The organism is Neobacillus drentensis (genome assembly GCF_021560175.1).
GTDB lineage: Bacteria > Bacillota > Bacilli > Bacillales > Cytobacillaceae > Neobacillus > Neobacillus drentensis_A.
Window position 1 is genome coordinate 1,244,385 of record NZ_CP091110.1, and the last position, 115,343, is coordinate 1,359,727.

Consider the following 115,343-nt stretch of genomic DNA (forward strand, 5'->3'; position numbering starts at 1 on the left):
GGAAAGATTAGTTGAAAAAGGTGAATTTACAGGAGTTATACAACTGCATGTAAACGAGCAGAAGCTGCCTGAAGCTACCTATAAAGCCAAAAGTATCGCCGATTCAACCTTATATACGGATCTTCAAACAGGATTGCAGCAGCTTAAAACGATGCTTGCAGCCTCACAGATTAATTTAGCGCCGGATCAGCTGCAAAAACTTTATGAACCCGTCTCGTTTAAAAAAATGGCCCTTGAAAAAAATGCAAAAACGGAAGAGGAGTTAAACCAGGCAAGAGGATTAGTCTATGTCTTGCTATTTGTTATCTATTTTGCCGTGATTATGTATGCCAACATGATTGCGATGGAAGTTGCAACCGAAAAATCTTCACGTGTTATGGAGATTTTAATATCAAGTGTTTCTCCAATTAAACAAATGTTTGCCAAAATAGTGGGAATTGGATTATTAAGCCTGACCCAATTAGCGGTTTTTTTAGTGGTTGGTTATTATTCATTTATGAGAAATATGGAGTCATTAAAGGATGGTTTTTTCGGAGTATACGGTTTTGAAGAAATCCCAACCGCGACCATTGTGTATGCAGTTATTTTCTTTATTCTTGGTTATTTTCTATATGCCACACTCGCAGCCTTTTTGGGGTCGCTTGTCAGCAGGATTGAAGATGTACAGCAGATGATTACACCAATGACCTTAATGGTGGTTGCTGGCTTTATGATTGCCATGTTTGGACTTGGTAAGCCTGACGCCCCATTTATTACTGTAACATCCTATATTCCTTTCTTCACACCGATGATTATGTTTTTACGGGTAGGTATGCTGACAATCCCGGCCTGGGAGGCAATCATAGGAATCATCATCCTTATTGCAACCATCGCAATACTTGCTATTTTTGGTGCCCGTGTATACCGCGGCGGTGTGTTAATGTATGGAAAATCGAACTCCTATAAAGATATTAAAAAGGCATTACAACTAACAAAAAACGAATAAGAATAAAGGGTCTTACCACTTTTGGTAAGGCCCTTTTTTTTAAGAACGTGCATTCGCGTTTTGGGATTAAAGGTGCTACAATGGAGAAAAGATGGTGAAAGGAATATTTTATGAAAAAGATATCGTTTATCCATGCAGCCGACCTGCATTTAGACAGTCCCATGGTTGGTTTAAAGCATTTGCCGGAAAATATCTTTAATCGAGTAAAAGAGAGTACATTTACTGCATTGAAAAAACTAACCATAACTGCGATTGAGCGGAATGTTGATTTTGTCATCATTGCAGGAGATATATTTGATGGTGAGGATCGCAGTTTACGTGCACAGGCTCGTTTTCGTAAGGAAATGCTTAAACTTAACGACGAAAAAATCCCGGTCTATATCGTTCATGGTAATCATGACCATTTAAATGGCTCTTGGGTTCACCTTGACATGCCAGAAAATGTTCATGTTTTTGGAAACAAGGTTGAAAAAAGGGAGTTAATAACAAAAAGCGGTACCAAAGTCCATCTATACGGATTTAGTTATGGAACACGACATATTTTTGAACGAAAAATCGATGAGTACGACAAAATAGAGGGCGCAGATTACCATATTGGAATTCTTCATGGAAATGAGAGTTCCGGAACAGACCACGATAATTACGCGCCATTTACAGTAAAGGATCTCGTTCAGAAAAATTTTGATTATTGGGCGCTGGGACACATCCATAAACGTTCAGAATTGTCTTTGAATCCTCCTATTATTTATCCCGGTAATATCCAAGGAAGAAATAAAAAGGAATTGGGAAGTAAAGGTTTCTATCATGTTACGTTTACAGATGGGGATGCAACAATGGACTATATTAAGGCTTCCGATATTATTTGGGAGGAATTAACCGTTAATGCCGAGACAGCCGTTAGCTTTGACGATCTCTTCCATTTATGCCGAATAGCCATTAATGAAATAAGAAGAGAACGTAACGGAACACTACTAACCCTTAAGTTGAAAAATACACAGCTAGCAGATATGCGCGAACAGAAAAGTATCGATAATGAATTGCTTGAACTTCTCTTAGAGGATGAAAGTGAAGAAGAGTCCTTTGTTTGGGTAGCGGATTTGAAATTCAATGAAAAATTGCCTTTCGATAAAGAAAAAATAAAAACGGAAGCCAATTTTTATGGAGAATTATTTGAGGTCATCGACCATTTTGATCAAACCGAGCAAGCCTTAGCACCACTTTATGAGCATCCATTAGCAAGAAAATACTTACCGCATTTAGAAACGGCAGAGAAAGATGAATTACTTAGAAAAACAGAAAAATTAATAATTGAATTACTTTATCAGGCCTAATTAAGGAGAAGCGGAATGAAAATTCTAGAAATATACATTTATGGATACGGCCAATTAGAAAATGTAATCATTAAGTCTCTTTCAGATTATCAAGTTTTTTATGGTGAGAATGAAGCAGGGAAATCCACCTTGATGGCTTTCATCCATGGCATTTTATTCGGTTTCCCAACCAAACAGTCATCCGAGCTGCGCTATGAACCAAAACATAGTACGAAGTACGGTGGAAAGCTTAGAATTTATCATGAAGAGCATGGATTTGCTGTGATTGAACGTGTAAAGGGGAAAGCCGCAGGGGATGTAAAGGTGATGATGGATAATGGGACTGCCGGCGGTGAGGAGCTCCTAAAACAATTGTTGGGTAACTTTGATAAAAGCTTGTTTCAGGCCGTTTTCTCCTTTAATTTACAGGGGCTTCAGAACATTCACCAAATGAAGGGCGAAGAAATTGGCAAGTTTTTATTTTCAGCAGGGACCCTTGGCACTGAGCAGTTGGCCAAAGCCGAAAACTTTTTGCAAAAAGAACTAGATGTACGTTTTAAGCCATCAGGTAAGAAACCAATTTTGAATGAAAAATTACAGGAACTTCATGAATTAAAAGGTCAATTAAAAAAGGCTGCAGCGAGGAATAATGAATACGAGGAACTTCAACGAAAAAAAGAGGCATTGCATCAAGAGATCGATCTAAGGAATGCTGCGATTCAAGAAACTGACGAAAAAATCAATAAACTTAAAGAATGGAAGAGAATCGAATCTGTTGTAAAAGAAGAAATTTGGACCGAAAAAGAGCTAAAGGAGTTAGGAACAATCGACTTCCCCGCTCGCGGGATTGAAAGACTGGAAAAAATAAATCAGCTGATTCATCCCGTTATAGCCGAAATTACCAGTATCACTGCTAGAGTAGAAGGATTACAAGAAGAATTAACCGGTATTGGCCCTGATCTTGAATTCCTAGAAAACGAGCCCTCCATTTTAACATTACTTGACCAAGTTCCTATTATTGAACAATTAACATTAGAGAAAAAGCAATCTGAACAGAAACTCTCAGATTATGAAGAAAAGCTTTCGGTAACAAGAGAAAAACTTCATTTGCCCCTAACAGAGGATGAAATCCTCATGATTAATACAAATATTTACATGAAAAACCAAGTAGAAATGGTTACTCAAAAAAAACAAAGGTTAGAAGAAGTAAAGGAAGAGTTAGATAGTCAATATCAAGAGGAAAAAGAAGCGCTTGATCAATTAGAAAAAGAGGTTCGTTTCGCTGAAAGTAAGATATTGCTCCAAAAAGAGAGAATTCAAATCGAGGAGCAGATAAGTCAGCGGAATGATAAACAGAGCTTAGAATGGGAATTAAAATCAATACAAGAAAAAATAGAATACTACCAGCATGAAAATGAGCGAAGTCAAGCGGCCAAAAAAAAGCTGCAAAGTGATCGGAAACTTCAGATGTTTCTTTTTGCGTCAATTTTATTTGGAGTATTTTTATATGGGCTAATTACAATGCAATGGTTCCTGCTGATTGTTGGCTTAGCAGGGTGTATTGGTTTTGTCCTTTTTTGGATGAAAGGGGCAAAACAGACGAAAGAAGACAGCATTTTGCAAAAGATTGCTGAACTAAAAGAAAAGGAAAAAGCTTTGCAACAAAAGCTTCAGACATCCGAATATCTCGATGTTAAATCACTTGAGAATCAATTACTTGTTGATAATCAAAGGCGTCAGGAGTTGCAATTGTTAAAACTCAAGTTAAAGCAGCAACAATCCCTATTTGAAAAGATCATCTCTAAATTTGAGGACTGGGAATTAGCAACAGAACAAAATAAAGAAAAACTCCTTTTTATTAGTAAAGAGTTAAATATCCCTGAATATATTGCCGTCAGTTTTTTAGCAGAGGCATTTGCGTATATTGAACAGTATAAATCGATTTGTCGAGATAAAAATCAGTTTGCACGAAGGATCAACGAAATTAATCATCAACAATCTTTAGTGGAGGAAGGATTAAGGTCAATAGAAGAGCGCTTTTTACAAGAAAAGGGCCATGATTTACACACTTCAGCCTATCTATTACGAAACAAACTCAAGGAAGAACATGAAAAGCAAATTATGAGCAAAGAAAGAGCAAAGAAGCTAGAAGAAATTAAAGCAGATTTAGCTCAAAAAGTACAAGAACTAGAACTTTTACAAATAGAACATCATAAACTCTTACAAGCTGCAAAGGTAGATTCAGAGCAAGAATTCTACATTTTAGGGGAAAAGGCAAAAAAACATGAGGAACTGCTTGAGAGACAACGCTCTCTGCACAACCAACTCCAATATTCTCTCCTCTCTGAAGTGGAGAAAGAAGGCTTTTTATCCATATATGACTGCGAGGGGCTAATTAAGCAATGGGAGTTTGACATCCAGCAATTACAAGAAAAGCTGAAAAAGGATCGAGATGAGATGGCTGCCATAAATTTTGAAATTCAGGTTCTCGAAGAGGGTGGGGTATACACTGACATTCTCCATCAGTTTAAACAAAAGAACTATGAATTGGAAGAGGCAGCCAAAGAATGGTCTGTCTATCGTATGGCGCAAGCGGTGCTGGCCGAAACCATTGATAAATATAAAAATGTGCATTTGCCAAGAATGCTTGTAAAGGCAGAGGAGTACATGTCTATTTTAACAGATGGAAGCTACAATAGAATTCATTTGCAAAAGTCAGGTACAGGTTTTCTAGTTGAACGGGATGACCACACTGTCTTTGAAGCAAATGAGTTAAGTCAAGCGACAACTGAACAATTATATGTTTCAATTCGATTGGCTTTGGCTACAACACTTTATGATAAATATCAGTTTCCTATTATCATCGATGATAGTTTCGTGAATTTTGATGCAAAAAGAACGCAAAAGGTGATTGAACTTCTTCGTGGATTGAAACAAAATCAGGTCCTATTTTTTACTTGTCATGAGCATTTATTAGCTCATTTCCAAAAGGAAAATGTTCTTCGTTTGGAAAAAGGTGCTGTTCAGACTACTTAATAGAGTACTAGCTGGATATGGTATACTCTAATTATCGGAAGGGAGAGTGAAGAGGTTGAGCAAGGGTATATTACAGTATGATGTTGGAGAACAAGTTGAATTATACCTTTTAATAAAGAGTTCGACAAAGGGAATTGCCAGTAATGGGAAACCATTTTTGACATTAATTCTGCAAGACCAAAGCGGGGAAATTGAGGCGAAGCTTTGGGATGCTGGGGCAGATGATGAAAAGAATTATGCAGCACAGACAATTGTAAAAATACTTGGGGAACTTCAAAACTACCGTGGGAAAAGTCAGTTAAAAATCCGTCAAATTCGAAAAACTGGCCCTTCTGATGGTGTAAGGCTAGATGATTTTCTTGTGACTGCCCCTGTTAGTCAGGAAGAAATGATGAGTAAGTTGACCCAATATATATTTGAAATGAAAAATCCAAATATCCAAAGGGTCACCCGGCATTTAATAAAAAAGCATCAAAAGGCTTTCTTGGAATATCCTGCCGCAACGAAAAATCATCATGAATTTGTTTCAGGGCTTGCCTATCACGTTGTCAGTATGTTGGACTTGGCCAAAGCAATAGCATCCTTATACCCCAGCCTTGATAAGGATTTACTCTATGCAGGAGTTATTTTGCATGATATGGGAAAGGTTATGGAATTATCAGGACCCATTTCAACGACCTATACGATTGAAGGGAATTTACTTGGACACATTACCATTATGATCACCGAAATTGGTAAGGCAGCTGAGGAACTAGGCATTACAGGGGAAGAAGTATTAATCCTCCAGCACCTGGTTTTAAGCCATCATGGTAAAGCAGAGTGGGGAAGTCCCAAACCCCCTTTGATAAAGGAAGCAGAAATCCTTCATTATATTGATAATCTTGATGCAAAAATGAACATGCTCGACCGGGCCCTTGAGAGAGTAAAGCCAGGGGAATATACGGAGCGCATATTTGCCTTAGATAACCGCGCTTTTTATAAGCCGGTATTCCATAAGTAATACTAGAAAATAACCCGATTTGGGTTATTTTTTTTGGAGAAAAATGAATACTTTAGGTTTAGATGAAATATGTTGTAATAAAAGAAAACCTAAAGTGGACAAACATAGTGAAGGGAGCAGGGGACATTGACAATACCTATTTGGATTTATGCAGTGGTAGCAGGAATAGTAATTAGCGCTCTAATGGCGATTAAAACAGGGCGGGAAGAGCGGCAAGTAGAAATGGAAAGTATCGAGCGTGAAGGAGAAATTTATATTAAACGACTTGAGCGGGAGAAGGAAAAACGTGAGGAATTGAGAGCACCCGGTGAATAAATGACGGGAAGAAAGCACTGATATAAACGAAAGACATTATAAAAAGCGGAAGCCCTGATATGGGCTTCCGCTTTCTTATGTTCTTAGCTCACTGTATCTTCGCTTCTTTATTGCGCAGGAGTAGTTGTTGGTTTCAGAGCATTCTTTAAGTCTTTGTCATTAACTTTTACATCAGCTGCTTTTAACTCGCTCTGCATTGCTTTGTTAATATCATCACTTGTTAGTTTAGATGATTTGACCTGATATTCGATATCTTTCTTCATTTCATCATAAGACTTCTTCTCTTTTTTCTCAGTAACTTGAATGATATGGTATCCAAATTGTGTTTTTACTGGTGCACTAATTTCATTTACCTTAAGAGCGTATGCACCTTTAATAAAATCAGCATCGTATTGGTCTTTATTTGTATTATTGATCGTACCTAGATCACCGCCGTTTTGAGCAGAAGCAGTATCAGTTGAATATTTTTTTGCAAGATCCTCAAATTTTGCACCGCCATCAAGCTGTTTCTTAACGTCAAGTGCAGTTTTCTCATCTTTAACAAGAATATGACGAACCTTAATGTCAGGCTGGTAGGAAGCATAATAATCCTTTAATTCTTTATCTGTTACCTTAACATTTTTCATTGCAGCTTTTTCTTGTAACATACCGAGTTTCATGGTTTTCTTTAGGTCAGCTTCGTTTTTATAACCGTACTGTGCAAGAGTCGCATCAAAATTGGTACCAAGCTGTTCTTTTAAGTCGCTCACTTTTGCATTTAACTCTGCATCCGTGACTTTGTACTTTTTAGATAGCACCTTTTCGTATACCAGTTGTTGAAGGGCCTGCTGACCGTATTTATCCTTCATTGTATTATATAATTCTTCTTGAGTAACATTCCCAGCTTTACTTTCTGCCACTTTTTCTGAACTAGTTTGATTACATGCGCCTAGTGCAAGTACACTGCCAGCCATTGTAAGGGCTAAAATCCATTTTTTCATGCTGAAATCTCTCCTAAATAGTTAAATTCTGTGAAAAGGTTTGTCCACAATGTTTACTATAACATAAATGGGTACGGCTGCAAAAATAAAAGTGTACGTATTTATCGAAATTTCAAACAAAATAAGCTTCTTGGACTTTTCCATAAAAAATGAGCTAAGTGCCTAAACGAAATCAAACCTTCATGAATAGTATATCTTAGTAAATGAAAAAGGAGGTTTTATGATGAGTGGAGGATATGGCGGAGGATTTGCTCTAATTGTAGTCCTTTTCATCCTATTGATTATTGTTGGGGCTTCTTGGGTTTATTAATTTAAGAAAATGACAATGAGGGGAGGCTAAATTATGTCTGGTGGAGCAGGTTACGGTGGAGGATTTGCATTAGTTGTAGTTCTTTTCATCCTATTGATTATCATTGGAGCATCTTGGATTTACTAATTAGAAGTAATTAAAAATAAAAAGCGATGAGAATTACCTCATCGCTTCGCTTTTTTTATTCTAACCTTTATGAGTACATATCCGAATTTCCTTGATGGATTATGTATAGAGGATTTCTAAGTAAGAAGAAATCAATAAAATGGTAATGAGCACATTAATGGTACGGAATACCTTATGCTGGTTCTCTTCCGGTATCTCTTTTTGGATACAAAGGGAATTAGTCATTTTATTTACATAAAATAAAATAAAAATTGCGAAGACAATAAAAATGGAGATCATCATTGATTCCCTCCCAGATGGTTTACTTATGTTTCTTCAGTGATAGTTGTTTCTCAAATATCCCTGGTGAAGCTTTTAATCGTTCGCTTCCACTTTTTTATACAATATCAAAAAAAATAAAAAAAAGATAGTAAAAAAGAATGGAAGTTTTCTAGAACTTGATGGAGTCGAAATATTTGCAATTATTTTTTCGATTATAGGACAAAAAGGTTTACCCATCCCTTTAAAAGGTGAATAATGAACATAGGTAAAGTAAGGTAATGAAAAGAGGCGTTAAAGTATGAATGAACACGATCTTCTTTTGCATAGGATCAATCTTCTTGAATTTCATCAAAGGCTGTTAATTAAATTGCTAAGCCATCCCAATAATGACTTTTATCGGTTAATCATTGAAAACGGGCTTTCGGAACGGGAAGTCAACAATTTCTACCGTTTGTGTGATGAATTAACCGTGAAACTGGCAGAACAAAAAGCGGAAGGCTTCGTTCATTTCCATCCGCTTCTTAATCAATTATCAGCTGGGCTGCCTGCTCATTTAAAATTGGAAGAGGTCGTGAAGGCCTGCTTACAGCAAAGATTGTTCGAGCCTCTTTTTATGGAGTTACGAAAATATCTATAAGACAGGACATATTAAACTAAGTTTTGTTCCGTCTTTTTTACTTTTTTCAATGTGCCATTTTCTTCAACAAACTCACTTTCAATATTATGGAAAGAACGTTCAAAGATTTCCATAAAATCTTCGCCATAAATGTTACGGACAATGGCCATCATTTCAATTATTTCTGGAAATTTTCCATACAAATCTCGAAGTGGTAACGCCCCTGAATAAACTGCATTTTCTTTTGGCTGATAGGTTTCCATTGATTGAAGCAGAATCTCTTCACCTTTGTCTGTCAGTTGAATATAGGTATTTCGCTTGTCATTTTCCTTTTTTGAAAAATTCAGCAAACCTCGTTCTTCTAACTTTTTTGAAAAATTAAAAGCTGTTGAGACATGCATGACCCCAAATTTTGCCACGTCAGAGATGGAAGCTCCATTCAAATGATAAGCGATCCAGAGAATATGATGTTCATTAATATTTAAATCATAGGGTTTAATCCATTGCTGCCAATCTTTTTCAATTGATTTCCATAGCGCTTTACTTAATTGAGTTATACGCTGGCTAAAAATCATTGCTTCCTTTAACGAATATTGTTTCTCAGTCATCCCCATTTTCACCTACTTTTAATTTCTCTTTTTATCATTATGCCAATAAAATAAAAATTAATAAAGTATAAATTCACAAAATTTTTAGAAATTGCACAATTTTTATCTTGATTTTATGTTTTTTAGTAAAATCTACTTGATATGATGTTCAAAAGGGTAGTTAGATTATTTATTATTATCTGAAATTTCATCTTCCAATTCTTGAATGGTATTTTTCATTTCATTAATTTCTTTTTGAATCCGCTCCTGTTGAGGGCTTACTTCTTCTTCCCATTGTGCAAGGGCCGATTTTACTTCTGTTAAAAATGTTGAGATCTGTGCACGTCCTTCTTTTGATGCATGAATAGCAGAGTTTTTTAGCTCCAATAAGTTCTTCTGTATGACTTGTAATTGATTTAGTACACTCTGCGTATTTTCCTTCATTTTCTCCCTGGTTACTTTACCTGAATTTGGAGCAGTCAGTAATACACTAACTCCGGCAGCAAGCCCTCCTGTCATTAATCCGTATAGAAATGATTTAACTTTCATTTTACTTACTACCTCCAAATTGGCTATTTTAAAAAAATTTTCCTGTATAGAGTAATTCCCTCTACCTTTTCCCCTTAAACAAGTCCTTCATAGGAATGGACGATAACTCATATAAATAGTTACAACTATTGTTCGATAAGGATTCAAGTAGGGAGGAACAAAGGGATGAAGACTGCAGCAGTAATTCTTTTTATTTTAAGTGCGATCCTGCTCTTTGGCACACTTAAATATTTAGTTGAATTAAAAAGACCTGGTGTATACCCACCTAAACAAGTCTTAAAGAAAAGAGCAGCCGGGCTAGCCGGATTTGCCTGTATTTGTTTGTTAATTGCGTTGTCTCTGTCATATTTTCTCTAAAAGTAATTTAAGAAAAGAACCCTAGAGGGTTCTTTTCTTAACAGATCCCGTGGATTACTTCTGAATCACGGAAGCTGATGTTAATTTAGTTCTCTTAACAATCGATTGAGCTACTGGATACAAAATAACCATAACGACCGTATTTAGAACAGTTGCAGGTAATACAGCGGCTACGAATAACGCTGTAAATGGGGCAGGTAAACTTGCGATAAAGAAGGCCGCACTTAAAAATACAGTTCCTGAAATCAATGTACCGATGGCAGTTAAAACTCCCACACTAACAATCGAAGTCCGGTATTTGTTTAAGGCTAAAAATAAACCGAAAAAGACTAATGCAGTAATCGGCTTTTCAATGATATTTGGAATTGTACCTCCAGGAAAACTTGTTGTGATGCCAGACAATACACCTGTTACAATTGCGAGCAGCATGACACTTTTTATTTCTGGAATAAGAATAATTCCTAAAAACATCATGGCAAGCATCATATCCGGCTTAATACTAAGGAATGCTGGCATTACTGTATGCAATACGACCCCTATCCCCGCTAAAAGTGCTAAAACGACAAGATTCTTTGTATTCATTTCTCATCTCTCCTCTGCTATCCTAAGCTATTTGTTTCTCCTGCAGTGCACTCATTGCCTGCAGCGAGAAACTTACACTCATTATACCATATTACGATAATATTTTTAAAGAAGTAATTTTCAGAAAATTTACGTTTAACCCTTGTTAAATGAACTATAGTTGTTTGTGAATTTTTGAAGCCATTTCCTGTAACATTTGTGGGGTATAATCACTTTGATTGTTTTTCCATACAGCGCCGAAGCCATCACCTTTTCCATAGCGCGGGATCAAATGCAAATGGAAGTGAAAGACAGATTGTCCTGCGTGTTCACCATTATTATTAATGGAGTTTAACCCGATAGGTTCAAATTCCCTTTTTAAAGCATTGGCAATAGAAGGTACTACTTCATATAGGTTTCGGGCAATTTCGGGTGTTAACTCATATATGTTTTCTTTATGTATTTTCGGAATAACAAGGGTATGGCCTTTTGTTACCTGACTGATATCTAAAAAGGCTAAAACATGTTCATTCTCAAAAACTTTGGCAGCCGGAATTTCTCCATTTACAATCTTACAAAAAATACAATCACTCATACATACAGCCCCTTTTAAAAATGTTTGTATTATTTTACCATGAAAAATAGGAAAAAGACAGGATCCGCGTGGAATCCTGCCTTCCCGAAGGGGAATGCTTCAAATCTGCGTTCATTTAGGAATGTTCTTTGATAAACACCTCATTTTTCATAGAGTGTTTTTTTATAAAGATACATCATTGTTCAAGCTGACCATCCCCTATATGTTTTTATTGGTTACCTACCTTTAAAAACGGGTCGTGATCTGCGGTAAACACCTCATTTGCCGTTTATTTTTTAAGATAAACAGTTGAGTGTTACTTGAACTCTAAATGGTTAGCATGCACATTGTACAAAACAACCATCCCCTTATCTGAATCGAATAGAAGCTCACTTGTTTGAAAGGAAATTGTCTTTAGCAGACACCTCATCTCAAATTTTGATGAATCACTTCATCGGAATAAGTTATTTCCCCTTCGAATATTATGATGTCCGTTTGTTAAAGTTTTATTCCAAAAAGATAAGAAAAATTGAATTTCTATTTTTTATGGTTGTTATTTGTTAAAATTAAATAAATGAATTCACGTCTTTTGAATTCATGAATACATAGATGAATTCTTTCTGATCACGATAAACTTGAAATGGAAGGACGTTTGGGAATGGCTTTATTAAAAATTGATCATTTAGTCGGCGGCTATACGAGAAATCCTGTCTTAAAGGATGTTTCCTTTGACGTAAAAGAAAAGGAGATTGTTGGTCTAATTGGGCTAAATGGGGCAGGGAAGAGTACAACCATTAAACATATTATCGGGCTTATGGAACCTCATAAAGGTACGATTCAAATTAATGGCCAGTCCTTTATGGAAAATAAAGAATCCTATCGCCGTTTATTTACATTTGTTCCAGAGACACCGGTTTTATATGAGGAACTTACCTTAGATGAGCACTTAAGGTTAACCGCCATGGCTTATGGTTTAGATGAACCAACCTTTAAAGAAAGGATTTCTCCGTTGCTCTCCGAATTTCGGATGGAAAAACGCTTAAAATGGTTTCCGGCTCATTTCTCAAAGGGAATGAAACAAAAGGTCATGATTATGTGTGCCTTCTTGGTTCAGCCCTCCCTTTACATTGTGGATGAACCTTTTGTTGGACTTGATCCACTTGGAATTCAATCACTTCTTGATTTAATGAAAAAGATGAAAGATAACGGTGCAGGAATATTAATGTCAACCCATATTCTTGCAACAGCTGAGAAGTACTGTGATCGCTTTGTTATTCTCCATGAAGGGAAAATTCGGGCCAAAGGCACACTGACTGAATTAAGGGAACAATTTTCGATGCCCACAGCATCGCTGGATGATTTGTATATTCAATTAACAAAGGAAGAAAATTATGTTTGATGAAAATAAGCTTTGGAGGGACCGTGCCGGCGGTCGAATGAAGGACATAGGAAGGTATTTACGTTATATTTTCAATGGTCACATTGTGATTGTCTTATTATTTTTAATTGGAACCGCCGCATATTATTATCAAGACTGGATTAAGACTCTTTCGCCGAATTTTCCCGCTGAGTTGGTTATAGCAGCCATTATTGGAATTTTCGTTACCTATAGTCCGGTTTATAATTTTTTGCTTGAAGCGGACAAGGTGTTTCTACTTCCTTTAGAGGAGAGATTAAAGGGGTATTTTCTCCGTTCAGGGATGGCAAGCTTCGTGTTTCAAGGATATATCCTATTATTAGTTTTTGCTGTCTTAATGCCTATCTATGCGCATGTCAGCGGGAATGGATTTGGATCGTTTATTCCATTTTTACTCCTTTTGCTTGTTCTCAAGGCTTGGAATTTAGCCGCTGCGTGGAAAATTCAATTTTACGTGGAAACAGCTGTCCACCGCTGGGATTACCTTATTCGTTATTTCATAAATGCAGTTTTTGCCTATCTTTTGTTAAAACAAGCAAATCTTCTTATTCTCTTAGTAATCGGAGTAATTATGGCTTTTTATTATTACTCCTTTCACGTAAAGACAACGAAAATGGGGTTAAAATGGGATCAATTAATTGAAGCAGAAGAAAAGAGGATGGCCTCTTTTTATCGGCTCGCTAATTTATTTACAGATGTCCCAAAATTAAAAGATACGGTTAAAAGAAGGAAATATCTTGATCTGTTCATTAGCAGGATTCCATTTTCACAAGAAAAAACCTACTTATACTTATTCACAAGGACGTTTTTACGTTCATCCGACTACCTGGGATTGTTTGTCAGGCTGACGGTCATTGGTATCATGGCAGTTTATTTTATTTCCTTTGGAATTGGACAGCTTTTACTGACCATTTTATTTATATACTTAACGGGATTTCAATTACTGCCATTATGGAATCATCATCAAAATAAGCTTTGGGTGGATTTATACCCGGTCTCGACAGGTGATAAGACAACATCCTTCCATTTTCTGCTAATGATCCTATTAGTGGTCCAATCCCTTATCTTTGCGTTATTAATTTTGCTTAAGGGAGAATGGTACTATTCACTGCTTGTTTTAGGAACAGGGGTCGTGTTTAGCTATTTCTTTGTTTATTTTTATAGTAAGAGCCGGTTAAAGAAAATAACCTGAGGCCCCCTTTTTTGGGGGATTTTTTTTTGGAACTATTGGTCTGTTTTGCTCGTATAGATTACTAAAATAATAATGAGAGGAGTTGGTCCTATTTGAATGAATATGAAGTTAAAGTTTATGAAGAAGTGGAAGAATGGAAACGTAGAATAATCAAACGTTCAGGGATGATGAATCGGATTTCCAAGAAAGCCCAAGTGAAAATAAATGAATGGATTCCAGAAAAAGTACATGAAATGATGACAGAGAGCATTAAAGCAATGGTAAAGGCAACGTTATTTGGCTCTCAGCTCACTACCAATAGAGATCAAGCAAACGGTTTAACTCTAGCTGAAAGAGATGAACTAGTTCGAAAAAAGATTTCCGTTTATCAAAAAACAGCCATTGTTGAAGGAGCAGGTACAGGGGCAGGAGGAATACTACTGGGGCTGGCCGACTTTCCATTGCTTCTGACCATAAAAATGAAATTTCTGTTTGAGGCAGCATCCATCTATGGGTTTGATACAAAAAAATATGAGGAAAGATTATTCATTCTTCATGTATTTCAATTAGCTTTTTCAAGTGATGAAATCCGGAAAAATACCTTATCAGAAATTGAACAATGGGAACAGAGAAAAATCGAACTAACAGAAATGGATTGGCGCAAGTTTCAGCAGGAATACAGGGATTATATTGATCTCGCCAAGCTTTTTCAGCTTGTGCCTGGAATTGGAGCTTTCGTTGGTGCTTATGCTAATCATAATCTTCTAAAAACGTTAGGTGACACTGCGATGAATTGTTATCGCTTAAGACTGCTGCAAAAAGCCCCTGAACTCTAAGTTAGGGGCTAGCCATTCTTATTCGCTATGGACGCTCAGTGCGGCCGAACCTAACGTTTTAGCAGCAATTAGCATCGCTTTCTCATTAATATCAAATCTGGGGTGATGATGTGGGTATCCATCTTCTTCTCGTACTGGTTTTGCACCGGTGAAAAAGAAGGTACCGGGAACCTTTTCTAAATAATAGGCAAAATCTTCCCCACCCATTTCCGGTTCTGTTTCCTCAATGTTCGTAACCTCGGGAACAAACCGGGCACAACGGATGAGAAGCTCCGTTTCCTTTTCATGGTTAACAACGGGCGGATAACCTCTGTAGTAGTCAAACTGATAGGAACTGCTTGATGTATAACATGTTCCATGTATGATTTTTTCCATTTCCTCTTCAATAAACTGTCTGACTTCTTCATTAAATGTCCGAACTGTCCCTGTCAGCTTGGCTTTATCAGCAATTACATTAAAAGCATTTTCTGCAATAAAGGAAGCCACTGTAACCACTGCCGCATGCACAGGGCTAACCTTACGGCTGACAATCTGCTGGAGATTAACAACAAGCTGTGAAGCAGTCACAATCGCATCTCGTGTTTTATGGGGCTGTGCTCCATGACCGCCTTTTCCTTGTATTTCTATCTCAAATCGGTCAGCAGCTGCCATCATTGGTCCCGTTCGATATTGGATTGTGCCTGTAGGTTCACTTGCCCAAAGATGAGTTCCAAAAATGACATCGACTCCTTCTAAACAGCCCGATTCAATCATAGTTGCAGCGCCGCCGGGTGCATATTCTTCGGCATGTTGATGAATAAAAACATAGTTTCCTTCTAATTCATCTCTAAGCTCATTTAATGTTTTTGCAAGAATAAGAAGTGTAGCGGTATGGCCGTCATGTCCACATGCATGCATAACGCCGGGGACTAATGATTTGTATGGTACATCCTTTTCATCTTGAATTGGTAATGCGTCAAAATCTGCCCGTAATGCCACCGTTTTACCTGGGTTTTTACCATAAACCTTTGCCACTACACCATTGTCTCCAACTTGTCCCGCTACTTCTATATTCAGTTTCTCATAATAGTCTTGAATAAACCTAGCAGTGTTATATTCCTGGAACGATAATTCTGGATGCTGATGAAGGTAGCGGCGGATGGAGATCATTTCATCGTAGTAACCTTCTAATTTAGTGAATAGGTTGTTTAACATAGATAATCCCCCTTATGGTTAAAATTAAAGAATGTATTTTCAAACAATTTTAACACTTTTACCGCTATTATATAGATTTTTATAATGATTTTTTTTATACTTTTAAAAGTATGTAAACAAAGAGAATCAAGGGATGGGATCGGATTTTGAAAAGTAAATCTTTTGTTTTTCTAATAATCGCTGTTTTAATTGCTTTATATACGTCTGTTAAAGTAGCTATACACAGCACTTTTTGGATGGATGATTATGCCGCAGGCTTGTTTGCACACGTGCCTCGTACGGCTATTCCATTTTTTACTCAAGTGTCGGAGTTGGGGGATAAACTAGGAATAGGCATTGTTGCCTTGTTCATGTTAGCGTGGTTACTGTTGAAAAGGCGGGACTTTGCTGGGGGAGCCATGCTCGCTTTATCAATAGCTTTAGCGAATGAACTTTATAAGATATTAAAAAATTGGTTTGTCCGTCCAAGACCTGATTTAGAACACCTGGTACAGGTTGAAAGCTATAGTTATCCAAGCGGGCATGCACTGGTAGGTATGGTGCTTTACTTTACAGCTGCTTATTTATTAATCGAGGGCATAAAGTCAAAAGCAGCCAAATGGCTCGTTGCCTTATTAGCAGTAGTCATACTACTTTTCATCGGTGCCAGCCGAATTTTCTTACAAGTCCATTATCTTTCTGATGTATTGGGCGGGTATGCGTTAGGATTTATATGGGCTGTTATTTGGATATTTTTCTATCATTCTTTTAAACAGCGATATACAAAGAAGAGGCCGAGCTAATCCCGGCCTTTTCTTTATATTTTGGCTGTGTTAAAGGGTATTGTTAATTTTAGCATGTTGATTGGAGCGGAAGGCGGCGAAGACTCCTGCGGGAGTACGGGGCCGGGGAGACCCCGCAGGCGCAGGTGCGCCGAGGAGGCTCCCCGGCACGCCCGCGGAAAGCGAAGCCGCCTGAGCGGAAATCAACATTCAAGATAAACACAGCCTATATTAAAAACATCGCGACGATTGTTGTGACGACTAGCCCAATAAAGACAGGGAGTAGGTTTCTTCTAGCCAATTCAAACGGGTCAACATTACAAATAGCAGCAGCAGGAATTAAAGCCCACGGTACAAGAGTTCCACCGCCCACCCATATCGCTGCAATTTGCCCTAGCGCAGTAAGGGTAGCTGCGCCTTTACCGATAGCAGCCGCGAATAAACTTGCAATGGACCCGGCTAGTGAGATTCCCGAGAAGCCTGAACCATCTAAGCCGGTAATCGCACCCACGGCTGTTAATGTGACTGCACTTACTTCTTTACTCAGTGGGACAATGCCGGCAAGAGCTACACCGAGGTCATTAACAATCCCATTCGAGGTTTTTGGTAAGTACTCTCCGATGATTTTTGTAAAACCGCTGTCGCCAAGATAGAAGAATGCGGCTATTGGAATAACTGGCCCAAAAACCTTAAATCCAAATTGGAAGCCCTCAATTAAATATTGAGTTGTTTTTTCAAGCCCTTTATTCTTATGACTTGTGACAGTAATAAGAAGAAGAATTAGAATAGAGGTTCCACCGATTAAGGCGGTTGCATCTCCGCCTGCTAAATCGAGAATGGACATAGCAATAACGTCCGCTATAAATAACAAGGGAACCAAAATTGCGAAAAAGCGTCTTTGGGCGAGTGTTAAGAGGACAGGTTTGTTGCTTTCTTCCACAGAGGATTCAGGCAATATGGACGAAGTGGTTTGAAGGGTCCCGCGCTTCATATCTCTCCTTAAAAAATAGAAGGCGGTAATCGTGGTGACTAGCCCCATAATAAAAACGAGTGGTATGCTGGCATTAATGACATCCTGAATGGGAAGTCCAGCTGCATCTGCCGTAAGTTTAGGGGCTGCTTGGATGACAAAGTCACCTGATAAGGCGATTCCGTGTCCAAACAAATTCATCGCCATGGCAACTCCAAGTGCAGGCAACCCTGCTCTAATTGCTACTGGAAGTAGAACGGCACCAAGCAGGGCAACGGCAGGGGATGGCCAAAAGAACCAAGAAGTGACCATCATTAAAATCCCAATCGTCCAATAGGCAAGCCCTGGATTTCGGATTAGTTTTCGAAAAGGTGAAATCATCACATCATTTATTCCCGTTGACGTTAGCGTACTGCTCATTGCTACAATTATCGAAATCACAAGTATAGTTGATAATAGTTCGGTGATAGCATAGCTAAAACTGTTAAAGATACTGCTGACAGAATGACTTAAACTGCCAGTGGCAGTCAGAGCAATTAAAAAAATTCCGACAATACACACAATGGTCGTATCCCTTCTCATGACCATAAATCCGATAATTAGAATAATAAAGGCTACATATATCCAATGAAGGGCGGTTAGTTGAATAAGCATATTAAACTCCTCCTTTCTTCCAAAAGGGCTATAGCCCTGTTTTGGATGTAATACAGAATATGTAATCTGTATTAAGTGGTGAAATGGAGGAATAAAAAAAAATGGAGGATAATCTCCATTAGAAAATTAAGATTTATTATCGCCTGCAATCGTATATTTACTAACATACGGTGTACTTGTAAAAATCTTTTGCTGGCCGTCAAAGCTAGCTTTTAGTTGATCCAGTGGGGAATTGGCTCCCTGCCATTTTAGATAGAAAGATTGGTGTTCCCAAACCGTCATAATAATATAAGGATTTGAAGATTCGGGGCGGAGTAATCGCAGTGCTGTTAATCCTTGGGTGTTTACAATCGTTTTTGCTTGTTGTTTAAACTGATGTTCAAATAAGGGACGTCCTTCATCCGTAACGGAGATGTTATGCATGACCACAAACCCTTTTTGTTGTAACTGTCCATTGGATTCTAAAACCTCATACTTTCGTGGTTCGTTAAAAACAGTTTGACCATTGGTTTCATGCAGCAACAAGGCACCGTTTTCATTCAGCATCGCCACCATAAGTTCATGATTATATTTATTTTCAATCTTCTTTAAAAAATCGAGTGTCCCGGCAGTTATATAAACATTCATACTTTTTCCCCCTAATTTAATCATCTTCATTATTCTATACTTATTCATCATCCGTATTCTTGCTGATAGATGAAACAAATTCAGAAACATAAAAACGACTATTTTTTGACAGATAGTATCGTAAGCTATACACAAATAGGATTAATAGGTATAGTGAAGACAGCTTTGTATACCAATGGTTTTTAATTTTATCGCCAATATATTAAAATGGAAAACAGACAGTCTTTGAAAGGTGGACATTCTTCATGACAAGAAAAATTAATGAAACATTTTTAAAAGCCGCAAAGGGAGAAAAGACCGATTACGTACCTGTGTGGTATATGCGCCAGGCGGGCCGCTCGCAGCCAGAGTATAGAGAAATAAAAGAAAAATATTCCTTATTTGAGATTACACATCAGCCAGAGCTATGTGCTTATGTTACACGCTTGCCTGTAGAACAATATAACGTCGATGCCGCCATTTTATATAAAGATATTATGACACCGCTCCCAGCTATAGGAGTGGAAGTAGAAATTAAGGGTGGAGTTGGCCCGGTCATTGATAAACCGATTCGTTCTCTAGCTGATGTAGAAAAATTAGGTGAAATACACCCTGAAGAAGATGTTCCCTATGTATTGGATACGATTAAATTATTAACACAAGAACAGTTAAATGTTCCATTAATCGGTTTTTCAGGTGCTCCGTTTACTCTTGCCAGTTATATGATTGAAGGCGGTCCATCCAAAAACTATAATAAGACCAAAGCTTTCATGTATGCAGAGCCAAAGGCATGGTTTGCATTAATGGACAAACTCGGCGATATGATTATTACATATGTAAAATCGCAAATTAAAGCTGGTGCAAAAGCCATCCAAATCTTCGATTCATGGGTGGGTGCCTTGAATGTAGAAGATTACCGTTACTTCATTAAGCCAGTCATGAATCGAATTTTTACCTCCTTAAAAGAGGAAAATGTTCCGCTCATTATGTTCGGCGTAGGTGCAAGTCATCTTGCCTTAGAATGGAATGAACTTCCGCTCGATGTGGTTGGTCTTGATTGGCGTCTGCCGATTCGTCAGGCTAGAGAAATGGGTATTCAAAAAACGGTACAAGGCAACCTTGATCCGGCGATTCTTTTAGCTCCTTGGGAAGTTATTGAAGAGAGGGCTAAAGCAATATTAGACCAAGGAATGGCTCAGGACGGTTATATCTTTAATTTGGGTCATGGTGTATTCCCATCCGTTAATCCAGACACATTAAAACGATTAACTTCTTTTATCCATGATTATTCAGCAACGAAAGTAAGCCGTTAATTCTTAAAAGTAAGACATTAAATTGGTAAGCAGTCCAATTTTTTGGCACAATATAGTAAGCTGTTTCAAAAAGGCATTAAAAGGTAGAAAGCCTATAATGCCTTTTTACATAAATCAGACAAAGTAGGACACATAAATGAGGTGCAATTAAATGACAAAAAAACGTATGGGCCTGCTAGTTATGGCATATGGTACCCCCTATTCATTAGATGATTTAATACCATACTATACCCATATTCGCCATGGCCGTAAACCAACACCTGAAATGATCGAGGATCTCAGGAATCGTTACGAGGCAATTGGAGGGATTTCTCCATTAGCGAGAATTACACTTGACCAGGCAGAAAAGCTTGAACAACATCTTAATCAAATACAAGATGAGATCGAATTTAAAATGTATTTAGGTTTAAAACATATCGAACCATTTATTGAAGATGCGGTAAAAAAGATGCATGAAGATGGGATTGAAGAGGCTGTTAGTCTTGTGCTGGCCCCGCACTTTTCTACCTTTAGTGTAAAATCTTACAATGGAAGAGCCGTAGAAGAAGCAGAAAAATTAGGCGGACTTACAATCAAAACGATTGAAAGCTGGTACAAGGAACCCCAATTTATTAGCTATTGGGTTGATAAAATAAAAGCAATTTTTGACCAAATGACGCTAGCGGAAAAGGAGAAGGCTGTATTAATCGTTTCTGCCCACAGCTTGCCGGAGAAAATTCTTCAGTTTGGCGATCCATATCCAAGCCAACTTCAAGAAACGGCTGATTTAATCGCCAACCAAGCAGGTATTGAAAATTATGAAATAGGCTGGCAAAGCGCTGGAAATACTCCAGAGCCGTGGATTGGTCCGGATGTGCAGGACTTAACAAGAGACCTGTATGAAAGGAAACAATATACTTCTTTTGTTTATGCACCGGTAGGTTTCGTGTGTGAACATCTTGAGGTTCTTTACGATAATGACATCGAATGTAAAACCGTAACAGATCAATTAGGGGCAAAGTACTACCGCCCGGAAATGCCTAATGCGAAAGATGAATTTATCGATTGTTTATCGACCGTCATCTTAAAGAGATTAGTTTAACTAGAATCGGTTTATAAAAGCCGGGTTTTAAATAATATTCCAATCAGAAGCTGTTCAGTCAAGTCAGCTTCTTTTTTCTATATCATGAATAGATGCTGTTTTTTGAGTATATTAAAGTTAGACTACGATTTGGAGGGGAACATATGAAATTGACAGTTATCGGATATTGGGGAGGTTACCCCAAAAAGAATGAAGCAAGTTCAGGCTATTTAGTAGAACATGAAGGATTTCAGTTATTAATCGATTGTGGGAGTGGTGTACTCTCAAAGCTTCAAAATGTTTTACAGCCTGAGGAATTGGATGCCGTCATTCTCTCCCATTATCACCCGGATCATAATGCTGATATTGGGGTATTGCAGCATGCTAGGTTAATACAAGGATTCCTGGGAAATGAACTGGCTAATCTGCCTGTTTACGGGCATTCTTTTGATGAGCAAGAGTTTAGCAAACTAACCTATAAAACCATAACAAAAGGTATAGCCTATAATCCTGATACAGTTCTATCTGCAGGCCCGTTTACTATCTCATTTTTGAAAACGAATCATCCTGTTCCCTGTTATGCCATGAGAATAGAGGCAGGCGGAAAGGTTCTCGTTTATACCGGTGATAGTTCATTTAAAGAAGAATTCATTGAATTTAGTCAGGATGCAGATGTTCTTCTATGTGAATGTAATTTTTATGGAAATCAAAGCGGTAAGTCGGCTGGGCATATGAATAGTATTGAGGCAGGTCAGCTTGCCGAGAGAGCTGGGGTAAAGCAGCTAATTCTTACACACCTGCCGCATTATGGAAACCTGGATGAGCTGATTACAGAGGCATCCCGAGAATTTAGCGGTATAATAAAACGTGCAAATGAATTACTATCTATATCACTTTAAGAAGGGGAAATGACGATGTTATTTATTGATAACAAAGGGATTACCGATCCTCATATAAATCTGGCGATTGAAGAATATGCCTTGAAAAACCTCGATATAAACGAAACCTATTTATTATTTTACATAAATGAACCATCGATTATTATAGGAAAAAATCAAAACACGATTGAAGAAATCAATACCGATTATGTTGAAACGAATGGAATACATGTCGTCCGCAGATTATCAGGAGGTGGTGCAGTATACCATGATCTTGGCAATCTAAACTTTAGTTTTATTACCAAGGATGATGGGGAGAGCTTCCATAATTTCCAAAAATTCACTGAGCCAGTCGTTGAAGCGTTGCAAAAATTAGGGGTAAACGCCATGTTAAGCGGTCGAAATGACTTAGAAGTTGAGGGAAGAAAAATTTCAGGAAATGCCCAATTTTCTACAAAGGGCAGAATGTTTAGTCATGGAACTCTGATGCTTAATTCAGAAATCGAGAACGTAGTGTCAGCTTTAAAAGTTAAAAAGGATAAGATTGAATCAAAAGGAATTAAATCTGTCCGCAGCCGGGTCGCTAACATTTCAGAATTTTTAACAAAAAAGGTAAGTATTGAAGAATTTCGTTCCTTATTGTTAAAGAATATTTTCGGTGCACAAGATGATATACCGGAATATAGTTTAACAGAAGAGGATTGGGAAAAAATTCACCAGCTTTCCAAAGAACGATACCAAAACTGGGATTGGAATTATGGCAAATCCCCGAAGTTTAATCTTCAACATTCGCACCGTTTCCCCGTCGGTTCAATCGATGTTCGCTTAGATGTGAATAAAGGATTAATCGAGAACTGTAAAATATATGGTGACTTTTTTGGTGTCGGTGAAGTAAATGAAATTGAGAGGAAACTCACAGGCATTCGCTATGATAAAAGGGAAATCGAACAAGTTCTTTCAGACATAGATACAAAGCATTACTTTGGAAATATATCAAAAGAGGAATTTATTAATTTAATCTATTAACAAGAAGGCGATGTCATGAAGACATCGCTGTTTTTTATCCTTTTTTACGTATTATACTTGAATACTTAAAATTCAGGAAATATAATATATTTAGAAAATTAATATGAATGATTATTCATTCAGAGGAGGGTAATGATGAATATTTCAGCGCAGCTTCAAGAAACCGCGAAGAAATTTGCCGATAAACCCGCTTATTTTTTTATGGGGCAACAGGGTACCTATGCCGAATTAGATGAAGCTATACAGAAGTTTGCTTCAGGATTAGAAAAATTGGGAATCAAGCAAGGAGACCACATTGCTCTATTATTGGGGAATTCACCACATTTTGTCATCAGTCTATATGGGGCATTACGGCTTGGAGTAACCGTAATACCCGTAAATCCCATCTACACCGCAGATGAAATTGGCTTTATCTTAAATAATGGAGATGTTAAAGCGGTCGTTGCACTTGATTTAGCCTTACCTCTGGCAGAAAAAATGCATACCTTACTGCCAAGGATAGAGCACTATATCTTTTGTGAAACAAAGCCCAATAGTCTCGTCTTATCAGAAATAGAAAGTCTTACTGTTTATTCTAAAATGAAATCGTTTACAGAAATAATCGCCTCTGGTGAACAATCATTTCAAGGTCCAATCGTTAGGGACGAAGATGTGGCGATTATCCTTTATACTTCTGGAACAACCGGAAAACCAAAGGGTGCTATGTTAACCCATAAAAATATATATAGCAACGCGAAGGATGTTGGCGACTACTTAAAAATGAATCAGGAGGACAGAGTTGTCACCGTTCTCCCAATGTTTCACGTTTTTTGTCTGACCGTGGTTCTAAATGCCCCATTACTAAGCGGAGCAACCCTATTAATTGCACCGAAATTTAGCCCAAAAGAAGTTTTTTCGTTAATAAAGGAACATACGGCGACTGTCTTTGCAGGTGTACCGACCATGTATAACTTCCTCCATCAATATCCAGATGGCGATCCTAATGACCTTAAATCCTTACGTTTATGTATTTCCGGTGGAGCATCCTTGCCTGTAGCATTATTAAAGAATTTTGAGAAAAAATTTAATGTGGTCATTTCAGAGGGCTACGGATTATCGGAAGCATCACCAGTAACCTCCTTTAATCCGCTTGATCGCCCGCGCAAACCTGGATCAATTGGCATGTCGATTCTCCGAGTGGAAAATAAAATTGTGGACGGACTTGGACAAGATGTTCCAATCGGAGCTGTTGGAGAATTAATTGTTCGCGGGCCGAATGTGATGAAAGGGTATTATAAAATGCCTGAAGAAACACAAGCCGCCATTCGAGATGGCTGGCTTCATACCGGAGATATGGCAAGAATGGATGAAGAAGGCTACTTTTACATTGTTGATCGGAAAAAGGATTTGATTATTGTAGGCGGTTACAATGTTTACCCGCGTGAAGTAGAGGAAGTAATTTATAATCACCATGATGTGGTGGAGGTCGCCGTAGTTGGTGTGCCTGATCCCAATCAAGGTGAGGCAGTTAATGCCTATGTCGTCAGTAAAAATCCTGCACTAACTTTCGGACAGCTTCAGGAATATTGCAGAGAGCATCTTGCCAAGTATAAAGTGCCGACAACGATTGAATTTATAGATGAACTTCCCAAGAACACGACTGGAAAAATACTTAGACGGGCTCTTAAAAATATAATCTCGCAAAAAGTAAACAATTAAAAAATTTTTTGTAAGGCAGGCATTTTGCCTGCCTTTTTAGAATTCTCTATTAAGGGAGGGGAGAAAAAATGGATCAAGTATTACTTGAGATTCAAAATCATATCGCCGTCATTACGATTAATCGTGCAGAAGCATTAAATGCTTTTAATTACGATACGCTGCTAGAATTAAAACAAAAAATAGAACTTATCTGTATAAATCAAGAGGTACGTGCGGTTATTTTCACTGGTGCCGGAGAGAAGGCTTTTAGCGTTGGCGCAGATTTAAAAGAACGAAAACATTTAACTGAGGAGCAAGTGAAGAGAAATTTATTTAAAATCAATGAGGTTTTTAACGATATTGACCTGCTTCCTCAGCCTACAATCGCGGCGATAAATGGGTTTGCATTCGGCGGGGGGATGGAGCTTGCTTTAGCCTGTGATTTTCGGATTGCAGCTCAGACTGCTGTGATGGGATTAACAGAAACAAGTTTGGCCATTATTCCGGGTGCGGGCGGCACTCAGCGTCTTCCTAGATTAGTCGGGCAGGCAAAAGCACTGGAACTCATCCTAACGGCAAAACGGCTTACAGCAAACGATGCAGATCATTATGGGCTGCTTACAAAAGTGGTTGACCCGAGTAATCTGTTAAGTGAATGTTTTTCTTTTTGCTCAAAGCTGTTAGCAAACGGACCAGTTGCCCTGCAGCAGGCTAAGTTTGCGATTAAAAATGGAATGAATACCGACTTACATACAGGCCTGCAAATCGAACGGAAGGCATATGAGGTCACCCTCAAAACGGAGGACCGCATCGAAGCATTACAAGCTTTTTCCGAAAAGAGGAAACCAAACTTTAAAGGAAAATAACATGGTGCCTGTCACCATGTTTTTTTTTATAAGACCGTCTTTTCGTTTTCTTAGTTCTAATTCCGCCTTTTTAAACTAAACTAGGTATAGAGAGGTTGTACAAAAAGGGGGACAGAATCATGGTACGAAAAATGGGGGTCTATGCGGTTTTGGCCTTTTGTTTATATGGTTTGTTTATTTATTGGTATTTATTTCATTTTGCTAATACCTCATTACCATTTGAATATCAAGGCTCCAAGGCAGACCCATCAACTTTCCTAAATGGAAGGGAGTTAGACTTAAGCGAAGAGTATTCAAAGATTAGAAATTTATTGTTTTTTTTGTCTACTCCATTTGAATGGCTTTTTTATTTTCTTATCCTTTTATTTGGGTTTTCAAAGGCCTTTAAGCGCTGGGCGGATCAATCAGCAAAGGTAAAAGCACTGCGAATGCCAATTTATTTAATCTGGCTATCCCTTTTTGCCTTTGCAGCTACTTTCCCGCTGAACTATATCAGCTATTCATTATCTCGAACCTATCATATTTCAACCCAGACATTTGCCTCCTGGATGAAAGATGAATTAATTGATTTCTGGATTAACTATGGCACATGGTTGATTATTGTCCCAGTTCTTTACTGGTTAATGAAAAAAAGTCAAAAGCGCTGGTGGCTTTATGGCTGGCTGTTATCCGTTCCTTTTACATTATTTATGATGTTCCTGCAGCCGGTTGTGATTGACCCGTTATACAATGATTTCTACCCACTTAAAAATAAGGAACTGGAAACTAAGATTTTAGCATTGGCAGAGAAAGCACATATTCCAGCACAGCATGTTTTTGAGGTCAACATGGCGGATAAAACAAACGCCTTAAACGCTTATGTTAGCGGGATTGGCTCGAATGCCAGGATTGTTCTTTGGGATACAACCTTAAACAGGTTAAATGATAATCAAATCTTATTTATAATGGCTCATGAAATTTGTCATTACGTTGAAAAACATATTTATTTTGGAATAGCGGGTTATTTGCTGTTATCCTTGCTGGGACTTTATTTAACCTACAAAATAATGAACTGGACCGTAAGAAAATGGGGCAAGGAACTGAAAATAGATGATGTAAGAGATATTCGCTCCTTGCCGTTATTTTTTATGATTTTATCCCTGCTTTTATTTTTAGCGAGCCCGCTCACTAATCTTGCATCTCGTTATGAGGAAAAGCGTGCTGATCAGTATGCAATCGAAATGACCAAAAATCCGGAGGCTGCTATTAGCTCCTTCCAGGAATTAACCCGGTCTGGATTAAGTGAGGTAAACCCGCCATTACTGGTGAAAATATTCCGGTATACCCATCCATCCATGCTAGATCGAATTTCTATGTTAGAAGAATATGAAATTACCCATCGAAACCAACAATAACTATTTCTTTGTGGCCCAAGATTCATATCTTGGGCTTTTCTTTTCCATAAATGGCTGTGTTAAACTTGAATGTTGATTTCCGTTCCAGGCGCGAGCGGTTCGCGGGCGGTCCGGGGAGCCTCCTCGGCGCTTAAGCGCCTGTGGGGTCTCCCCAGCCCCGTACTCCCGCAGGAGTCTTCGCTCCCTCCACTCCAATCAACATGGCTCAAATATCAACAGTATTCTTAACATAGCCAAATAAAAAAACCGCCAATTTCTCAGCGGTCGAGCATCTTAGGTTCCGAATCGCTTGTTAATCTTAATTAGCTCATTAGAAAGAAGTTGAAAGGTCTTTTTGTCCCGGGTATCAATGGCCTTGTCAATTTTACGCAGCAACTTTTCCTTTTCTACATTCAACTGGATTTCCGATAGCAGCATCTCGATGTATAAATCCTGGACGAAGTTCTCTTTCATACGGGCTCGTTTCATGGCACCAATTTTCATTAATTCTTGGTATGACTTATCATTCATGAAAATCACCTCTGAGCTTTTTTAAAGTATATGGTTTTTTTGCCATAATATCAATAATATTTAAAATTTTCTGTTAGTATTATTCTTGACAAATAATTGTGAATACTTTCGGAACAATTCAAAGAAATTAAGGGAGTAAAAATTAAAAAGTGGTAAGATATGGTGGATAATATGTAACAAAGGGGTTGGGATTTTGCCGCAAAAACAAACGGGAGATTATATAGTGAATTCTTGTACCATGTATATAAAGCCGGAAGAGTATGGAAATAAGTTATTTTCGCTAATTGGTGAAGTCGAAGATGAAATCCTTTCTCCACTTAAACCATTTAGTATCATTCAAAAAAGTTGCGCTTATTATGGTGTAGATTATGAAGGCAGAAGGAAAGGGACACGGTTATTAATTGACTATTCACGTAAGCTTCCAATTGTCATTGAGCCCATTAACAACATCTATACATTCTGCACCGCTTCCCCAGAGAGTCCAAAATGTATCTGGTTCTTCGCTGAACATATCAAAGATTATCGGCGTGTTTCCGCACGGGAAACATTGGTCATTTTCCGCTATAATCAAACTCACATTTTCCCTGTTTCCTATAACACATTTAATACCCAAATGCTGCGGACATCTTATTTACAAATGAAGCTAATACAAAGAGTGGAGTTTAGTAAGAAACAATTAGCTTTTATGCTCCATGGGACAAAGCCTTCAAAGGCATCAGAGAGCAATGAGCTTTATTTGAATGAAAGAAAATAAGTGACTATCTGGACATGTCTCTTTTGGATAAGTATGTTTCTAATAACTCCTGGACTTTGTTTCGAATTCTTGGATTAAAATAATTATGGTTTTCTTCGTAGCCTTTGTAGATAAACATATACATTGTAAAAGCTTCATCCCGGTTCGTCTCAATTACCTTTAGGTTGTTCTTCTTCATATACTGTTTAACCTCAGCTAACTCGCGTTGAATTTTCTTCATGGTTTCTTCTATTAAATTTAAATAGGGTTTTTTTAATTTAAAAGGGCTGGTTGTTACAACGTTTAAATCACGATTAAGGATAATAAGGACCATTGGTAAATAAATGGCCTTTTCCATGATGTCACGCTCATCCTCCGGAATTCTGGTCATTTTTCATCTTCTCCCTTCATAAAAATAGAACGAGTGTTCTGGATTAATTTTATCAAAAACAGACTGAAATATGCAATAGGTGATTAGTGAAAGAAAGCTTGTCAAATGACAAGCTTTCTTTGTTGCAAAAATAAAGAAAGATATGAGAAAGTTTTTATTAATAGAAGGAGATTGGATGGGGGAAAATGAATTAAAATGAGGATACAAAAAAAGAATAACACCGTCATATAAACTGAAGGGATAACGTGGACAAATGGATGATAAACAAATGAGAGCTGATAGACATCAAAAAAAGAAAAAGAAAAGGTGGACGTCCATTTTACTTGTGTGTCTGCTGTTGATAGGTGGAGTAACTGGATATGCTTATTATCAATATAAACAAGGGGTTAATCAATCATTAAAAAAACTCAACAATGATAAAAAAGATACAAACGTGGTTTATGATTTTTCAGGGCAAAAAGATCAGTATGGAGATACAAATGTCTTGCTGCTTGGCAGTGATGCACGGGGAAATGAAAAGTCCCGCTCCGACACCATAATGATCCTTCATTATAACGAAAATAAAGGGACCTTCAAACTAACATCGATTATGCGGGACAGCTATGTCGCCATTCCGGGTCATGCTAAACATAAAATTAACTCTGCTTTTGCACGCGGCGGCCCTGAATTAATGAGGCAAACGATTAAGCAAAATTTTGATATTGATTTGCAATACTATGCTATTGTTGATTTTCAAGGGTTTGCCCAGCTTATTGATGAATTATTTCCAAATGGTGTAGAAATGAATGTAGAAAAGAAAATGTCAGCGAATGTTGACCCTCCGTTAGAACCTGGTCAGCAAAAACTAAATGGTGCCCAGATGCTGAGTTACGTTCGCTTTCGTCATGATGCGATAGGTGACTTTGGACGTGTTGAACGACAGCAGAAAGCAATAAAGGCCATAAAGGATCAATTAAGTGGACTTAAAACGGTTGCCAAACTTCCTAAACTTATTGGGGTGGTTACACCGTATATAAATACAAATATGCCCACCACTGATGGAGTTTTTATGGCGAAAGAATTCCTAACAGGTGACCAAAATATTGAAACCCTCCGAATTCCCATTGATAATAGCTTTACAGAGCCGCGGATAAGTGGAGAAGGAGCGGTACTTAAAATTGATGTTGAGAAAAATAAACAGGCACTCCATCAATTTATAACACAGTAGGATTTATTTAATAAAGGAGAAAGCGGGATGGACTTCGAAACATTTAAAGCTTGGTTTACACTTGAACATATCATGAGCCTTATACAGGAGTATCGGGCTCTTGGTCCGATACCAGGCATCTTGTTGATTATTGTGGAAGCATTTTTGCCGTTTCTCCCTTTATTTGTATTTGTAATGGCAAATGCCAATGCCTTTGGTCTATGGCTGGGTTTTTTGTATTCTTGGCTTGGGGCTTGTTTAGGTGCTATTCTTGTTTTTCTTTTAATTAGAAAGTTTGGACAAAAACGGCTATTATCTTTTCTGCCCAAACACCCAAAAGTCCGCAAACTTATGGATTGGGTGGAACGTCATGGGTTTAGCCCTCTTTTTCTACTAGTATGTTTTCCGTTTACCCCATCAGCACTAGTAAACATTGTTGCTGGTCTTTCGAAAATCAGCTTGGCTCAGTACATGCTGGCCGTGTGTATTGGGAAAATGGTAATGATTTTTACCATAAGTTTTATCGGTTACGATCTCCATTCATTGATCACCAAACCTCTTCGCACGGTCACAGTTTTCATTGTTATCTTTATACTTTGGTTTGTAGGGAAAAGAATTGAAGTTAAAATGAATAAGCGTTTAGAATTTGACCATAATGGAGAAATAGATAGAAAGAAAGAAAAGGAGAAACGGAGGAGTGTCAATGAAGATTGAATGGAAAAAAGAAGGATTAGAATGGATTAAGGCTTTTGCGATTGGAATTATTATTTTTGCGTTTATTCGAACTTTCTTCTTTTCTAATTATATAGTAGAAGGCGAATCGATGATGCCGACTCTCCAGAACGGAAATAAACTTGTTGTCAATAAACTAGGGTATCAGGTTGGTGAGTTAAACCGATTTGATGTCATTGTCTTTCATGCTAATGAAAAAGAGGACTTCGTTAAGCGGATTATCGGTCTGCCAGGTGATCGGATTGAGTATCGGGATGATACGTTATATATAAACGGCCATAAATATGAAGAACCCTTCTTAAATATGTATAAAAAGAAGTCCCCTGGATTGAAGTTAACAGGAGATTTTAGTTTAAAGGAAATTACCGGTGAAAATATTGTGCCTGCAGGGAAATTATTCGTTCTTGGTGATAATCGCTTAGGGAGTTGGGACAGTCGTCAATTTGGCTTTATCAATGCCAGTCAAGTCGTCGGTAAAGTTGATTTGCGTTATTGGCCGTTAAATGAAATAAATGTTCACTTCTAATAAAAATAGGACGGAGACACGATTAGATGGAATCGTGTTTTTTTTTCGTATTTTTTACCATTATTGGTTTAAACCCGTCCAGCTGAAAATCCAAACATTTGTACTCTTTTGTGATAGAATGGGAGATACAGAGTATAGGGAAGGGGAGGTTTTCTAGTGTCATTAAGAATGATTACCGGCCGGTCCGGAAGCGGAAAAACGGCATTGTTCCTCGATGAAATCCGTGACCGTCTTTTAGAAAATCCGGAAGGAAATCCGATTATTTATATCGTACCGGAACAAATGACATTTTTAACAGAATATCGTTTGGCGACAGACTCGCTCGTTGGCGGCATGATCCGTGCTCAGGTGTTCAGCTTTTCCCGTTTGGCATGGCGAATTCTGCAAGAAACAGGCGGAATTACCCGTTACCATTTAAGTAGTGTAGGCATGAACATGTTAATTCGTAAAATAATTGATGAACAAAAGGAAAATTTAAATATCTTTCAGCGTGCGGCAGATAAAAATGGTTTTGTTCAGCAGCTTGAACAAATGATTACTGAATTTAAGCGATATTGTATCAGCCCGGAGGATTTAATCCGAAAATCCACTCAGCTTGGAACCGATGGTTCCGTTTCGTCAGCATTGCATGATAAATTAACAGATTTAGAGAAGGTTTATTCGAAGTTTGAGGATGAAGTCTTTGGGAAATATATTGATTCAGAAGATTATTTCCGTCTTTTAGCAGAAAAAATCTCTGCCTCGGCCTACTTAAAAGAAGCAGAAATTTATATAGATGGATTTTACAGCTTTACGCCGCAGGAATTTCAAATCATTGCTGAATTAATGAAGCAATGTAAACAAGTTTCTATTTCGATGACGACAGATCGTTTATCCATTGATTCAGCACCAGATGAACTCGATTTATTCCGCGCTTCGGCAGATGCCTGTTACAGCCTTCTTGATATAGCTAAAACATGGGGGATTGAAATAGACCCACCAATCATACTTACAGACCAAAAAAAGTGGACGGCCCCCTCCATCCGTCATTTAGAGAAACATTTTGATACCCGTCCAGCTTTACCTTTTCATGGAGCAACTGAAATTCGAATTAGTCAGGCAGTTAATCGAAGAGCAGAGATTGAAGGGATTGCCAGGGAAATCCGGCATGTAGTTCAAACTAGCGGTTACCGTTATCGTGATATTGCCTTATTAATTAGAAATGGCGGGGACTATCATGAAGTGATTGAACCTGTTTTTGACGATTATCAACTGCCATATTTTATTGATCAGAAAAGGACCATGCTCAATCATCCCTTAATTGAATTAATTCGTTCAACACTAGAAATCATTAACTCTTTTTGGCGCTATGAACCGGTATTTAGAGCGATTAAAACAGAATTGCTCTATCCACTTCAAGAGAATCCTGCTAAAATGCGGGAAAAGATGGACAGGCTTGAAAATTATTGCCTAGCCTATGGAATTAATGGCAGTAAATGGACCAAGAAGGACCGTTGGGGTTACCGGCGAATTAGAGGGCTTGAATTGACAGGAAGCGGGCAGACTGATGCTGAAAAAGAGATGGAGAATGAATTAAATGAATTAAAGCTCCTAATTACAGCGCCAATTTTACGTTTGTCCAGACGTTTGAAAAAAGCTGATACCGGACGAAAGCTTTGTGAGGCAATTTATTTATATCTAGAAGAATTGGATATACCCGATAAACTAGAGAATTGGAAGGTGGCTGCTGAGGAAAAGGGAAATCTTGTAAGAATGCGCGAGCATGAACAAGTATGGAATGCTGTGGTTGACCTGCTTGATCAATATGTAGAAATACTAGGGGAAGAGCAAGTTAGCTTAAAAGCCTTTACTGCCATTTTAGAAGCAGGTTTTGATTCCTTACATTTTTCACTTATTCCACCCGCTCTAGACCAGATTCTCATCGGTGACCTGGAAAAATCGCGGCTAAATGATAGTAAGATAGTATTTGTTGTTGGTGTAAATGAAGGGGTATTACCGGCAAAAATCTCAGATGAGGGCATTCTTGCTGAGGAGGACCGGGAGCTATTATTAGCTGCAGGAATGAATGTGGCACCAAGCAGCCGAACCCGCCTGCTTGATGAAAACTTCCTTGCCTACAAAGCTTTCACCGCACCGTCGGAGTTTCTTTATGTAAGCTATCCTCTTGCTAATGATGAAGGGAAGGCCTTAATTCCTTCCTCTTACATTAAGCGTCTTAAAGATTTGTTCCCGGACATACAGGAGACTTACTATATTGCAGATCCTTCAGAGCTTGACGAAAAGGGCCAGTTAGGTTTTGTATCTAATTTTACGACCACCTTGTCCTACCTAAACGCACAACTGCAATGGAAAAAGAGAAACTATCCAATCGCTGATTTGTGGTGGGATGTGTATAATTACTACCTCCAAAGTTCCTGGAAAAATAAGGCCGCCAAAGTATTGTCGAGTCTTTTTTATACAAATGGGACTGTTCAATTGTCCCCTGAGGTGGCAGATGCATTATATGGTGATATTATTCAAGCTAGCGTATCAAGAATGGAATTATATAATGGATGTGCCTTTTCTCATTTTGCGCAGCATGGGTTAAAGCTTCGTGAGCGGCAAATCTTTCGTTTAGAAGCACCAGATATCGGGGAATTATTTCATGCTGCTTTAAAACAAATTGCCGAGACCGTAAATGAACAGAATCTTTCATGGGCCAAGTTAACCCGCCAGCAGTGTGAACATCTAGCCAAAGACGCAGTCAAAACCTTGGCGCCAAAGCTGCAAAATGAAATCCTGCTAAGCTCAGAAAGACACCATTATATTCAGCGGAAGTTAGAACAAATTATTACCCGTGCCTCAATTGTTTTGAGCGATCATGCCAAGGTAAGTGGTTTCTCGCCGATTGGATTAGAATTAGCTTTTGGACCTAATGGGGAACTGCCGCCGTTAAGCTTCTCTTTAAAAAATGGAAAGAGAATGGAACTGGCTGGACGAATTGATCGGGTTGATCAAGCAAAAGCCGAGGATGATAGTGTCTTTTTAAGGGTAATCGATTATAAATCAAGCGAAAAAGATGTTAATTTAACAGAAGTATACTATGGTTTAGCCTTACAAATGCTGACCTACCTTGATATCGTCATGACACACTCTACTGAATTGGTGGAAATGAAAGCCAGTCCTGCTGGTGTCCTTTACTTTCACGTTCATAATCCTTTTATTAATACAAAGAAAATGCTGACCATTGATGAAATTGAAAATGAAATCATGAAAAAGTTTAAAATGAATGGATTAATGCTCAGTGACCAAAAAGTAATCCAGCTGATGGACCAATCTCTAGAGTCTGGTGACTCACACATCGTCGCAGCTGGCATCAAGAAAGATGGAAATTTATCTAAGAAATCAAAGGTCGCCAGCTTAGAAGAATTTAATCAGTTAAGAAATCATGTTCGGACCATTTATCAAAATACAGGTAATGCCATTATTAACGGTCAAATTGATATTTCACCATTTAAATTGAAGGACAAAACAGCTTGTACTTTCTGTTCCTATAAATCTGTTTGTCAGTTTGATGAATCAATTGATCATAATCATTTTCGGATTCTAACACCACATTCAAAGGATGAGGTATTAGAATTGATCAAAGGGGAGGGTTCTGAAAATGAATAGTCTTGTGATTCCTCCGAAGCCTGAAGGGGTAACCTGGACGAACGACCAGTGGAAGGCTATTGCAGCTAGAGATAAGGATATCCTTGTTGCGGCTGCCGCTGGTTCGGGGAAAACGGCAGTACTGGTCGAAAGAATCATCCAAAAGATACTCTCTAAAGAAGAACCAATCGATGTGGATCAGTTACTAGTGGTTACGTTTACGAGTGCTTCCGCGGCAGAGATGAGACACCGAATTGGAGAAGCGCTAGAAAAGGCAATAGATCAAAATCCAGAGTCAAGAAATTTACGAAAACAGCTTAGCCTATTAAATAAGGCAACCATTTCGACGCTGCATTCTTTCTGTATGGAAGTTATCCGTAAATATTATTATTTAATTGATATTGACCCTGGTTTCCGCATCGCTGATGTAACAGAGGCCCAATTAATTAGAGATGAAGTGATGGAAGAATTATTTGAAGAGGAATATGGAAAAAAAGATAATGAAGCATTTTTTAATTTGGTCGATTCGTTTACAAGTGACCGAAGTGATGCGGCCTTAATGGACATTGTTCGTTCCATTTACGACTTTGCTCAGTCCAATCCTCTTCCAGACAGTTATTTGGAGAAAATTATTTCTATGTACCAGGTGGAGGAAATTGCGTCGATCGAGGACCTTCCTTTTATTGAGGCACTTCTTTTTGATAGTAAACTTCAATTAGAAGCGGCTAAAGAAATGATTGAGCAAGCGCTCGAGCTTACAAAGCTGCCAACTGGACCGGCACCTCGTGCAGAAAACTTTTTAGATGATTTACAGGTCATTGACACCTTAATTTCAGCCGAACAGGATTCATGGAACACGCTTTACCAGGCCATGCAAACCTGGTCTTTCACAAGGGCTAAACAGGTAAAGGGTGATCACTATGATAAGGAATTAACAGAAAAGGCCCAGAAACTGCGGGACAAGGCTAAGAAAAAAATTCAAGGTATAAAGGATGAACTCTTTTCACGACGTCCTGAAGGCTTTTTACGGGATATGGTAGAAATGCGTCCATTAATCGAAACACTAGTCTACCTTGTAAAAGAGTTTTCCAGCCGGTTTGCAAAGGCAAAACAGGAAAAAGGACTGGTCGATTATAACGACCTGGAACATTTTTGTCTTGCTATTTTAACAGAAGGAGTTTCGGAGGAAGGTGAATTCCTTCCATCAGAGGCAGCTCTCGCGTATCGGCTTCATTTTAAGGAAGTTTACTGCGATGAGTACCAAGATACGAATATGGTACAGGAGACCATTTTGAAGCTGGTGGCAAAGGATGAGGAAGAAAACGGCAATCTTTTTATGGTTGGGGACGTAAAGCAGTCTATTTACCGTTTTCGCTTAGCAGAACCACAGCTTTTTCTTTCCAAATATAATCGTTTCACAGTGGATGGGTCCTCATCCGGACTCCGAATTGATTTGGCTCAAAACTTCCGAAGCCGGAAAGAGGTCCTTGATGCTACAAATTATCTCTTTAAACAGATTATGGGGGTCAAGGTAGGAGAAATCCGTTATGATGAGGCGGCTGAACTTCGAAATGGTGCACCATATCCTGAAGATAGAGAATTTCCAGTAGAGATGATGCTCATTGACCAAAATGCGGAAAGTCATAAGGCGGAAGAAGTGGAAACAGGCGACGAAACAGATTTAGTAGAATTCGACACAGCCGATCTTGAACAATCACAGTTAGAGGCAAGGGTGATTGCTGCTAAAATTAAGGAGCTGATCAGCGCTGGGGCCCCTGTATATAACGCCAAAACAAAAACAGAAAGACCTTTAATGTATCGGGATGTGGTAATCCTTCTCCGCTCAATGACATGGGCACCGCAATTTATGGAGGAGTTCAAACAACAAGGAATCCCCATTTATGCCAATTTATCAACCGGTTATTTTGAAGCAACAGAAGTATCCATTATGTTGTCACTTCTTAGGGTTATTGATAATCCGTACCAAGATATTCCCCTTGCCTCTGTCTTGCGTTCCCCAATTGTTGGGTTAAACGAGGAGGAACTGTCGAAAATTCGGATCGGCAGGAAGAGCGGTTCGTTTTGGGAGGCTGTTACCGCCTTTTGTTTAAGTAAAACAGCTGAAGTGAATGAAAACTTTTATGAAAAGGTTCGTGCTTTTTTTGACTTGTTAAAAGAATGGCGAGCGGTAGCCAGACAAGGTTCACTCTCAGAACTGATCTGGCAGGTATATCGTGACACTCAATTTTATGACTTTGCTGGCGGGCTGCCTGGCGGTAAGCAGCGGCAGGCAAATTTACGCGCTTTATATGACAGGGCCCGTCAATATGAGCAGACATCTTTCCGCGGATTGTTTCGGTTTTTGCGATTTATTGAGCGCATGATGGATAGAGGAGACGATCTCGGCGCGGCTAGAGCACTTGGTGAGCAAGAGGATGTTGTCCGAATCATGACCATCCATAGCAGTAAGGGATTGGAATTTCCCGTTGTATTTATGGCGGGAATGGCACGGAATTTTAATATGACTGACATTCGTAAACCATTTATGCTTGATAAAGAGCTTGGATTTGCAGCGAAATATGTGAATGCTGAAAAACGAATTTCTTATCCATCACTGCCTCAAATTGCCTTTAAACAGAAGAAAAGGATGGAAATGCTCGCTGAAGAAATGCGCGTGTTATATGTGGCAATGACAAGAGCAAAAGAAAAGCTGTATGTGACCGCAACATTAAAAGATGCCGGAAAACAAATCGACAAGTGGAAAGATGTTTCCTCCCATAACGAATGGCTATTGAAGGATTATGAAAGAGCTTCTGCCACGAGTTATATGGACTGGATTGGACCTGCACTCATCCGTCATCGTGATTCTAGCGGGCTAAGGGAAGCGGGTGAGGAAAATTGGCAGGTAACGCCGGAGATTTCAAACCATCCTTCTTCCTGGAAGATCACGTTGCAACATGCTGATGAAATAAAAAAACAGGCTATTTCCATTGAAAATGAAGAGGATCAACTGCTTAAAAAAGTTGAAAATTTAGAGCAGGTGCCATCTGAATCAAACCTAGCAGATGAAATACATGCCCGGCTTACTTGGGAATATCCTTTCCTTGGTGCTGCCAGCCATCGTTCAAAGCAATCTGTTTCTGAAATAAAACGTACCCGGGAACTAACAGATGAATACAGCAGTACAGAACTCCTTGGGCGTTTTCGAAAGTCCATCTTGAAACGGCCTAAGTTCATGCAGGAGAAACAATTAAGCCCCGCTGAACGTGGGACAGCCATGCACATGGTTATGCAGCATGTAGATTTGAAGAAAGAAGTGAATGAAAAAGAAATTGGTGAACAGTTAAACTGGATGGTAAACAATGAATTATTAACTCCTGAACAAAGTGAAGTAATTGATGCAAAATTAATTTCTCAATTTTTTACTTCACCGCTCGGACAGAGGATTTTTAAAGCTAAAGCGGTTCATCGGGAAGTTCCTTTTACGGTTTCCTTACCTGCACATGATGTTTATCCTGATTGGAATGAGGGGGATGAATCAGTGTTCGTACAAGGGATTATCGACTGCATCCTTGAGGATGAAAATGGCCTTGTGTTAATAGATTTTAAATCTGATGGAATAACTGACAGGTATAAAGGGGGCTTTCCTCAAGCCAAGGAAATCCTTGAAAAGCGTTATAAATTACAAATTAACTTATACACAAAAGCGATAGAACAGATTTGGAAAAGAAATGTGACGGAACGATATTTATTTTTCTTTGACGGTGCACACATCTTGAAGCTGGAAAAATGAAAAAATGACATAGACCATTATGGTTTATGTCATTTTTAATTATTCCCTGCAATAGGCTGATCAATTAGATTTGTGTCAAGTACATTGGTACCGCTTAAGCCAGTATTCGTCACAATGATTCCTCCGGTATTAAATCCTCCCGAACCGGAATATGTTTTAGAACTGCTTTTAGGCGAAATATAAACGGTATCACCAAATTGTACAATTCCTCCGCCTACATTAACAATTTGCACTGGACCAAGAATTGCTGGCATGAAAAACATCCTTTACAATTTTGAACTTACAGGTAAAAACCTTACTTGATGATAACTTATGCTGTTATTTCGTGTCTTGTTCATCCCCGCGAGGGAGAAGTTGACGGATATGCTTAATCCTTACTTCCATCGAAACATGTTTAGTATTGCCGACATGTAAGATAGAGGAGTTCGAGACCGCGGTAATATGAATCTTATTAGCTCTTATAAGAGGAGTAGCATTGTATCGCGATATTGAAATGGCTTCATTTATTGGCGGAAGTGGAAGTGGCATTCTAAAGATGGCATAAGAAGGAAAATTGCCTTCGTTTCCATGAAAAAATTCTGCTTCCCTTTGGACGGCAAGTGCCCGTGAAAATCCATTTAGGTAACATGAATCTCCAAGTTGAATGATTGAGGAGAAGGCAACTTGGTTAACAAACAAGCGGTCAACACTAGAGGTTCGGGCTAGCATAGCCTGGCGTCACATCCTGTTCCAAAGGAACAAACGGTCCAATAATCAGAGATTCCGCCGGCGTATCAAAAACGGAAGATAATTGGATTGTTTCCGCATCTCCAACCATAAATAATGAGGAACTTGCAACACCGATAATTTTAATATTTTCAACATGAAGGATGTGGTTGTGAACTTCAAAGTTCATTATGGCTTCATTCCTTTCATATTTTCTGGTAAATTACTCAAGAAGGTCCATACCCCATTTTGGATTTCCTGCTTGATGGAATTAATAACGATCTCATCAAGCGAATCCTTTTTTTCTTCCGAGCGAACTTTTGCGGCGTTTGCCTTGAGATGAAAGTCTATTCTGTTAGGAAGCTGTCGAATAATATCTTCCTTAATAAAGGCTACATAGGAATCATTTGGCTGAATCGATAACTGATTCTGAGCATCGACAATAATTTGAGGTAAGTCCGTTTCTAAATATTCATAAATAGCTTTCTCGACTTCCATTGATCGCTGCATTTGTTCCTTAGAGGATAAAGGAGTATTTAATGACTGGTTTTGTACAGCTAGGTCTTCAATTCCAGATAAATCATTAGGATTTAAACCAATATTTAGCGTGCCTTCGAGGGTCTCTACTTTCAATTGATCAAATTTATATTCAATTCTATCGACATGGACCACGGGCTTTTCTTGAATTTGCTTTAACTCTTTCTGTAATTTATTTACGTTTTGTTCTAGTGAAGAAATTCTCTGCTCTTGAGCTTGAATATACATTTGCATCCATTGAAGGTACTGATTAAGATCCTGATACATAAGAATCACCCCCGCCAGCCATTTTCCCTTTTGTTCTAACTATATGCAGGGGGACCCAATGATTTGCTAACTTTATCGTCCATCCCAAAAAGGAAAGGACCTTTCTTATCTCCTTCTGACCGCAGCTTGTAACGGAACAGCGGGCGCTAAAATTTGCTCTCCTAGGGGGGCCATTTGTCCTCCAGGTTTTGTTCCTGCCGGTGCCGGTTGGGTGAACCCTCCCGTATTATATAAATTGGCCTGGGGTTTTATAATACCAGCACTGCCAATTTGCAGGACAGAGGAATTGGTGATCCCGCCAATTTTAATAAAATGAATATGAATGGATTGCTGGATATAAAAATTCATGATTAAATCCCCCATTCATTACATATTAAGGAAATTATTTTGATCAATGACATCTGGATCACTTGTATTGGTTGAACTTAATTGGTTATGAACTTGTAATTGCTCGCCGGTATTAAAGGAACCAGCACCAGAAAATGTTTTAGCGGTAGCGAACGGCATGATTTTATAGACATCACCAATATGGAAGACGGAACTGCTCCCAAGTGTTATAACCTGTGCAACTCCAACAATCGCCGGCATAAACAACACCCTTTTTTGAATTTCAGTTTTTATTTGTTAGTAACGTTAGATGGTAGGTCATATTTTTTGGATAGAATTACTTTATTATCTTATGTCTGGGCGGTTGTAATGTGAATCATATGCCCAAAATTTAATTGTTTGCTAGTGTTTATTTACGATCTTCCCTTACTTATTTTCGTATTTTTACCTCTCCTATGGTATGATAATCTCGAGCAGGACATACATAAGGAGGAATTATCGTGATTCATGCACATATTACAGCATGGCTTTTAGCTCTTATCCTATTCTTTGTGGCCATTTCATTAAATAAAAGTGGTAAAGCAAAGGGAGTTAAAATTATTCAAATGATCTTACGGGTACTATACTTGCTGATTATTGCGACAGGGGTAGGACTTCTTTTCTCAGTGTACAAAATCGATGTATGGTATATTTTAAAAGCGGTTGTAGGATTATGGGTAATTGGCTTATTTGAAATGATTCTTAGCCGGACCATTCATAAGCGAAGAACTTCTACTTTTTGGATTCAGTTTGTTGTTGCGTGGTTACTAGTACTATATTTAGGGTTTGTAAAATTGCCAATGTCATTTTTACACCCGTAAAAAATGAAGCTGCCGGAGTGAAGTAATTCGGCAGCTTTTTTTTTAGTGACATGTTAACGATATAATAGTGACAACTTTAAAGTTTGGTTTTACTATTTAAAGAGGGAGGGGGAATACCTATGCTAGTGAAGGTGTTTGCGAATCTTCGGCAAATTTGCGGAGGGGTAACCGTCGAGGTAAGTCCTGACGGTAATCGAGTGATTGATGTTTTAGATAAAATGATAGAAATGTTTCCTGCGTTACAAGCTGAAATTTTTACGACTGAAAAAAGACTGCTTCCGTTTGTTCATGTGTATGTAAATGGCAGGAATATCATCCATCTTGATGACCTTGAAACAAGGGTGAAGGATGAAGATCAATTTGCTCTCTTCCCGCCTGTAGCCGGAGGCTGATATGTCAGAAATAGATTTAGAGTTTCGAGGAATCAAGATAGACCATCTTGGCATGTATTTTCAAGAACTTGGGGCCATCCAGGTAACGGATACTTTTCCTTTTATCTATGAGGCTGAAGGGTGGAGCGGACAGATTTTATCAGAAGAGGAACTTGCGTTTACGGCCATCTTTAAGGTTAATGCAGTAAAGGTCCGTTTCATTGCTGAAGATGAAGATACATTGATGAAGGTTATAAAGAATTATCGTTATAAAACAACTAGGATTGGCGGATAGAAAAGCATCTGCGAACGTTACCTTCGCAGATGCTTTTTTGTCCTATTACACTAATTGACTTTCAGAATCAATAATGCCTAATTCACGAAGCTTTTGTTCAGGGACTAATCCATCTTTCCAGCCGCGGACTTGATAATATTCTTCAAGCATAATATCCATCCGGCTTACATGACCTGCACTGTTTCCAGATGCAGGTTCTTCAGTAAACCGTTTTGGAAGGAAATCGTCTTCACGTTTATTAAAGCCTGCAAGGTTATTATAGTAACGCTCAAGATTGTAAATTCTTTCTCCGGCCTTCATCACATCATCAGCCGTCATTGGTATTCCAGTCATGGTACTGTACTGCTCTGCATAGTGCTCAGCATTTTCCGAGAAAGAAGAGAACTTACAAATATTCATCGAATCTGAAAATGCCAGCATATCTTGGAATATTTTTAATAGTTCACCTTTTCCTTCTGGTTTTAATCGGTCGGTTGGCTCAGGTATACCTGCAATTTCACTAGCTACAGTGTAGCCGCGCAAGTGACAGGCACCACGGTTGCTAGTGGCATAACCAAGTCCGATACCTTGGATTCCTCGTGGGTCGTAGGCCGGAATGGATTGACCTTTAACCGACATGGAAAGCTGTTGTGCACCCCAAGCAGCTGTTGCACGCGCAGGGCCTTCAGCAAGAATCCCGCCAAAACCTTCACGCAGGGCAATTTTTCTTGTTAATTCAATCATGGAGTCAGCGTCTCCCCAGATTAATTCTTCCTTTATAATCCCTTTTTCAAACGCTTCCATTGTTACGGAGAAGCAATGACCAAGCTCGATCGTATCGAGGCCGTATTCATTACAGCGGTCAATTAAATAAGAAATTGCTTGGGCGTCGCTTAAAAGACAGTTAGAGCCAAGTGACCAGGCAGATTCAAACTCTACACTTTCAACGCGCGTCTTATATTTACCATCTTTTACTTCTACTTCAATCTTGCAGCCTACCGGACAGGCATGGCAGGTGTTATTGGCAACACGAAGATGGGTGTTAACATATTCCCCACTGTGTTTTTCTGCCTCATCCCAGTGAGTTAGTTGCGAGTTTTTTGTTGGAAGCGCTCCCACTTCGTTGATTAGGTTTGTAAGCACATTCGTCCCATAGACGGATAATCCACCTTTGTTCGGTGCAGTTAAGCCGCCATCTAGTATTGCTTTAACAGCTTTCTTATTGGCTTCTTTGTATTCAGCCGCTAATTTAGGTGCAGGCATATTTCCTTTTTGGGCTGCTTTAATGACAATCGCTTTCATTTTCTTATAGCCTGCCACTGCGGCTGTTCCGCCCCGGCCGGCAGCACGATCATGCTCATTGATGAAAGCGGCAAAACGAACCGTATTTTCACCGGCTTGACCAATTGTCATGACACTTAGGTCTTGTTCACCGTATTGGTCTTTCATAGCTTGAATAAATGCTCTTGTGCTTGTTCCCCAAAGAGTAGAAGCATCGCGCAGTTCTGCTTTACCGTCTTCAATAAAAAGGTAAACAGGTTTATCACTTTTTCCTTTAAAAATAAGATTATCAATACCTGCCCATTTAAGTCGTGCTGCGGTCCATCCGCCAATGTGAGAATCCGTAACTGTTCCTGTAAGCGGTGATTTAGTTACGACACAAAGACGTCCGCTCATCGACGATCGAGTACCGGTGACAGGGCCTGTCATAAAACATAAAATGTTATCAGCAGATAATGGCTCAACTTCTGGGCCATTATCTAATACATATTTGACACCGAGACCACGGCCGCCTATGTATTTTTTGGCATCCTCTTCATTAATAGGCCTGTAGTCCACTGTCCCACTTGTTAAGTCAACTAGAACTTCTTTGTTTTTGAAACCGCCAATACTCATAAATTCCCCTCTTTTCCATTAAACTTTTTATATAAATCTCCTAACCAATGGCTAAGAAATATCTCCAAAATTTAGCTTTTCATCCAATTTCTATTATACACTTTTACAATTATTATTAAAATTAAAAAAGTTTAGTAATATCAGATATTTATTTGTTAAGATAATAGTATTAGTGTTGGACCTGAAGTCGTTAGAGAAAAGAGGAAGCTCATGAATGATTTAGCACGGTATTCGAGACAAATCCTTTTTCCTAGTATTGGGGAAGAAGGACAGAGGAATATGCTGAGGAGCCGGGTGGCAATCGTTGGGGCAGGGGCACTTGGTACGGTGATTGCCAATCATCTTGTTCGCTCTGGTGTAGGATATATAAGGTTAATCGATCGGGATTTAGTAGAATGGTCCAATCTGCAGCGGCAAATTCTCTATACAGAGGAGGATGCGCGCAGGCAGCTTCCAAAGGCCATCGCCGCTCAAGAAAGGCTGAAGGATATCAATTCGACTGTTATGGTTGATGCCGTTATAGCCGACTTAAATCTGGACAATGCCGAAGAGTTATTAACAGGTATGGACGCTATCGTTGATGGAACTGATAATTTTATGACCCGTTTTTTAATTAATGATGTTGCTGTCAAGTATCGGATTCCCTGGGTACATGGAGCAGCAGTAAGTTCACGGGGAATGTTTGCTGTCATTAAACCGGGAGTAACCCCCTGTTACCGTTGTCTTTTTCCAAATGTTCCGAGCGGAAATGGAGAGACTTGTGATACAGTGGGTGTATTGTCACCCTTAACCGATATCATCGGATCTTTTCAGGCTATGGAAACAATGAAGCTATTAGTGGGGGCAGAAACCACTCCTAATCTAGAACAAATTGATATTTGGGACCTATCTTCCATGCAAATGGATATTTCACAAGGCAGGAATCCTAATTGTCCTACATGTGGACAAGGTCATTTTGATTTTTTAGACCGCTCCTCAGGCCATCAGGTAGCTTATACAACCCTTTGCGGCCGCGATACAGTACAAATCAATCCAAGACATAAAAGAGAGTTAGATCTAAAGAAGACAGCCGGGAACCTTCTAAAAAGTGGAAAAGTATCGGTTAATGAATTTTTACTCCGTTTTTCTCCGGATGATGGAGTAACTATTGTGGTCTTTAAAGATGCCCGCGTTCTCATCCATGGAACAAATGATATAGCAAAAGCTAAACAGCTATACGCTAAATATATAGGAAGTTAAAAACCAAAAGGCTGGGATTTCCAGCCTTTTGGTTTTTATGAAATCATTTTTTCTATAACTAACCGTTTCCCAGTGTTTAACGTGAATTCAAACCGATCATTGACTTTTTCAAAGTAGCAAAAATGATGTTGTACGTTACAAATTTGTTCTTGATTATCAAATACCATAAAATTCACGCCATCTTTTCGATTTTCGTCCGATAAGAAGGATAAATGGTTATAACAGTAGATGCAGTCATAAATGGAAAAATTTAATGAATTTAATGTTGTAACAAACTGGAAAAAGGCGTCATCATTCACTCCATCCAAAAGGCGCTCAAGAGAATAAATTAAATGTTTTTTCATTCTAATCGTATCGTGATCACGAAGCATAATCGCTTCCTTCCCACAATGAATCTTTCCGGGTTCACCCACTATCCCTTTCTTCCAACGATTCAGCCGGAAAACCTCAATTTCTTGATGAACAAAATCATCTAACATCGTGGCTTCTTCTGTTTCCTCATCGAAAAAAATCCATTGATCATTTATTTGTTCAACGGTCCCTACATTGTATGCTCTTTGTTGAAAATCATATAGTTTTAATCGTTGTTGTCGATTCATCTCTAACCTCCGTACACAGTTGCTTTCATTTTTCTTTTTTGACATCTTCGTGCCTTTTTATAACCAGGTTATTTTTGAAATCTTAAGTATAAAAAATTTTATCCAGAAGAATCCGTGTTCCATGTAGCATTTGTATCATTCTATTTAGGACAATTAACCATTTAATCTGGGCTGAATAGTATAGAGCATGTAATACCTGTTCAGTTATTTATTTGTAAGGGAGTGAGATGCGAATGTGCGGAATCTCAGGATGGGTTAATTTTAATAAAGTAATAAAAAACGAAACGGAAACACTTGTGAAAATGGCGAATACATTGGCAAAAAGAGGTCCAGATGAAACAAATACCTGGCAGGATACACACGCCTGCTTTGGTCATAAAAGACTGATTGTGGTTGACCCTGAAGGTGGAAGACAGCCAATGACCAAACACAAAGAGGGTTTTGATTACACCATTTGCTACAATGGAGAATTATATAACACTGAAGATCTTCGCAAAATCCTTCTTACTAAAGGATATTCTTTTAAAGGTCATTCTGATACAGAAGTACTGTTAACTGCCTATATAGAATGGGCGGAAGAGTGCGTCAATCATTTAAATGGAATCTTTGCTTTTGCTATTTGGGATCCAAAAAGAGAACAGCTCTTTATCGGACGAGACCGTCTTGGCGTCAAACCATTATTCTTTACAGAACATCAAAAAGGGATTATCTTTGCATCAGAAATTAAGGCTATTCTAGCTCATCCAGAAATCAAAACAGAGATCACTCATGAGGGGCTGGCAGAGGTCCTTGGAGTAGGTCCTTCTAGAACACCAGGATCTGGTATTTTCAAAGGGATGCAAGAACTGCGGCCTGCCCATGCTTTAACTTTGTCACGAAACGGCTTAAAGGTTTGGCGTTATTGGAATGTAAAGAGTGAGGAACATAAGGAAAATGTGGAGGAAACAGCCGAAAAGGTACGATACTTAGTTACGGACGCAGTAACAAGACAGCTGGTTTCCGACGTACCATTGTGTACCTTTTTATCGGGCGGCCTTGATTCCAGTATTATCACAGCGATTGCTGCGAAAGGATTTGCAGATCAGGGAAAGGGGCAGCTTCATACTTATTCGATTGATTATGAAGGAAATGACCTGCATTTCACTTCGAATGAATTCCAGCCAGATGCAGATGGAACATTCATTCAAATGATGACGGAAAAGTTTGCTACCCAGCATCACAACAAAACCATCTCACAAGAACAATTAGTTCATGACCTGGTAGAGGCCACTGCTGTTCGAGATTTTCCTGGAATGGCGGATGTGGATTCCTCGCTGCTTTGGTTTTGTAAAGAAATTAAAAAGGATTTTGTTGTTAGTTTGTCTGGAGAATGTGCAGATGAGATTTTCGGTGGATATCCGTGGTTTCATCGTAAACAGGATTTAGAGCGGCCAGGTTTTCCTTGGATGCGTTCCGTTAACGAGCGGCAAAATCTTCTGAAGCCGTATTGGCGGGATCAATTAAAATTAAGTGAATTTTCTATGAATCAGTATCAACAGGCCATAGCTGAAGCTCCAAAATTCGAAGGCGAAAGCATGGAAGAAGCAAAGCGGAGAGAATTATTCTATATTAATATGACCTGGTTTATGACGACCTTACTTGATCGAAAAGATAGAATGAGTATGGGGGCCAGCCTTGAGGTCCGGGTACCATTTGCCGACCATCGTCTTGTAGAATATCTGTGGAATATCCCATGGGATATGAAAATGTATCGAGGCAGAGAAAAAGGACTTCTCCGCAAAGCTTTTGAAGGAATTCTGCCTGAAGAAGTCCTTTATCGGAAGAAAAGTCCATATCCAAAAACACATAATCCTGAATATACTGCCGCTATACAAAAATGGATGGGTACCATCTTACAGGATAAATCTTCGATATTGCATGAGTTTTTCCAAAAGGAACAGCTTCAAAGCATTGTGGAGACCGGCGGGGATTCATTTAAGGAGCCTTGGTTCGGCCAGCTAATGACAGGTCCGCAATTGTTAGCCTATCTTGTTCAGTTCCATACATGGTTTAAGAACTATAATATTAATATCGTAAATTAGGCCTTTCAATTTCAAGAAAGATTATTTAAAAATTATTATTAAAATTTGGAATAAAGGCAGGATTAGATTAAAATATTTAGTGGAAGAGGGAACCTTTCCTCTTCCTTTTTTAAGGAGGAAAATGCCGTGAAAAAAATAACGTTATTATTATTAACCTTTTTACTTTGCTCAAGCCTTCCTGCTCATGCGGAAATAAAAAAGGAAAACCGCTTATGGCAGGATGAATCCATTTACTCGCTTATGGTGGACCGTTTTAATGATGGAAATATAAAAAATGATCTTAATGTAGACGCGAAAAACCCCTTAGCGTACAATGGCGGTGATTTTCAGGGGATCATTGACAAATTAGATTACATACATGATATGGGCTTTACAGCCATTCGGTTAACTCCAATCTTTGATAATACACAAAATGGGTACCATGGTTATTGGGTAAAGGACTTTTATAAAACCGATGAGCATTTTGGCACAATCAAGACTTTTCAGGAGCTTGTAAAAGAAGCTCATAAGCGAAAAATGAGAGTTATTATTGATTTTGTGGCTAATAATACCGCTGCGGATCATCCGTGGGTAAGTGATCCTGCCAAAAAGAATTGGTATCACCCCAATCAGGAAAATGATGAAGGAACGAATGGCTGGGTAGATGGTTTGCCTGACCTTAATCAGGACAACCCTGAAGTAAATAAATATCTGATAGATGCCGCCAAATGGTGGATTACCAAAACGGATATCGACGGGTATAGCCTGCCCGAAGTCAATCAAGTTCCATTAAGTTTCTGGACTGATTTTTCAAAAGCCGTTAAGAAAGTGAAGAAGGATTTCTTCTTAATGGGTGTCCCGCAGGATAATGCGGCAATAGATGTAGCTAAGTATCAGAACGCAGGAATCGACAGCGTATTCGATAATGCGAAAAGTAAGAATATGAGAAAGGCGTTTGCCACCACAAACCAATCCTTTTCTGATTTGGACGTATCTTCAAATCACAATGGAAAACCAGAATTAATGGCGAACTTTTTTGATAATGAGTATACAGCAAGATTTACGGCTGATATCGTGGAGAAACGACAATTTCCAGGTTCTCGGTGGAAAACTGCGTTGACATATCTATATACAACCCCAGGTATACCGATTTATTATTATGGAACGGACATAGCCTTAAATGGTGGAAAAACTCCTGATAATCGCAGGCAAATGAATTTCCGGACTGAGAAGGACCTGATTGACTATACCACCAAAATTTCCGAGTTAAGAAATAAGCTGCCTTCTTTAACAAGAGGGACCATGGAAATGCTCTATGATAAAGGCGGGATGGTTGTTTATAAGCGCATTTATAAGGGCGAAACTTCGATTATTGCAATTAATAATTCCACAAAATCACAAAAGGTGATTTTAACGGACAAGCAATTAGCTGCTGATAAGGAACTTCGTGGTTTACTTGCCGGGGATATAGTCCGCAGTCACAAGAATGACTACATCCTTATAGTAGACCGGGATAATTCGGAAATCTATGTCCTTACTGAAAAAAGCGGCATTAACTTTACCTTTATTGCGGCTTTAGTTGGAGTGGGGGTCTTATCTTTGATTTTCCTTTTATTGGTTATTAAGCGTGGGAGAAAAGCGAAAGTAAACTAGTTAAAATCGGCGGAGACATCTCCGCCGATTTTTTAGATCAAGAAAGTATGAAATTGACTTTGAAAATTGTCCAGCTCCAGCGCCCTAGCGGCTAGTGTCCTTCGCGCTCCGCCCTACGATAAGTCAACATCGAATCGCTAACGATCTTCGTGTTGTCTAGCTCCGGCGCCTAGGGGCTCGGGGTCACAAGCCAATCCGTCAAGAAGGCTAAAGGGCAGCCTTCTCGCCGGCTCGTCTTATGCCTGTCGCCCCTGATCAAGGCGCCTCCGCTTTTCGACTTCCTTTATCTCAGTTGGAGCACTCCAGGCCATACGCCGCTGACCAGGGCGCTTACGCTTTTTTTCTTAACCATTTACAATAGTACCACCATTAACATGGATCATTTGCCCACTTACATAAGAGGAGTCATCAGAGGCCAGGTATACGTAACTCGGTGCGAGTTCATGCGGCTGTCCAGCTCTCCCTAGCGGTGTATCTGCACCGAATTTTTCTACTTGATCCTCTGGGAACGTTGACGGGATCAATGGCGTCCAAATTGGACCTGGAGCGACACCGTTCACGCGGATCCCTTGTTTTGCCAGCGACATCGCCAATGAACGTGTAAAGGAGACAATTGCTCCTTTCGTTGCAGAATAGTCTAATAATTGTTCGTTTCCATGATAGGCTGTGATGGAAGCCGTATTAATGATCGATGCTCCCTTTTTTAAATGAGGCAGCGCCATTTTGGTCATGTAAAAGAAGGAAAAAATATTAGTACGGAAAGTTTTTTCCAACTGTGATGATGTAATATCTAATAAGCTTTTTTGTGGATGCTGCTCTGCAGCATTGTTGACAAGAATATCAAGTTTTTGAAATTCGTTGATCGTCTTGCTCACAATATCTTTACAGATATCTTCGGAACCAATATCGCCGGAAAACAGGAGACATTTGCGGCCTTCTGCTTCAATAAGCTGTTTTGTTTCCTCAGCATCCTGGTGTTCGTTTAAATAAACAATTGCGATATCAGCTCCTTCCTTTGCAAAATAAATCGCAACGGATTTGCCTATGCCGCTGTCGCCTCCCGTAATTATCGCTGTTTTACCTGCAAGTTTTCCGCCCGGTTTATAATGTGGATCTACTGAGAGTGGACGAGGATTCATTTCACTTTCTACTCCAGGCTGATGATTCTGATGCTGTGGCGGAAAGGTGCTTTTTTGTTGATTTTGATTATTACTCATTTTCTTAACCTCCCAATGTCTATTCACTGTTAGTGTGAGAAAAAAGAGTCAAATTCATGACCAAAATAAAAAGGCGAAGGATGACTTTTCCTTACGCCTTTAATATTACCCGCCACAATGAGCAGTAAAACTCCATACTCCCCGAGTTTCTATTATCGATAATTTATAAATTGAACATCAACACTAAGATCTGCTTCACGTACTAAGGAAATAATTTTTTGCAGATCGTCACGGCTTTTTCCGGTTACTCGGACTTGATCGTCCTGTACCTGGCTCTTTACCTTCACCCCACTATTTTTAATAATGGTATTAATTTTTTTAGCGTTTTCCTTATCTATTCCTTGGGCAAGTTTTGCCCGTTGGCGCACTGTGCCACCAGATGCTTTTTCGATTTTACCGTAGTCTAAATTTTTAACAGGCACACCTCGTTTAATTAATTTACTAAATAAGACATCCTTTAATTGGTCCATTTTATATTCGTCATCTGAAACAAGAACAAGTTCTTCTTTATCAAGTGATACTTCACTTTTACTGCCCTTAAAATCATAGCGTGTTCCAATTTCTTTCATCGTTTGAGTGATTGCATTGGTGACTTCAGAAAAGTCTACTTTGGATACAATATCAAATGAGCTGTCTTTAGACATAGCCATCCCTCCAATTAATTGATACATTATCTGCTAAAGTTTCCCTTTACGGGTACATTATAGTAAAATAAATCAGTTCAAACAAGTAAGAAAAGCGAAAGCGCCTTGAACAGGGGCGACAGGCATAAGACGAGCCGGCGGGAAGGTTGTTCTTTAACCTTTTCGCCGGATTGACCTAAAGGTGGAGGCGACTGTCCTGGGACGAAGGCATAAGACAAACCTTGCAAGAAGGCGCTTTTTGCCTTCTTCTGGGGGTGGCTTATGACTCGAGTCCCAAGGAGCCGCAACTGGATATGCTTATGACCCCGAGCCCCTAGGCGCTGCAGCTAGACAGTCAGAAAAGCGAAAGCACCTAGGCACTGCAGCTAGACAGTAAGAAAAGTCGAAGCGCTGAAGCTGACAAGAGGAAAGCGAGAGCGCCTTAATATAGAAAAAAGGAGTTAGAATAGATGTCTTTAACAGAATTGATTGGTCAGTCTACTACATTAAACGTAGCCCGAATTGCAGACTTTGGTTATTTTTTATCAGATGGTAATGAGGATGTTTTATTGCATAAAAACCAGGCGCAGCAAGAACTAGTGGAAGGGGAAGAAGTGGAGGTCTTTCTATTTACCGATTCTCAAGGAAGAATCTCGGCTTCCATGACCATACCAGAGGTTTCGGTCGGAACCTATGCTTGGGTCAAAGTGACAGATACAAATCCAAAAATTGGTGTGTTTTTAAACATCGGTCTTCCAAAGGATATTTTGTTAGGTGCAGACGACCTCCCTGCACATCAATCCGTTTGGCCGAAGGTTGGTGACATGGTTTATATTACTTTGAGGGTGAATCGCAGTAACTTGTTGTATGCCCGGCTGGCAAGCGACCAAGTAATCCAATCCATCTCGATTGAAGCAACGAGAAAGGATTTTAACAAGAATATACAAGGGCATATTTATCGAACCGCCAAGGTCGGAAGCTGGGTTTACACAATTGAGGGCTTTAAAGGATTTATCCATGAATCTCAGCGCAAAGTTGAACCTCGGTTAGGTCAAAAGGTTGAAGGTCGGATCATTGACGTTAAGGAGGATGGAACGATCAATGTCTCATTACTTGCACGAAAAGAAGAGTCCCAAGATACAGATGCAGAGAAAATCTACGAATATTTGATGAGTCGTAATGGAGCGATGCCTTATAATGATAAAAGTATGCCTGAGGATATCCAAGAACGCTTCGGCTTAAGTAAAGGGGCTTTTAAGCGGGCATTAGGAAAACTAATCAAAGAAGGAAAGGTCTATCAGGAAGGCAGCTGGACCTATGAAAAAAAAGATTAAAGGTTGCTTACATACTCTTTTTCGAAATGACAGACAATAAGTCTTGCATGAAATATAGAAAGGAGTATGGATATGCCGCACACTTCTGATAATGATAAAAAAGCACAAGACAATAATGCATTACGACATGAAAAAAATATGCTTCGTGAAAAAAATCGCCAAGCAGGAAAAAATCAATACTCAAAGAAAACAGATCACAAATAAGAAAGCTGCAGCGCTTTGAACAACCTAGGCGTTGCAGCTAGACAACGAAAGAGCGGGAAATCCCGCTCTTTTTTCAAATTATATTAATGTAAAAAGAAAATAGAAATCGTACCAGGACCTGTGTGGGATCCAATTGCTGAGCCGATCGAGGAGATATAGACTTCTTTGGGATGGAATTCATTCATAATCATCTCTTTTACTTCTAGCGCAGTTGCTTCTGTATCTGCATGACTTATTCCAATGATTTGCTCATCCAAGCGGGAACCGCGTTCCTTCATAATTTCAATAATCCGGCGGAATACTTTCTTTTGCCCTCTTATTTTCTCAATCGGAACAAGTTTTCCTTCTTCCATATTTAGAATCGGTTTAATATTAAGCAAACCGCCAAGAAAAGCAGAAGCCTTAGAAACCCTGCCTCCTTTTGCTAAGTAATCTAAATCCTCAACTGTAAAAATATGCTCCATATGTTTACACCTTTTACTTACATCCGCTAAAATTTCCTCTTTTGTCGCATTTTGCAGTGAAAGCTTAGCTGCTTCCATAACAACCAGACCTGCTCCAAGCGATGCACACTTTGTATCAACAATCGTTAATTGAAAGTCTGGATATTTTTCCTTAACTTGGTCAAGAATCATAACAGCGGTTGAATAGGTACCGGATAACTCGGAGGAAAAAGCGATGTAAATGCCCTCTTCATTCTTCTCAGCCATTTCTGTAAAAACTTCTTCAAATAAAAGGGGAGAAACCTGAGAGGTTTTTGGAACAACCCCGCTCCTGATCGTATCATAAACCGTTTTGGGATCAATTGTTTTTACATCTTCATAATCTTGGTCATTAATTTGTACCTTTAATGGGAATAATACAACATTATTTTCATTATAAAAATTTAACGGTAAATCACATGCACTGTCAGCAAGTATTTTTACTGTCATAAATGTACACCTGCTTTCCAATCATATAGTTCATTTACTTTTAAGTTTATCGGTTTCATCTTAAAATTACAATTTCTAAATGGAGAAGTCATTATAGCTAAATTTTAAAGTTAAGGGGGAATTCTATTGCTTTGGCTCCAAACTAAAAAAGTCGTGATTGTAATCGCTGGTGCATTAATAAATGCACTCGCCATGAATTTATTTCTAATACCAGCGAATGTTTATTCCAGCGGTTTTACTGGTGTTGCTCAATTACTCTCAAAGGTATTAAGTGATTATACTGCTATCAATGTTTCGATGGGTTTTTTATTGTTAATTTTAAATATTCCGGTTGCGATTCTCGGTTGGAAAAAGGTCGGAAAATCATTTACCGTTTACAGTTTTTTGAGTGTTTTACTTACTTCCTTATTTCTCTCGATGATTCCCATTAAACAAGTTTCACATGATATTTTACTTAATGCTGTATTTGGCGGAGTGATTCTGGCAATTGGGGTAGGGATCACGTTAAAATGGGGTGCCTCCACAGGCGGAGTTGACATTATAGCTATGGTTCTTTCCCGGATGAAAGACAAACCCGTTGGTCCCTATATGTTTGTCCTAAATGGGATTATCATTATCACGGCTGGTTTCCTTTATGGCTGGGAAAAAGCACTCTATACTCTTGTTACTTTATATACTTCCACCAGGGTAATAGATGCCATCCATACTAGACATGCCAAGCTAACGGCAATGATCATTACAAAAAAGGCAGATGAAATGAAAAAGGCCATTCATGCTTCTCTTGTAAGAGGAATTACGATGATCCCGGCGAAGGGAGCCTTTTCGAATGAAACAAGAGAGATGCTGATGATTGTGATAACTCGATATGAACTGTTTGATTTAGAAAGAATCATTCAGGAGGTCGATCCTAATGCCTTTACAAACATTGTGCAAACGACAGGGGTTTATGGTTTTTTTCGGAGAGAATAATTCAAAAGAGCAAGCGTCCATTTTAGTGCCAGGTACAGCACTAAAATGGACGCTTTTTCTTACTATTTAATCTGATCTAGCTCTTGTTGCATTTGTTGGAGCTGGGCTTGTTCTGCTACTGTTGAATTGGCATAGGCAGAACTAAGAGCATTCTTTGCTTTTGCAACAGCAGAATCAAGGTCAGCAGGGCTGGCGGATTGTGCCATCTCCACAAATCGTCTGGCTTCCTGGAACAATTGGTTTCCCATGTTATATTCCTCCAAGCGAGGATTCATGCACATTGGCCATCTTCTGAGCTTCCGCCTCAGCATAGGTCATGTGATAAGGAATACGTTCAGCATGTTTGCTGACCGTATCGGCCCCTTGTTGGACAAAGCGTTTTGATTTGTTTCGTTTACCCATTCGAATCCCTCCAATATGCTCAAAGCTAAGATTGAAACAGCTTTGCTGCCTCAAAACTAGTATGCACATCTATTCGCCGGTTCATTTAGGTAAACTATGGCGGAAATTTGAATTTTTTTTCTTATAAATTTAACAAATCGGCTAAGTATTCACCAACACCGTCTTCCTCGTTACTGAAGGTAACTCCTTTAGCAATATTTTTTACTTGGTCGATGGCATTTCCCATCGCAATCCCGTGACCAGCATATTCAAGCATCTCTAAATCATTGTCCTCGTCACCAAATGCAACTATTCTCTCCGCAGGAATTCCGTAGTAGTCGGCTGCTTTTTTTAACCCAACTGCCTTATTTAAACCACTTCTAATAATTTCAATTACATGCCAGGGTGCAGCCCAACTGCGCTGTTCAATAACCTCAGCGTGAATCTCAGATAAGTGGGCACGGATTTTTTTCAATTGGTCTTCTTCCGTATGAATAAGTAAACTTGTCGGTGAAGCTGTTAAATAGTTCGCCAAATCGCCTGTAGTGATTCGGGGATTACCATAGCTAAACAGCTCTAATAACTTCTCATCATGATAATGGAAATAAATATCATCCATTACCTCAGCAATAATATTGTGAAATTGAAAACTTCTACAAGCCTCTACAATGTCTTTAGCTACCTTAACATCAAGCGGCTCATGATAAAAACCCCAATTTTGGTCGAGCGGATGGTGCGTAAATGCTCCATTAAAATTAACTATTGGGGTATCTAATTCCAATTCTCGGTAATACATTTCACTAGAGCGGTATGGCCTTCCTGTAGCAATCATCACGATATGGCCTTCTGTTTTTGCTTTTTCAATAACAGCCTTATTTCTAGAAGAAATGGTTTTATCATCTTTTAATAATGTCCCATCTAAGTCTAATGCAATTAAATGTTTCTCCGCCACATGGACACCTACTTTGTTTATTTAATCAAAAAAATGCATTGCTTTAGAAAAAAGCTTGTCTACATGATACACTACCATTAAGGAATGGTTGTATTTCATAGGTAAACCAACCTGAATATTCCCATATCTACTATGTTAACAATTTTTTAGCTAAGGTGTAAAAAAATTCACACCAGCTAATCGTAAAAAACGATATACTTGTTTACATAATTGCTTTTGGTTAAAGTTTACCACAAGTGAATAGACCAGCCAAAAGCAGTGCAAGGTAGTTTTAAGTGTGTAACAAAAAATAAGTCCAAAAGGAGTGTTATTATATGAATGAAGAGTTAAAAGACAATATAATGGGCGCATTAGAGCTTGTTATCGACCCAGAATTGGGGGTAGATATTGTTAATTTAGGGTTAGTTTATGATGTTGATATGAATGAAGAGGGACTAGTCACAATTAACATGACCCTTACAGCGATGGGGTGCCCGTTGGCAGGTACCATAGTTGACCAAGTAAAACGTGCTCTGGCAGATATCCCTGAGATTAAAGATACGGATGTTAATATTGTTTGGAACCCGCCTTGGAACAAAGATATGATGTCACGCTATGCAAAAATCGCCTTGGGAATCCGGTAAGGGTATAATTATGAAAAATAAAGTTATTTTGGTGAGTTCCAATCAGCTTGGTAGGGGAGACCAATCACTTGGTGAAAATATTTTGGAAACTTTTTTCACGCTTCTTAAGCAAAAGGAAGAACTTCCTGTGGCTGTCTTTTGTATGAACAGCGGTGTGCTAACGATGACAGAGGATTCATTTGTTTCCGTCCATTTGCAGGAACTAGAGGAAAAAGGTGTCGATATTTTAGCCTGTAAAACTTGTGCTGACCACTATGAGGCAGCGGAACGTTTGGTGGTCGGAAAAATAAGTAGTATGGCAGACTTTGTAGATTTAGCTTCCAAGTATGATGTGCTAACTTTATCTTAAACAGCAGAAAAATATAGTGGGTAGGAAAACACACGGTATTCTATAGGAATATATCGTGTGTTTTTTTGTTTTTCTACTGGTTTATATAGATTAAATTAACTGGAAGAAGTCCTTAGTTAGGCTCATTTAGACAAGCGTAGCTGGAAATTGCCGATCAGAATGGTTGATACTGTTAACCGCAAGTTAATTTTCGTCACAAAAGATACACATATCATTTGCCTCATGTGAGATAGTTCACTTTTTTTAAATATAAACAACATTATAATACAGATAATCAAGCTGTTTAAAATGAAATAGCAGATTGGGGAGGCGTTTCAATGTCTTTTAATCGAGACTTTAATAAAGATCCGTTTATTGTGATTTGGGAATTAACTCGAGCATGCCAGCTAAAATGTTTGCATTGCCGCGCGGATGCCCAATATACTCGTGACCCGCGTGAACTAACATTTGATGAAGGTAAAAATTTGATTGATCAAATATATGATATGAATAATCCTATCTTGGTCTTTACAGGCGGAGACCCTTTAATGAGAGAGGATATCTTTGATATTGCTAAATATGCAGTCGAAAAGGGAGTCCGGGTATCCATGACTCCAAGCGCCACACCAAACGTAACAAAAGAAGCAATCGAAAAAGCGAAAGAGGTAGGACTATCACGATGGGCCTTTAGTATTGATGGACCTACTGCTGAGATTCATGACCATTTTCGCGGAACGGCCGGTTCATTCGACTTAACAATGGAACGAATTAAGTACTTGCATGAACTGGAAATTCCAATTCAGATTAATACAGTCATATCTAGATATAACGTTGATTTTCTGGAGGAAATGGCTAAAATGGTCGAAGATTTGAAATGTGTGCTTTGGAGCGTCTTTTTCTTAGTACCAACAGGCCGAGGGCAAGTGACCGACATGATATCACCTGCCCTTCATGAAAAGGTATTGAGATGGCTGTATGACCTAAGCAAACGTGTTTCTTTCGATATTAAAACAACTGAGGCTATGCATTACCGCCGAGTTGTAATTCAGCAAAAAATGCGTGAAGCGCATAAACAAACAAATGAAATTGACTATTTGACTGCCCTGACTGAAAAAGGTTTAACAGGTTCCATTGATGGACTTGGACGCGCCCCTAAAGGCGTTAATGATGGAAACGGCTTTGTATTTATATCACATATAGGTGATGTCTATCCAAGTGGGCTTTTACCAGTTAAAGCTGGGAATATCAGAGAAACACCATTAGCAGAAATTTATCGGGAATCCCCTATTTTCAAGGATTTAAGAAATCCAGATGGGTTTAAAGGGAAATGTGGTGTGTGTGAGTTCCGCTATGTTTGCGGGGGTTCGAGGTCAAGAGCATATGCCATGACAGGTGATTACCTGGAAAGTGAACCATTCTGTGTCTATATCCCTAAATCATTAAGAGAAAAACAGGAACAAAGATAACGTATAAACAAAGGCTGCCTCCAAAAAAAGAGACAGCCTTGAAATAAATCTTATTCAATATTGCAATATACAGCAGAGCAGTTTTCACAGCCGATTTCGTCCTTTAAATATTGCAAATTTAAAATGGTTATCTTGCTTTTCTTAACAGAAATAATTTTATCACGTTTTAACTCACTTAGAATTCGATTAGTACTTTCGCGGGATGTACCGCAAAAATTAGCGAGCTCTTGATTGGTGAGAGGCAAGTCAATGATGATTTCCTGACCTTTATGGATGCCATAACTATTGGACATTCTGATTAAGGTTGAAAATAGGGCACCGCGTTTACCGTTTAAGACAAGATCACGAAATTTGGTTTGCGTTTTACGGAAATGATCACTCATCCATTTCATGAATTCAAAGGCAAGCTTGCTGTTTTGGAAAATCTCACTTTCAATAATATCTTTTTTAATGGCAACAACTTCGCCTTCTTCAAGTACTTTTGCACTTAATAAGTATTTGGGATTATCCGTAAATAAGGTTAATTCACCACAAATATCATTGGCTCCGCAAATTCTTAAGGAAAGTTCACGTCCGTCGGAAGTAATTTTACTGATTTGGATTTTGCCGGAAAGGATAATATATAACTCCTCTGCAACCATTCCTTCTTGAAAAAGAAAAGTCCCTCTCTCACTTTTAAATTTCCGATCTGCAAATGTAAGTAATTCTTTTATTTCAATTGAATGGGTTGGTTTCAATGTCAACGTCATCTCATTCACCTCTAATTATTTATAAACAAGTCAGAATTCGTATTTTAGTTTGTTAATCTTATTCTAACTGATAAGAGGTTCATAAAAATGGGTAAACAATGACAATATAGTGAAAACCTCAAAGTGTTTTATTAACACGTTTATTTGTTGGGTAAATTAGAGCCCTTTTAAGAAATCGTGGAATTCCAAAACAATTATTTATCGAATGAGAAACATCTGTTAAGATTAGAATAGATAAAATGTATTTTAATAGTGAATAAAGTAACAGCCTTTTTCGTATAAACCTGTTACACTCATGATATAGAGCTTCCTTTTACTATAATGGAGTTGATATAAATGGAAAAAACCATTATTAAAGATAAATTAAATAGACCCTTGCATGACCTAAGAATTTCGGTAATAGATCGTTGCAACTTTCGTTGTCAGTACTGTATGCCTGCGGAGAAATTTGGCCCTGATTTTGAATTTCTCCCGAGAAGTGCCTTATTAACCTACGAAGAAATTGAACGCCTAGGGAGGATTTTTGTCGGATTAGGTGTTGAGAAAATACGGCTAACTGGTGGTGAACCGTTGCTTCGAAAGGATCTTCCCCTTCTTGTAGAGAAGCTTTCAGTGATTGAGGGACTTAGTGATATCGGTTTAACAACAAATGGAGTGCTGCTTCCAAAATTGGCAAAGAACTTAAAAGAAGCCGGCCTAAAAAGAGTAAATGTCAGCCTTGATACATTAAACGATGAATTGTTTGGTCAAATTAATGGAAGAGGTGTAGGTACCGCCCCTGTTTTGGAGGGGATTGAGGCTGCCAAGCAGGCTGGCCTTGGAGTTAAGATCAATATGGTCGTCAAAAAGGGGCTAAATGATACTGAGATTATTCCTATGGCGGAGTATTGTAAAGAACATGGCCTGGAATTACGCTATATTGAATTTATGGACGTGGGTTCAACAAATGGCTGGAAAATGGATGACGTGGTAACCAAAAAGGAAATTTACCATTTGCTCAAGGAACATTTCGAACTTGAACCCGTTGGTCCTGCATACTTTGGCGAAGTAGCTAAGCTCTATAAATATAAAGACAAAGATGTTAATGTTGGTTTTATTACGTCTGTTTCAGAGTCATTCTGTTCCAGCTGTACCCGCTCAAGACTGTCTGCAAATGGACAAATATTTACTTGTTTGTTTAATGGAAACGGCCATGATATTCGCAATTTCATGAGAAATGGAGCTACGGATGAGCAAATAACCGAGCGGATTACGGCGATTTGGAACGGCCGGGATGATCGATATTCTGATGAAAGAACAGCGGAAACCCATAAAAATCGTAAAAAAATTGAAATGTCTTATATTGGCGGATAACTCTCTTTTTAAAAGAGGGTTATTTTTTTACAAAAAAACAACCCGCTGTGTAAGCGGGTTGACTTCATTTAGCTTAAATATCTTGGAAATAAGATATTATTTTCAAGATGCACATGCATAAAGGTTAAGCCTTCCAATGCTTCTAAACGGGCATAAACTAAACGGTAGGTACCACAGGCATCTGCAGGAAGGGCAAAGTCAGAAGTAACTGCCCGGATTTGTCTTAAAATTTCTCCGGCATGGTCATGTTCTTTTTCAAGCTCGACAATCATCTGGATGGCTTCCTCAGGATTAGCGGCCGTATCATCGGCAAGCTGCTTAATAAGCGGGAACACGATTTCTTCTTCTTTTGCCATATGTTCAAGTAATTCCTTTTTAAACTCATAAAAAAGCTCATTCATTTTAATAAGTTCTGGATGATGTTCACCGTGAACGCGTGAAACTTTCGTAACATATGGGCTCAGCATTGCTAATTCTTCTTCAGAAACACGATGGTAATTAGTAATCACATGATTAATAATGGTATGGGAGTCTGAATCTGTCCACACATCTACATTTTTCTCAGTGTTTTCATACTTTTCAAAGACATCTTTTAATTCTTCTATGATAGTATCAAGGTTTAGCTCGTTTTGTTCTGCAGCTTGGGATAATGGGATATTTCCCCCACAGCAAAAATCAATTCTGTTTTTCTTAAATAGATCACTTGCTTTTGGAAGTTCGTTGACAATATCTCTAACTAATGAATCGGCTGTTATGGTAAAAGTCATGATTATTTCCTCCTAAAGATAAGGTAAGTTATTTATGACTTAAGCATAATAGAAATATGAAATACTATAGGTGACCTGTATCACACATTGGCTATTTTTTTTCTTTTTCGTCTAATTTGTGACATTTGATACGTTTGTAAGTCTTCTGTAGACTTATAATGAAAATTAGCTGTTATAATCCATTACATAACGAATCAAAATTATCTGTTTTAGGCAGGAGCTGATTTAGTTGCTAGAAAGAAGAAACCCAATTTCGATTGGAGAAGCAGTAACACAAATTATGAAACATCAAATAAGTGGCGTATCGGAACATGTTTCGATAAATGAAAGCTACGGTCGTTATTTATCAGAAGATCTAATCGCAACAAGCAATGTTCCTCACTTTGATAGAGCTCCATATGATGGCTTTGCTGTTCGTTCTATCGATACGCTTGAAGCCTCACCTGCAAATCCGGTGGAATTTGAAGTAATCGACCACATTGGTGCTGGAATGGTCTCTGCTAAGGTAGTAGGGGAAAAACAAGCTGTTCGAATTATGACAGGTGCAATGATGCCAAATGGAACAGATGCGGTTGTTATGTTTGAAGTAGCTAAGGACTTTGAAAAAAATGGCATTCCCTATATGTCCATTAAACGGAAAATTAGCAAGGGTACCAATGTTTCATTTATTGGAGAAGATGCAAAACAAGGCCAAATTCTCGTAGAAAAAGGAACCTTGATAAACCCAGGTATACAAGCGATGCTGGCGACCTTTGGCTATAAAGAAGTACCTGTAGCAAAAAAACCGCTGATTGGTCTATTCGCAACGGGGACAGAATTGTTAGAAGTAGAAGAGGAATTAGTCCCAGGGAAAATACGCAACAGCAATTCCTATATGATTGCAGCTCAAATTGAAAGGGCCGGCGGAACCGTTCATTATTATGGCAAGCTTCCAGATGAATTTGACACATGTTTTGAAGCGGTTAAAGATGCTTTAAACGAAGTAGATCTTCTGATTACTACTGGTGGGGTTTCCGTGGGTGATTTTGATTACCTGCCTGGGATTTATGAAAAACTAGGTGCGGAAGTATTATTTAATAAGGTTGCCATGCGCCCTGGCAGTGTAACAACGGTTGCCGTTTACAATGGGAAAATTCTGTTTGGATTATCTGGTAACCCGTCTGCTTGTTATGTGGGGTTTGAATTGTTTGCCCGCCCGATTATCCGCAAACAGCTTTTTTCTAACAGACCTCATTTACGGAAAGAAACGGCTTTGCTAGAAGTTGATTTTCCAAAAGCTAACCCGTTCACGAGATTTGTTAGAAGTGCCACCTTTATTGATAAGGGAAGGTTAAAATCAACACCGAGCGGATTAGACAAGTCGAATATTATTATGAGCCTGGCCGGTGCAAACTCATTCATGATCCTTCCAGGCGGAACTAGAGGGTTTATGGCGGGAACTGAAGTCGAGGTATTGCTCCTTGATGATCAAGTCGGCAGTGTATGGCCTTGGTAAAACCATTTATTTTTCAGGTGGTTGGATATCAGAATAGTGGGAAGACAACCATTTCAACCAAACTGATAAAAAACCTGACAGACCGAGGAACAAAAACAGTCACCATCAAGCATCACGGTCATGGCGGTAAACCTGCCGTACCTGAACAAAAGGACTCTTCAAGACATCTAAGTTCAGGAGCACTTGCTTCCCTTGTCGAAGGCAGCGGCAGAATGATTTTACAAGCTGACCATCTTTCCATAAGCTTGGAAAAGCAAATTGAGTTAATAAAGTTTTTTCAACCTGACGTTATTTTAATTGAAGGCTATAAATATAAAGATTACCCCAAGCTCCTTTTGCTAAGAAATAAAGAGGACTTGCCTCTATTGGATGTAACAACCAATATTTGTGCTGTCGGTTATTGGTCAGAAGAGTTAAACAATGACTATTTGTATCCATCTTTCTCTATTAAAGATGACGCTATGATTCATTGGACTGCTGAATTCATTCTGAAAAATGTTCATAAAAATGATGAAAAAAGTTAATGAAATTGTCATATATGTTACTTTTATCACAGCAATACAGTCTGGTTCGGATTATAATATTTGCAGGGGTTATATGGTTTGTTAATATAGGTAGTTAGAGTAAGGACTGGAAATGCAGGTTCCAATCAGAGGATAGCTACTCTAGAAATGATCAATGTTACCATAACCTGATTGGTTCCAATGCATTTCCCTTTATATCTAAGATTGAAGAAGGTAAAATTGCCTTCTTTTTTTCATATTTAATGTGATGATCTTCACTTTATTTTCTGTTCAGCTCTTTTATAGTAAGGCTATCAGGAAAAGGAGTGAGAAAAGATGAAATTATTTTTACCCAAACAACATGGTGCATGGGCAATGCTGATCATTCCCTTTTGGCTAGGTGTTATCGAAGGTGGATTTGTTTGGCAGGACGTACCGTTTTTTATCGGCTGGATTTTCTTATATTTAGCCACGTACCCTATGCTCCTTTTATTTAAAAAGAAAAAAATTCAATTTTATACTAAATGGACGATTATTTATATTATACCAGCCTTATTGCTGTTACTGTTTCCGCTGCTCAAAAGACCTTCAATCGTCCTTTTTGGTCTTTTGATGCTGCCGTTCTTTGCAATAAATGCTTACTATACATCTAAAAATAAAGATCGTGCATTTATGAACGATTTGAGTGCAATCTTTGCATTTTCCATTGCAGGACTGGCTAGCTGTTACTTAGGCCAGGGTGCGCTAACCAATCAGATGTTGATTTTTCCTTTTTTAACGTCAGTATTATTTTTTATGGGCTGTACCTTCTATGTAAAAACCATGATTAGAGAGAAGAAAAGCAATCTATTCAAATGGATTTCATGGGCATATCATCTACTTATAGTGGCTGCATGGTTCTTTAGTGGTTTTTGGATCGTGGCGATTGCTTATATTCCGAGTTTACTTCGAGCTTATTTCTTTTATGGAAAAAAATTAACGCCGCTCCAAATTGGCGTATATGAGATCGTTAATTCAGCCATTATCTTTATTATTCTTGCCATTCAAATTGTCACCCTAAATTAAAAAAATCGGTCAGTTGACCGATTTTTTTGTGTTTATTAATCAACCTTACATATCTCAATAGGGCAATTTTCACAATCGATTTCTCTTTTTAAATAATCAATATCATGAATGGTAATCGTGCCTTTATCAATTGAAAGGATAGCTGATTTTCTTAAATCACTAAGGAGCCGATTGACTACCTCACGGGAGGTACCACAGAAATTTGCTAACTCTTGGTTCGTAAATGGTAATTCTACGAGTATTCCCTGATCTGTTTTCATTCCATAACTATTACTGATGCGAATTAGAGTTGAATACAACGCTCCCTTTTTTCCATGGAGGACTAAATCACGAAATTTAGTTTGCGTCTTTCGAAATTGCAGGCTCATCCATTGGATAAATTCAAAGGAAAGGGCTAGATCTTGGGATAGCTTTTCTTCTAAGACATCCTTCATAATAACAGCTACTTCACCGCTCTCTACCACTCGAGCACTTAGTAAATAGCGAGAAGAAGAGGAGAATAAATTTAACTCGCCAATAAAATCTCCTTTAGAGCACATTCTAATGGTTAGTTCACGTCCATCAGGAATGATTTTACTGACTTGAAGGATCCCGCTTCGAACTATATACATTTCATCAGCTTGAGAACCTTCCCGAAAAAGAAACGTTCCTTTTTCAATCCTTTTTATATGATGAACGGTCTCAAAGAGATGTGATAATATTACCGGCATTTCTTTTACTGACTGCATACTATAACCACCTTTAAAGGTACATATTGAATTTATTTCCGAAAATGCAAGTCATGGTTAATAAGATTCCCTAGATAATACTATAATTATATTGTTAACAAAGAATAATTATCAATATCTGTAGAATAAGTTCATACAATCGTCAAAAACTTAAGTCAATACGGCATATTACCCAGGAAATATTGTCGACTTATGTTGGATTTGAAAGAATTTCCCTTTAATGCAGATGCAATCTAACGGAGATAATAAGTTTGTATAGAAAAGGGGGGATTAGAGTGGGACAAAATCATCAGTTTAAATCAGGTAAAAAAGCACCCAATAATGGCTATTACATTGAAGTTGGTGATACAGGAAGCAATGTAACAAATCCAAAGAAAATTAAACTTAAAGCAGGCGACCCGTTTCCTGAAACATCAAATGATGAACGTGTTTGGACCTATGTTCGCAAACCTTAATTCGTTTAGCAAAAGTCATCTTTTTAGATGGCTTTTCTTCTTGTGTTATTTTACTTATTGTGTTGAATTTCTTATAATAGAAATAAATAGGTCAAAAAAGGTCAAAAGGAGTGAGAAACGGTGGATTTAAACCGAATGACGGAACGCTTACAAACAGGAATCATGGAAGCGCAAAGCTTAGCCATCAAAGAAAATCATCAAGAAATTGATGAACTGCATCTGTTTCTTTCGCTAATGGATCAGGAAGACAGTCTAATCGCATCTATATTCGAAAAAGCCGGCTTAACGGCTGAAAAGGTAAAAAAATCATTATTAGGAGAATTGGCAAAAAAACCACAGGTAACCGGGAGCGGTGTCGAGCAGGGTAAGCTTTATATTACCGCAAAACTCCAAAAGTTACTGGTAAGTGCGGAAGAGTTTGCAGCTAAATTTTCGGATGAATATATTTCTGTTGAACACTTCTTGTTGGCTGCTGTTTATGCAAATGATTCACATATGAAAAAAATCATTCAAACATACGGTCTAACACCGGAAATGATTTTAAACGCAATAAAGGAAATAAGGGGGAACCAAAGAGTGACATCACAAAATCCAGAAGCAGGATATGATGCTCTTAAAAAGTATGGACGAGACCTTGTAGCCGAAGCAACAAGCGGTAAAATTGATCCGGTCATCGGCAGAGACGCTGAAATTCGTAATGTGATTCGAATTTTATCACGTAAAACAAAGAATAATCCTGTCTTAATCGGTGAACCAGGAGTTGGGAAAACAGCAATTGTTGAGGGACTTGCTCAGAGAATTGTGAGAAAAGATGTTCCGGAAGGACTTAAAGATAAAACCATTTTTTCATTAGATATGAGTGCATTAATTGCCGGAGCAAAATTTCGCGGTGAATTTGAGGAACGGCTTAAAGCGGTCTTAAATGAAATTAAAAAAAGTGAAGGACGTATTTTATTATTTATCGATGAAATCCATACCATTGTCGGAGCAGGTAAAACGGAAGGGGCAATGGATGCTGGAAATATGTTGAAGCCGATGCTTGCTAGAGGAGAACTGCATTGTATTGGGGCAACCACACTTGATGAGCATCGGAAGTATATTGAGAAAGATCCCGCGCTTGAACGGCGTTTTCAACAAGTACTGGTTCAAGAACCAAATGTAGAAGATACCATCTCGATATTAAGGGGCCTTAAGGAGCGCTTTGAGGTTCATCACGGGGTCAAGATTCACGATCATGCCTTAGTGGCAGCGGCCACATTGTCAGACCGCTATATAACAGATCGCTTTTTACCTGATAAGGCAATCGACCTTATCGATGAAGCCTGTGCCATGATTCGTACGGAAATTGATTCCATGCCAACAGAACTGGATGAAGTGACACGCAGGGTTATGCAGCTGGAAATTGAAGAGGCTGCACTTCGGAAAGAAAGTGATGAAGGCAGTAAATTAAGACTCGAATCCTTATTAAAGGAACTAGCAGATTTAAAAGAACAAGCGAATACCATGAAGGCAAAATGGATGCAGGAGAAACAAAGTATTCAAAACGTACAGGAGAAAAGGGAGCAGCTTGAAAAACTCCGCCGTGAACTCCAGCAATCAGAAGATCGTTATGATTTAAATCGAGCGGCCGAATTAAGGCATGGACAAATTCCTTTAGTGGAAAAAGAACTTAAAGATTTGGAGGAAAAAGCAGCAACAGATGAGCGGCTGCTTCGAGAAGAAGTAACTGGAGAAGAGATATCCAATATCGTGTCAAGATGGACAGGCATACCACTTTCCAAACTAGTTGAAGGAGAAAGAGAAAAGCTGCTTAAATTAGAATCGATCCTCCATGAACGAGTGATTGGTCAGAATGAAGCGGTTAATCTAGTAACGGATGCCGTCCTTAGAGCAAGAGCTGGTATTAAGGACCCAAATCGTCCTATTGGATCATTTTTATTTTTAGGACCGACCGGTGTAGGGAAAACAGAATTAGCAAAGGCACTGGCGGAGTCCTTATTTGACAGTGAAGAGCATATGATAAGGATAGATATGTCTGAATACATGGAAAAGCATGCAGTTTCACGTTTAATTGGGGCGCCTCCGGGATATGTAGGATATGAAGAAGGAGGCCAGTTGACTGAAGCGATTAGAAGAAGACCATACTCGGTTATTCTAATGGATGAAATTGAAAAAGCCCATCCTGAAGTTTTTAATATTCTCCTTCAGGCTCTTGATGACGGACGAATTACGGATTCGCAAGGCCGAGTGGTTGATTTTAAAAACACCGTCATTATTATGACTTCCAATATTGGGTCCCACTTCCTGCTCGATAGAAGTGAAAGTGAGATTGAAATAGCGGATGAAACAAGAGCGAAGGTCATGAGTCAGTTAAGGTCTCATTTCCGGCCGGAATTCTTAAATCGTATAGATGAGACGATCCTGTTTAAACCTTTATCATTAGAGGAGATAAAGGATATTGTCGGTAAAATGCTGAACGATTTGCAAAATCGATTAAAACAGCAGCAAATTAATATTACGATCAGTGAAGATGCGAAGGAGTTCATTGCTGTTAATGGATTCGATCCTATTTATGGAGCGAGACCTTTAAAACGCTATATTCAAAGGAATATTGAAACAAAGCTGGCTCGTGAAATCATTGCCGGCAGGGTGCACGAGCAGTCAACCGTAGGAATAACCATCCAAGATGGCGATGTATTAATAAACGTGCAAAAAAAGTAGTCAAAACAGAAAAAAGGTCCTCCAGTCAGCGTGGAAGACCTTTTTCTCTAGATAAAACAATATAAAAATCCAGCTTCAAGTACTTCGCTAAACAGGCTTACGCTTTTCGTTTAATGCTTTTCAACAGGTTCATTTGGAATCACTGCAGCAGCAATAAGAATTAATATTGTTACCCCAACAGCAACAATTGAACCTTGAGCAAAATTATATTCTGCGCCGGCTGTCATTGAACTAACAACATATGTAAGCATTTGCACTAAAAGGAAAGACCAGAAAAAAGTCCAAAATATACGCACTGAGTTTCACCTCTTACTTATTTTACATTAATTTAAATACTACCATACATTGAAGAAAAAATATATAAAAAAACAATTTTCTGATTATGTTCCCAAGTTCGTTTAAAATAGGCAAACTCCCTTTCAACTATTGTGAAACGGCATACAATACCATGAGGAAATATGTAAAAGGAGATTTAGCGATGGAGAATCGTAATTTTCAGATGGATACCCAATGGAATATCATTCATTACCCCGAAAAGCCTAAAGGATTTGGGATCTTAATTATTGGAGATGAAAGGCATTTTGTTGATGAGAGCAAGTGCTTTTGGACGCAAAACGAAGGAAAGCTGGCTATTATTAATGAATTAAAAGATGCCGGGTACACCATTTTTTCCTCAAATCTTTATGGGCGTAACTGGGGTAGCGAAGATGCTGTCGAACTTGCTCAAAGGTTATATCAGCATGTCATTAGAAGTGAAATCCTTAATAATAAAATTCATATTTTGGCAGAAGGGATGGGTGCATTAGCAGCCATAAAACTTTTGGAAAAAATGAAGGGATCGGTTCGATCCTTAGTCCTGCTTAATCCCATTCTTTCATTGAAAAATCACCTTGAACAAGAAAAAGAGCACAAGTTCTTTTACAAAAAATTAATGAGGGAATTAACGGCTGCACATCAAACCGACCAATCTACCCTCGAAAATGAAATATTCAAGATGGATGAAGTGATTAATCTTGATTATGAATGTCCAATCACGATTATTCAAGTGTTGTCAGGTGGGAAAGCGTACACCCAATCAAAGCTTTATCAAAAAATTATTAATACCCCTAAAATAAACCCAATCTTTATCCTTCCTGAAAAAAAACCTCAGCTTGGAACCATGTTAATCAAGTTTTTTAACAGTCATGAAAAAGTACTTTAATGATAACCCTCCCCAAAATGAAATAATTCCTAGTAAAATCGCATAGGATTCATTAAAGTTATTTTGGGGAGGAAGAGGTAATGGACAAGGCCATGATTTTTGGCATTTATGATTTTGTTAGTTTTCAAATGGGGCGTGCCCTCTTAAATATGGGGTTAGAGGTTATTGGAATTCATATCAATGAAAACAACCATACTCCCTACCTTGAGGAGAAAAGGCTGGAAGTGGGCAGGAATGCAAACTTTAGAGAAATTTTACTATCAGAATTGGATACATGCAGAGAAGTTGACACCACTGAAACAACGTTAATCCTTTCACTATATGATCTATATATGTTGAGGGAAGAGACCATTTTTCAAAAACAAACGGTTACTAAATTACAACAATTTATTGAAGGGAATAAAAGTGTGACAGATATCGTATTCCTTCTACCAATCCAATTATTAGTACCTGATGGGGCAAATAGCCTGCGGACTGTAATCAATGAAGTCGTTGCCTGGGGGAAAAATAATCAGTTTTATTATTTACCGGCCATTTATGGTCCTTGGCAGCCATCCACCTATACATTCCAACAGGCCCTCCTTGCAAACATGGATGATAGCGAAATCAGGGTAAATAAACGTGAATGGACCGGAGATATCCTATATGTGGATGATGCAGTAGAGGCTATTCTGGTTTCAAATGAAAATTTAGCGGTTGAGGATAATAGGCACTTTTTGATTGAAAGCGGCCTAGAGAATTATTGGGTTCAATGTGCAGCACAACTGAAATTAGAAACCAAAGAAATTTATCTCAAAAAATTAGATATAAATCAAACAATCAGTCGAGTGACAGTAAAAAAGGTAACTCCATTCAGCGAGTCATTTGAAAAACAAATAGAAATGACGAGGCGTTTAATCTAAATGTATTAAATTGGTGAATTTTAAACAATAATTCCTAACTAGGGGATGGAGGACTTTTCAATTACTTAATCAAGGGTTAAAATAAAAAAAAACGTTTTTTCCATTTGGAGTGGTTGCAGCACATATGTCCAATACTAAATAGGAAGGTGTTTAACCACTCAAAGAAAATGGGAGAATAGCCTAATTAATTTTATAAAAGGAGTACATAACGTGAACAATCAAGACAATACACTACAATTTATGCAGATTGCAATGAAACACTTACCGGAGGCAAAAGAGCAATTAGACCAAGCAGGGGTTGAACTAACGATGGATCTTATTCAGCCCTTTATGAATTTATTTACTAAAGTAATGCAGGAAGCCTATGAACTTGGTAAAGAAGATGCTCTTAAGGAAAGTCTAAGTAAATAAGCTGCCAGTTGTTGGCAGCTTATTTTTTTTTCCATAATTGTTCGATATATGGGTAAACTTTATTAAATAATGGCTTCATCCCACGAACTGAATCAAAAAGTGTATCAATATTCATCATGAGTTCCTCATAATCAATGGCAGACTGGTTTTGCTTAGGTTCTAGATGGTGCCGAGATGTTTGCCCCTCACTGTCTTTCCTAGGACCAAACATTAAACTCGTAAACCGGTCTGCCTTTGTTTGTTCTTCCCTTTCTTCTTGTTTTTTGGAGCCTGACTCCACATCAAAATTTGCCATCCTGCTTCGGCCTCCCTCAATAAAAATACCTTTTAATCTAGAATATGTGTCAAAAAATAAAAGGTATGTACATTAGCGGATGATAAATAGGATTAAACAGTTGCTTAAAATAGGAGGAGTTTGATAAAATTAGTACCAAGTCATAATAATTGATATTAATCCAAGAAATAGATAAGGTCTTACCTAGATTAAAGGAGATGGCATAATGAGAGCTGGTATTGTGGGAATGGGCAGATACTTACCGGAAAAAATACTCACTAATCATGATTTAGAAAAAATGATGGATACCTCTGATGAATGGATTAAAACCATGACAGGGATTGAAGAAAGAAGAATTGCTGCGGATGATGAAAATACGTCCGACATGGCATTTGCTGCCGCGCAAAAAGCAATCGAAAATGCTGGTATTACAGCAGCAGATATTGATTTAATATTAGTTGCCACTGTGACACCGGATTCTCCCTTTCCTTCGGTATCCTGCCGAATTCAGGAAAGATTAGGAGCCAAAAAAGCCGCAGCAATGGATGTAAGTGCCGCTTGTGCTGGATTTATGTATGGGATTGTAACGGCCAAACAATTTATTGAGTCAGAAGTCTATAAATACGTGCTAGTTGTTGGTGTAGAAAAACTTTCAAAAGTAACAGACTGGAATGATCGAAATACGGCTGTATTATTTGGTGACGGTGCCGGTGCTGCCATTATTGGACCAGTATCTGAAAATCGTGGAATTTTATCTTTTGAATTAGGGGCTGACGGTACCGGAGCAAAACACTTATACCAAGATGAATACATTATCATGAATGGCCGCGAGGTCTTTAAATTTGCCGTAAGACAAATGGGAGAAAGCTGTATAAATGTACTCGAAAAAGCTGGGTTAACAAAGGATGATGTCGATTTCTTAATCCCGCATCAGGCCAATATCCGAATTATGGAAGCCTCAAGACAGAGATTGGAATTACCAATCGAAAAGATGTCTAAGACGGTTAACAAATATGGTAATACTTCAGCTGCATCGATTCCAATTTCACTGATAGAGGATGTCGAGGCTGGCAGAATTAAAGAGGATGACTTAATTGTAATGGTTGGCTTCGGCGGGGGCTTAACCTGGGGAGCCATTGCGATGCGCTGGGGAAAATAATTGTCGATTAATTTTTTAGGATAAATAGATTGGAAAAGGAGATGTTTAAATGGAAAAGCGCAGGGTCGTTGTAACAGGAGTCGGAGCAGTTACACCGCTTGGAAACGATGTTGAGACCACATGGAAAGGGATCCTTGAGGGAAAGTCCGGAGTTGGGCCAATGACAAGAGTGAATGCTGACGAATATCCGGCAAAAGTTGCTGCAGAGGTAAAAGACTTTAATCCAGAAGCTTTTATTGATAAAAAGGACGCACGTAAGATGGACCGATTTACACAATTTGCAGTTGCTGCTGCCCTAATGGCGGTACAGGATGCCAATTTAACAATTAATGAAGAAAATTCTCATAGAGTGGGCGTTTGGATTGGCTCAGGTATTGGCGGGATGGAAACGTTTGAACAGCAATTCGAAATCTTCCAAAAAAGAGGTTATAAACGCGTAAGTCCTTTCTTTGTTCCCATGCTGATTCCTGACATGGCTACAGGTCAAGTTTCGATTATACTTGGTGCCAGAGGCTTCAATTCATGTACAGTAACAGCTTGTGCTACTGGTACTAACTCCATTGGTGATGCCTTTAAAGTCATCCAGCGTGGTGATGCCGACGCTATGGTAACAGGGGGAGCAGAAGCACCAATCACAAAGATGTCAGTAGCAGGATTTTGTGCTAACACTGCATTATCCACAAATCCTGATCCAAAAACTGCCAGCCGGCCGTTTGATAAAAACCGCGATGGATTTGTCATTGGTGAAGGTGCCGGCATTGTGGTATTAGAGGAATTAGAGCATGCACTAGCTCGTGGGGCAAAAATTTATGCAGAGATCGTCGGATACGGAGCAACAGGTGATGCCTACCACATTACAGCTCCTGCCCCAGGTGGTGAAGGCGGTGCCCGAGCCATGAAGATGGCCATTAATGATAGTGGTTTAGCTCCTGAAGAGATTGATTATCTCAATGCCCATGGCACAAGCACGGAATATAATGATAAATATGAAACACTTGCAGTGAAAGAGGTATTTGGTGATCACGCCTCTCAATTACCTATGAGTTCGACAAAATCCATGACAGGTCATCTTCTTGGTGCTGCAGGTGGGGTAGAAGCAATCTTTTCAGTATTGGCAATAAGAGATAGCATCTTGCCGCCAACGATTAATTATGAAACACCAGACCCTGAGTGTGATTTAGATTATGTAGTAAATTCGGCACGCTCGAAAGAAGTCAAGGCAGCAATGAGCAATTCTCTTGGCTTTGGTGGTCACAACGCAACAATTGTCTTTAAAAAATATGAATAAAAACAAGAAGGGCTAAACGTTATGTTTGGCCCTTCTTGTTTTTTAGAAGATGAACCCCAGAATGCTCGAACGTCTTTCTGCATTTTTCATAAAATGACCAGAAGATAGTTACTACGTAAATGGGGTGTAGCAATGGGAATCATTAGGACTGACGAGTGGCTTGAAGAGAATTTTGACAATCCATTGAAAATTTGTGAAAGACTTCTTCCTTATTTCAAAGGGCAATCACCACGAGAGATCTATCGCGAACTAATGAATTTTGGAATGTACCAGCCGTCTCAATCATCCCGGAATTATCAACTGAAACTAAGCAAACAGAAAACGTGGGATAAGGTTGGAAAAATTTATGCTAAGTATAAAAGTAGTTGGCATGGTCCGGATATCCCCATTTTCCTCTTTCCGATTGCCCAGGCTGGAGGATTTTTTAGAAGGGAGGAGAAGGGGAAAGCAGGGGTAACCTTTCCTGATAAAATGTTTTTATTTCTATCGAATTACGATGATCCAACAGATGTAGAGGCTCTTTTCGTGCATGAATATCATCATGCCTGCAGAATGGGCTTGTTAGGAAAGAGTGTAGAGGATTATACATTACTAGATTCATTAATAATTGAAGGACTGGCAGAATATACTGTATTAAAAAAATGCGGTCGGGAATATTTAGCCGCCTGGTGCAAGATGTATACAGAAAAAGAGTTGAAAAAATTTTGGGATAGATATCTTAGAAATCAGCTAGGAATTAAGAAAAATGAGAGAAGACATGATGAACTGCTATATGGAGGGGGAAGGGTTCCAAAACTGCTAGGCTATGCAGCAGGCTTTTATCTAATAGAAAAGTATTACAAGAAGAATCAGTATTCAACCAAATTGTCTTTTACTACACCTGCAGAAACCTATCTAAAAGGTGCAGAACTATTTTCCTAGCAAACCGTTGTTTGATGTCTTTATGGTACAAGAATAAAAATCTTTAATCTTATCAATCTATTTCTCGTTAGTAATAATTTTGTAATTGATGTTTCTAAATATAATAAGTTATAGAAATGATAAACGACGAGGAAGGTGGATTATGAGCCGAAAAAAATCATTATTAAGGGAGGAACCACTGCTCGTAGTGAACAATTTAGAAACCGCTTTTGAGATTGATGGGAAGGATTATAATGCCGTAGATGGTGTTTCATTTGAGGTAAAACAACGGCAAATCCTAGGAGTTGTCGGAGAGTCAGGCTGCGGTAAATCAGTCATGAGTCTATCAATCATGCAGCTGCTTCCAAAAGGGAGCGGTAAGGTAAAAGCGGGAGAAATGATTTTTGATGGAATTAACCTTGAGAAAATGACGGAATCACAGATTAATAAAATCCGTGGAAAGGATATTTCAATGATATTCCAGGAACCGATGACGTCCTTGAACCCAGTTTTCACCATTGGGTACCAACTACAGGAAGTCTTTTTTAATCACTGGAAGATTACAAAACGAGAGGCTAGGCAAAAGTCAGTTGCCCTCCTAAAAGGTGTGGGGATCTCTCGTCCTGAAAAAATAGTGGATGAATATCCCCATCAATTATCAGGTGGAATGAGACAAAGAGTCATGATTGCTATTGCCATCGCCTGTCAGCCTAAATTACTAATAGCCGATGAGCCAACCACAGCCTTAGACGTGACCGTACAAGCACAGATTCTGGAACTCTTAAAAGAAATCCAATCCGTTAATGATATGTCGATTATCCTAATTACACATGATTTAGGTGTAGTTGCGGAAATGTGTGATGAAGTGATCGTCATGTATGCTGGAAAGATTGTCGAACGAACTGATGTAGATACTTTATTTCATAACCCCAAACATCCATATACAACGCTTCTATTGGGGGCAATTCCAAAAATGGACGAGTCAAGAAATCGATTAAGCTCTATTCAAGGAATTGTTCCTTCTCTTACAAAAATGCCGGAAACCGGCTGCCGTTTTGCTCAACGATGTCCCCATGTAATGCCTGAATGCCTGACAATCACCCCTATCCTTAATAGTGTTGACCCAGGGCATGTAGTTGCTTGCCTGCTATTTGAAAAAAGTAGTCCAAGAAAAGGGGGATGGGATGATGACTATATCCGTGACTAGTAAGAAAGTTGGGACCTCTCTTAATCCTGAAAATCTGTTGGAAATTTATCATCTTAAAACCTATTATCCTGTAAAAGGGGGTTTTTTTAAGCGGATTATCGGAAATGTTAAGGCAGTCGACAATATCTCTTTTGAAATTAAGAGAGGAGAAACACTTGGTCTAGTGGGTGAATCGGGATGTGGTAAATCCACTACTGGTAGAACGATATTAAGATTATTAATGCCAACAGAAGGACATATCCTTTTTGATGGTAGAGATATTACCCGCCTATCTGGAAAAAAACTTCGTGAAACTCGTAAAGATATGCAAATGATATTCCAAGACCCTTATGCTTCACTCAATCCCATGCAGATGGTCGGAGATATTATAGGAGAACCAATCCATAATTTTTTTAAAAAAAGTAAGTCTGAATTAAAACTTGAAGTCATGGATTTAATAGATAAAGTTGGACTTTCGCGTGATGCTTACTATAAGTATGCACATGAATTTTCCGGCGGTCAGAGGCAAAGAATTGGAATAGCACGTGCACTTGCATTAAAACCCAAATTAATTATTGCAGATGAACCGGTCTCAGCACTAGATGTTTCTGTACAATCACAAGTTTTAAACTTATTAAAAGACTTGCAGCGTGAATTTCAACTAACCTTCCTCTTTATCGCTCATGATTTAAGTGTGGTGAAACATATGAGTGATCGCATTGGTGTCATGTACTTAGGAAATATGGTCGAGATTACCGATAAAAGCAGCCTATACGTAAAACCACTTCATCCCTATACACAGGCACTAATTTCAGCGATCCCATCCCCAGACCCAAGGATTAAGAAAGAAAGAATCTTATTAAAAGGGGATGTCCCCAGTCCTATTAATCCCCCATCGGGCTGTCCATTTCATCCACGGTGTCCAGTGGCTGTGGAGCAATGTTCAAAAGTTAAGCCCGTATTAAAGGAGGTGAAGCCTTCTCATCGAGTAGCCTGCCACCTTTACTAAAAAGGGGCAACTTCTATATGGCAGACAGCCGCCTTGTTTTGGTATAAAAACGTACTTAGCACAACTTTAAAAATATCAAGGGGGGAACTGGATGAAGAAAAAAAGTATGTTTATGCTGGCAGCTTTAATGTTAGTTTTATCGGCATTTTTAGCAGCTTGCAGCAGCGGTGAAAAAGCAAGTACAAAACAGAACGACAACAATGGGGTTAAAAATAATGTCTCAGCTGGCAAACCACAGGATGGCGGGACATTAATTTATGCATTGGACTCAGCTCCTGAGGGTAAATTTAATTATGCATTCTATGGAAATGCGACAGATCAATATGTGATTGATTTTTTTGATGAAAATTTAATTGATTATGACGAGAACCTGAAGGCACAGCCGCATATTGCTTCTTGGAAAACCACAGATAATAAGGTGTTTGATTTTGAAATCAAAAAAGGGGTTAAGTGGCATAACGGGGACGAATTATCCGTTAAGGATTGGGAGTTTGCGTTAAAAGTAATTGCTGATAAAGATTATGATGGTCCTCGTTTTGATAATGTAAGGAATATTGTTGGAGCCCAAGACTACCATGATGGAAAGGCCAAGGAAATTTCGGGTATCAAAATCCTAGATGATTACCATATCCAAATTTCCTTTGATAAGGCACGTGTAAATAACTTAGATAACCTTTGGACCTATCCAATGAACCGAACAGAATTTAAAGGGATCGCTGTAAAAGATATGATGGGTTCTGCACAAGTTCGGACCAAGCCTGTGGGATTAGGACCATTTAAAGTAACGAAAGTGGTCCCAGGGGAATCAATTCAAATGGAGCGATTTGATGATTACTTTGGCGGTAAGCCGCATATTGAAAAAGTAATCATTAAGGTTATTGATCCATCTCTATCTGTTGGGGAATTAAAAAATGGCACACTTGATATGACCTCATTCCATCCAAGTATAATCGATCAAGTGAAGGCACTTGATAATGTCAATGCCATCACATACCCAGGAGTCAGCTATTATTATGTAGGTTTCCGATTAGGTACTTGGGATGGTGAGAAAAACATCATGAATGACCCTAAATATCAAAATAAGAAACTGCGTGAGGCCATGTATTATGCCATTAATCGTGAAGAATGGGTAAAAGCTTTCTTTTATGGGGTTGGTAAGCCAGTAAACCGTCCTGTTCCAACAAATCACTGGATTGCAGCAAATAACAAAGAGCTAGAGCAATACAAATATAATCCAGAAAAAGCAAAAAAACTATTAGATGACGCAGGCTATAAGGATATAGACGGGGATGGTTTCCGTGAAGATCCAAAAGGGAAGAAGTTCGTCGTAAACTTCAGCCACTATGCAACACAAAACCCAACATTCGAATCACGTGCCAAAGCATTGACTCAATACTGGGAGGCAGTCGGATTAAAGTCCAAATTAACGATGACAGATGTCAATCTTTATTATGAAATGCTTGATAAGGCGGATAAATCGATTGAAGTATTCTTCGGTGGGTGGCAGACTGGATCAGATCCTGACCCAACTCCACTTTGGGGTTCAAAAGCCATGTGGAACTATCCTCGCTGGGTAAATGATGAGAGTGATAAGCTTCTAGATCAAGCACTTGATATAAGTGTAGTTGGTACAGATAACAATAAACGAAAAGACATTTATGTCCAATGGCAAAAACTATTCATGAAAGAACTTCCAGTATTGCCAATTGCCGAGATTGACGAAACAATGGCGGTCTCAAAGCGGGTTCAGAATGTTAAATTTGATGTTTCGGGTATGAATCGGCCTAACGAATGGTGGATCAAGCAATAATTCCGTTGGTCATGTCTGGATTACACTTTTAAAAAAGTAAAGCTCAAATTGGGAGGATGGAAGGAAGTTTCTGTTCCCCCCAATTTATCTTATTAGGTTACATAGATACATGGATTTAACCTAGTATATAGACGAGGAGAATGCACATGCTTAAATACGCATTTCGAAGAATTTTGGGCATGATTCCCATGTTATTCCTTATCTCTATTGTCGTATTTACCTTGGCGAAACTTATGCCTGGTGATTCTCTAACAGGAGAAATAGACCCCAGAAATACAAATCCACAATATATTGCCGAAATGCGTGAAAAATTGGGCTATAATGACCCGCTGCCAAAGCAATATACCCGCTGGATTGGGAATTTTATTCAGGGGGACTTTGGTAAATCAACCCGATTTAAAATTCCAGTCGCAGAGGTAATTTCAGAAAAAATTCCTAATACATTATTACTCGGCTTATCCTCCATTCTAATTACCTACCTTTTCGCTTTTTTAATGGGGCTGTATTCAGGCAGGAAACCGTATACTCTTGGTGACAATATCATTAGTGGATTAAATTATTTAGGATTATCCATACCTTCCTTTATCGCAGGGGTATTTGCTATTTTCCTTTTTTCTTTTACATTAGACTGGTTTCCGTCAAATGGATCAGTGGATATCGGTGTGACGGAAGGGACACTTGAATTTTGGCAAAGCCGGCTCCATCATGTATTCTTACCAGCAGTCGTTTTAGGTCTATTGAGTACGGCTAGTTATACTCAGTTTTTACGCAATGACATTATTGAAAACAGCCGTAAAGATTTTGTAAGGACTGCACGTGCAAAAGGGACACCGGAAAGAAAGATATATAATGTTCATATTTTAAGAAACTCGATTATCCCCCTCATCACCTTTTTAGGCTTTGATTTAGTAGCTATTATCTCGGGAGCCATTATTACCGAAACAATCTTTACTTATCCAGGTCTTGGACAACTATTCTTACAGTCTGTTGGAACAAGGGATTATCCTGTCTTAATGACATTGACCATGATGTTCTCGTTTTTAACACTGATTGGAAACTTGATTGCAGATATATTATATGGTGTTGCAGATCCAAGGATTAGGTTAGATTAGGAGGGGAGAACATGGAAGTTATAACACAAAAAGATTCAAAATTAACGATCAATCCCCGGGAAAAAAGTTTGTCGCCATGGGCAATTGCTCGGAAAAAGTTTGTAAACAATAAACTCGCGATGATTAGCCTTGCTTTCTTAATTGTGGTAGCCATTGTTTCCCTCTTGGCTCCGTATATTACAACGGCGGATGTAACCAAGATTAATATTGGGGAGATGTCATTAGAACCATCGAGTAAGCATTGGCTGGGTACCGATAAGGCAGGCCGTGATGTGTTTACGAGACTGCTATATGGCGGAAGGGTATCCTTGTTAGTAGGTTTGAGCTGTACGTTGTTTGTTAGTGTCATCGGAACATTGATTGGTTCGGTTTCAGGTTATTTTGGCGGAGCAATTGATAGTTTATTAATGCGGTTTACTGATTTTATTTTAAATTTTCCTTTCCTTGTTTTTGTCATTGTCTTGAATGCAATTCTTTTTGGAAAAGTGAGTGGGTTATGGGTTTTAATCGGTACAATCAGTATTTTAAGCTGGGGAGGAATTGCCCGGATCGTCCGCAGTAAAATATTGGCTGAAAAAGAAAATGAATATATTGCCGCTGCTCTTTCTATTGGTTGCACACCTTCAAAGATTATTATTAAACATCTATTGCCTAATATTCTGTCAACAATTATTGTTCAGGCCACGATTACGTTTGCAACGATGATTGTGGCGGAAACAGGCTTAAGCTTTTTAGGATTTGGAGTTCCGCAGGAAATACCCAGCTGGGGGAATATGTTGAATTCAGCAACTGAGCCCGATGTCCTTCAGTTCAAACTCTGGATTTGGGTTCCACCCGCACTAATTATTACGATTACGATTCTATCGATTAATTTTATTGGTGAAGGATTAAAAGATGCCTTCAATCCAAAATCAAAAAGATAAATTTACCATAGAGAGTGGTAGTTTTTTTATAAAAAGGAAAGTTTCTGTAAAAGCAATTGGAGCAAAATATATAAAAAGGAATAATTTAACTGAGGACTGCCTATACTGATTGACAAACAGTTTCTTGAAGTGAGGGGTTGTAAAATGTTGTATCTTCATGATGTTTGGGTTAATTGGTTTGAAGGTGAGGAAAATGGATATAATGTTTGCCACTTTCATGAATGGCGGAAGGATGACGGAGTAGAGCTCCTGGATCAAGTGCCGCTTATTAAAATTGAACCGCTACTATTTGGTTATATTGAGAATGATCTATCTGAGTTACCTCAACAGCTTCTCGATGATATTTATCAAAAAGCGTACTTAAGAAAAAACCATGAAAGAATTCAACTAGACTATTGCTTTGTTGTGACGGATGGGACGGGAATATTAGCTGTTGATACAATTGGCTATAATATTCCTATCCGAAAAAGCAGATTAATACCTAGGCAGGAACAGCTCGTTTATGAAATGATAAGCCAGCATGAAGCAAAGCCCTATCATTTTTACGCACAGCCTAAAACAAAGGACTTCCATATACTTTCACCAGATCCCGATTTGATGAGAGGATTAACAAGAAAAGAACGACAGTTAAAACAATTATTATTTATGGCTCTTGATCAATTGTTAACTTCCAATAACGAAGCGGAAGTTCGCTATTGGTATACTGAATGGTGTCCAGAGCAATATTCGACCATTCAAGAAATGAATTTTGAAGAAGCATGGGAACAGTTATTTGAGCAAACAAAATATGGCTGGTCAAGACGCCACGAGACATTCTGTGAAAATTTAATAAAAGGGCAGCCCTTCTTTGAAAAACTTTGGGAGATGGAGCATGGTCCAAGAGTAAATTAAAAGCCTTATCCAAAAGGTATGTCAACCATACCTTTTGGACAGGCTTTTATATTTTTCAAATTATTAAATGTCAGCTTTAAAAAAATCCCAGCGCAGGGCGCCGCTGACCAGGGCGCTTTCGCTTTCTTATTAACGTTTCTTTCTGCCGAGTCCCATTGCTTTTTCCATTTTCTTGAGGGTTTTGCTGGCAACCATGTTTGCCTTTTCAGCTCCGCGGTCTAAAATGTCATCAAGTTCACTGGATTCCAACAAATGGTAGTACCTCTCTTGAATAGGTTTTAGAAAATCAACCACTACATCTGCCAAATCACCCTTGAAATCTCCATAGCCTTTTCCAGTATACATTTCTTCAAGCTCTCCAATTGATTTCCCGCCAAGGATGGAATAAATCGATAACAAGTTAGAAACTCCTGGTTTGTTCACTGTATCAAACTTAACAATCCCATCAGAATCAGTGACAGCACTTTTGATCTTCTTCACAATTTGATTAGGCTCATCTAAAGGAGTAATAAACGCCTTTTTATTCGGATCAGACTTACTCATCTTTTTTGTTGGTTCTTGAAGTGACATAATTCGAGCGCCAACCTTAGGCAAGCTGATTTCAGGAATAGTAAGAATTTCATTATATTTTTTATTAAATCTTTCAGCTAAGTCACGTGTTAATTCCAAATGCTGTTTTTGATCTTCCCCAACAGGAACAAGATCAGTGTTATATAAAAGGATATCAGCTGCCATTAATGGCGGATAGGTTAACAAGCTCGCTGAAACGGCTTCTTTACCAGATGATTTGTCCTTAAATTGTGTCATCCGTTCAAGTTCACCAATATAGGAAATACACTGCATAATCCAACCTGCCTGAGCATGTGCAGGAACTTCCGATTGAATAAATAAAGTAGCCTTCTCTGGATCGATTCCCACAGCCAGATATAATGCAGCTAAACTGCGGATATTTTTTCTAAGTGTTTGTGGATCCTGTGGAACGGTAATTGCATGCTGATCCACAATACAAAAGAAACAATTGTATTCGTGCTGTAATTCCACAAATTGTTTCATAGCACCAATATAGTTCCCGAGTGTAATTGTTCCACTTGGTTGAATACCTGAAAAAATTGTTTTCATAAAGATTTCCTCCTAAAAATATATAAAAAAAACCATTCATCCCTAAAAAACTATAGGGACGAATGGTTCGCGGTACCACCCTAAATTACTCAAAAAGAGTCACTCAGTATCAAGGCCATCTTTATATAGATGCTTTGAAGTCCTTTTAACGCAAGGTAAACGTCTGCTCCTACTATTATAAAGAAAATGAAAAAAGGTTCAGGCAGAGGCTCAAAAGTCCATTCCGTATTTTTTCGCGTTTGTTTTCACCGGCCACAAACTCTCTGAATCGAAGGTAAATACGTACTACTCTTTATCAATGCTTTTGAAATATATATGCGTTTAGTCACATTATAGCTGAAAGCAATCATGTATTTCAAGTGAGTTAAGCATAATGGACCATGAGAGCAGCAGCCATTAATAGTCCAGTAATGAGTCCATGAAGAAAGAGCGGCTTTCCGTTTAAAGTAATTAATTCCGATAATCCAGGAATGTCCTCAAATCTTCTTTTATCTTTCCCACGGGAAAAGAAAAGATTTAGGGATTTTGACATGACATCATAAAAACCGCTATGAATGGTAAAGAGTAATAAAGATAACAAAATGTACCCTGAAGTAACATAAAAAGATATATCGATATAGCTAACTAGAGTGATTTTGTGATGAATAATAAAACATAATATGACAATTATGAATTGCGTAATAGAGAGAATTATAAAATTTTTCTTAACATTAAATTTCAAGAGATGACCTCCAAAAGCTTGATTTAACAAGTGAAACTAGGGTACAGTATACAAAAAATTACTGTATAAGTCTAAATTATAACATAGACAATTGTCATGATTACGTAATGAATGTTTCGAAAATGTAAATTAATTTTCAAAAAGTAATGTACAATTTGTTGAAAATATGTATAATAGAGAATGTAGTAATTTTTCAGAATAATAGAAAAGGGAGGTCTACTAGTGAAGAAATCAAAACTCTCACTACTTTTAGTACTATCACTAGTACTTAGCATGTTCTTAGCAGCATGTTCTGGCGGTGGTAAGAAAGACACAAGCTCATCTGATGGAAAAAGCACTGGTAAAACAGAGCAATTAGCAGATAAACAAGAACTTAATGTTTTGGAATCCGCTGAAATTCCTTCAATGGACAGTGTAATGTCTCAAGACACATTAAGCTTTACAACACTTAATGCTACAAACGAAGGTCTATATCGTTTGGATCCAGATCAAAAAGTTATTCCTGGTGTTGCTGACGGCATGCCAACTTATAATGATGACAAAACTGTTATCACAATCAAATTGAAAAAAGATATTAAATGGTCAAACGGTGACCCTGTTACCGCAAATGACTTCGTATTTGCATGGAGACGTGCAATCGATCCTAAAGTAGCTGCTCCATACGGCGCATACTTCATGGAAGGTAAAATCAAAAATGCTTCTGAAATCGTAGCTGGCAAAGCTAAGCTTGAAGATTTAGGGATTAAAGCATTAGATGATAATACAGTTGAAATCACGCTAGTAAGAGCTCTTCCATACATCGAATCATACTTAACATTCCCATTATTCTACCCACAAAATGAAAAGTATGTTACAGCACAAGGCGCTGATTATGCAAAAGATGCTGCTCACATTCTATTCAATGGTCCATTCAAAATGACTAAGTGGGATGGCCCTACAGGAACTGAATGGGTATTAGAAAAAAATGCGGATTACTGGAATGCCAAAGAAGTTACTCTTAAAAAGATCAACTTCAACGTTTCTAAAGATCCACAAGCTTCCGCAAACGCATATACTGCTGGGGAAGCTGATATTACACCAAAATTAGCTCAAGCTGCAATCCTTTCACAATTTGAAGGAGCAGATGATCTACTTCGTTACCAAGAGCCATCTATCTGGTGGTTAAAAATGAACGAAAAGAACCCAGCATTGAAAAATGTTAACATCCGTAAAGCTATCGCACTTTCTGTTGATAAAAAAGCGTTAGTTGATGATGTATTAGCAAATGGTTCAATTTCTGCTGACTTCCTAGTTCCAAAAGGCTTCGCTTTCTTAGATGGTAAGGATTTCCGTGATACTGCTGGAACATACCTAAAATCTGATAAAGAAAAAGCAGCAGAACTTTGGAAAAAGGGACTTGCTGAAACTGGTCTGAAAGAAGTAAACTTTACTTATGTTGGTCAAGACACTGAAACTTCAAAAGTTACTGATGCCTACATCAAAGACCAATTAGAAAAGAACCTACCAGGATTAAAGATTACCATTGAGGCTGTACCATTCAAAATTCGTATCGCTCGTGAAGATGCTGAAGATTATGATTTATTAATGGGTGGTTGGGGACCAGACTATGCTGACCCAATGACATACATGGATCTATGGGTTACTGGCGGAGGCCAAAACCATATGAGCTATAGCGACCCTAAATTTGATAAATTAATCAAAGCAGCTAACGAAGACCTTGTTGCTAAGCCACAAGAACGCTGGAAAGCACTTCAAGATGCTGAGAAAATCTTGTTAGAGGACGATGCTGCCATTGCGCCACTTTACCAACGTTCTGTTAACATCTTGATCAATCCAAAAGTTAAAGGCTTTGCACACCATGCATTTGGTCCTGACTATAGTTACCAGTGGATTAAAATCACAAAATAGTAGCTATAACTAATCAAATATGAAGAGAGTATATTTCACCAATATACTCTCTTTTTACCTGTATGAGAATTGTCGTAATATGTCGAAAATTTAACTAATTAGGAGGTGTAGGCATGGTCAAATATATACTAAAACGTGTTGGCTATATGATTATTACACTTTTTGTCGTAACATCGCTTACCTTTTTCCTCATGAAGCTAATTCCTGGTAGTCCTTTTAATAACTTCGAAAAGCTTACTGAAGTTCAGCGTAATATCTTACTGAATAAATATGGCTTGAACGACCCCGTGCCTGTTCAATATTACAACTATATGGTGAACTTGGTAAAAGGGGATTTAGGAGTTTCCTTCCAATTTGATAATACCCCTGTAACAGAACTTATTGGTAACCGACTTGGACCTTCTGCTCAATTAGGTTTGCAAGCTATGATTGTAGGTTCCATTTTAGGTATCTTATTAGGAGTGTTAGCTGCTCTAAAACAAAATACCTGGATTGACTATGGTTCTACTTTTATCGCAGTAGTAGGTAAGTCTATTCCATCCTTTATTTTTGCTGGTTTATTGCAATACTATGTTTCAGTTAAATTAGGTTGGCTGCCAGTAATGTTATGGAAAGGGCCGGAGTATACCATACTTCCCACAATCGCACTCGCCATGTTCCCAATTTCGATTGCGGCCCGTTTTATGCGTACGGAAATGGTGGAAGTTTTAGGGTCAGATTTTATTACTTTGGCGAGAGCTAAAGGGGCAAGCCGCTGGCAAATCAGCTTTAAACATGCATTAAGAAATGCTTTAATTCCTGTTGTAACTGTCTTGGGACCATTAGCAGTTAGCTTAATGACCGGTTCACTGGTAATTGAGCAAATTTTTGGGATACCAGGTATCGGTGAGCAGTTTGTTAAATCAATTAATATGAATGATTACCCCGTAATTATGGGAACTAACATTTTATTTGCGGTACTATTTATCGTCGTCATCTTGATTGTTGATATTCTTTATGGAATCATCGACCCACGTATTCGTGTATCGGGGGGGAAAACTAAATGAGCAACAAAGACATAACAATTTCAAAGGATATGTTTGCTCCTGCCCATATTGATCCATCAAAAAGTGAAAAAATTGCAAAACCAAGTTTGAATTTCTGGCAGGATTCATGGCTAAGGGTCCGGAAGAATAAAGGTGCAGTAATCAGCATGGTCATTCTAGTAATTATGATTATCATGGCTTTCGTTGGCCCTATGATTACGCCTTATGCCTATGACACGCAAAATACTAAACATAATAATTTGCCGCCGCGTATACAAGGATTAGAAAATGTTCACTGGCTTCCTTTTGATGGTACCTTGACTAGAAGAGATGGCACTGAATATAACGCCTATGAAGTACGTAAAGTAGATGCTTATTATTGGTTTGGCACCGATGGCTTAGGCCGTGACCAATTTGCACGTGTATGGAAAGGTACACAAGTATCTCTATTTATCGCCTTCATGGCTGCGTTAATTGATATGGTTATTGGGGTTGCCTATGGAGCCATATCCGGTTATTTGGGTGGTCGGACGGATAGTGTAATGCAGAGGATCATCGAGGTTATCGTCGGTATTCCGAACCTGATTGTCGTTGTTTTGATGATTCTCGTGTTAAAACCCGGAATTATCCCAATTATTATCGCCTTAACAATTACGGGATGGACGAGTATGGCTCGTGTGGTACGTGCGCAAGTATTAAAATTTAAGGGCCAAGAATTTGTTTTGGCAGCTAAAACTTTAGGTGCTTCAAATTCATCTATTATTTTTAAACATATGATTCCAAATATGTTTGGTGTCATTATTATTAATACGATGTTTTCCATCCCGAATGCTATTTTCTTTGAAGCATTTCTAAGTTTTATTGGGCTAGGATTACAAGAACCTCATGCATCTTTAGGAACATTAGTAAATGCAGGATTTAAATCAATGATCGCTTTTCCATATCAAATGATTATTCCTTCCATTATGATTGCGATAATCATGGTATGCTTCAACCTTGTTGCGGACGGATTACGTGATGCATTGGATCCAAAAATGCGTGATTAGAAGGCAGGTGGATGTAAATGGAGAAAATTTTAGAGGTAAAGGACTTAAATATATCATTTCATACCTTTTCGGGTGAAGTAAAAGCTATTCGTGGTGTGAGTTTTGATTTATATAATGGAGAAACTCTGGCTATTGTGGGTGAGTCAGGTTCAGGAAAATCGGTCACAACCAAATCAATCATGCGTTTACTTCCTGAACATAATTCTGAAATAAAAGGCGGCCAGATTCTTTTCGAAGGCAAAGATTTAACAAAATTAAAAGATAAAGAAATGCAAAAGATTCGTGGAAAAGATATTTCGATGATTTTCCAGGATCCAATGACTTCCTTAAATCCAACCATGAAAATTGGCAACCAGATTATGGAGCCGCTTATTAAGCACCAAAATATGAGCAGGCATGCTGCAAGAGAAAGAGCAGTCGATCTATTAAAGCTTGTTGGTATTCCAAAACCTGAAATTCGCGTAGATCAATATCCGCATCAATTTTCAGGCGGTATGAGACAAAGGGTGGTAATTGCCATAGCATTGGCTTGTAATCCTAAGGTTCTTATTGCAGACGAACCTACAACTGCTCTTGATGTTACCATTCAAGCACAGATTTTAGAATTAATGAAGGACTTACAGAAGAAGATTGATACATCTATTATCTTTATTACGCATGACTTAGGTGTGGTTGCAAATGTGGCTGACCGTGTTGCGGTAATGTATGGCGGAAAAATTGTTGAAATCGGCACGGCGGATGAAATTTTTTATAATCCGCAGCATCCTTATACATGGGGATTGATTAGTTCAATGCCGGATATGGATACAGATGATGAAGAGTTATTCTCTATACCTGGTACACCGCCGGATCTATTGGACCCGCCTAAAGGTGATGCATTTGCACCAAGAAACCCTTATGTAATGAAAATTGACTTGGAGCAGGAGCCTCCATTCTTTAAAGTATCCGATACCCACTATGCTGCAACATGGTTATTACACCCGGATGCTCCAAAGGTTGAGCCCCCTGAAGCCGTTAAGAGACGCCAAAATCAGTATGTAGGCACTAATGGTGCAAGCAAATTCCCTAGTTCAAAGGAGGGAAAATAAGATGGCACAGAGAGAGAAACTACTTGAAATTAAAAACTTGCAGCAATATTTTAACCCAGGTAAGCCAAATGAAGTAAGGGCAGTTGACAATGTCAGCTTTGATATCTTTAAAGGCGAGGTAATGGGGCTTGTAGGTGAATCTGGCTGCGGTAAATCCACAACAGGCAGAACGATTATTCGATTATATGATGCTACAGGTGGAGAAGTTTTATATGATGGTGTTAATGTTCATGGGAAAAAGTCCAAGAAGCAATTAAAAGAATTTAATCGTAAGATGCAAATGATTTTTCAGGACCCATATGCTTCTTTAAATCCGAGGTTGAAAATTGCAGATGTTATTGCTGAGGGCATTGATATTCATGGATTGGCAAAAACGAAGGAAGAGCGGATGAATCGGGTTTATGATCTTCTTGAGACGGTCGGTTTGAATAGAGAGCACGCGAATCGCTATCCACATGAATTTAGCGGCGGACAGCGTCAACGTATTGGGATTGCCCGTGCTCTTGCAGTTGAGCCCGAATTCATTATTGCGGATGAACCGATTTCTGCATTGGACGTTTCCATTCAAGCGCAGGTAGTTAACTTAATGAAAAAGCTTCAGAAAGAAAAAGGGTTGACCTATCTGTTTATTGCGCATGATTTATCAATGGTTAAATATATAAGTGACCGAATTGGTGTAATGTATTTTGGTAAAATGGTCGAGCTTGCACCTGCAGATGAGCTTTATAAAAATCCACTACATCCTTATACACAGTCACTATTATCTGCTATTCCTGCTCCAGATCCAATAAGCGAGAGAACAAGAAAGCGGAGACCTTACGATCCAGCATCTCACAATTATGCTGACAATGAAGCTCTTGAATTTAGAGAAGTAACTCCTGGTCACTTTGTTCTTTGTTCAGAAAAAGAGTTCAAACAATATCAAGCGATTTCTAAATAGTAAAAAAAAACGATCTCGATTTTTTTGAGATCGTTTTTTATCTTGAAAATGGATTAGTGTTTTTTGCCGCCCACCATTTTCCAGCCATTTCGATATTTAGCGCTTTCATCTGTAAATTCAGTTCTACGTTTACCGCCAAATACTTTTTCCCCAATACCGTTGGTTATCACACCCATAAAAGCTGTAATTCCAATAATTAATAATGAAACAATCATCAAATCTTTTATGTAATCACCCAACATGAATCCCTCCAAAATAGCTAATTAGATTAAATAAAGTAAGGAAAAAATCACTTCTCTTCTTTATTGTAAAAGAACTCGTAATTTATTGAAAGGAAAATTATAAGAAATTCACTTAAAGAATGAATGCGTTTTCATTTGGATTTCTTTAATTGAGAAAAAAGTTAAGAGTAATTTAAGCAAAGAATTATAAAATTAAGACCATAAAAGGCATGTTGAGATATTTAATGTATATTACCCACAAAGAGATGATGCTAATTACGAACAATGTATTATTGAAAGTAAGATTTATTCTAATTTGCAAGCAAATATACTTAAAAAATATGAAACTTTTTGGTTTATTAATCGTCTAATATCTTGTAACCATAGAAAAAAGAATGTTTTTCTGTCGATATAATTTTTTTAAAAGGGATACCTTTTTTGGAACCAGTGGTGTATAATTTATGATAGAAATTACTTATTTATAATTATTTTAATTACGAAAAGGGTTTCTTCCACAATAATAATGGGTACATGACTATATAAGATTACATTTATGTAAATTAAAGAGGAGTGTGAAGAACAGATGGTAACACTATACACTTCACCAAGTTGTACATCATGTAGAAAAGCAAAATCATGGTTAGAAGAGCATGAAATTCCATACACAGAAAGAAATATCTTCTCAGAGCCCCTATCCATGGAGGAGATTAAAGAAATTTTACGAATGACTGAAGATGGCACCGATGAAATCATCTCAACCAGATCGAAAACCTTCCAAAAATTAGATGTAAACTTAGATACCATGCCATTACAGGATTTATTTAAATTAATAAAAGAAAATCCTGGTTTATTGCGACGACCAATTATCATTGATGAAAAGCGTCTGCAAGTTGGTTACAATGAAGATGAAATTAGACGTTTCTTACCTAGAAGGGTTAGAACCTTTCAATTACGTGAAGCTCAAAAAATGGTTAACTAATTATGAGACCTTCTTTATGGAGGTCTCTTTTGTATAACCAATAAATTTGTATAATATCACTCATTTTGCTATTATAAAAGGAATATCCTATATTAATCATTAGGCAAAAACACGGTTTTTAAGATTTTATTGTTTTTTATTTCCCATATCAGAACTTTTATCATAAAATGAAAGTACAAGAGTATTTCCTTTTTTACATGTAAATCATAATAGTATTATCTGCTTGGGGGTATTTAGTCCCTTCAATATGGAAACGGAAGGGAGAGGTTATGATGGAGATTGAACGAATCGATGAATATACTGTGAAGTTCTACATTTCCTATGGTGATATTGAGGAGAGAGGCTTTGACCGTGAGGAAATCTGGTACAATCGGGAACGCAGTGAGGAACTCTTTTGGGAAATGATGGATGAAGTTCATGGCGAGGAAGATTTTGTCGTAGAAGGCCCACTATGGATCCAAGTCCAAGCGCTTGATAAAGGGTTAGAGGTTCTTGTTACTAAGGCCCAACTTTCAAAAGACGGACAAAAGTTTGAACTCCCTATCCCTAATGAAAAAATGAAGGACATTCCCGGTGATGACAAAATTGAAGAGATCTTAGATCAGCATTTTAGCCCTATTCATACCGAAGAAGAAGGCTTAATGCTTGAGGAAGAGTCTTTGGAATTTCTCCTAGCCTTTAAGGATTTTGAGGATATTATTAGCCTATCGAATCGGGAAGGTTTAGATAATTTAGATACGAAGCTTTATCACTTTGAAGGAAAATATTATTTATATACAGAATTTCCGGAAGATTTATATGAAGAAGATGAAATTGATGATATCCTAAGTATTTTACTGGAATATGGTTATGAAACACAACTAACCATTCATCGGATTCAGGAATATGGAAAAGAGATTATGGCGAAAGATGTTTTCGCAGAAGTACGTAAATATTTCAGCTAATAATTATACCGATTTCACATTTGAAATCGGTCTTTTTATCATTATGAATAATTGATAATTTTGGCAGGTGAGTACCCTGAAAAACACAGTGAGGGTGATCTTATTTTTAGCGGTTTTGTCCGGACTATTGTTTTTATTTAAAGATCAGCTGGAAAGCGGCATTTTCGGATTTTTGAGTGTATTAATTACACTGTCTGTTATTTTTATAGGTTTTGTCATTTTCTTTGAAAATCGTCACCCAACACAAACCATTACCTGGTTAGTGGTTTTAGGGAGTTTCCCGCTTATCGGCTTTATTTTTTATTTATTATTTGGACGGAATTATCGAAAGGAAAAGATGTTCCGAAAGAAGTATTTTCTTGATAAGCAAGCGTTCCTAACAGTTGAGGGAGAAGACGACCCAAGAGGTCAGGAGAAACTCAATTTGATGGGGCAGCATCAAGGGAAGTTATTTAAGCTGGCTCAGAAACTAGGGAATAGTCCCATCTCTTTTGATACGGCTACAAAAGTTTTAACTAATGGGGAAGAAACCTTTCAACATATTATGGAACAACTAAAAAGGGCGCGGCATCATATTCACCTAGAATATTATATCGTTCGTCATGATCAGATTGGCCAAGAAATAAAAGAAATCTTAATTCAAAAAGCAAGTGAAGGGGTTAAGATTCGTTTTCTTTATGATGCAGTCGGCTCTTGGCAGCTCTCTAAACACTACATTAATGCTTTGAGAAATGCTGGTATTGAGGCCGTTTCGTTTGGGCCTGTAAAATTGCCTTTTTTAAATAATAAATTTAACTTTCGTAATCATCGAAAGATCATTGTCATTGATGGAAACATTGGTTTTGTCGGCGGCTTGAACATTGGTGATGAATATTTAGGCAGAAACAAAGAAATTGGCTTTTGGCGCGATACCCATTTAATGCTTAAGGGTGAAGCGGTTCGAACACTCCAATTAATTTTTTTACAAGACTGGTATTATATGACCAACCATAGTTTTTTAACGGCAGAATACCTTTCACCTCAAATAGATCATAAACATCATGGTGGAGTACAGCTTATTGCAGGCGGTCCTGATAATGAGTGGAGTACCATTAAAAACATCTTTTTCTCCATGATTGCTTCTGCTGAAAAGTCTGTTTGGATTGCATCCCCTTATTTTATTCCAGACGAAGATATATTCTCTGCCATCAAAGTGGCAGCATTGAGCGGTGTGGATGTAAGACTCCTGGTACCTAACCGGCCGGATAAACGAATCGTTTTTCATGCATCAAGGTCTTATTTTCCGGAGTTGCTGGAAGCAGGTGTAAAGGTATACGAATATCAACGCGGGTTTATGCACAGTAAAATTGTTATTGTCGATAACGAGCTCGCTTCGATTGGAACTTCTAATATGGATATGAGAAGCTTTCACTTGAATTTTGAAGTAAATGCGTTTTTGTTTCGGACAAAAAGTACAGAAGAGCTCGTTGAGGAATATATCAATGATTTAAAGTTTGCACGACAGCTTGAATTGGAAACTTTTAAGCAACGGCATATTGGATTTAGAATTTTAGAATCAACTGCTAGACTCTTATCCCCACTACTTTAAGTGGCGAAATGATGAAACTCGTCGAAAAATCGGCGAGTTTTTTTATAATTAAAAGGAAAATACAGGGCGATAGTCGAATTGATAGGTAAAAAAGGAGGGGAATGATTTGTTAACTGCATTAACCAATACAGGTAAAAAGATTTGCCTAGGATTTGATTATAGAAAAGAAACACTAATGTCATTGCGCAATAAGGAAGAATTCGTTTGTCCGATTTGCAGGGAAACCGTTTTGTTAAAACTGGGAGATCAAAGAATCTTTCATTTTGCCCATAAACAGGGCAGCCAATGCCGTGAAAGTTTTGAAAATGAATCATATGAACATGTTGAAGGGAAGAAGCAGCTTTTCCAATGGCTTAGTAAACAAAATATACCGTCTGAGTTAGAATATTATGACCGTAACATCCAACAACGGCCTGATATTATGTTCAAATTTAAAGGACAGAAGTTTGCACTAGAGTATCAATGTTCTTCGTTACCTGATAAAGTTTTTAGGAAAAGAACGATCACTTATTTAGAGAATGGTTATACACCATTCTGGGTCCTATCTAGCTGCCATCTTCATCAAAAACGCAAAAATCTTATCACATTGTCAAATTTCCATTATTCATTTTTAAGACCTGCATCATCTGGACGACTTTATATACCCGCTTATAGCTCCGAAAAACAACTCTTTCAACTAGTGGAGTCGATTTCTCCAATCTCCATCAAAAACTCTTTCGCACATGTGTCATTCCTGCCCATTCAAACCCTTAAACTAGATTCTGTACTAGAGCCCAATCATGATCATCCCCCAACCCAAGAAAGCTGGAATAGAGAAATGGAAAGATATATCTTCAACTGGGCGCTTCACCCAAGCAGAGAGCATAGGCCATTTCTGCAGGAGGTCTATAACCAAGGGTTAAATCTCTTTCTTCTTCCTCCACAAATTGGTTTGCCAGTTACCCATTCGGTCCTTATTCAAACACCTCCGTTTATTTGGCAAACCTATTTGTTTGTCGATGTGTTAGCTAACAAAAATCCCCAAGATCTCATCTCGCTAAAGGAAATTTATGCTTCCTTTCAAAAAAGAATCTTTAACAAACAGGTGATCATTCGCAGCCACCCTCAAATAATTGATGTAAATCCATTCTCGGCAATAATTGAATATTTAGAGCTTCTAGAGAAATTAAACTTTCTAACTAGGAAGGTCGACTCTGTTTTTGAAGTACAAAAGAAGATCTTAATCCCGCAATCAAATCGTGAAAGAGATGAAGCCAAACGAGTTTTCTTAGTTCAATATGAAAAAATGTTAGCAAGGCCATAGAAACGGGAAATTAATACTAATAATCGCCATCTGGGCATAATATAGTAGGAGGGCATTTTGATTGGTTTTAAAGGAAAAAAGGCAAAAAAGGAGAATAAGTTAATAGTAAGTTTTTCCAAGTAAAATGAATGGAGGATAAATAAATGGCCAATGAAACTAAAGTAAAGCAGCTGCCAGCAAGAAGTGAAATTCCAGTTGAGGACACCTGGAAATTAGAAGATATCTTTGCAAGTGATCAGGACTGGGAAAAAGAGTATCAAGAAATTAAGAATCAAATCCCTGAGATAAAGCAATACGAAGGCAAATTAGGAGAGAGTGCGGAAACACTCTATCAAGCCTTACAGTTCCAAGACAAATTGTTAGAACGGATCGGCAAGCTTTATACATATTCACATATGCGTTACGACCAAGATACAACAAACTCCTTTTACCAAGGCTTAGATGATAGGATGAAAAATCTCTATTCCCAAGCTGCGAGTCAGCTAGCCTTTATTGTCCCGGAAATTCTCTCAATTGACGAGGGCAAGGTAAATAACTTCTTAAATGAACAGCCAGAATTAAAATTATATGAACACGCGCTGGAAGAAATCAATTTACAAAGACCGCATGTTTTAAGTGCAGAACAGGAAGCGTTGTTGGCTGAGGCAAGTGAAGTAATGGATGCCTCAAGTAATACATTTGGTATGTTGAACAATGCAGATATAGAATTTCCTACCATTCAAGATGAAAACGGAGAAGAGGTTGAAGTAACGCATGGGCGCTACAGCCGCTTCTTAGAAAGTGCGGATCAGCGTGTTAGACGTGACGCTTTTCAAGCCGTTTATAAAACCTATGGAGCTTTTAAGAATACCTTTGCAAGTACGCTTAGCGGAAATGTAAAAAAGGATAATTTCAATGCGAGAGTTAGGAAATATGATTCCGCAAGACATGCAGCATTATCAGCGAATAACATACCGGAGAGTGTGTACGATAACCTAGTCGATACCGTAACGGAGAATCTTCACTTGTTACATCGTTATGTCAAGCTGCGGAAGAAGGTACTTGGGCTTGAAGAGCTTCATATGTATGATTTGTATACTCCGCTAGTGAAAGATGTAAAAATGGAAATCAAGTATGAGGATGCAAAAGATTTAGTTATCAAGGGTCTTGCACCATTAGGGGAGGAATATTCAAACATCCTAAAAAAAGGCTTCGAAAACCGCTGGGTGGATGTTCATGAAAACAAGGGTAAACGCAGTGGTGCCTATTCTTCTGGGGCCTACGGAACCCATCCATATATCTTAATGAACTGGCAGGATAATGTAAATAATTTATTTACGCTCGCCCATGAATTTGGCCACTCTGTGCATAGTTTCTATACACGTAAAAATCAGCCGTATGCATATGGAAATTATTCGATATTTGTGGCGGAAGTAGCTTCAACTTGTAATGAGGCACTCCTCAATGACTATTTATTAAAAACCATTGATGACGAACAAAAAAGGATTTATCTATTGAATCATTATCTAGAGGGCTTTAGAGGAACTGTGTTCCGTCAGACTATGTTTGCTGAATTTGAACATTTAATTCATCAAAAGGCACAAAATAATGAAGCATTGACAGCCGATTCTTTAACTGAAGCTTATTATGCATTAAATAAGAAGTATTACGGTGAGGAAGATATTTTTATTGATGAAGAAATCGGTTTGGAATGGGCAAGAATTCCGCATTTTTATTACAATTATTATGTCTATCAATATGCAACTGGATTTAGTGCAGCCACAGCATTAAGCAAACAGATTCTAGAAGAAGGCGAGCCGGCGGTTAAGCGGTATATTGAAGAGTTCTTAAGTGCTGGAAGTTCTGACTATCCAATTGAAGTCCTTAAAAAAGCAGGAGTCGATATGACCAGTGCTTCGCCAATTAAGGATGCATGTAAGGTATTTGAAGAAAAATTAAATGAATTAGAAAAACTATTAGGATAAGAAAAGTAAAGTCGTCCGTTTAGGGCAGTTCTGTAATCATGTGGGTTCTTGAACCGGACAACAATCCAAGATATAGTTTTATCAAAAAAGGATGGGCCATAAGGGCTCCATCCTTTTAAAAACCTCTAAACCGTCTCCGATCATTCAGATAAACAGTAAAAATTAGAATAGATATAAACAAGATAGGAAAACTCAGCAGCATTGGGAAAATGTGAATCAGTGCCAGAAGATTAAGAAAAAAGGCGATAACAATAAAAAGGATCATAATGATGTAAGGTAATTTGCCCATATAACGTCCACCTTTTCGATTACTTATAGTATATCTATTGTCGATTAGGTGAATTTATTACTTTTTGACAATTATGTGAAATAAAGCACAAACATATTGTCACATGCTAATCCTGCGTGGTATATTTTATACGTGAAGTTGATCACAACAAACATATACCCCTTTGTTTGACCGTGAAAAATTTCTCCCATCCCCTTTGTTCGTAATAATAGAAAAATGCCTTGCAGTTGTAAAGCTGCAAGGCATTTTCGTTTCCAATAAAAAATTATTTTGATATTTAAAGTGCTGGAGCTTTTTAGATAAAAAAACAAATGTCAATCCTTGTTATGACATTTGTCTATTCATCAATATATCGCCAAAATGTACCGTATTTTGCGGGTATTTGCTCAACCACCTGTTTCAACAAAAGCTTCTTCATTTCCCGTTCAATCTGGGAAATGGACATATTATAAACAACAGCAATTTCTTTAGAAGCAACAAGCTTAAAAAATTTAAGAAAAGCTTCTAGTGGCGGTGGTGGAGATTTTTCAGGGCTTTCAGAAAGCATCTCTTCGAGAATTTGTACATATACCTCATAAGGATAAGAACCGGTAATTTTAATCCCCTCATCCTCGATATTTTCATTAAAAAATACGAGGGTTGGAATTTCACTTACATCCATTTCAGAAGTGATTTTTAAATCACATTGAAAGGCTTTGGCCGCGCTGTCGGAATGAATATCTTTCATGAATTCCTCGACATCTAAGCCAGCTTGATCCGCACATTTCTTTAACACCTCAAGGTTTGAAGGGTTCTGCTTTTCTAAAAATAACATTTCCTGAATTTTGCGGAAGAAACGTAAGCCCGCTCGTCTACCCTGTAATTCTGCAGCTTTAATCGCAATAGAAACAATGTAAGGATTATCAATCGGATTCTCCAACCAAAGTGTACCATCACAAGACATTCCTGATCTGCTGCCTGTTTTTTCCCAAACCTGAGCGATATTTTCATAATTCTTCTTTTTACTCAAATTTAAATTAGCTAATCGTCCACTTAATACATGCTTAATCGAAAAGTACCGGCCGTACTCAATTTTAAGTTTTTTGAGAATCGGCTCTAATGCCCAGCATTCAGGGCATAACGGATCAATAAACATATAGATTTCGATTGGCTTTTTGTCATTGCCTCTGAAATGATTCTTGGGGACAGGGGATGAAGAATTATTCACGATTTTCACCCGTAATCTCACCATCATCTGGCGTGTTAATCATATGTTGAGCCGTAAGATATAGCCGTGCGTAAAATTCTTCTCTTACCGGTCCTTCTAATTCGACGAGGTCCATTGCTTTCTTCATACAAGATAACCAAGCCGTTGCACGGGTTGGTGTAACTGGAAATGGCAAATGACGTGCTCGCATCATCGGATGACCATGTTCTTCTGTATAGAGAGGAGGTCCTCCTAAATATTGGGTTAAAAATTGCTTTTGTTTCCGGGCAATTTCTGAGAATTGATTTGGAAATATGGGCGCAAGGTCAGGATGTTGTGCAACAAGGCTATAGAAAGTGTCGACAAGACGGTGTAGTGTATCTTCACCAATTACTTCGAATGGTGTAAGCTTTTTATCAATCATGTTGACAACTCCTTTCATCTTTATTGTATTCATATTTTAACAATGCCCAATTCATATCTCAAATGAATTGCCTTGAAAAGGACTGATTTTTAAGCTGCCTATTTTTTTATATAGGCTTTGTTAAGCTTGAATGGTGATTTCCGCTCCAGGCGGCTTCGCTTTCCGCTCCAATCAACAAGATAAAAAATCCACAATAACCTTTTACACAGCCTTTATATAAAAAAGGCTGCTTCTCATTCATTTAGTTTGTTTATCTTTTTGGTTATAAAAGCGGTGGACTTTATTCTCGGTATGACGTTCTGGAATCTTAAAGCGGTTCAGAAGGGCCTGGAAGTTTATTAGGCCTTCTTGATAGTCTTCAACTTCATATTCTATTTCATAATCTTCCTGTTGAAGATAAATACTGTGGTCAAGGACGAGCAGTCCTTTCTTATAGACAATCTCAACCCGATTGGTGATCAGAGAACCAAAATATTCAATCTTGGAAAACGAGATGTTATTTTCTTCAATTAATTGTTTTATTTGCCCCTCTGGCAGTCTGCCATTATGAATAGCTGCAGAAGCTTCCTCACTGGTTAATCTTTGATTGGTTTCAAGCAGCCCAATTTCTCTTGGCTGTTTGAGGGTCATAACATAATCCGTGCCTTTTTTTCGGATCCTTAGTGCACTTTGCGTATTCTTTAACGCGAAATCAACTGTATCAAAGTATAAGTTCTCCTGCGTGAAAATCTGATTATCCGCTATGTTAAACGCCACTAAAATTCTTTCATATTCTGCTTTTGTGAGCAGGTTTTTAAACTCAATTTCGATATTTTGTGACATCCTCTTTCTTCCTTTCACCAAATAGATGATTTCATCATACCGATGAACTTTGACTGTTGTCTAGTTTCCGAATCTTGCCGCTTTTTAAAAAAGCAATCCTTGGGAGAAATGGTCTGATTATGCTAAAATAGGAAGGTAAAGATGGAGGTTTAAACATGAAGAAGAAAATAATCATTCAAACAGCAGTTTTAACGGATTCAAAGCTAATTTTAGAAACGGATGAATCCATTAATGGGTTAATTCCTGGGGAACAAATACTTGTTGATTCGGATAATAGCGCATTTATTTATCTTATGGAAGATCAAGAAGACTATACATATATTGTTTTATCAGAAGGTCTATGGTCTTATTTAAAAACGGCAAACGAGCAAAAACTACCTGTTCTAGTAAGATCAAATAAGGAACAAATTGAACTCATAAATTTTCATGAGGAATTAGAATATATTCTAAGTAATATTAAGGGTAACAGTAACTATGGTGATGAATTGGTAACGAAGGTTGAGAGATTGTTCTTATCCGTTTAGCTTGAAGAGAGCGAAAAAGTAAAAGTTGCCCTTTTCTAACGATATTGTTTTTTCGAGGTGGAATCATGAAGCACTGGGATCAATTTTTAGCGCCTTATAAACAGGCTGTATCAGAATTAAAGGTAAAATTAAAAGGGATGAGAGGGCAATACGAGTTTGATTCTTCTCATTCACCGATTGAATTTGTAACAGGACGAGTCAAACCAATTGCTAGTATTCTCGATAAAGCGAACCAAAAAGGGATTCCGCTTGAAAGCCTGGAAGAGGAGATGCAGGATATTGCCGGCATGCGGATTATGTGTCAGTTTGTCGATGATATACACACCGTTGTTAATTTATTAAGAAACCGCAATGATCTTGAAATTGTTGAAGAAAGAGATTATATCTCTCATGAAAAAACAAGTGGATACCGCTCCTACCATGTGGTCATTCAATATCCCGTCCAAACGATTCATGGGGAAAAGAAAATCCTTGCTGAAATTCAAATACGGACATTGGCGATGAATTTCTGGGCCACGATTGAACATTCCCTTAACTATAAATATAAAGGGGTATTTCCTTCCGATATCAAAATGAGATTACAAAGAGCAGCAGAAGCAGCATTTCGTTTAGATGAGGAAATGTCATTAATACGCGGTGAGATCCAGGAAGCACAAGCATTCTTTACACGGAAAAAGGAATTGACACAAGAGGAAAAAAACTAACGTAAAGCCTGTTTTCCTTTTGAAAGCCTATTTTTAAGGAGAATATAAGATGAAATTTGCGATTACTTCAAAGGGAGATCAAAAGTCCAATATTTTAATGCATAAAATGAGGACATATTTACTGGATTTTGACCTTATATACGATGAAGACCAACCTGATATTGTTGTTTCCATTGGCGGTGACGGGACACTTCTTTATGCTTTTCACCGCTATAGCAGCCGATTGAGTAAAACAGCATTTGTCGGAATACATACCGGGCACCTAGGATTCTATGCAGATTGGATACCGGATGAAATTGAAAAGCTTGTCATCGCCATTGCGAAAACTCCTTTCCAAGTCGTAGAATACCCACTCCTTGAAGTCATTATCCGATATACACACGCCGGAAAAGAATCCCGGTACTTGGCGCTTAATGAATCAACGGTGAAAAGTGTTGAAGGTACTCTTGTCATGGACGTTGAAATTCGGGGCCAACATTTTGAACGTTTCCGTGGTGATGGCCTGTGTGTTTCTACTCCATCTGGAAGTACGGCTTATAATAAAGCTCTTGGCGGGGCAATTATTCATCCATCGATCTCAGCCTTACAAGTTGCGGAAATGGCCTCCATTAATAACAAGGTGTTTCGAACAGTTGGCTCACCGCTAATTCTGCCAGCACACCATACCTGTATGCTTAAGCCAGTTAAAAAATCAGATTTTCAAATTACCATTGATCACCTGACTTTACTCCATAAAGATGTTAAATCTATTCAATTCAGGGTACCTGAGGAGAAGATCCGTTTTGCCCGTTTCAGACCGTTTCCATTTTGGAAAAGGGTCCATGATTCATTTATCTCTGATTAAGCCGGAGGACCTTACTGATGGAAACACGTTTTAAATTGAGCTGGATCATTGATGAGTCCAGTGCAGGTATACCAATAAAGGAATTCTTGAAACAAAAGGAAATCTCCCGAATATCTTTAACGGACATTAAATTTAAGGGCGGCTTTATTCTTGTTAATCATGAGGAAGTAAATGTAAGATATCGGCTAAACGAAGGTGATTCGTTAACGGTGATTTTTCCTGCTGAAATTCCGAGTGAGGGGGTAAAGGCAGAGGATATCCCGTTGTCCATTTTGTATGAAGATGAATTTTTACTTGTGGTAAACAAGCCGGCGATGATGAACACGATCCCTTCCCGCGAACATCCAAATGGCAGCCTTGCTAATGCACTTGTGGGCTACTACCAGCGGTCGGGTATTCAGTCCACTTCCCATATCGTCACAAGACTGGACCGTGACACGTCGGGGATTGTATTAATTGCCAAGCACCGTCATGTTCATCACTTATTTAGTAAAATGCAGCAAAATGGATTGGTGAAACGAACATATGAAGCTTTTGCGGGAGGTTTACTAGCATCTGAACATGGAAGCATTATTGAACCGATTGGACGGAAACAAGATAGCATTATTGAACGGGAAGTCCGGGATGATGGTCAATATGCGTGTACCCATTATCGGGTCTTAAAAAGGTATTCTACATTTACTCATATTGAACTTGGGCTAGAAACAGGCCGGACCCATCAGATAAGAGTTCATATGTCCTTTTTTGGACATCCACTGCTCGGAGATGATTTATATGGAGGAGAGACAGCCTTAATTAAACGGCAAGCTCTTCATTGTAAAAAAATTCAATTCCAACACCCCTTTTATAAAGAGGATATGTCCTTTGCAGCTGTTCCGCCAGAAGATATGACTCGATTATTAGAGGCTGACTAGCTTGATTAGCGGTCAGCCTTTTAAATTGGCTTTGAGAACTGTCCAGCTCCAGCGCCTAGTGTCCTTCATAAGTCAACATCGAATCGCTTTCTCTCTCCGTGTTTCCTTTATCCAAGTCGAAGCACTCAGGCCATAATGGCTAAATAGGCGCTTCGCTTTTTCTAATCAAATTGTTTAAATTTTTCTTCAATGTATGGCATAGTAGAAGGAACAGATACTAATTCCATTTCTGGATAACGTAATGCAGTCAATTTACCGCCAAATACTGCTCCTGTATCAATATTATACGTGTTATTAATAATCCGCGGCTCTTTGACCGGAGTATGACCATAAACAATACAGGCATCGCCATGATAATTTTTTGCCCAATCCAATCTAACGGGTGTTCCATCCGGATTCTTTTTACCTGTAATATCACCATAAAGGACAAATTCTTTTACTTTTCCATGTGTTTGACCAATATATTCCTTTTTAATTCCAGCATGGGCTATAACAAGCTTTCCATTATCTAATACTAAATAAAGCGGGGCTTTTTCATATAGCTCGATAAATTTTTTACGAATGGAATGCTGATCTTTTTTATATATTGATTCATATTCTGCCACTGTTGTTTCAAGTCCGTGCGTCACCTGTACTTTATTGCCGAGAAAATAGCGATACAGTTTATTACAATGATTACCTGGTGTGTAATGGGCGTTTTGCTGTTTTATTACGAGCTGCCAAATGGTGTCAATAACCTGAAGGGATTTTGGACCTCTGTCGGTTAAGTCGCCAACAAAGCCAAGCGTCCTCCCGTCGTGATGAACGGGCAACCCAGTCTCCCAACTGTAATCAAGCTGTGAAGTTAATTCTTTAAATTCATCAAAACAACCATGAATGTCACCGATTATATCAATTTTCATAGGATTTCCCCCTTTTAGTATTTATCTTTAGTTTAATCGTTTGCTTTTATAAGAAAGAAATCTAGGTTTGAAAGGTGGTAAACACAATGGAACAACACGTTTCTGTTCTTTCTCTGCTTGTTGTTGTGACAACCGCATTTTTAACGCCCATTATCCTGCATCGATTTAAATTGAATTTTATCCCTGTTGTGGTTGCTGAAATTATTATGGGTCTGATAATTGGAAAGACCGGTTTTGATATTGTCCATCAAGATGTCTGGCTATCCACTCTTTCGACCCTTGGCTTCATTTTCCTGATGTTTTTAAGCGGATTGGAAATTGATTTTACAGCTTTCAGCGGCAGCAAAAAAAGGGAAGTACTTGCAAATGGGAAAAAGGAACCAAATACCTTTGTAGCAGCAACAGCGATTTTTGCGGGAATTTTTATATTTTCCTTAATTCTCTCTTATTTATTTGTTTTAGCAGGATTTATTGACAATGCCTTTCTGATGACCTTAATTATTTCTACCATTTCGTTAGGAGTAGTGGTACCAACCTTAAAAGAGGCCCATTTGATGAAAACCGTCATCGGGCAAATTATCTTGCTTGTTGCGGTAATAGCTGATTTAGTGACGATGATTTTATTAGCCGTTTTTGTTTCCCTAAATGAGGCGGGGCATGGAAATACATGGCTCCTCTTGATTTTATTTGGGGCTGGGATTGTTCTTTATTTTATTGGTAAGAAATTTAAAACACGTACCTTTATTGAAACATTATCGACCGGAACCGTGCAAATTGGGACTAGAGCGGTTTTTACACTGATCATTGTATTGGTAGGTTTATCGGAGACAGTAGGTGCGGAAAATATCCTGGGAGCCTTTTTAGCAGGTGTTTTAGTTTCCTTACTATCCCCCAATCAAGAATTGGTCCATAAGCTGGATTCCTTTGGCTATGGATTTTTAATCCCTATTTTTTTCGTGATGGTCGGAGTAAATCTAGATGTTTGGTCACTTTTTAGCGAGAAGAAGCTCCTACTGCTCATACCGCTTTTATTAATTGGGCTGTTGTTATCAAAGCTTGTCCCAGTTTATCTATTAAAAATTTGGTATGATACCAAAACGGTTCTATCTTCGGGCTTTTTGCTTACTTCTACCCTTTCACTCGTGATTGCTGCGGCAACGATTGGAGAAAGGATGGAAGTGATCACTCCACAAATGAGTGGTACTTTAATTTTGGTTGCTGTGATCACTTCAATTTTTACACCAATTGTGTTTAAAAAGCTTTTCCCAATGGAAGCGACAGCGAGTAAAAAGGTTAGTGTGGCATTTTTAGGGGCAACCCAGGTAACGCTATCTTTATCGCAAGAATTAAAGTCAGGTCTGTATGATCCGATTCTTTATCATACGAAAATGGAAAAATCAGATAACCAAATTGCTAACTCACTTTTTGAAATTGTAGAAATCATCGATTATTCGAGCGAGTCTATTTCCAAAACAAATGCTTTCAAATCAGATATTGTGGTCGTTTCTACTGGGGATGAGCAATTAAACGCAAGTTTGTCACTTGAAGCAAAGGAAAACGGAGTTTCCAGGGTCATAGCCCGAATTGAGAGCACAGAGCTGGAACAAACTCTTCGTGCTGAAAATATAGAAGTGTTCTCTTCGTTTATGTCAACGAAAACACTGCTCCGTGCCTTAATTGAATCTCCAACCGTTATGAATATCTTGACGAATCAAGAGACAGGATTATATGAAATCAAGATGTTAAACAGCCGTTTTAGTGGAATGTCTTTGCGGCAATTTCCATTTACAGGTGATGTGATCTTTGTTCGGATTTTTAGAGGAAAGGATTCTATTGTTCCACATGGTGATACAGAATTGGAACTAGATGATCGTTTAATTGTGACTGGGTCAAAGGAGTATGTAGTTGAATTGAAACGGGAATTGGAATTTTGTGAAACGTGCTAAAGAGTTTTGGAAAGAATAGTAACCGAACCTTTTCATTTATAGTGAATTAGTGTAAAATTAGTACCAAGTACTAATATCTTGTAATTATAGTAGGAGGACTTTTTTAATATGAATCTTTCTGGAAAAACTTTTGTTGTAATGGGTGTAGCCAATAAACGCAGTATCGCTTGGGGAATTGCCCGATCGCTTCACAATGCAGGCGCACGATTAATTTTTACATATGCGGGAGAAAGAATTGAAAGCAGTGTTCGTGAATTAGCCAATTCACTAGAAGCAGAGGGAACCCTTGTGCTTCCTTGCGATGTAACAAGTGATGAAGCAATTGAAACCTGCTTTGCTGAAATTAAGGAAGCAGTGGGTACCATTCACGGTTTAGCACACTGTATTGCTTTTGCAAAGACAGAGGATTTAAAAGGTGAATTCGCTAATACTTCCAGAGATGGATTCCTGTTGGCCCAAAATATCAGTTCGTATTCGTTGACTGCTGTAGCGAAAGTGGCACGCAGATTGATGACTGAAGGGGGCAGTATTGTCACTCTAACATACTTAGGCGGTGAGCGCGCGATTCCAAATTATAATGTTATGGGTGTTGCAAAGGCCTCCTTGGATGCTAGTGTCCGCTACTTGGCTGCAGATTTAGGGAAAGATGGTATTCGTGTGAATTCCATCTCAGCGGGCCCGATTCGGACCTTATCAGCAAAAGCAATTGGAGAATTCAATTCCATTTTAAGTGAGATTGAAGCAAAAGCACCATTACGGAGAACCACTACCCCAGAAGAAGTCGGTGACACTGCCGTATTCCTATTCAGTGATTTTTCACGCGGCATAACGGGTGAAAACATCCATGTTGACTCTGGGTACCATATTCTTTAGTAAGTCCAAGCCTGCTTTCTTTTTAGCAGGCTTTTATATCGTATGGGAAATACAATATTTTGGACTGTCGTCGTCAGCCCAAGCGCCTAAAAGTTTAAGGGTGAACCAAAATTTAAGATAATGGTAAACTGCTGGTAATTCTGGCAGTTTTTTTATTTATTGTTGCATGGTATTCAGTCATAATTTTACTGGATATCGAAGAAACTAAAGTAGCATTCAACCACTTCATGAGACAAGGAAAGTGAACAAGATGAAAGCTGCCTATCAATTATTTGTATGGACGAGTTTGTTATTTATAACAGCTTGTACTCAAGATCAGCCTGTAAAAGAAAGCCAAATGGCATTGATGAAAACGACAAACCCGACCCCGCTTAGTACCAAGGGGAAGAAGAATAACAACCGGGTAGAGGATATTAAAAGAGATGTAAGTTCTTTACCAGAACTGTATGATGTCGCGGTCGTCAAAGGTGATAAAGATACATTAGTGGTCTATAAAGTAAAGCATATGCACAGGTTTAAGATGAAGACAATCGAAAAAAATCTAAATAAGAAATTGGAGAAAGAACATCCAAAGGAAAACTTTACGGTATCAAGCGATTACAAGATTTTCCTGGAAGCAGTCAGACTGAATGAAAAAATGAAATCAGGAAGATTATCTCATTCTAAGGCTGAAAAACGTTTAGAGGAAATTGTGAAAATGACGGAAGATATGAAGTAAGAAAGGATGTATGGAAATGGCCAGCAAGCAGAAAAAAATGACCCCTCAGCAGAAAAACTATCAAACACTTCAACAAAAGCATGAACTGAAGCGTCCAGTTTTAAAAAATTGTATTAAGGCATTTTTAGTTGGCGGGCTAATTTGCCTGATTGGCCAAGCAGTCAGTTATTTTTACATATATTATTTTAACTTCACCGAGCAGAACGTTGGAAATCCTACTGTTGCAACCATGGTCTTTTTCTCGATGCTGTTAACAGGCTTTGGTGTTTATGATCATATTGGCCAATTTGCTGGTGCAGGGAGTGCGGTACCGGTAACGGGTTTCGGTAATTCTGTTATCTCTGCAGCCATTGAACACCGGACTGAAGGGTTTGTACTTGGTGTAGGCGGAAATATGTTTAAACTTGCAGGTTCCGTTATTTTATTCGGAGTATTTTCGGCATTTGTTGTTGCATTAATTAAGACGCTACTTGTGATCTGGGGGGTTTTGTAATTGTTAAAAGGGCAGCAATCATGGGTTTTTGACAATCGGCCAATGATTACAGCAACAGGTGTAACAGGGGGACCGTTCGAGGCAAACGGTAATCTTTCAAATGACTTTGACCTGCTGTATGACGATTTATGGATGGGACAAGAATCTTACGAAAAAGCCCACCGAATATTGCTTGAAGAAGCGATTAAGGTAGCACTGAAAAAAGGGGAAATCCAAAAAGAACAGGTTCAGTTTTTATTTGCTGGCGACTTGATTAATCAAATAACCCCAACAAGCTTTGCTGCAAGGACAATGCAGATTCCCTATTTTGGTTTGTTTGGTGCCTGTTCCACCTCTATGGAGGGATTAGCCCTCTCTTCCTTTGTCGTAAATTACCAAGGAGCAAACTATGTCTTAACCGGGGCATCAAGCCATAATTCCGCGGTTGAAAAGCAGTTCCGTTATCCTACTGAATATGGCGGGCAGAAACCACCTACTGCACAATGGACAATAACCGGAGCAGGAGTAGCTCTTGTGGAACAAAATAAACCCGGTATGAATAATCCAGTAACAACATCGGCAACAATTGGAAAAGTCATTGATATGGGTTTATCTGACCCGTTTAATATGGGAGGGGCGATGGCGCCTGCAGCAGCGGATACCATTATCGCTCACTTTCGAGACCTCAAATTAGATCCATCTTATTATGATTTAATTGTGACTGGTGACCTAGGGAGAATAGGTCATAATACTACGGCTGAATTGTTGACTAAAAGTGGATTGAGATTGGAACAAGGACAGTTTCAGGACTGTGGTTTATTAATGTATAAGGAAGACCAACCGGTAATGGCTGGTGGCAGCGGAGCCGGGTGTTCGGCAACTGTATTATACGGTCATTTACTAAATGAAATGAAAAAGGGGACATATAAACGAATATTAGTCGTCGCAACAGGAGCATTATTGTCCCCGCTTAGTTTTCAGCAAAAAGATTCCATTCCATGTATTGCCCATGCGGTCTCAATCGAGATGAATGGAGAAAAGGGGTGAGTCCATGCTCGCAATGTTCTTTTGGGCTTTTGTAGTAGGCGGGTTAATCTGTGTGATAGGGCAATTATTATTCGATGTCGCTAAACTCACACCGGGTCATACGATGAGCTTGCTGGTGGTGATTGGTGCGATCTTAGATGGATTGGGGTTATATGAACCACTGGTTGATTTTGCTGGTGCAGGAGCGACCATTCCGATTACCAGCTTTGGAAATTCTTTGGTTCACGGGGCACTCCAAGATGCTCAAGCACACGGGATTATCGGCGTTTTAACAGGGATGTTCCAAGTAACAAGCTCCGGGATTTCTGCAGCCATTATTTTTGGGTTTATTGGCGCATTAATTTTTAAGCCAAAAGGGTGAAATACTCATTTTTATAGCCAATTTTCCCATTAGGAGTCATGCCTAGTACACATGATTAAGTAATTTCATATGTTATTAATGAGATTACCGAAAGTGAGGTGACAGTCTATGTGCTTCGGATATGGCGGCGGCTACGGCTACGGCGGCGGTTATGGCTACGGTTCCACTTTCGTGCTTATCGTAGTATTATTCATTCTTTTAATCATTGTTGGCGCAAGCTTCTATTAATCAACAATGATGATGGAGGGGGTTGGTCCTAAAAAGGGCCAGCCCTTTCTGTTTACATAAATTTTTTAGCAGCGGGTTAGGGACCTTTTTTTTCCTCCTTCATAGAATAAAGTAGTTTATGAAGGAGCGTGACATTAAAACATGGATAATGGATTTTTTAAGAACATTGAAAAGAAAACTGGCGTTAATATGAAAGATATTTTTGATTTAGCTAATTCTTTACAAAATGCGAATTTCAAAGATGAAAAAACAGTCCGCAATGTTATTCAGAGAGTATCGCAAATTGCGAACAAACCGGTAAGTAAAGAGATGGAAGATCAAATTGTGAAATCCATCGTTAACGATGGCAAGCAGCTTGATTTTAATACAATTGCCCAAATGATGAATAAAAAATAAAGGGTATCCGCGCGGTCATTGGTAAAGGCGGCGGTTAGGGAGTCAGGATAGGCGTGCGTGTAGTGCGGCTGTCTTTTTTTTGTGTTGTAGGGGGGATTTGTTAATAAATCCTGAAATTTGGTAATGTCTTCTCAAATTTTGTTAATATCAACCTGAAATTTGTTAATATCCTCAAATTATTGTTAAAATTGCCCGGAAATTTTTTAATAAAGCAATAAAGCAATAAATCAATAAAGTAAAAATGGTACAAGAGAATCCTTGTACCATCCAAAACGGCGAATGCCGAGAGTAAAGGAGGACCAAAGTGTACGTACAAATTAATTGGTCTTCCTCTTTTTATTAATAGGAGCTAAAAATCTGGAGCGATTTGCTTTCTTCCCTCGTCTATTATTTGGAATGGAGATGAACAGCTCCTCTTTTGCCCTAGTCATTGCTACATAAAATAATCTTCGTTCTTCTTCAAGCGGATCAAGATCGCCAGCACGGTAAGATTCAAGAGCAAAATCGTGCGGTAAACTGCCGTCTACTGCACTAATCAAATAAACGGTTTTATATTCAAGCCCTTTAGCCCGGTGAATGGTACTAAGCGTAATCGCATCAGTAAAATGTCTGCTCATATTCTTAATTTCTTTATTCATGGCCGACATATGCTGTGCGTGTTCTAACAAAGCTTCAATTGTTGTAAAGCTTTTTGCTGCAACTTTAAGATCTTTTAGATCATCAGAGCCTTTTTCAAGCTTACTCGATTCATTCCCACGTTTCTTTAAAAAATCAAGGAATCCAATTTCTTTTTCGATTTGTTCAATCGCAACAGACGGAGATAAATGCTTAAGCCCGCGTATGAGAGTAACCGCTTTTTTTAGTTTTTTCTCTTGAAAAGCGTGAGCCGTTTTCAAATGTGAAAGTGCCTCAAGAAGGCTGCAATCCTTCAGAATGCTCTCAGCCTTTAAATCCTTTAGGACCGTTTGTTTTAAAAATAATAAAGGCAAAAGATCGCCTAAGGCACTCGGGTCGTCCTCATTTAAACTGACCTTCATAAAGGCAAGCGCACTTCTAACAATAAACCGGTCGTAAAATGCTTCGGCATCTTGGTCAATCCTAAAAGGCAGGTTTGAGGCTGCTAATCTCTCAAAGATGGCACGAGAACTGACATTTGTCCGATAAAGAATGGCAAAATCACCGGGTTTTGCACCTTGTGAAATTCTTTCCTGGATATCGGTCACAATCATCGTGGCCTCTTCTTCCTCATCATATGGAAAAAATAATTGAGGAAGGATACCTGAGGTGTATTGTGCCTCCATGCGTTTTAATCGGCGTTTTTTATTTAAAGCAATCATTTGGTTCGCGGCAGCGACAATCTCATGTGAGGAGCGATAATTCTGCTCAAGAGTTACTAATTTTGCATTAGGAAAGTCTTTTTCAAAATCTAAAAGATAACTAGGGTCACTGCCTCTAAAGGAGTAGATGGCCTGGTCATCATCACCGACCGCACAGACATTTTTATGCTTGCTAGATAACAGTTTAATTAACTCATATTGAACTCTGTTTATATCTTGAAATTCATCAATTAGAAAGTATTGGAACTTATCCTGGTAATACTCTAAGAGGGAAGGAGACGAAATAAATAATTGATAACAGCCAATTAACATATCGTCAAAATCAAATAATCCTTCTGTTTGTTTATATTCCTCATACTTTTTATATAAAAAAAGTGCGCTTTCTTCCCAATCAGATGTGGGTTTGACTTCGTTCGGCATGAGAAGGGAGTTTTTCCAAAAGCCTATTTGTTGAAGAGCTAAATCATAGGCAAATTCCTTTTCTGATAATTGGAGGGCTTTCCCAGCCTCTTTAAGAATTTTATCGCGCTGCCAATCCTTCTTAAGTAAATGATTGGAGGACCAATTGGCGGCATCATGGAACATTAAGATACGGTAGAAGATACTGTGAAAGGTACCGGTCACAAGCTGATTGATTTTTCCCCGCTGCATATTTGGATAGGATAAAAGGCGATTTTTCATTTCTGCAGCGGCCTTGGAGGTGAAGGTTACAAGCATAATAGAGCCAGGATCAGCCAGCTTCACCTCGAGCATGTAAGCCGTCCGTGCTGTTAATACACGCGTTTTGCCACTCCCAGCCCCCGCTAGGACTAGCAACGAGCCATCTGTTTGTATGACGGCCTCTACTTGGCTTTTATCGAGCACTACTCCTCTTTCAGCAAGTACTCGTAAATAAGGCGGCAGTTCTTGCCCAATATTTTTATTAGGTGGTGTATAAGGAACAGAGTATTCAATCGGTTTAGCAGGTTGAAATAATTCTAGGTTTGTGTTTGTCTCGGTAATGGTCCGTCCTTGAGGGATTTTAAAACCATTCCGTTTGATATAATGTGGTGTATCATCCGAAACTATAATGGGGTCAGGGTCAAGGCATTTTTTTTCAGGTGATTGGACGTGAAAAAAATGCGGCTCCATCCCGATGCCGAGAAATAATTTTACTTTTTCATGGCAGGTGGGACAGACAAGTTCTCCATTTTTTCCTGCTAAATATATTTTTTGGTACTGATCTCGAGCCAATTGTGAGAGTCGGATAAGCTGTTGTTGATAGAAAGCTGTTTTCATATATTAAAACCTCTATTTCGTGAAAATGACACATGTTCTATCTTAACAAAACGAGCCGGCTTCGGAAAGTGTTTGATAATTTAACCAGTAAAAAGAAGCACCTGCCGGTTAATCGGCAAGTGCTTCTGTAGGAACTTGTTTGACCATCGTTTTATGAGGAATACCAGCATCCAAAAATTCCTCTGATACAACCTCGTAGCCAAGTCCTGCATAGAAGGGAATGGCATGGGTCTGGGCATTTAGTTTTAGTTTATGTAAGCCTTGTTTCCGAGCGAAAGATTCGATTGCGTTCATCATTTTTCTTCCTGCTCCAGTTTTACGGGCTTCTTTTAACACACAAATCCGTTCGACTTTACCGTAACCATCAACTACACGGAATCTCCCTGCAGCAAGGGGATTGGATGTATCTCCATACATAACAAAATGGGTGGCGTCATCCTCATATTGGTCAATTTCCTCTTCGATTGGAACATTTTGCTCCTGTACAAATACAATTTTTCTGATCGAAAAAGCATCTTCAAGTTCTTTTTGATTTTCTACAACCTTAATTATCACGTTTCTACTATTCCTTTCCAAGACGAAATGTTTCATAAACGGTCCAAGAACCATTTTCTAATTGATAAAGCAGATGGAAGCGGTCAATCGTTTCTTCATGATCAATTTTTGTCATCCGCAGTGACCCATAAACATCAGAGTGTTCATCGTTTGACAGTTTTTGGCCAATCGTAATATGGGGGACAAAGGCATATTCTGTATTTTCATCATTTAATTCGCGATTGATTTCCGAATGTAGGATGGAGAGGTCGATCGATGGCTCCACCTTAAAATAGATTACATTATTTACTGGCTTGAAGGAACTAATTTTTGCTGTTTTTAAAGAAAAAGGGCTAGTATTTTCAGCAATTTTACGTAGTTTATCAGCAAAATTCTTAGCATTTTCTTCTGTAGCTTCAAAAGCACTTTTTAATGTCAAGTGTGGAGGAATAAGAGCATAATGCGGATCGTAACGTTTGCGATAAGAGTTCACGATATCTTGAAGCTTTTTGGACGGGAAAATGACAACACCAAATTTCATGCGGTTACCTCCAATGATTGAAATTATTTTAGGAAAATATTTATAAAATCGCTTTCAGTTATTATAGCAAATTTTCAAAATATATTAAACAAATAAACAACTGTAGATATTCTAAAAAAACAGTTTAAGAGCCCTCTTTAAATCAGGCTGCCAATAGGTCCATGTATGATTTCCATTAAATTCTTCATAAAAGTATGTAATTGGTTTTTCATGTATTTTTTTAGCCAATAACCTATTTGGACTTATAAAGTTTTGTATTTTCCCGTCTGTAGTTTGTACCTCCGTTTCCTGCATACCGATCACATGGTAAATCTCAACATGATGACCTTCATTAAAGTCTTCTACCAGTTTAAAAATGTGCTGGTCGACCAATGGTGACTGAAGTAAAATCTTTCCGAATGTATGCGGGTATTGTAATGCCGTCATTAAAGAAACGGTGGCACCAAGAGAATCACCAAGTAATGCCCTGGTGGAACCCATCTGATAGGTTGGAAATTCCTTATCGAGAAAGGGAACTAATTCATGGGCAAGAAAACGAATATACTGCTGGTTTTGGTCCCCTTCAGGATGGTACTTCCGTCGTCGGTCGGCTACATCCTTATAGGGTACCCCAACAATGATAATATTTTCAATTTCTTGTTTAAAAAGTAACTCATCTGCTAATCGTCCAATTCGTCCAAGCTGAAAATAATCTCTGCCGTCTTGGGCAATTAGCAGTGAGTATTTGTACAATGGCGAGTAGTTTGCGGGCAGATAGATAAGGAGCTGCATGGTTTCTTGTAGTTCGGAGCTATGAAAGCTATATTCTTTGATTGTGCCTTTTGGATACTGCATGAATTGTCCCCCGTAGTTCATTTTTTACAACTGCATTTTATCATAAATAGAAAAAAGATGCTTTTAGTAAAGGTAGTGGTTGTGGGAGCTGGGATAGATTAATGGAGGTAGGGTTTATGGGAACGAGTTTCCGGCATAATCGATAAGATGTTTTCTCGTTTAAAGGTACGCATTTGTTTGCGAAGCAGGCAATAGGCACGAATGTAGTCATCGTTTATTTCTTTTACAATTAGCTTTCTTTGGGATAGTTTTTGGTTTTCAGCAAGATAAATCATTTCAATTGGCATGTGTTCTTCAATTGAACGGATTAGCAGCCCATCCATGGTAATCACTCCTTTTGGCTTATAGGTATATTATAACCGAACGTTAGTTCTTTATTCAAGTTAAATGGGAACTAGTGTTCTATTTTTGTTTTGTGAACAAAGAGAAAAAATGGTATTGACATTCTTAGTTTTTTTACTATAATTAGATTTGTAAGTTAAAAAGAGATCTGTTAGCTCAGCTGGGAGAGCGCAACCTTGACAGGGTTGAGGTCGGGGGTTCGAACCCCTCACAGGTCATTAATACAGAAAAGACAAAAGCCCTTACTTTAAAGGGCTTTTTGTTGTTTTTTATTAGTACAGTCAATGGTAAAACGATTAATACAGTAAATTTGGGGACAATATGGGGACAAAAATAAATTTACTTTTCTATGCCTTCTTCTGGTCTGTTTGTTTAACGGGGGAGAATAGTGCATCAAATTTTGCTGCTGCTCTTTCATCCGCCTCCCTTAAATAATGGCTATAAATATTCATTGTTGTAGTGATGTTCGCATGACCTAATCGTTCTGAAATATTTTTAGCATGTTCACCTTCATTTATAAGAAGGGTAGCAGCTGTGTGTCTCAGGTCATGGAATCGGATGTACTTAAAACCAGTCCTCTTAATAAAACGTCTCCACCATGTACCTGGAACTGTTGGATAAAAAGGCTTTCCATTCCAGGAACAAAAAACAAAGAAATGATCACCACCTTCCCACAGTTCCGCTGCCTTCAAACGCTCTTTATTTTTAATGTTTTTATACTTTCTCAGTTCTTTTACAAGATAAGCCGGGATCGATACCATTCTAAGAGAACTTTTAGTTTTAGGAATGGTTAGTTTATGTCCTGATCCTTTGGTGTGTGTTAAGGAATGGTTTACTTGTAAGGTTCCTTTTTCAAGATCTAAATCCTGCCATTGTAAGCCAAGCAGTTCTTCACGTCTTAATCCAGTTGTAATGGCAAGGGTGATAATTAATCTCCAATGGATAGGTTCATTTTGAAGTAATTTAAATAGCTCTATCGCTTCATTTTTTGTATAAACATCCGTTTTATTTTGTATGACTTTTGGCCGCTTTACCTTTTCCAATGGATTTGTTTTTATTAGCCCCCATTCTGTGGCACGACCGAAAATGTCTCGCAGTATCCGGTGGTGATATTTATGTAGATTACTGTATGCTGAGATTTTCGATTTGCCAATCCGATTATTGTTATTACCTCTATTTCTATATTTCTTTTTGAACTAAACCAGCTAATAGTTTGTCAACATTTTTCAATAAAAAGTTTAATAACCACATGATATACTAAAAATGTTCATGCCAAATAACCTTCCGTTGTTTAGTAATTGGAAGGTTTTGTTGTATTTAGTTAGATATAGTTCCTAAACTATATCTTGGAAAGTGGTTCTGCTTTTTAGT

At 38.4% G+C, this 115,343-nt stretch carries 122 protein-coding genes, 1 tRNA gene and 1 other annotated feature (2 of these 124 cut by a window edge); of the genes, 79 read left to right on the forward strand and 44 right to left on the reverse strand.

Annotated features, from left to right (window positions below; all coding sequences use genetic code 11):
* The 5 genes from L1999_RS05900 to L1999_RS05920 all read left to right on the forward strand — a co-directional run.
* Positions 1-985 carry the 3' portion of an ABC transporter permease gene (locus tag L1999_RS05900; protein WP_235742706.1) on the forward strand. It extends 269 nt beyond the left edge of the window, so 985 of the gene's 1,254 nt are visible here — the last part of the coding sequence; its start codon lies beyond the left edge, outside the window; its stop codon occupies positions 983-985.
* A 110-nt stretch (positions 986-1,095) separates the two neighbouring features.
* The gene (locus tag L1999_RS05905; protein ID WP_235742707.1) at positions 1,096-2,316 is read left to right on the forward strand and encodes a metallophosphoesterase family protein; all 1,221 of its coding nucleotides are present in this window, start codon (positions 1,096-1,098) and stop codon (positions 2,314-2,316) included.
* Positions 2,317-2,331: 15 nt separating this feature from the next.
* The gene (locus L1999_RS05910; RefSeq protein ID WP_235742708.1) at positions 2,332-5,331 is read left to right on the forward strand and encodes an ATP-binding protein; all 3,000 of its coding nucleotides are present in this window, start codon (positions 2,332-2,334) and stop codon (positions 5,329-5,331) included.
* Positions 5,332-5,386: 55 nt separating this feature from the next.
* Positions 5,387-6,331: a 3'-5' exoribonuclease YhaM gene (gene yhaM, locus L1999_RS05915; RefSeq protein WP_235742709.1), complete on the forward strand. Its 945-nt coding sequence runs from the start codon at positions 5,387-5,389 to the stop codon at positions 6,329-6,331.
* Positions 6,332-6,457: 126 nt separating this feature from the next.
* Positions 6,458-6,646 carry a sporulation YhaL family protein gene (locus L1999_RS05920; protein ID WP_215040109.1) on the forward strand — a complete coding sequence of 63 codons (189 nt, stop codon included), beginning with the start codon at positions 6,458-6,460 and terminating at the stop codon, positions 6,644-6,646.
* Between the two features lie 107 nt (positions 6,647-6,753).
* Here L1999_RS05920 and L1999_RS05925 read toward each other — a convergent pair whose 3' ends face one another.
* Positions 6,754-7,626: a peptidylprolyl isomerase gene (locus L1999_RS05925; protein ID WP_235742710.1), complete on the reverse strand. Its 873-nt coding sequence runs from the start codon at positions 7,624-7,626 to the stop codon at positions 6,754-6,756.
* 223 nt (positions 7,627-7,849) lie between these two features.
* Between L1999_RS05925 and L1999_RS05930 the strand changes: the two genes are divergently transcribed.
* Both L1999_RS05930 and L1999_RS05935 read left to right on the forward strand, forming a co-directional pair.
* Positions 7,850-7,936 carry a YjcZ family sporulation protein gene (locus L1999_RS05930; RefSeq protein WP_160724698.1) on the forward strand — a complete coding sequence of 29 codons (87 nt, stop codon included), beginning with the start codon at positions 7,850-7,852 and terminating at the stop codon, positions 7,934-7,936.
* Between the two features lie 33 nt (positions 7,937-7,969).
* Entirely contained in the window at positions 7,970-8,062 is a 93-nt protein-coding gene (locus tag L1999_RS05935) for a YjcZ family sporulation protein (RefSeq protein ID WP_040204450.1), read from the forward strand.
* 99 nt (positions 8,063-8,161) lie between these two features.
* Here L1999_RS05935 and L1999_RS05940 read toward each other — a convergent pair whose 3' ends face one another.
* Entirely contained in the window at positions 8,162-8,341 is a 180-nt protein-coding gene (locus tag L1999_RS05940) for a hypothetical protein (RefSeq protein WP_098529757.1), read from the reverse strand.
* Between the two features lie 280 nt (positions 8,342-8,621).
* Between L1999_RS05940 and L1999_RS05945 the strand changes: the two genes are divergently transcribed.
* The gene (locus tag L1999_RS05945; protein ID WP_235742712.1) at positions 8,622-8,960 is read left to right on the forward strand and encodes a DUF1878 family protein; all 339 of its coding nucleotides are present in this window, start codon (positions 8,622-8,624) and stop codon (positions 8,958-8,960) included.
* An 11-nt stretch (positions 8,961-8,971) separates the two neighbouring features.
* Here the strand turns inward: L1999_RS05945 and L1999_RS05950 are convergent, their stop codons facing one another.
* Entirely contained in the window at positions 8,972-9,547 is a 576-nt protein-coding gene (locus L1999_RS05950) for an HTH-type transcriptional regulator Hpr (RefSeq protein WP_235742713.1), read from the reverse strand.
* A 165-nt stretch (positions 9,548-9,712) separates the two neighbouring features.
* Positions 9,713-10,075 (reverse strand): YtxH domain-containing protein, encoded by a 363-nt coding sequence (locus L1999_RS05955; protein ID WP_235742714.1) that lies wholly within the window; start codon positions 10,073-10,075, stop codon positions 9,713-9,715.
* A gap of 165 nt (positions 10,076-10,240) precedes the next feature.
* On the opposite strand from L1999_RS05955, the gene L1999_RS05960 reads away from it, so the two are divergent.
* Entirely contained in the window at positions 10,241-10,432 is a 192-nt protein-coding gene (locus L1999_RS05960) for a membrane protein YhzF (RefSeq protein WP_235742715.1), read from the forward strand.
* 54 nt (positions 10,433-10,486) lie between these two features.
* On the opposite strand, the gene L1999_RS05965 is transcribed toward L1999_RS05960, so the two are convergent.
* Together L1999_RS05965 and L1999_RS05970 are read right to left on the reverse strand one after the other, a co-directional pair.
* Positions 10,487-11,014, reverse strand: a complete 528-nt coding sequence (locus L1999_RS05965; RefSeq protein ID WP_235742716.1) for a tryptophan transporter — start codon at positions 11,012-11,014, stop codon at positions 10,487-10,489.
* Between the two features lie 154 nt (positions 11,015-11,168).
* The gene (locus L1999_RS05970) at positions 11,169-11,588 is read right to left on the reverse strand and encodes an HIT family protein (protein WP_235742717.1); all 420 of its coding nucleotides are present in this window, start codon (positions 11,586-11,588) and stop codon (positions 11,169-11,171) included.
* A 637-nt stretch (positions 11,589-12,225) separates the two neighbouring features.
* Between L1999_RS05970 and L1999_RS05975 the strand changes: the two genes are divergently transcribed.
* The 3 genes from L1999_RS05975 to L1999_RS05985 all read left to right on the forward strand — a co-directional run bounded on the left by L1999_RS05975 (position 12,226) and on the right by L1999_RS05985 (position 14,991).
* Entirely contained in the window at positions 12,226-12,966 is a 741-nt protein-coding gene (locus tag L1999_RS05975) for an ABC transporter ATP-binding protein (RefSeq protein WP_235742718.1), read from the forward strand.
* Positions 12,959-14,176, forward strand: a complete 1,218-nt coding sequence (locus L1999_RS05980; protein ID WP_235742719.1) for an ABC transporter permease — start codon at positions 12,959-12,961, stop codon at positions 14,174-14,176. The genes L1999_RS05975 and L1999_RS05980 overlap by 8 nt, the downstream gene beginning before the upstream one ends.
* Before the next feature lie 92 nt (positions 14,177-14,268).
* Positions 14,269-14,991, forward strand: a complete 723-nt coding sequence (locus L1999_RS05985) for an EcsC family protein (RefSeq protein WP_235742720.1) — start codon at positions 14,269-14,271, stop codon at positions 14,989-14,991.
* Positions 14,992-15,009: 18 nt separating this feature from the next.
* On the opposite strand, the gene L1999_RS05990 is transcribed toward L1999_RS05985, so the two are convergent.
* Positions 15,010-16,185 carry a M20 family metallopeptidase gene (locus tag L1999_RS05990; RefSeq protein ID WP_235742721.1) on the reverse strand — a complete coding sequence of 392 codons (1,176 nt, stop codon included), beginning with the start codon at positions 16,183-16,185 and terminating at the stop codon, positions 15,010-15,012.
* 146 nt (positions 16,186-16,331) lie between these two features.
* Here L1999_RS05990 and L1999_RS05995 point away from each other — a divergent pair, with 146 nt between their 5' ends.
* On the forward strand, positions 16,332-16,967 hold the full coding sequence (locus L1999_RS05995) for a phosphatase PAP2 family protein (RefSeq protein WP_235742722.1): 636 nt from the start codon (positions 16,332-16,334) through the stop codon (positions 16,965-16,967).
* Positions 16,968-17,172: 205 nt separating this feature from the next.
* On the opposite strand, the gene L1999_RS06000 is transcribed toward L1999_RS05995, so the two are convergent.
* Entirely contained in the window at positions 17,173-18,570 is a 1,398-nt protein-coding gene (locus L1999_RS06000) for a hypothetical protein (protein ID WP_235742723.1), read from the reverse strand.
* A 126-nt stretch (positions 18,571-18,696) separates the two neighbouring features.
* A complete protein-coding gene (locus tag L1999_RS06005; RefSeq protein ID WP_235742724.1) occupies positions 18,697-19,197 on the reverse strand; it encodes an antibiotic biosynthesis monooxygenase family protein in 501 nt (166 codons plus the stop codon).
* A gap of 245 nt (positions 19,198-19,442) precedes the next feature.
* On the opposite strand from L1999_RS06005, the gene hemE reads away from it, so the two are divergent.
* From hemE to L1999_RS06040, 7 genes are all read left to right on the forward strand, one after another.
* Positions 19,443-20,489: a uroporphyrinogen decarboxylase gene (hemE, locus tag L1999_RS06010; RefSeq protein ID WP_235742725.1), complete on the forward strand. Its 1,047-nt coding sequence runs from the start codon at positions 19,443-19,445 to the stop codon at positions 20,487-20,489.
* Between the two features lie 151 nt (positions 20,490-20,640).
* On the forward strand, positions 20,641-21,570 hold the full coding sequence (hemH, locus tag L1999_RS06015) for a ferrochelatase (RefSeq protein WP_235742726.1): 930 nt from the start codon (positions 20,641-20,643) through the stop codon (positions 21,568-21,570).
* A 143-nt stretch (positions 21,571-21,713) separates the two neighbouring features.
* Positions 21,714-22,448 carry an MBL fold metallo-hydrolase gene (locus L1999_RS06020; RefSeq protein WP_235742727.1) on the forward strand — a complete coding sequence of 245 codons (735 nt, stop codon included), beginning with the start codon at positions 21,714-21,716 and terminating at the stop codon, positions 22,446-22,448.
* Between the two features lie 15 nt (positions 22,449-22,463).
* A complete protein-coding gene (locus L1999_RS06025) occupies positions 22,464-23,453 on the forward strand; it encodes a lipoate--protein ligase (protein ID WP_235742728.1) in 990 nt (329 codons plus the stop codon).
* A 135-nt stretch (positions 23,454-23,588) separates the two neighbouring features.
* The gene (locus L1999_RS06030) at positions 23,589-25,151 is read left to right on the forward strand and encodes a fatty acid--CoA ligase family protein (protein ID WP_235744266.1); all 1,563 of its coding nucleotides are present in this window, start codon (positions 23,589-23,591) and stop codon (positions 25,149-25,151) included.
* 68 nt (positions 25,152-25,219) lie between these two features.
* The gene (locus L1999_RS06035) at positions 25,220-25,996 is read left to right on the forward strand and encodes an enoyl-CoA hydratase-related protein (RefSeq protein ID WP_235742729.1); all 777 of its coding nucleotides are present in this window, start codon (positions 25,220-25,222) and stop codon (positions 25,994-25,996) included.
* Positions 25,997-26,115: 119 nt separating this feature from the next.
* The gene (locus tag L1999_RS06040) at positions 26,116-27,390 is read left to right on the forward strand and encodes a M48 family metallopeptidase (protein WP_235742730.1); all 1,275 of its coding nucleotides are present in this window, start codon (positions 26,116-26,118) and stop codon (positions 27,388-27,390) included.
* 273 nt (positions 27,391-27,663) lie between these two features.
* On the opposite strand, the gene L1999_RS06045 is transcribed toward L1999_RS06040, so the two are convergent.
* Positions 27,664-27,900, reverse strand: coding sequence for an IDEAL domain-containing protein (locus L1999_RS06045; protein WP_215040149.1), 237 nt, complete (start codon positions 27,898-27,900; stop codon positions 27,664-27,666).
* Positions 27,901-28,093: 193 nt separating this feature from the next.
* Here L1999_RS06045 and L1999_RS06050 point away from each other — a divergent pair, with 193 nt between their 5' ends.
* Positions 28,094-28,654, forward strand: a complete 561-nt coding sequence (locus tag L1999_RS06050; protein WP_235742731.1) for a competence protein ComK — start codon at positions 28,094-28,096, stop codon at positions 28,652-28,654.
* Positions 28,655-28,658: 4 nt separating this feature from the next.
* Here the strand turns inward: L1999_RS06050 and L1999_RS06055 are convergent, their stop codons facing one another.
* Positions 28,659-29,024, reverse strand: a complete 366-nt coding sequence (locus L1999_RS06055; protein WP_235742732.1) for a YhjD family protein — start codon at positions 29,022-29,024, stop codon at positions 28,659-28,661.
* A gap of 268 nt (positions 29,025-29,292) precedes the next feature.
* Here L1999_RS06055 and L1999_RS06060 point away from each other — a divergent pair, with 268 nt between their 5' ends.
* From L1999_RS06060 to addA, 5 genes are all read left to right on the forward strand, one after another.
* Positions 29,293-30,231, forward strand: coding sequence for an LCP family protein (locus L1999_RS06060; protein ID WP_235742733.1), 939 nt, complete (start codon positions 29,293-29,295; stop codon positions 30,229-30,231).
* A 27-nt stretch (positions 30,232-30,258) separates the two neighbouring features.
* Positions 30,259-30,924, forward strand: coding sequence for a TVP38/TMEM64 family protein (locus L1999_RS06065; RefSeq protein WP_235742734.1), 666 nt, complete (start codon positions 30,259-30,261; stop codon positions 30,922-30,924).
* Positions 30,914-31,468 (forward strand): signal peptidase I, encoded by a 555-nt coding sequence (lepB, locus tag L1999_RS06070; RefSeq protein WP_235742735.1) that lies wholly within the window; start codon positions 30,914-30,916, stop codon positions 31,466-31,468. The genes L1999_RS06065 and lepB overlap by 11 nt, the downstream gene beginning before the upstream one ends.
* A 156-nt stretch (positions 31,469-31,624) precedes the next feature.
* A complete protein-coding gene (gene addB / locus L1999_RS06075; RefSeq protein ID WP_235742736.1) occupies positions 31,625-35,119 on the forward strand; it encodes a helicase-exonuclease AddAB subunit AddB in 3,495 nt (1,164 codons plus the stop codon).
* Positions 35,112-38,891, forward strand: a complete 3,780-nt coding sequence (gene addA, locus L1999_RS06080) for a helicase-exonuclease AddAB subunit AddA (RefSeq protein ID WP_235742737.1) — start codon at positions 35,112-35,114, stop codon at positions 38,889-38,891. The genes addB and addA overlap by 8 nt, the downstream gene beginning before the upstream one ends.
* 35 nt (positions 38,892-38,926) lie before the next feature.
* Here the strand turns inward: addA and L1999_RS06085 are convergent, their stop codons facing one another.
* The 6 genes from L1999_RS06085 to L1999_RS06110 all read right to left on the reverse strand — a co-directional run bounded on the left by L1999_RS06085 (position 38,927) and on the right by L1999_RS06110 (position 40,988).
* Positions 38,927-39,145 carry a spore germination protein gene (locus L1999_RS06085; RefSeq protein WP_235742738.1) on the reverse strand — a complete coding sequence of 73 codons (219 nt, stop codon included), beginning with the start codon at positions 39,143-39,145 and terminating at the stop codon, positions 38,927-38,929.
* A gap of 64 nt (positions 39,146-39,209) precedes the next feature.
* Positions 39,210-39,599, reverse strand: a complete 390-nt coding sequence (locus L1999_RS06090; protein WP_235742739.1) for a spore germination protein GerPE — start codon at positions 39,597-39,599, stop codon at positions 39,210-39,212.
* Positions 39,580-39,786 carry a spore gernimation protein GerPD gene (locus L1999_RS06095; protein WP_235742740.1) on the reverse strand — a complete coding sequence of 69 codons (207 nt, stop codon included), beginning with the start codon at positions 39,784-39,786 and terminating at the stop codon, positions 39,580-39,582. Before L1999_RS06095 ends, L1999_RS06090 begins: the two co-directional genes overlap by 20 nt.
* A complete protein-coding gene (gerPC, locus tag L1999_RS06100) occupies positions 39,786-40,400 on the reverse strand; it encodes a spore germination protein GerPC (RefSeq protein ID WP_235742741.1) in 615 nt (204 codons plus the stop codon). The genes L1999_RS06095 and gerPC overlap by 1 nt, the downstream gene beginning before the upstream one ends.
* A gap of 105 nt (positions 40,401-40,505) precedes the next feature.
* The gene (locus L1999_RS06105) at positions 40,506-40,748 is read right to left on the reverse strand and encodes a spore germination protein GerPB (protein WP_235742742.1); all 243 of its coding nucleotides are present in this window, start codon (positions 40,746-40,748) and stop codon (positions 40,506-40,508) included.
* A gap of 18 nt (positions 40,749-40,766) precedes the next feature.
* The gene (locus L1999_RS06110; protein WP_215040174.1) at positions 40,767-40,988 is read right to left on the reverse strand and encodes a spore germination protein; all 222 of its coding nucleotides are present in this window, start codon (positions 40,986-40,988) and stop codon (positions 40,767-40,769) included.
* 239 nt (positions 40,989-41,227) lie between these two features.
* On the opposite strand from L1999_RS06110, the gene L1999_RS06115 reads away from it, so the two are divergent.
* The 3 genes from L1999_RS06115 to L1999_RS06125 all read left to right on the forward strand — a co-directional run bounded on the left by L1999_RS06115 (position 41,228) and on the right by L1999_RS06125 (position 42,253).
* Positions 41,228-41,587 carry a YisL family protein gene (locus L1999_RS06115; RefSeq protein ID WP_235742743.1) on the forward strand — a complete coding sequence of 120 codons (360 nt, stop codon included), beginning with the start codon at positions 41,228-41,230 and terminating at the stop codon, positions 41,585-41,587.
* A 119-nt stretch (positions 41,588-41,706) separates the two neighbouring features.
* The gene (locus tag L1999_RS06120) at positions 41,707-41,979 is read left to right on the forward strand and encodes a ubiquitin-like small modifier protein 1 (protein ID WP_235742744.1); all 273 of its coding nucleotides are present in this window, start codon (positions 41,707-41,709) and stop codon (positions 41,977-41,979) included.
* A 1-nt stretch (position 41,980) separates the two neighbouring features.
* Positions 41,981-42,253: a MoaD-like domain-containing protein gene (locus L1999_RS06125; protein ID WP_235742745.1), complete on the forward strand. Its 273-nt coding sequence runs from the start codon at positions 41,981-41,983 to the stop codon at positions 42,251-42,253.
* A 45-nt stretch (positions 42,254-42,298) separates the two neighbouring features.
* On the opposite strand, the gene L1999_RS06130 is transcribed toward L1999_RS06125, so the two are convergent.
* Positions 42,299-44,128, reverse strand: coding sequence for an aldehyde ferredoxin oxidoreductase family protein (locus L1999_RS06130; protein ID WP_235742746.1), 1,830 nt, complete (start codon positions 44,126-44,128; stop codon positions 42,299-42,301).
* A 210-nt stretch (positions 44,129-44,338) separates the two neighbouring features.
* Between L1999_RS06130 and L1999_RS06135 the strand changes: the two genes are divergently transcribed.
* Entirely contained in the window at positions 44,339-45,367 is a 1,029-nt protein-coding gene (locus L1999_RS06135) for a ThiF family adenylyltransferase (protein WP_235742747.1), read from the forward strand.
* Positions 45,368-45,402: 35 nt separating this feature from the next.
* Here the strand turns inward: L1999_RS06135 and L1999_RS06140 are convergent, their stop codons facing one another.
* Positions 45,403-45,966: a DUF2777 domain-containing protein gene (locus L1999_RS06140; protein ID WP_215040181.1), complete on the reverse strand. Its 564-nt coding sequence runs from the start codon at positions 45,964-45,966 to the stop codon at positions 45,403-45,405.
* A gap of 233 nt (positions 45,967-46,199) precedes the next feature.
* On the opposite strand from L1999_RS06140, the gene asnB reads away from it, so the two are divergent.
* Positions 46,200-48,047, forward strand: a complete 1,848-nt coding sequence (gene asnB, locus L1999_RS06145; RefSeq protein ID WP_235742748.1) for an asparagine synthase (glutamine-hydrolyzing) — start codon at positions 46,200-46,202, stop codon at positions 48,045-48,047.
* Between the two features lie 126 nt (positions 48,048-48,173).
* Positions 48,174-49,679: an alpha-amylase family glycosyl hydrolase gene (locus L1999_RS06150; protein WP_235742749.1), complete on the forward strand. Its 1,506-nt coding sequence runs from the start codon at positions 48,174-48,176 to the stop codon at positions 49,677-49,679.
* Positions 49,680-50,023: 344 nt separating this feature from the next.
* Here the strand turns inward: L1999_RS06150 and L1999_RS06155 are convergent, their stop codons facing one another.
* Entirely contained in the window at positions 50,024-50,896 is an 873-nt protein-coding gene (locus L1999_RS06155) for an SDR family oxidoreductase (RefSeq protein WP_235742750.1), read from the reverse strand.
* Positions 50,897-51,048: 152 nt separating this feature from the next.
* Positions 51,049-51,540 carry a YajQ family cyclic di-GMP-binding protein gene (locus L1999_RS06160; RefSeq protein ID WP_235742751.1) on the reverse strand — a complete coding sequence of 164 codons (492 nt, stop codon included), beginning with the start codon at positions 51,538-51,540 and terminating at the stop codon, positions 51,049-51,051.
* Between the two features lie 449 nt (positions 51,541-51,989).
* Here L1999_RS06160 and L1999_RS06165 point away from each other — a divergent pair, with 449 nt between their 5' ends.
* The gene (locus L1999_RS06165; protein ID WP_235742752.1) at positions 51,990-52,853 is read left to right on the forward strand and encodes a CvfB family protein; all 864 of its coding nucleotides are present in this window, start codon (positions 51,990-51,992) and stop codon (positions 52,851-52,853) included.
* A 72-nt stretch (positions 52,854-52,925) separates the two neighbouring features.
* The gene (locus L1999_RS06170; RefSeq protein ID WP_215040192.1) at positions 52,926-53,057 is read left to right on the forward strand and encodes a DUF3941 domain-containing protein; all 132 of its coding nucleotides are present in this window, start codon (positions 52,926-52,928) and stop codon (positions 53,055-53,057) included.
* Between the two features lie 83 nt (positions 53,058-53,140).
* Here the strand turns inward: L1999_RS06170 and L1999_RS06175 are convergent, their stop codons facing one another.
* The gene (locus L1999_RS06175) at positions 53,141-53,989 is read right to left on the reverse strand and encodes a DegV family protein (protein ID WP_235742753.1); all 849 of its coding nucleotides are present in this window, start codon (positions 53,987-53,989) and stop codon (positions 53,141-53,143) included.
* Positions 53,990-54,115: 126 nt separating this feature from the next.
* Here L1999_RS06175 and L1999_RS06180 point away from each other — a divergent pair, with 126 nt between their 5' ends.
* Positions 54,116-54,958 carry a YitT family protein gene (locus L1999_RS06180; protein WP_235742754.1) on the forward strand — a complete coding sequence of 281 codons (843 nt, stop codon included), beginning with the start codon at positions 54,116-54,118 and terminating at the stop codon, positions 54,956-54,958.
* 62 nt (positions 54,959-55,020) lie between these two features.
* Here the strand turns inward: L1999_RS06180 and L1999_RS06185 are convergent, their stop codons facing one another.
* The 3 genes from L1999_RS06185 to L1999_RS06195 form a co-directional block, all read right to left on the reverse strand.
* Positions 55,021-55,206 carry a DUF3813 domain-containing protein gene (locus L1999_RS06185; RefSeq protein WP_235742755.1) on the reverse strand — a complete coding sequence of 62 codons (186 nt, stop codon included), beginning with the start codon at positions 55,204-55,206 and terminating at the stop codon, positions 55,021-55,023.
* 1 nt (position 55,207) lies between these two features.
* Entirely contained in the window at positions 55,208-55,360 is a 153-nt protein-coding gene (locus tag L1999_RS06190; protein WP_235742756.1) for a hypothetical protein, read from the reverse strand.
* Between the two features lie 121 nt (positions 55,361-55,481).
* A complete protein-coding gene (locus L1999_RS06195) occupies positions 55,482-56,291 on the reverse strand; it encodes a Cof-type HAD-IIB family hydrolase (RefSeq protein WP_235742757.1) in 810 nt (269 codons plus the stop codon).
* Between the two features lie 314 nt (positions 56,292-56,605).
* Here L1999_RS06195 and L1999_RS06200 point away from each other — a divergent pair, with 314 nt between their 5' ends.
* The 3 genes from L1999_RS06200 to L1999_RS06210 all read left to right on the forward strand — a co-directional run bounded on the left by L1999_RS06200 (position 56,606) and on the right by L1999_RS06210 (position 58,708).
* A complete protein-coding gene (locus L1999_RS06200) occupies positions 56,606-56,914 on the forward strand; it encodes a metal-sulfur cluster assembly factor (protein WP_215040199.1) in 309 nt (102 codons plus the stop codon).
* 10 nt (positions 56,915-56,924) lie between these two features.
* Positions 56,925-57,263 carry a DsrE family protein gene (locus L1999_RS06205; RefSeq protein WP_235742758.1) on the forward strand — a complete coding sequence of 113 codons (339 nt, stop codon included), beginning with the start codon at positions 56,925-56,927 and terminating at the stop codon, positions 57,261-57,263.
* Positions 57,264-57,580: 317 nt separating this feature from the next.
* Positions 57,581-58,708, forward strand: a complete 1,128-nt coding sequence (locus tag L1999_RS06210) for a TIGR04053 family radical SAM/SPASM domain-containing protein (protein WP_235742759.1) — start codon at positions 57,581-57,583, stop codon at positions 58,706-58,708.
* A 50-nt stretch (positions 58,709-58,758) separates the two neighbouring features.
* On the opposite strand, the gene L1999_RS06215 is transcribed toward L1999_RS06210, so the two are convergent.
* Complete coding sequence (locus L1999_RS06215) at positions 58,759-59,457, reverse strand: Crp/Fnr family transcriptional regulator (RefSeq protein WP_235742760.1); 699 nt, start codon at positions 59,455-59,457, stop codon at positions 58,759-58,761.
* Positions 59,458-59,793: 336 nt separating this feature from the next.
* Here L1999_RS06215 and moaA point away from each other — a divergent pair, with 336 nt between their 5' ends.
* Entirely contained in the window at positions 59,794-60,810 is a 1,017-nt protein-coding gene (moaA, locus tag L1999_RS06220; protein WP_235742761.1) for a GTP 3',8-cyclase MoaA, read from the forward strand.
* 68 nt (positions 60,811-60,878) lie between these two features.
* Here moaA and ric read toward each other — a convergent pair whose 3' ends face one another.
* Positions 60,879-61,577 (reverse strand): iron-sulfur cluster repair di-iron protein, encoded by a 699-nt coding sequence (gene ric / locus L1999_RS06225; protein WP_235742762.1) that lies wholly within the window; start codon positions 61,575-61,577, stop codon positions 60,879-60,881.
* 229 nt (positions 61,578-61,806) lie between these two features.
* Here ric and L1999_RS06230 point away from each other — a divergent pair, with 229 nt between their 5' ends.
* The 3 genes from L1999_RS06230 (at position 61,807) to L1999_RS06240 (ending at position 64,640) form a co-directional block, all read left to right on the forward strand.
* A complete protein-coding gene (locus tag L1999_RS06230) occupies positions 61,807-63,072 on the forward strand; it encodes a molybdopterin molybdotransferase MoeA (RefSeq protein ID WP_235742763.1) in 1,266 nt (421 codons plus the stop codon).
* Positions 63,060-63,596 carry a molybdopterin-guanine dinucleotide biosynthesis protein B gene (gene mobB, locus L1999_RS06235; RefSeq protein ID WP_235742764.1) on the forward strand — a complete coding sequence of 179 codons (537 nt, stop codon included), beginning with the start codon at positions 63,060-63,062 and terminating at the stop codon, positions 63,594-63,596. Before L1999_RS06230 ends, mobB begins: the two co-directional genes overlap by 13 nt.
* A 315-nt stretch (positions 63,597-63,911) precedes the next feature.
* Positions 63,912-64,640 (forward strand): YwiC-like family protein, encoded by a 729-nt coding sequence (locus L1999_RS06240; RefSeq protein ID WP_235742765.1) that lies wholly within the window; start codon positions 63,912-63,914, stop codon positions 64,638-64,640.
* A 35-nt stretch (positions 64,641-64,675) separates the two neighbouring features.
* Here L1999_RS06240 and L1999_RS06245 read toward each other — a convergent pair whose 3' ends face one another.
* Positions 64,676-65,368 carry a Crp/Fnr family transcriptional regulator gene (locus tag L1999_RS06245; RefSeq protein ID WP_235742766.1) on the reverse strand — a complete coding sequence of 231 codons (693 nt, stop codon included), beginning with the start codon at positions 65,366-65,368 and terminating at the stop codon, positions 64,676-64,678.
* 275 nt (positions 65,369-65,643) lie between these two features.
* Here L1999_RS06245 and L1999_RS06250 point away from each other — a divergent pair, with 275 nt between their 5' ends.
* Both L1999_RS06250 and clpB read left to right on the forward strand, forming a co-directional pair.
* The gene (locus L1999_RS06250; RefSeq protein WP_215040208.1) at positions 65,644-65,823 is read left to right on the forward strand and encodes a YjzC family protein; all 180 of its coding nucleotides are present in this window, start codon (positions 65,644-65,646) and stop codon (positions 65,821-65,823) included.
* 120 nt (positions 65,824-65,943) lie between these two features.
* A complete protein-coding gene (clpB, locus tag L1999_RS06255) occupies positions 65,944-68,544 on the forward strand; it encodes an ATP-dependent chaperone ClpB (protein ID WP_235742767.1) in 2,601 nt (866 codons plus the stop codon).
* Between the two features lie 110 nt (positions 68,545-68,654).
* Here clpB and L1999_RS06260 read toward each other — a convergent pair whose 3' ends face one another.
* Entirely contained in the window at positions 68,655-68,840 is a 186-nt protein-coding gene (locus L1999_RS06260) for a YjzD family protein (RefSeq protein WP_215040210.1), read from the reverse strand.
* A 182-nt stretch (positions 68,841-69,022) separates the two neighbouring features.
* On the opposite strand from L1999_RS06260, the gene L1999_RS06265 reads away from it, so the two are divergent.
* From L1999_RS06265 to L1999_RS06275, 3 genes are all read left to right on the forward strand, one after another.
* The gene (locus tag L1999_RS06265) at positions 69,023-69,745 is read left to right on the forward strand and encodes an alpha/beta fold hydrolase (RefSeq protein WP_235742768.1); all 723 of its coding nucleotides are present in this window, start codon (positions 69,023-69,025) and stop codon (positions 69,743-69,745) included.
* Positions 69,746-69,825: 80 nt separating this feature from the next.
* The gene (locus L1999_RS06270; RefSeq protein ID WP_235742769.1) at positions 69,826-70,647 is read left to right on the forward strand and encodes a hypothetical protein; all 822 of its coding nucleotides are present in this window, start codon (positions 69,826-69,828) and stop codon (positions 70,645-70,647) included.
* A 210-nt stretch (positions 70,648-70,857) separates the two neighbouring features.
* Positions 70,858-71,058 carry a ComZ family protein gene (locus L1999_RS06275; RefSeq protein ID WP_275677393.1) on the forward strand — a complete coding sequence of 67 codons (201 nt, stop codon included), beginning with the start codon at positions 70,858-70,860 and terminating at the stop codon, positions 71,056-71,058.
* Positions 71,059-71,077: 19 nt separating this feature from the next.
* Here the strand turns inward: L1999_RS06275 and L1999_RS06280 are convergent, their stop codons facing one another.
* On the reverse strand, positions 71,078-71,353 hold the full coding sequence (locus L1999_RS06280; protein WP_235742770.1) for a hypothetical protein: 276 nt from the start codon (positions 71,351-71,353) through the stop codon (positions 71,078-71,080).
* A 205-nt stretch (positions 71,354-71,558) separates the two neighbouring features.
* Here L1999_RS06280 and L1999_RS06285 point away from each other — a divergent pair, with 205 nt between their 5' ends.
* The 9 genes from L1999_RS06285 (at position 71,559) to L1999_RS06325 (ending at position 81,610) form a co-directional block, all read left to right on the forward strand.
* On the forward strand, positions 71,559-72,491 hold the full coding sequence (locus L1999_RS06285) for a beta-ketoacyl-ACP synthase III (RefSeq protein WP_235742771.1): 933 nt from the start codon (positions 71,559-71,561) through the stop codon (positions 72,489-72,491).
* 49 nt (positions 72,492-72,540) lie between these two features.
* Positions 72,541-73,779 (forward strand): beta-ketoacyl-ACP synthase II, encoded by a 1,239-nt coding sequence (gene fabF, locus L1999_RS06290; protein ID WP_235742772.1) that lies wholly within the window; start codon positions 72,541-72,543, stop codon positions 73,777-73,779.
* Between the two features lie 132 nt (positions 73,780-73,911).
* Entirely contained in the window at positions 73,912-74,700 is a 789-nt protein-coding gene (locus tag L1999_RS06295; RefSeq protein WP_235742773.1) for a DUF2268 domain-containing putative Zn-dependent protease, read from the forward strand.
* A 142-nt stretch (positions 74,701-74,842) separates the two neighbouring features.
* Complete coding sequence (locus tag L1999_RS06300; RefSeq protein WP_235742774.1) at positions 74,843-75,886, forward strand: ABC transporter ATP-binding protein; 1,044 nt, start codon at positions 74,843-74,845, stop codon at positions 75,884-75,886.
* Positions 75,867-76,874, forward strand: a complete 1,008-nt coding sequence (locus L1999_RS06305; RefSeq protein WP_235744268.1) for an ABC transporter ATP-binding protein — start codon at positions 75,867-75,869, stop codon at positions 76,872-76,874. Before L1999_RS06300 ends, L1999_RS06305 begins: the two co-directional genes overlap by 20 nt.
* Before the next feature lie 91 nt (positions 76,875-76,965).
* Positions 76,966-78,684 carry an oligopeptide ABC transporter substrate-binding protein gene (gene opp4A / locus L1999_RS06310; RefSeq protein WP_235742775.1) on the forward strand — a complete coding sequence of 573 codons (1,719 nt, stop codon included), beginning with the start codon at positions 76,966-76,968 and terminating at the stop codon, positions 78,682-78,684.
* A 146-nt stretch (positions 78,685-78,830) separates the two neighbouring features.
* Positions 78,831-79,796: an oligopeptide ABC transporter permease gene (gene opp4B / locus L1999_RS06315; protein ID WP_235742776.1), complete on the forward strand. Its 966-nt coding sequence runs from the start codon at positions 78,831-78,833 to the stop codon at positions 79,794-79,796.
* Positions 79,797-79,807: 11 nt separating this feature from the next.
* Positions 79,808-80,719: an oligopeptide ABC transporter permease gene (gene opp4C / locus L1999_RS06320; RefSeq protein ID WP_235742777.1), complete on the forward strand. Its 912-nt coding sequence runs from the start codon at positions 79,808-79,810 to the stop codon at positions 80,717-80,719.
* Positions 80,720-80,863: 144 nt separating this feature from the next.
* Positions 80,864-81,610 carry a YjbA family protein gene (locus tag L1999_RS06325; RefSeq protein WP_235742778.1) on the forward strand — a complete coding sequence of 249 codons (747 nt, stop codon included), beginning with the start codon at positions 80,864-80,866 and terminating at the stop codon, positions 81,608-81,610.
* A gap of 129 nt (positions 81,611-81,739) precedes the next feature.
* Here the strand turns inward: L1999_RS06325 and trpS are convergent, their stop codons facing one another.
* On the reverse strand, positions 81,740-82,729 hold the full coding sequence (gene trpS / locus L1999_RS06330; RefSeq protein WP_235742779.1) for a tryptophan--tRNA ligase: 990 nt from the start codon (positions 82,727-82,729) through the stop codon (positions 81,740-81,742).
* Between the two features lie 51 nt (positions 82,730-82,780).
* Positions 82,781-83,037 (reverse strand) — a binding site (T-box leader).
* Positions 83,038-83,093: 56 nt separating this feature from the next.
* On the reverse strand, positions 83,094-83,450 hold the full coding sequence (locus tag L1999_RS06335) for a hypothetical protein (protein ID WP_235742780.1): 357 nt from the start codon (positions 83,448-83,450) through the stop codon (positions 83,094-83,096).
* Positions 83,451-83,672: 222 nt separating this feature from the next.
* Between L1999_RS06335 and L1999_RS06340 the strand changes: the two genes are divergently transcribed.
* The 5 genes from L1999_RS06340 (at position 83,673) to L1999_RS06360 (ending at position 89,457) form a co-directional block, all read left to right on the forward strand.
* The gene (locus L1999_RS06340; RefSeq protein WP_235742781.1) at positions 83,673-85,358 is read left to right on the forward strand and encodes a peptide ABC transporter substrate-binding protein; all 1,686 of its coding nucleotides are present in this window, start codon (positions 83,673-83,675) and stop codon (positions 85,356-85,358) included.
* A 113-nt stretch (positions 85,359-85,471) separates the two neighbouring features.
* Positions 85,472-86,404 (forward strand): oligopeptide ABC transporter permease, encoded by a 933-nt coding sequence (opp3b, locus tag L1999_RS06345; protein ID WP_235742782.1) that lies wholly within the window; start codon positions 85,472-85,474, stop codon positions 86,402-86,404.
* Complete coding sequence (gene opp3C, locus L1999_RS06350) at positions 86,401-87,429, forward strand: oligopeptide ABC transporter permease (protein ID WP_235742783.1); 1,029 nt, start codon at positions 86,401-86,403, stop codon at positions 87,427-87,429. The genes opp3b and opp3C overlap by 4 nt, the downstream gene beginning before the upstream one ends.
* Before the next feature lie 17 nt (positions 87,430-87,446).
* Entirely contained in the window at positions 87,447-88,517 is a 1,071-nt protein-coding gene (locus L1999_RS06355) for an ABC transporter ATP-binding protein (RefSeq protein ID WP_235742784.1), read from the forward strand.
* Between the two features lies 1 nt (position 88,518).
* Complete coding sequence (locus L1999_RS06360) at positions 88,519-89,457, forward strand: ABC transporter ATP-binding protein (protein WP_235742785.1); 939 nt, start codon at positions 88,519-88,521, stop codon at positions 89,455-89,457.
* 53 nt (positions 89,458-89,510) lie between these two features.
* Here the strand turns inward: L1999_RS06360 and L1999_RS06365 are convergent, their stop codons facing one another.
* Entirely contained in the window at positions 89,511-89,699 is a 189-nt protein-coding gene (locus L1999_RS06365; RefSeq protein WP_235742786.1) for a hypothetical protein, read from the reverse strand.
* A 562-nt stretch (positions 89,700-90,261) separates the two neighbouring features.
* Between L1999_RS06365 and spxA the strand changes: the two genes are divergently transcribed.
* From spxA to pepF, 5 genes are all read left to right on the forward strand, one after another.
* Positions 90,262-90,657 (forward strand): transcriptional regulator SpxA, encoded by a 396-nt coding sequence (gene spxA, locus L1999_RS06370; protein WP_205178781.1) that lies wholly within the window; start codon positions 90,262-90,264, stop codon positions 90,655-90,657.
* A 272-nt stretch (positions 90,658-90,929) separates the two neighbouring features.
* The gene (gene mecA / locus L1999_RS06375; RefSeq protein WP_235744269.1) at positions 90,930-91,601 is read left to right on the forward strand and encodes an adaptor protein MecA; all 672 of its coding nucleotides are present in this window, start codon (positions 90,930-90,932) and stop codon (positions 91,599-91,601) included.
* A 76-nt stretch (positions 91,602-91,677) separates the two neighbouring features.
* Positions 91,678-93,189 carry a cardiolipin synthase gene (gene cls, locus L1999_RS06380; RefSeq protein ID WP_235744270.1) on the forward strand — a complete coding sequence of 504 codons (1,512 nt, stop codon included), beginning with the start codon at positions 91,678-91,680 and terminating at the stop codon, positions 93,187-93,189.
* Positions 93,190-93,295: 106 nt separating this feature from the next.
* Positions 93,296-94,492, forward strand: coding sequence for a competence protein CoiA (locus L1999_RS06385; protein ID WP_235742787.1), 1,197 nt, complete (start codon positions 93,296-93,298; stop codon positions 94,490-94,492).
* Positions 94,493-94,635: 143 nt separating this feature from the next.
* Positions 94,636-96,456, forward strand: a complete 1,821-nt coding sequence (pepF, locus tag L1999_RS06390; RefSeq protein ID WP_235742788.1) for an oligoendopeptidase F — start codon at positions 94,636-94,638, stop codon at positions 96,454-96,456.
* Between the two features lie 626 nt (positions 96,457-97,082).
* Here pepF and L1999_RS06395 read toward each other — a convergent pair.
* The 3 genes from L1999_RS06395 to L1999_RS06405 all read right to left on the reverse strand — a co-directional run bounded on the left by L1999_RS06395 (position 97,083) and on the right by L1999_RS06405 (position 99,177).
* Positions 97,083-97,961, reverse strand: a complete 879-nt coding sequence (locus L1999_RS06395) for a ClpXP adapter SpxH family protein (protein ID WP_235742789.1) — start codon at positions 97,959-97,961, stop codon at positions 97,083-97,085.
* Positions 97,945-98,355 carry a globin domain-containing protein gene (locus tag L1999_RS06400; RefSeq protein WP_235742790.1) on the reverse strand — a complete coding sequence of 137 codons (411 nt, stop codon included), beginning with the start codon at positions 98,353-98,355 and terminating at the stop codon, positions 97,945-97,947. Before L1999_RS06400 ends, L1999_RS06395 begins: the two co-directional genes overlap by 17 nt.
* Positions 98,356-98,592: 237 nt before the next feature.
* On the reverse strand, positions 98,593-99,177 hold the full coding sequence (locus L1999_RS06405) for a CYTH domain-containing protein (protein ID WP_235742791.1): 585 nt from the start codon (positions 99,175-99,177) through the stop codon (positions 98,593-98,595).
* Positions 99,178-99,332: 155 nt separating this feature from the next.
* Here L1999_RS06405 and L1999_RS06410 point away from each other — a divergent pair, with 155 nt between their 5' ends.
* The 4 genes from L1999_RS06410 to L1999_RS06425 all read left to right on the forward strand — a co-directional run bounded on the left by L1999_RS06410 (position 99,333) and on the right by L1999_RS06425 (position 102,163).
* On the forward strand, positions 99,333-99,701 hold the full coding sequence (locus tag L1999_RS06410; protein ID WP_235742792.1) for a UPF0738 family protein: 369 nt from the start codon (positions 99,333-99,335) through the stop codon (positions 99,699-99,701).
* Between the two features lie 65 nt (positions 99,702-99,766).
* Positions 99,767-100,405 carry a GTP diphosphokinase gene (locus L1999_RS06415; RefSeq protein WP_235742793.1) on the forward strand — a complete coding sequence of 213 codons (639 nt, stop codon included), beginning with the start codon at positions 99,767-99,769 and terminating at the stop codon, positions 100,403-100,405.
* A gap of 49 nt (positions 100,406-100,454) precedes the next feature.
* Entirely contained in the window at positions 100,455-101,249 is a 795-nt protein-coding gene (locus L1999_RS06420) for an NAD kinase (RefSeq protein ID WP_235742794.1), read from the forward strand.
* Between the two features lie 17 nt (positions 101,250-101,266).
* Positions 101,267-102,163 carry an RluA family pseudouridine synthase gene (locus tag L1999_RS06425; RefSeq protein ID WP_235742795.1) on the forward strand — a complete coding sequence of 299 codons (897 nt, stop codon included), beginning with the start codon at positions 101,267-101,269 and terminating at the stop codon, positions 102,161-102,163.
* Positions 102,164-102,324: 161 nt separating this feature from the next.
* On the opposite strand, the gene prpE is transcribed toward L1999_RS06425, so the two are convergent.
* Positions 102,325-103,065 (reverse strand): bis(5'-nucleosyl)-tetraphosphatase PrpE, encoded by a 741-nt coding sequence (gene prpE / locus L1999_RS06430; RefSeq protein WP_235742796.1) that lies wholly within the window; start codon positions 103,063-103,065, stop codon positions 102,325-102,327.
* 86 nt (positions 103,066-103,151) lie between these two features.
* Here prpE and L1999_RS06435 point away from each other — a divergent pair, with 86 nt between their 5' ends.
* From L1999_RS06435 to L1999_RS06470, 8 genes are all read left to right on the forward strand, one after another.
* Positions 103,152-105,011 carry a monovalent cation:proton antiporter family protein gene (locus L1999_RS06435; protein WP_235742797.1) on the forward strand — a complete coding sequence of 620 codons (1,860 nt, stop codon included), beginning with the start codon at positions 103,152-103,154 and terminating at the stop codon, positions 105,009-105,011.
* Between the two features lie 108 nt (positions 105,012-105,119).
* Positions 105,120-105,884 (forward strand): enoyl-ACP reductase FabI, encoded by a 765-nt coding sequence (gene fabI, locus L1999_RS06440; protein WP_235742798.1) that lies wholly within the window; start codon positions 105,120-105,122, stop codon positions 105,882-105,884.
* A gap of 250 nt (positions 105,885-106,134) precedes the next feature.
* A complete protein-coding gene (locus tag L1999_RS06445) occupies positions 106,135-106,602 on the forward strand; it encodes a YhcN/YlaJ family sporulation lipoprotein (protein WP_235744271.1) in 468 nt (155 codons plus the stop codon).
* 16 nt (positions 106,603-106,618) lie between these two features.
* Positions 106,619-107,095: a stage V sporulation protein AC gene (gene spoVAC, locus L1999_RS06450; protein ID WP_215040263.1), complete on the forward strand. Its 477-nt coding sequence runs from the start codon at positions 106,619-106,621 to the stop codon at positions 107,093-107,095.
* Positions 107,096-108,121 carry a stage V sporulation protein AD gene (gene spoVAD, locus L1999_RS06455; RefSeq protein WP_235742799.1) on the forward strand — a complete coding sequence of 342 codons (1,026 nt, stop codon included), beginning with the start codon at positions 107,096-107,098 and terminating at the stop codon, positions 108,119-108,121.
* Positions 108,122-108,125: 4 nt separating this feature from the next.
* Positions 108,126-108,482: a stage V sporulation protein AE gene (gene spoVAE, locus L1999_RS06460; RefSeq protein WP_235742800.1), complete on the forward strand. Its 357-nt coding sequence runs from the start codon at positions 108,126-108,128 to the stop codon at positions 108,480-108,482.
* Positions 108,483-108,590: 108 nt separating this feature from the next.
* Entirely contained in the window at positions 108,591-108,710 is a 120-nt protein-coding gene (locus tag L1999_RS06465; protein WP_215040266.1) for a YjcZ family sporulation protein, read from the forward strand.
* Between the two features lie 141 nt (positions 108,711-108,851).
* A complete protein-coding gene (locus tag L1999_RS06470; RefSeq protein WP_215040267.1) occupies positions 108,852-109,106 on the forward strand; it encodes a sporulation-specific transcription regulator SpoVIF in 255 nt (84 codons plus the stop codon).
* A gap of 317 nt (positions 109,107-109,423) precedes the next feature.
* On the opposite strand, the gene L1999_RS06475 is transcribed toward L1999_RS06470, so the two are convergent.
* The 5 genes from L1999_RS06475 to L1999_RS06495 all read right to left on the reverse strand — a co-directional run bounded on the left by L1999_RS06475 (position 109,424) and on the right by L1999_RS06495 (position 113,953).
* On the reverse strand, positions 109,424-111,721 hold the full coding sequence (locus tag L1999_RS06475) for a UvrD-helicase domain-containing protein (protein WP_235742801.1): 2,298 nt from the start codon (positions 111,719-111,721) through the stop codon (positions 109,424-109,426).
* A 108-nt stretch (positions 111,722-111,829) separates the two neighbouring features.
* Complete coding sequence (locus L1999_RS06480; RefSeq protein WP_235742802.1) at positions 111,830-112,276, reverse strand: GNAT family N-acetyltransferase; 447 nt, start codon at positions 112,274-112,276, stop codon at positions 111,830-111,832.
* A 7-nt stretch (positions 112,277-112,283) separates the two neighbouring features.
* A complete protein-coding gene (locus tag L1999_RS06485; RefSeq protein WP_235742803.1) occupies positions 112,284-112,796 on the reverse strand; it encodes a YjcG family protein in 513 nt (170 codons plus the stop codon).
* A 111-nt stretch (positions 112,797-112,907) separates the two neighbouring features.
* Positions 112,908-113,630, reverse strand: a complete 723-nt coding sequence (locus L1999_RS06490; RefSeq protein ID WP_235742804.1) for an alpha/beta hydrolase — start codon at positions 113,628-113,630, stop codon at positions 112,908-112,910.
* Between the two features lie 98 nt (positions 113,631-113,728).
* Positions 113,729-113,953 (reverse strand): hypothetical protein, encoded by a 225-nt coding sequence (locus tag L1999_RS06495; RefSeq protein WP_235742805.1) that lies wholly within the window; start codon positions 113,951-113,953, stop codon positions 113,729-113,731.
* 164 nt (positions 113,954-114,117) lie between these two features.
* Here L1999_RS06495 and L1999_RS06500 point away from each other — a divergent pair.
* Positions 114,118-114,190: transfer RNA gene (locus L1999_RS06500), tRNA-Val, on the forward strand.
* A 129-nt stretch (positions 114,191-114,319) separates the two neighbouring features.
* On the opposite strand, the gene L1999_RS06505 is transcribed toward L1999_RS06500, so the two are convergent.
* Both L1999_RS06505 and L1999_RS06510 read right to left on the reverse strand, forming a co-directional pair.
* Complete coding sequence (locus L1999_RS06505; protein WP_235742806.1) at positions 114,320-115,015, reverse strand: site-specific integrase; 696 nt, start codon at positions 115,013-115,015, stop codon at positions 114,320-114,322.
* Positions 115,016-115,306: 291 nt separating this feature from the next.
* On the reverse strand, positions 115,307-115,343 hold the 3' end of the coding sequence (locus L1999_RS06510; protein ID WP_235742807.1) for an IS110 family RNA-guided transposase. It continues 1,202 nt past the right edge of the window; only the last 37 of its 1,239 coding nucleotides appear in the window; its start codon lies beyond the right edge, outside the window — the gene reads right to left on this strand; its stop codon occupies positions 115,307-115,309.

What these genes read in the sequence shown, in the direction of transcription:
- L1999_RS06270 (WP_235742769.1), top strand. Translation starts at nt 69,826, where the DNA reads ATGGACAAGGCCATGATTTTTGGCATTTATGATTTTGTTAGTTTTCAA.
- spoVAE (WP_235742800.1), top strand. Translation starts at nt 108,126, where the DNA reads ATGCTCGCAATGTTCTTTTGGGCTTTTGTAGTAGGCGGGTTAATCTGT.
- L1999_RS06280 (WP_235742770.1), bottom strand. Translation starts at nt 71,353, where the DNA reads ATGGCAAATTTTGATGTGGAGTCAGGCTCCAAAAAACAAGAAGAAAGG.
- gerPC (WP_235742741.1), bottom strand. Translation starts at nt 40,400, where the DNA reads ATGTATCAGGATCTTAATCAGTACCTTCAATGGATGCAAATGTATATT.
- L1999_RS06120 (WP_235742744.1), top strand. Translation starts at nt 41,707, where the DNA reads ATGCTAGTGAAGGTGTTTGCGAATCTTCGGCAAATTTGCGGAGGGGTA.
- L1999_RS06400 (WP_235742790.1), bottom strand. Translation starts at nt 98,355, where the DNA reads ATGATTGATAAAAAGCTTACACCATTCGAAGTAATTGGTGAAGATACA.
- L1999_RS05945 (WP_235742712.1), top strand. Translation starts at nt 8,622, where the DNA reads ATGAATGAACACGATCTTCTTTTGCATAGGATCAATCTTCTTGAATTT.
- L1999_RS06055 (WP_235742732.1), bottom strand. Translation starts at nt 29,024, where the DNA reads ATGACCAGAATTCCGGAGGATGAGCGTGACATCATGGAAAAGGCCATT.
- opp4B (WP_235742776.1), top strand. Translation starts at nt 78,831, where the DNA reads ATGCTTAAATACGCATTTCGAAGAATTTTGGGCATGATTCCCATGTTA.
- L1999_RS06095 (WP_235742740.1), bottom strand. Translation starts at nt 39,786, where the DNA reads ATGAACTTTGAAGTTCACAACCACATCCTTCATGTTGAAAATATTAAA.
- L1999_RS05990 (WP_235742721.1), bottom strand. Translation starts at nt 16,185, where the DNA reads ATGTTAAACAACCTATTCACTAAATTAGAAGGTTACTACGATGAAATG.
- L1999_RS06300 (WP_235742774.1), top strand. Translation starts at nt 74,843, where the DNA reads ATGAGCCGAAAAAAATCATTATTAAGGGAGGAACCACTGCTCGTAGTG.
- lepB (WP_235742735.1), top strand. Translation starts at nt 30,914, where the DNA reads ATGAAGATTGAATGGAAAAAAGAAGGATTAGAATGGATTAAGGCTTTT.
- L1999_RS06200 (WP_215040199.1), top strand. Translation starts at nt 56,606, where the DNA reads ATGAATGAAGAGTTAAAAGACAATATAATGGGCGCATTAGAGCTTGTT.
- L1999_RS05910 (WP_235742708.1), top strand. Translation starts at nt 2,332, where the DNA reads ATGAAAATTCTAGAAATATACATTTATGGATACGGCCAATTAGAAAAT.
- L1999_RS06470 (WP_215040267.1), top strand. Translation starts at nt 108,852, where the DNA reads ATGGATAATGGATTTTTTAAGAACATTGAAAAGAAAACTGGCGTTAAT.
- L1999_RS06130 (WP_235742746.1), bottom strand. Translation starts at nt 44,128, where the DNA reads ATGAGTATTGGCGGTTTCAAAAACAAAGAAGTTCTAGTTGACTTAACA.
- L1999_RS06420 (WP_235742794.1), top strand. Translation starts at nt 100,455, where the DNA reads ATGAAATTTGCGATTACTTCAAAGGGAGATCAAAAGTCCAATATTTTA.
- addA (WP_235742737.1), top strand. Translation starts at nt 35,112, where the DNA reads ATGAATAGTCTTGTGATTCCTCCGAAGCCTGAAGGGGTAACCTGGACG.
- L1999_RS06105 (WP_235742742.1), bottom strand. Translation starts at nt 40,748, where the DNA reads ATGAATTTTTATATCCAGCAATCCATTCATATTCATTTTATTAAAATT.
- L1999_RS06490 (WP_235742804.1), bottom strand. Translation starts at nt 113,630, where the DNA reads ATGCAGTATCCAAAAGGCACAATCAAAGAATATAGCTTTCATAGCTCC.
- L1999_RS06160 (WP_235742751.1), bottom strand. Translation starts at nt 51,540, where the DNA reads ATGTCTAAAGACAGCTCATTTGATATTGTATCCAAAGTAGACTTTTCT.
- trpS (WP_235742779.1), bottom strand. Translation starts at nt 82,729, where the DNA reads ATGAAAACAATTTTTTCAGGTATTCAACCAAGTGGAACAATTACACTC.
- L1999_RS05965 (WP_235742716.1), bottom strand. Translation starts at nt 11,014, where the DNA reads ATGAATACAAAGAATCTTGTCGTTTTAGCACTTTTAGCGGGGATAGGG.
- L1999_RS06325 (WP_235742778.1), top strand. Translation starts at nt 80,864, where the DNA reads ATGTTGTATCTTCATGATGTTTGGGTTAATTGGTTTGAAGGTGAGGAA.
- L1999_RS06190 (WP_235742756.1), bottom strand. Translation starts at nt 55,360, where the DNA reads ATGGGTAAACGAAACAAATCAAAACGCTTTGTCCAACAAGGGGCCGAT.
- opp4A (WP_235742775.1), top strand. Translation starts at nt 76,966, where the DNA reads ATGAAGAAAAAAAGTATGTTTATGCTGGCAGCTTTAATGTTAGTTTTA.
- fabF (WP_235742772.1), top strand. Translation starts at nt 72,541, where the DNA reads ATGGAAAAGCGCAGGGTCGTTGTAACAGGAGTCGGAGCAGTTACACCG.
- L1999_RS06410 (WP_235742792.1), top strand. Translation starts at nt 99,333, where the DNA reads ATGAAGAAGAAAATAATCATTCAAACAGCAGTTTTAACGGATTCAAAG.
- L1999_RS05975 (WP_235742718.1), top strand. Translation starts at nt 12,226, where the DNA reads ATGGCTTTATTAAAAATTGATCATTTAGTCGGCGGCTATACGAGAAAT.
- L1999_RS06240 (WP_235742765.1), top strand. Translation starts at nt 63,912, where the DNA reads ATGAAATTATTTTTACCCAAACAACATGGTGCATGGGCAATGCTGATC.
- L1999_RS06030 (WP_235744266.1), top strand. Translation starts at nt 23,589, where the DNA reads ATGAATATTTCAGCGCAGCTTCAAGAAACCGCGAAGAAATTTGCCGAT.
- spxA (WP_205178781.1), top strand. Translation starts at nt 90,262, where the DNA reads ATGGTAACACTATACACTTCACCAAGTTGTACATCATGTAGAAAAGCA.
- L1999_RS06355 (WP_235742784.1), top strand. Translation starts at nt 87,447, where the DNA reads ATGGAGAAAATTTTAGAGGTAAAGGACTTAAATATATCATTTCATACC.
- L1999_RS06265 (WP_235742768.1), top strand. Translation starts at nt 69,023, where the DNA reads ATGGAGAATCGTAATTTTCAGATGGATACCCAATGGAATATCATTCAT.
- L1999_RS06085 (WP_235742738.1), bottom strand. Translation starts at nt 39,145, where the DNA reads ATGCCAGCAATTCTTGGTCCAGTGCAAATTGTTAATGTAGGCGGAGGA.
- L1999_RS05930 (WP_160724698.1), top strand. Translation starts at nt 7,850, where the DNA reads ATGAGTGGAGGATATGGCGGAGGATTTGCTCTAATTGTAGTCCTTTTC.
- L1999_RS06090 (WP_235742739.1), bottom strand. Translation starts at nt 39,599, where the DNA reads ATGCTAGCCCGAACCTCTAGTGTTGACCGCTTGTTTGTTAACCAAGTT.
- L1999_RS06445 (WP_235744271.1), top strand. Translation starts at nt 106,135, where the DNA reads ATGAAAGCTGCCTATCAATTATTTGTATGGACGAGTTTGTTATTTATA.
- L1999_RS05980 (WP_235742719.1), top strand. Translation starts at nt 12,959, where the DNA reads ATGTTTGATGAAAATAAGCTTTGGAGGGACCGTGCCGGCGGTCGAATG.
- L1999_RS06135 (WP_235742747.1), top strand. Translation starts at nt 44,339, where the DNA reads ATGAATGATTTAGCACGGTATTCGAGACAAATCCTTTTTCCTAGTATT.
- L1999_RS06155 (WP_235742750.1), bottom strand. Translation starts at nt 50,896, where the DNA reads ATGAGTAATAATCAAAATCAACAAAAAAGCACCTTTCCGCCACAGCAT.
- L1999_RS06035 (WP_235742729.1), top strand. Translation starts at nt 25,220, where the DNA reads ATGGATCAAGTATTACTTGAGATTCAAAATCATATCGCCGTCATTACG.
- L1999_RS05940 (WP_098529757.1), bottom strand. Translation starts at nt 8,341, where the DNA reads ATGATCTCCATTTTTATTGTCTTCGCAATTTTTATTTTATTTTATGTA.
- prpE (WP_235742796.1), bottom strand. Translation starts at nt 103,065, where the DNA reads ATGAAAATTGATATAATCGGTGACATTCATGGTTGTTTTGATGAATTT.
- L1999_RS06110 (WP_215040174.1), bottom strand. Translation starts at nt 40,988, where the DNA reads ATGCCGGCGATTGTTGGAGTTGCACAGGTTATAACACTTGGGAGCAGT.
- L1999_RS05925 (WP_235742710.1), bottom strand. Translation starts at nt 7,626, where the DNA reads ATGAAAAAATGGATTTTAGCCCTTACAATGGCTGGCAGTGTACTTGCA.
- L1999_RS06415 (WP_235742793.1), top strand. Translation starts at nt 99,767, where the DNA reads ATGAAGCACTGGGATCAATTTTTAGCGCCTTATAAACAGGCTGTATCA.
- L1999_RS06425 (WP_235742795.1), top strand. Translation starts at nt 101,267, where the DNA reads ATGGAAACACGTTTTAAATTGAGCTGGATCATTGATGAGTCCAGTGCA.
- L1999_RS06175 (WP_235742753.1), bottom strand. Translation starts at nt 53,989, where the DNA reads ATGACAGTAAAAATACTTGCTGACAGTGCATGTGATTTACCGTTAAAT.
- L1999_RS06245 (WP_235742766.1), bottom strand. Translation starts at nt 65,368, where the DNA reads ATGCAGTCAGTAAAAGAAATGCCGGTAATATTATCACATCTCTTTGAG.
- L1999_RS06305 (WP_235744268.1), top strand. Translation starts at nt 75,867, where the DNA reads ATGACTATATCCGTGACTAGTAAGAAAGTTGGGACCTCTCTTAATCCT.
- L1999_RS06065 (WP_235742734.1), top strand. Translation starts at nt 30,259, where the DNA reads ATGGACTTCGAAACATTTAAAGCTTGGTTTACACTTGAACATATCATG.
- L1999_RS06435 (WP_235742797.1), top strand. Translation starts at nt 103,152, where the DNA reads ATGGAACAACACGTTTCTGTTCTTTCTCTGCTTGTTGTTGTGACAACC.
- pepF (WP_235742788.1), top strand. Translation starts at nt 94,636, where the DNA reads ATGGCCAATGAAACTAAAGTAAAGCAGCTGCCAGCAAGAAGTGAAATT.
- L1999_RS06285 (WP_235742771.1), top strand. Translation starts at nt 71,559, where the DNA reads ATGAGAGCTGGTATTGTGGGAATGGGCAGATACTTACCGGAAAAAATA.
- L1999_RS06365 (WP_235742786.1), bottom strand. Translation starts at nt 89,699, where the DNA reads ATGTTGGGTGATTACATAAAAGATTTGATGATTGTTTCATTATTAATT.
- L1999_RS06020 (WP_235742727.1), top strand. Translation starts at nt 21,714, where the DNA reads ATGAAATTGACAGTTATCGGATATTGGGGAGGTTACCCCAAAAAGAAT.
- L1999_RS05950 (WP_235742713.1), bottom strand. Translation starts at nt 9,547, where the DNA reads ATGACTGAGAAACAATATTCGTTAAAGGAAGCAATGATTTTTAGCCAG.
- L1999_RS06485 (WP_235742803.1), bottom strand. Translation starts at nt 112,796, where the DNA reads ATGAAATTTGGTGTTGTCATTTTCCCGTCCAAAAAGCTTCAAGATATC.
- L1999_RS06125 (WP_235742745.1), top strand. Translation starts at nt 41,981, where the DNA reads ATGTCAGAAATAGATTTAGAGTTTCGAGGAATCAAGATAGACCATCTT.
- mobB (WP_235742764.1), top strand. Translation starts at nt 63,060, where the DNA reads ATGGCCTTGGTAAAACCATTTATTTTTCAGGTGGTTGGATATCAGAAT.
- L1999_RS06295 (WP_235742773.1), top strand. Translation starts at nt 73,912, where the DNA reads ATGGGAATCATTAGGACTGACGAGTGGCTTGAAGAGAATTTTGACAAT.
- moaA (WP_235742761.1), top strand. Translation starts at nt 59,794, where the DNA reads ATGGAAAAAACCATTATTAAAGATAAATTAAATAGACCCTTGCATGAC.
- L1999_RS06405 (WP_235742791.1), bottom strand. Translation starts at nt 99,177, where the DNA reads ATGTCACAAAATATCGAAATTGAGTTTAAAAACCTGCTCACAAAAGCA.
- spoVAC (WP_215040263.1), top strand. Translation starts at nt 106,619, where the DNA reads ATGGCCAGCAAGCAGAAAAAAATGACCCCTCAGCAGAAAAACTATCAA.
- L1999_RS06000 (WP_235742723.1), bottom strand. Translation starts at nt 18,570, where the DNA reads ATGCTTATTCAACTAACCGCCCTTCATTGGATATATGTAGCCTTTATT.
- L1999_RS06475 (WP_235742801.1), bottom strand. Translation starts at nt 111,721, where the DNA reads ATGAAAACAGCTTTCTATCAACAACAGCTTATCCGACTCTCACAATTG.
- L1999_RS06025 (WP_235742728.1), top strand. Translation starts at nt 22,464, where the DNA reads ATGTTATTTATTGATAACAAAGGGATTACCGATCCTCATATAAATCTG.
- L1999_RS06045 (WP_215040149.1), bottom strand. Translation starts at nt 27,900, where the DNA reads ATGAATGATAAGTCATACCAAGAATTAATGAAAATTGGTGCCATGAAA.
- L1999_RS06040 (WP_235742730.1), top strand. Translation starts at nt 26,116, where the DNA reads ATGGTACGAAAAATGGGGGTCTATGCGGTTTTGGCCTTTTGTTTATAT.
- L1999_RS06215 (WP_235742760.1), bottom strand. Translation starts at nt 59,457, where the DNA reads ATGACGTTGACATTGAAACCAACCCATTCAATTGAAATAAAAGAATTA.
- L1999_RS06465 (WP_215040266.1), top strand. Translation starts at nt 108,591, where the DNA reads ATGTGCTTCGGATATGGCGGCGGCTACGGCTACGGCGGCGGTTATGGC.
- hemH (WP_235742726.1), top strand. Translation starts at nt 20,641, where the DNA reads ATGACAAAAAAACGTATGGGCCTGCTAGTTATGGCATATGGTACCCCC.
- L1999_RS05935 (WP_040204450.1), top strand. Translation starts at nt 7,970, where the DNA reads ATGTCTGGTGGAGCAGGTTACGGTGGAGGATTTGCATTAGTTGTAGTT.
- asnB (WP_235742748.1), top strand. Translation starts at nt 46,200, where the DNA reads ATGTGCGGAATCTCAGGATGGGTTAATTTTAATAAAGTAATAAAAAAC.
- L1999_RS05905 (WP_235742707.1), top strand. Translation starts at nt 1,096, where the DNA reads ATGAAAAAGATATCGTTTATCCATGCAGCCGACCTGCATTTAGACAGT.
- opp3b (WP_235742782.1), top strand. Translation starts at nt 85,472, where the DNA reads ATGGTCAAATATATACTAAAACGTGTTGGCTATATGATTATTACACTT.
- mecA (WP_235744269.1), top strand. Translation starts at nt 90,930, where the DNA reads ATGGAGATTGAACGAATCGATGAATATACTGTGAAGTTCTACATTTCC.
- opp4C (WP_235742777.1), top strand. Translation starts at nt 79,808, where the DNA reads ATGGAAGTTATAACACAAAAAGATTCAAAATTAACGATCAATCCCCGG.
- L1999_RS06060 (WP_235742733.1), top strand. Translation starts at nt 29,293, where the DNA reads ATGAGAGCTGATAGACATCAAAAAAAGAAAAAGAAAAGGTGGACGTCC.
- L1999_RS06170 (WP_215040192.1), top strand. Translation starts at nt 52,926, where the DNA reads ATGCCGCACACTTCTGATAATGATAAAAAAGCACAAGACAATAATGCA.
- L1999_RS05970 (WP_235742717.1), bottom strand. Translation starts at nt 11,588, where the DNA reads ATGAGTGATTGTATTTTTTGTAAGATTGTAAATGGAGAAATTCCGGCT.
- L1999_RS06005 (WP_235742724.1), bottom strand. Translation starts at nt 19,197, where the DNA reads ATGAATGTTTATATAACTGCCGGGACACTCGATTTTTTAAAGAAGATT.
- ric (WP_235742762.1), bottom strand. Translation starts at nt 61,577, where the DNA reads ATGACTTTTACCATAACAGCCGATTCATTAGTTAGAGATATTGTCAAC.
- L1999_RS06185 (WP_235742755.1), bottom strand. Translation starts at nt 55,206, where the DNA reads ATGGGAAACCAATTGTTCCAGGAAGCCAGACGATTTGTGGAGATGGCA.
- L1999_RS06210 (WP_235742759.1), top strand. Translation starts at nt 57,581, where the DNA reads ATGTCTTTTAATCGAGACTTTAATAAAGATCCGTTTATTGTGATTTGG.
- L1999_RS06205 (WP_235742758.1), top strand. Translation starts at nt 56,925, where the DNA reads ATGAAAAATAAAGTTATTTTGGTGAGTTCCAATCAGCTTGGTAGGGGA.
- fabI (WP_235742798.1), top strand. Translation starts at nt 105,120, where the DNA reads ATGAATCTTTCTGGAAAAACTTTTGTTGTAATGGGTGTAGCCAATAAA.
- L1999_RS06495 (WP_235742805.1), bottom strand. Translation starts at nt 113,953, where the DNA reads ATGGATGGGCTGCTAATCCGTTCAATTGAAGAACACATGCCAATTGAA.
- hemE (WP_235742725.1), top strand. Translation starts at nt 19,443, where the DNA reads ATGACAAGAAAAATTAATGAAACATTTTTAAAAGCCGCAAAGGGAGAA.
- L1999_RS06360 (WP_235742785.1), top strand. Translation starts at nt 88,519, where the DNA reads ATGGCACAGAGAGAGAAACTACTTGAAATTAAAAACTTGCAGCAATAT.
- opp3C (WP_235742783.1), top strand. Translation starts at nt 86,401, where the DNA reads ATGAGCAACAAAGACATAACAATTTCAAAGGATATGTTTGCTCCTGCC.
- L1999_RS05960 (WP_235742715.1), top strand. Translation starts at nt 10,241, where the DNA reads ATGAAGACTGCAGCAGTAATTCTTTTTATTTTAAGTGCGATCCTGCTC.
- L1999_RS05955 (WP_235742714.1), bottom strand. Translation starts at nt 10,075, where the DNA reads ATGAAAGTTAAATCATTTCTATACGGATTAATGACAGGAGGGCTTGCT.
- L1999_RS06140 (WP_215040181.1), bottom strand. Translation starts at nt 45,966, where the DNA reads ATGAATCGACAACAACGATTAAAACTATATGATTTTCAACAAAGAGCA.
- L1999_RS06165 (WP_235742752.1), top strand. Translation starts at nt 51,990, where the DNA reads ATGTCTTTAACAGAATTGATTGGTCAGTCTACTACATTAAACGTAGCC.